The following is a 114,668-nucleotide window of genomic DNA, read 5'->3' on the forward strand; positions in this document are numbered from 1 at the left end:
AAATGCCAGTGATTTCGGGCCCGTGGCGGGGCGCTTTGTCTATCTGGGCGCGCGATTCAACGTCGACGTCGCCCGCTGATTCCAACCAGCAACCAGGGGAGCGAACCACCATGAAACACACCCAACCCATCACTCGCCGCGCGCTGGGCGCGCTCAGTCTCGTCGCGCTGGCCACGACGCTGGCCGCCTGCGGCGGCGGTGGCGACGACGGCACTGCCACCACGCCCCCCACCAGCGGCGGTGGCACGGTTACGCCGCCGACCACCACACCGTCCACGTCGAGCTTCACGCAGACGGCCGAATGGACGTTCACGCTGCCGGCCGCCGGCACGTCGCTGTGCTACGACTTCAACACCAAGGCCGAAGTGGCCGGCTGCACCGGCACCGGCTGGGACCTGAAGGTCACCAGCAGCGGGCTCACCGGCACGCTCTGGAGCAATAGCGGCACCAGCGGCACCGGCGGCGGTGGCGTGTTCGGCAGCCCCCTGGCCAACACCTGGGCTGACCTGTCCACCTGGAAGAACGCCACCATCGACCCGGTCAACGGCACGCTGCCCGCCGCCGTGTTCCTGAAAGACGCCGCTGCCGGCGTGTTCGCGAACAGCAACGCGATCAGCTCGGCGGCCTTCGAGTACGGCGTGGCCAGCGCCACCGACCACCTGCTCTACCCCACCTATCGCACCTTCATCATCACCAGCAACAGCGCCAGCGCCGACACCACGGGCACCGTGGGAGCGCCGGTCTTCGCGCTGCAGGTCACCGGCTACTACGGCGGCTCGGGCGGCACCACATCGGGCTATCCGTCGTTCCGCTGGATCGACCGCAGCGCGCCGGGCGTGGTGCGCACGGCCCAGGTCAATGCCTCGACGGACTGGGTCTACTACGACCTGGCGGCGGGTGCCATCAGCACGGCCAGCGGCACGTGGCATATCGCGTTCAACCGCTATAACGTGAAGCTGAATGGCGGCCAGTCCGGCAGCGGCACCGTGGCGGGCTTCCTGGGCAAGACGCCGGCGGGCTTCTATGACGGCACCGGTGCGCCGGTTGCGTCGAAGTTCACCGATGCGTCGAACCTCACGGCCACGCTGGCCGACCTGACCGCCCCGGACCTGACGCTGCCCACAGCCGCCAACCAGTGGATCAAGGACGCCAACGCTTCGGCCCTGAACCCGAAGTACACCGGCACCTACCCGAACGCGCTGAACTACGGGTGGTTCTCGTACTTCCCGACCGCTGCCGCGTCGGCCGCGAATGGCCTGCCCGCGGTGGCGCACCTGATCGCCGCCAATCCGCAAGGCGCCGTCATGCTGCGCGGTGGCGAGGGTTCCACCTACGCCCGCTTCCACCTGACCAAGATCCAGTACGCGGATCCGAACGTCAACAGCAGCGCGCAGACGTGGACCATCAATTTCGACGTGCAGCCCTGATACCCGACCCCCAAAGAACCCGAACCCTATGGCACACGATAGTCTTGAAGCCCTGCGCCAGCGCCACGACGCGCTGGTGGCAGCCACCCCCGACCTGCGCATCCGCGAACGCGCCAGCCGCCTTGGCGCGACCGAGGCCGAGCTGGTGGCCGCCGGCTGCGGCGTGACCTCGCGCCAGCTGGGCGGCGCCGCGCAGGCGCTGTTCCGCGACCTCGGCACCCTCGGGTCGGTCATGGCGCTGTCCCGCAACGACGCCGCCGTGCACGAGCGGCATGGCCACTACGAGAACATCCAGGCCGATGATGGCCCGGTCGGCATCGTGCTCGGGCCGGACATCGACCTGCGCATGTTCTTCAGCGCGTGGCAGTACTTCTACGCAGTGACCGAGAGCGGCCGGGACAGCATCCAGTTCTTCGACAAGGCCGGCGAGGCGGTGCACAAGGTCTACCGCACCGCCCAGACCGACGCGGCGGCCTGGCAGGCGTACATCGACCGGCATGCCCTGCCGGCGGCGACGCCGGTGGTAGTGGCGCCGTTTGCGGCGTCCACCGAGGCCGCCCAGCCCGCTGACCCCGAAGCGCTGCGCACCGACTGGCGCGGCCTGAAGGACACGCACGACTTCTTCAGCATGCTGCGCCAGCACCAGGTCTCGCGCATCGGCGCGCTGCGTAACGCCGGCCAGGACCTGGCGCAGCAGGTGGCTGACGGCGCGGTGGAAACGGTGCTGCAGCGGGCGGCGGAGACGGGGCTGTCGATCATGTGCTTTGTCGCCAATCGCGGCATCGTGCAGATCCACACCGGGCCGGTGCAGCGGCTGGTCCGGACCGGCCCGTGGTTCAACGTGCTGGACCCGGCGTTCAACCTGCACCTGAACACCACGGCGGTGACGTCAAGCTGGGTGGTCAACAAGCCTACGGTCGATGGCTGGGTCACGTCGCTCGAGCTGTATGGCGCAGCGGGCGAGCTGATCGTCCAGTTCTTCGGCGAGCGCAAGCCCGGCAAGCCGGAGCTGCCGGCGTGGCGCGCCCTGCTGCAGTCCTTGTGCCCGACGGCGCTGGCGGCGTAAGCCGTCTTTTCAGGAAGGAGCTTTCATCATGACTTTGCTGCGCCAGGCGCTGCTTTCGCTGCTGTGCGCAGCCGGCATGACCCACGCGGCGCCGCCGGCCCGCGTGGTCGGGCTGGGCGGCGCCATTACCGAGATTGTCTATGCGCTCGACGCCGGCGGCACCATGGTCGGCGCCGATTCGTCGAGCATCTACCCGCCCGAGGCGCTCAAGCTGCCCAAGGTGGGCTACTACCGCACGTTCTCGGTGGAAGGCGTTGCCAGCCTGAAGCCGAACCTCGTGCTGGCGTCGGACCAGAGCGGCCCGACGCAGGCCTTCGAGCAATTGCAGCGCCTGGGCAGCAAGGTGGTGGTGCTGCCCTCCGCGCCCACGCTGGCGGCGCTGGACCAGCGCATCCTCGGCGTGGCCGCCGCGCTGGACATGCAGGCCCGCGGCACCGCCCTGGTCGATCGGCTGCATGCCGAACTGCGCGAGATCAAGCCGCCGGCACAGCGTCTGCGCGTGCTGATGGTGAGCAGCCATACCGGCAAGATGCAGGCCGCCGGCGAGGACACCGCCGCCGACGCGATGCTGGCGCTGGCCGGCGCGACCAACGTGCTGGCCGGCCAGACCGGCTACAAACCCTTCTCGGCCGAGGCGGCCGCCGCCCTCAAACCCGATGTCATCGTCACCACGACGATGTCCGTCAGTGCCAGCGGCGGCGTGGACAAGTTCCTGGCGCAGCCCGGCCTGAACGCCACGCCGGCCGCGCGGCAGAAACGCGTGATCGTCATGGATGACCTGCTGCTGCTCGGCTTCGGTCCGCGCCTGCCGGACGCGCTGCGCCAGTTGCAGGCCGGCTTCGCGGCCCGCCCGGTGGCCGCCACACGCTGATGCCGCGCCCACCACTGGCCGTGTTCACGGCCCTCTGCGCCGTGCTGGTGGTCTCCGCGCTATGGGCGTCCGCCAGCGGCGCGCTGTCGATCCCGCACGGCAGGCTGCTGCCGCTGCTGTGGTCCGGCGCCACCGACGGCGACGACCTCATCTGGCGCAATGTGCTGATCGAGGTGCGGCTGCCCCGCATTGTCCTGGCGGTCACCGCGGGCGCCGCGCTGGCGCTCTCCGGCGCCGTGATGCAGGCGCTGTTCCGCAACCCGCTGGCGGAGCCGGGCCTGATCGGCATTTCGCTGGGCGGCGCCGCCGGTGCGGTGGCGGCCATCGTGCTGGGGGCGGAAGGGCTGTTCGGCATCGCGCCGGCCGCTTTCGGCGGCAGCCTGATCGCCACCGCGCTGGCCTATCGCCTGGGCACGCTGCGGCCCGGCGTGGCCAGCCTGCTGCTGGCGGGCGTGGCCATCAACGCCATCTGCGCCAGCATCGTCGGCTTCTTCACCTATCAGGCCAGCGATGTGCAGCTGCGCAACCTCACCTTCTGGAACATGGGCAGTCTGGCCGGCGCCACGTGGAGCATGCTGGCCTGGCTGGTACCGCTGGTGGTGGTGATCTGCGCGCTGATGCTGCGTGACTGGCGCGCGATGAACGCGCTGCTGCTGGGCGAGCGCGAGGCGCAGCACCTCGGCTTCGACCTCGCGCGCCTGCGCCGGCGCCTGATTGTGCTGACCGCCCTGCTGGTGGGCCCCCTCGTCGCCGTGACCGGCACCATCACCTTCGTCGGGCTGGTGGTGCCGCACCTGATCCGCCTGCCGTTGGGCGCCGATCACCGCTGGCTGCTGCCGAATACGCTGGCCGGCGGCGCGATCGCCCTCACGCTGGCCGACTGGCTGGCGCGGACGGTGGTGATTCCCGCCGAACTGCCGATCGGCATCGTCACGAGCCTTGTGGGCGGCCCCTTCCTGTTATGGATGCTGACGCGCCGGAGCGCCTGACATGCTGACTGCACGCAACCTGCAATGCAGCCGTGGCCGCCGCCGCGTGCTGGATGCCATCGATATCGACCTGCCTGCCGGGGAAGTGCTCGGCGTGCTGGGCGCCAACGGCGCCGGCAAGAGCACGCTGCTCGGCACGCTGGCCGGCGAACTGAGCCCCGAGCCGGGTCTGCTCCTCAATGGCCGGGAGATGAGGGCGTGGTCGGTGGCGTCGCTTGCGCGTTGCCGCGCCGTGCTGCCGCAATCGCCGGGGCTCGGCTTCGACCTGCCCGCGCGTGACGTGGTGGCGATGGGTGCCTACCCGTTCCCTGAACTCGCGCCGCGCGCGCTCGCCACGCTGATCGACCGCGCGCTGGAGATTGCGGACGTGCGCGCGCTGGGGCCGCGCGCCTACCAGAGCCTGTCCGGCGGCGAACAGCAGCGCGTGCAGTTCGCCCGAACGCTGGTGCAGGTGCTGGCCTGCCGGGCGGCTGACGAGTACCGGGTGCTGTTCCTCGACGAACCCACGTCGAGCCTGGACCCGCGCCACCAGTTGCTGCTGCTCCAGGCCGTGCGAACGCTGAGCCGCACCGATGGCCTTGCGGTGCTGGTCGTGCTCCACGACGTCAACCTCGCCGCGCGCTGGTGCGACCGCCTGCTGTTGCTGGCCGATGGCCGCACCGTTGCACTGGGCGCACCGGCGGACGTGCTGTCGCCAGCCCATCTGGCCACGGTGTACGGCATGGACGCCACCGTCATCGACTCCCCGGTGCATCCGGGCACGCCGATGGTGGTGTTCGGCTGAGCGCTGCGCGCAGCCGGGGCCGCAGCCGGGGGCCGGTCAGATCGGCAGGCCCTTCTCGCGCAGCACCGCGTCGAACCGTTCCGGGTCCGCCGTGCCCAGCCGGTTCGTTTCGCGAATCCTGGCCTCGCGCTCCAGGTGCAGGCGCGTGCGGCGCAGGACATCGGCAGCTTCGGCCACCGGCACCGCAATCACCCCATCGGCATCGCCGACAATCAGGTCGCCGGGCAGGACGGCCATGCCGGCGCACGAGACCGGCACGTTGATCTCGCCGGGACCATCCTTGCTCGGGCCGCGATGGGTATGCCCCCTCGCAAAAATCGGCATGCCGTCCTCGGCCCACTCCAGCAGGTCGCGGATCGCCCCGTCGATCACCAGCCCGCCGAGCCGCTTGGCCACACAGGTGGTGCGCATCAGCCCACCGACGAGGGCCTGCGTGACGTCGGCGCCGCCGTCGATGACAAGCACGTCGCCGGGCTGCACCATCATCAGCGCCTTGTGGATCATCAGGTTGTCACCGGGCCGGACGCGCACGGTCACGGCTGGCCCGCAGAGCACGGTTTCCAGCCGCGCGTGATACTGCCGCAAGCCGTACGTGCCGACGTTGCGGCTCATGGCATCGCCAATCGCCGCCACGGGCATCTCGCGGAACGCGTCGACAATGGCTTTCGCAGGCCCTTCGGCGCGCGGGTTGATGCGATAGCCGGCCGGCCACTGCACCGGTTGGGTGGTATCGGTCATGTCAGGACTCCCTTGTCAGCGGTGATTCAGCGCAGTTGCTCGCAGGCCGTGCGCAGGCGCGCCAGGCCGGCTTCGAGCCGCTGCATCGACGTGGCGAACGAGATGCGGAAGAACGGCGACACGCCATAGGCGCCGCCCTGCAACACCGCGAGATTCTGGGCATCGAGCAGGTACATCACGAAATCCTCGTCGGTCTCGATCCGCTTGCCATCGGGCGTGGTCTTGCCCAGCAAAGCCGCGCACGAGGGAAACACGTAGAACGCGCCTTCGGGCGCATGGCAGGTGATGCCCGGCATGGTGTTCAGCGCGCTCACCACGGCGTCCCGGCGCGACTGGAACACCCGGCTGCGTTCGGCGATGAAGTCCTGCGGCCCGGTCAGTGCTTCCAGCGCTGCCGCCTGGCTGATCGATGACGGATTCGACGTGCTTTGCGACTGCAGCTTGACCATCGTCTTGACCAGCGCCGCCGGCGCGCCGCCGTAGCCAATGCGCCACCCGGTCATGGCATAGGCCTTCGATACGCCGTTGATGGTCAGCGTGCGTTCCTTGAGCGCCGGCTCCACCTGCGCAATCGTCGCGAACTCGCGGCCATCGTAGAGGATGTGCTCGTAGATATCGTCCGTCATCACCCAGACGTGCGGATGCCGCAGCAGCACCTCGGCCAGGCCTTTCAGCTCCGCGTAGGAATAGGTGGCGCCGCTCGGGTTGTTCGGCGCATTCAGCACCAGCCAGCGCGTGCGCGGCGTGATGGCCGCCTCAAGCTGGGCGGGCGTAAGCTTGAACGCGTTCTCGGGCAGGCAGTTGACGAAGACCGGCTTGCCTTCGGCCAGCAGCACGATGTCCGGATAGGAGACCCAGTACGGCGCCGGCACGATGACTTCATCGCCGGCCTGCACGGTGCACATGAAGGCGTTGAAGATGATCTGCTTGCCACCCGTGCCGACGATCAGCTCGTTGGGCGCGTAGTCGAGCCTGTTGTCGCGGCGGAACTTGTCGGCAATGGCCGCGCGCAACTCCGGCGTGCCGCCGACATCGGTGTACTTGGTCTGCGACGCCGACATGGCGCGCGTGGCGGCCTCGCAGACGTTCTGCGGGGTATCGAAGTCCGGCTCGCCGGAAGTCAGTCCGATGATGTCGCGGCCAGCGGCGCGCAACTCCCGGGCGCGCTGGCCCGCCATGGAACTGGGCGACGGCTTGATGCGGTTCAGGCGTTCAGCAATGAGAGGCATGATCAGAGCGGTTGAGAAGTGATGGCAGTTACAGGCCGGGACGGCTTGAGGAACTGGCGGTGCTGCCGCAGATACGGCACCAGCCCGCCAGCTTCGCGGATGGTCAGGACCACATCGGGCACCGGCTCGCACACGATCACGTGCGCGGCATCGGCGCCGACGTGCAACGTCGCCTGCGCGCCGGCAAGCCGCAGCGACAGCGGCGCGCCTTCGGGCACGGCGTCGGTGTCGGTACCGGTACCGGTATTGGCGGTAATCAGCAGCAGGCCGTTGTTCACGGCATTGCGCCAGTAGGTGCGGGCAAAGCTCTTCGCCACGACCACGCGAATGCCGGCAGCCAGCACCACGGTGACGGCCACCTCCATGGCCGAGCCACAGCCGAAGTTGTGCCCGGCGACGAGGATGTCGCCATCGCGGACGCTGCCCGCGAATTCCGGGTCGAGGTCTTCCAGCAGGAAGTGCCGCAGCATGTGCGGATCGACACTGTGCTTCTTGCGGCTGGAGGCGATGATGTAGTCGGTGTTGATATCGTCCCCCAGACGGCGGGCGCGGCCTTTGATGACAAGGGAACGGGAATCGGCTGCGGGTAACGGCGAATTCATGACGTGACGACGGAGTCTCGGGGGTCCGCCAGATGGCCACTCGCTGCGGCGGTGGCGCACGCAAGCGGCGAGGCGAGGAAGATCTGCGCATGGCGATTGCCCATGCGCCCCTTGAAATTGCGGTTGGCGGTCGAGATCACGCGTTGGCCGTCGCCGGGAATGCTGCCGCAGGTGCCGCAGCAACTGCCGCACCCGGGCGGCTGCAACTCGGCGCCGAGGGCCACGAACTCGGCCAGCATGCCGTTGCGCTCCATCTCGGCCCGCACCGGTTCGGAAGCCGGCGTGACGATCAGCCGCACGCCGGGCGCCACGCCGCCGCGTGCGCGCAGCACCGCCAGCGCCTCGCGGTAGTCCTTCACGCGGCCACCGGTACAGGTACCCAGGTAGACGATGTCGATCCTGGTGTCGCCGGCGTCGGCCAGATCGACCACGTTGTCCACGCGATGCGGCAGCGCCACCTGCGGTGCAACCGCCGACAGGTCGAAGCTCAGGGTGTCGACATAGCTGGCATCGGCGTCGGCCGAGACCGGCATGTAGCGGTCGGGGCCGACGGACGCGTTGGCCGAAAGCCAATCCGCCGTGCATGCGTCGAATGGAAACAGTCCGGCCTTGGCGCCCATTTCCACAGACATGTTGGCGAGCACGATGCGGTCGTCCATATCTAGCGCCGCCACGCCGGGGCCGGCGAACTCCAACGCCAGATAGTTGGCCCCGCCCACGCCCAGCTGCCGGGCCATGGTCAGGGCGACATCCTTCGCCGAGGCGTAGGCCGGCAGCGCGCCCGTCAGCCAGATGCGCAGCGTGCCGGGCACCTTCAGCCAGAGTTGGCCGCACTGGAGGATGCCGGCGAGATCGGACGAGCCAATGCCCGTGCCAAACGCGTTAAGCGCGCCATAGCTGACGGCATGGGAATCGGCACCGACCACCAGCTGGCCCGGCAGCACACGGCCGCGTTCGAGCATCAGTTGATGGCCGATGCCCTCGCCCACCTCGAACACGCACAGGCCGTGCGCCCGGGCGTAACTGCGCGCCCGGTCCTGCAGCCGCAGCGCCTGCTCGCCCGACGGGGCACCGTAATGGTCCAGCGCGAATACCAGCCGCTCCGGGAAGGCTGGCGGCGGCAGGTTACCCTCGGGCTGCATGTCGCGGAAGTAGTCGAGCGCCATCGGGATCGACCCATCCGTGCCCATGGCACCATGGGGCGCGCAGATCGCCAGGTCGTCGGCATACACCGCTTCGCCCGCGGCGCCCGACAGCAACTTCTCGGCAAGGGTCTGGCCACGCGTGGCGGCCGGCTGGAGAGACATCATGACTATCAGGGCGTGGCTCAGTTGAGCTTGATCTGGGCGCTACTGATGACCTTGCCCCACTTGTCGTGCTCGGCCTGGATCAGGCGCCCGAAGTCCTCGGGCGAGCCGCCGACCGGTTCCACGCCCAGATTCAGGAGCTTTGCCTTGACGTCATCGGACTTCAGGATCGCATCGATCGCACGGTTGAGCTTGAGCACGATCGCGCGCGGCGTGGCGGCCGGCGCCACCACCCCACTCCACGAGAGCGATTCGTAGCCCTTGACGCCTGCCTCGTCGAGCGTGGGTACATTGGGCAGGCCAGGCAGGCGCTTGCGGCTGGTCACGGCCAGCGCCTTGAGCTTGCCTTGCTGCACGAAGCCGATGGACGACGGCGCGTTGTCGAACAGCATCGTGACATTGCCGCCGAGCAGATCGGTCAGCGCTGCCGAACTGCCCTTGTAGGGCACGTGCAGCATGCTCACGCCGGTCATCGACTTGAACAGTTCGCCGGACAGGTGCGTGGAGCTGCCGGGGCCGGACGACGCGAAGCTCAGCGCGCCGGGGCGCGTCTTGGCCAGTTGCACGAGGTCCGCCACGTTGGTGGCCGGCATGCCCGGCGACACCACCAGGATGTTGGCGTTCTGCGTGGCGTAGCTCACGGGCACGAAGTCCTTGGCCGCGTTGTAGTTGAGCTTGCCGTACAGGTGGTCGTTGATCGACAGGATGCCCGTGGCCCCCATCAGCAGCGTGTAGCCGTCAGCGGGAGACTTGGCCACCAGCTCGGCACCGATATTGCCGCTGGCGCCGGCGCGGTTGTCCACTACGAACGGCTGCTTGAACTGCTCCTGCAGCTTCTCGGCGAGGATGCGCGCCACCACGTCGGTGGAGCCCCCGGCCGCGAACGGCACGACGATGCGGACCGCCTTGTCGGGGTAGGAGTCTTCCGGGCCGGCAAGGGCCAGCGTGGGCAAACAGGCAAGCAGGACTGCGGCGCGACCAAACAGGTTCTTCATGGGGGGATCCTGGGCAGAGGGGGTAGGGTTTTGCTTGGCCACGTATGCAGCCCCGTGGTTGCGAACACAGTCTAGAGAGGGCCATTACCGTGGACAATCGACTTTTTTGCGCCCACTATTACCAAATTCTGATAAATCGCCGCCCCGCCCCCGCCTGATGCGTCACAACGTCACCCTCAAGCAGTTCCGCTGTTTCCTGGCCGTGGCCGAGACCGGCTCGTTCACCGCAGCGGCGTTGCGGCTGCACATCACCCAGTCCGCACTGACCGCGACGATCCAGCAATTGGAGGAGGTGCTGGGCCTCCGGCTGTTCGACCGCACCACCCGCCGGGTGACGCTGACCGGCCATGCGGAGCGCTTCCGGCCCGAGGCGGAACGGCTCGTCAACGGTATCGACGGTGCCGTCTCGGACCTCGTGGCGCTGGCCCAGGGCGAGCGTGGTCATATCCGCATCGGCGCGGCGTCGTCCGCCATCAGCCAGTTCCTGGTGCCGGCGCTGCCGCGCTTTCGCGACGCGTATCCGGGCATCACCGTCTCCCTGCGCAACCCCGCCGCGCAGCAGACCGAGCGCCTGGTACTGGAGGGGGAAGTCGACTTCGCCATCGACAGCAAGTATCGCGGTGCGGAGGAACTCGACTACACCCCGCTGGTAGGCGACTGCTATGGCGCGGTCTGCCACCGTGATTCGCCACTGGCCACCCTTGATCGCCCGATCGACTGGACCGACCTGCCCACGGGCGGCTATATCGGCTTCAGCGCGGACACTGGCATCGGCCACTTCCTGCGCACGCACGCGGCCCACTGGTCCATGCTGCAAGGCGAGCACGATGAGGTGGAAAGCACCACCTACCTCTTCGCCATGCTTGCGCGCGGCAACTACTACTCGGTGCTGCCGGCGCTGGCGTACCAGCGCAACGAGTTTCCGGAACTCGTGTTCCGCGAACTGCACGGCCCGCGCCTGTCACGCGAGCTTTGTGTCATCACCCGGCCGCTGCGCTCGCTGGCGCCCAGCGCGCAACGTCTGCTGGCCCTGCTGACCGATACGCTGACCGAGATGCCCATGCCGCCGGGGGTGACGCTGCTGGCCTGACGGTAGTCGGCAAGCGATATATCGTCACGACTGATCAATCGATCTTTATTTTTCATTGGTCATCATCAATCGGTATTCCTATCATCGTCTGACGATTTCATGACGACGGGAGTGCCTTGTGACGACGTGGGCAATTGGCATCGATATTGGCGGCACCTTTACGGATGTCGTCGCACTGGACTACGGCGCGGGCAGGCTCGTCAGCCTGAAGGTCCTTACCACCCACGGTGACCCGGCGCAGGGCGTGGCCGATGGCGTCAGCCGGCTGATGCACACCCGCAACATCAACCCACGGCGGGTCACCCGCGTGGTCCACGCCACCACGCTGTTCACCAATGCGTTGATTGAACGCCGTGGCAGCACCACCGGCTTGCTGACGACCTTGGGTTTCCGGGACGTGCTGGAGATTGGCCACGAGCGCAAGTACGACCTGTATGACCTGACGATCGAGCCAGCGCCGGCCCTGGTGCCGCGCCGGCTGCGCGCCGAGATTCGCGGACGCATGGATGCACAAGGCCACGAGATCGAGGCGCCGGACGCCGGGGAGGTCCGCGCGGTAGTGGGGCGGCTGGTCGAGCAAGGCGTCGATTCACTTGCCGTGTGCCTGCTGCACGCCTACGGCACGCCGGCGCACGAGCGGCTGGTGCGCGACTGGATCGAGCGTGATTTCCCTGGCCTGCACGTCACCTTGTCTTCCGATGTGGCGCCCGTCATCCGCGAGTTCGAGCGCAATTCCACCACCGTCGCCAATGCCTATATCAAGCCGCTGGCCACGCGCTACCTCGACGCGCTCGAAGGTCGCCTGCAGGCGCTGGGTCTGCACGCTGGCGTGCTGATGATGCTGTCCAACGGCGGCCTGGCGCATATCGGCGAGGCCAAGCGCAATCCGATCGAGCTGCTCGAGTCTGGCCCCGCGGCCGGCGCGATCTCGGCGGCCCATTACAGCCTGCGCGATGCACAGCCAGACCTGCTGGCCTTCGACATGGGCGGCACCACGGCCAAGCTGTGCCTGGTGGAGGATGGCAAGCCGGCCATCACCTTCGGCTTCGAAGCGGCTCGGCGCAAACGTTTTGCCGAAGGCAGCGGCCTGCCAATCCGCATTACCACCATCGACCTGATCGAGATCGGCGCCGGTGGCGGCAGCATTGCGCACCAGGACGCCCTGGGCCTGCTGAAAGTGGGGCCGCAGAGCGCCGGCTCCGAGCCGGGGCCGGCCTGCTACGGGCTGGGCGGCACCGATCCGACCGTGACGGATGCCAATCTCGTGCTCGGCTACCTCAATCCCGATTACTTCGCGGGCGGCACGATGGCCATCAGCGTGGACCGCGCCGCCGAAGCGCTTGGCCGTGCGGGCGAGCGGCTGGCGCGTGACGTCACCGGCGTGGCCTGGGGCATCCATGACATCGTTGCCGAGAACATGGCCGGCGCCGCGCGCGTGCACGTGGCCGAGCGCGGGCGCGATCCGCGCGGCTTCGTGCTGCTGTGCACCGGCGGCGGGGGGCCATTGCATGCGTACTACGTTGCCCAGAAGATTGGTGTGCGGACCATCCTGTGTCCGCCCGCCGCTGGCGTGGCGTCTGCATACGGCCTGCTGGTGTCACCGGCACGCGCCGACCGCTCGCGCACGGTAAGCGTGCGGCCCGCCACGGATGCGCTCGACCGGCTGGAAGCCGCCTTTGCCGAACTGGAATCGCAATCGCGCGAGGCGCTGGCACCACTGGACGATAGCTTCGGCCCGATACAGCTGGTGCGTCACGCCGATGGCCGCTTCGCCGGGCAAGGCTTCAACCTGTCGGTGCGCCTGCCCGATGGCCCCTACATCGGCAAGCAGCCGGCGGAGGTGGTGCGCGCCGCCCTGATCGCCGCGTTCGAGTCCGGCTATCGCGAGAAATTTGGCCGCACCCCGCCCGATGTGCCCGTGGAACTGGTGACCTTGCGCGTGACGGGCGAGGCGCCGCCACGGCAGGCTTTCGTGGCCGAAACCCTGCCTGAAGGCGTGGGCGCCGCCCCCGGCAGCCGGCGCAAGGTCTATTTCAGGGAGGCCGATGGCTACCTCGACACGCCGGTCTTCGACCGCGCCACACTGCCAGCGGGATTCCGCGCGCAGGGGCCGCTGCTGATCGAGGATGCCGGCTCCACGCTGGTCGTGGGACCGAAGGGCCGCGTCACGCAGGGCGCGAGCGGCAATCTCGTCATCGAACTGGAGGAGCACGCAGCATGACCCGCCACCCCATGCCCGGCGCGGCTTCCGCCGCCGACCCCATCTTCCTGGAAGTGTTCTGGACGCGCGTGCGCGCGGTGGTGAACGAAGCCGCCAAGCTCATCGTGCGCACCTCCTTCTCCACCCTCTCCACCGAGGCCAACGACTTCGCGGTGGTGGTCACCGATTCGGCGGGGCGCGCGCTGGCAGAGAACAGCGGCAGCATTCCCTCGTTCATCGGCACGCTGCCACGCACCGTGCGCGCCGCCATCGCGCAGATCGGCGCGGACAACATGCGGCCCGGCGACATCTTCATCACCAACAACCCGTGGATCGGCACGGGGCACCTCAACGACGTGTGCCTGGTCAAGCCGATGTTCCATGGCGAGCGCCTGGTGGGTTTCGCCGCGACAGCGGGTCACGTGCCCGACATCGGCGGCAAGATCCGTTCGGTGGATGCGCGCGAGCTGTTCGAGGAGGGCTTCCACATCCCGATGATGCCGCTCATGCGCGAGGGGCAAGTGGACGACACGCTGCTGCAGCTGATCCGCACCAATGTGCGCACGCCCGAGCAGACCGTGGGCGATATCTGGTCGCAGGTGGGCGCGGTGGAGCTGATTGCGGCGCGCCTCCATGACATCCTGGCCGAGTACGCCCTGCCCGGCATCGACGATCTGGCGCAGGCCCTGTTCGAGCGCAGCGAAGCTGCAATGCGCCACGCGATTGCGCAACTGCCAGCGGGGGAATATCGCTACACCATGCAGACCGATGGCTTTGGCGAGCGCTTCACCTATGCCGTCACGGCGCGCATCGGCCATGGCGAGATCGAGTGCGATTTCGCGGGCACGTCGCCGCAACAGCCGCGCGGCATCAACTGCGTGCTGGCCTATACCAGCGCGATGACGGCCTATGCCATCAAATGCCTGCTGCTGCCCGACCTGCCGAACAACGACGGGCTGTTCCGCCCGATCCGCGCCGTGGCGCCGGAAGGCTCGCTGCTCAATCCGCGCTCGCCCGCGCCGGTAGGCGGCCGCGCATGTACGGGCCACTACGTGCCCACCGTCATCTTCGGCGCCATGCAGCAGGTGCTGCCCGAACGCGTGATGGCCGGCGCCGGCTCGCCACTGTGGATTGCCAACCTCAGCGGCACCCGCGAGGATGGCCGCCCCTTTGCCACGGTGCTCTTCTATAACGGCGGCCTTGGCGCCACGGCCGGCAAGGATGGCGCATCCGTCATGTCCTGGCCCAGCAATATCTCGCCGACGCCGGTAGAAGTGGCCGAACGGGACGCGCCGCTGTTCTTTCGCTACAAGGCGCTGCGCCCGGGGACGGGTGGAGCCGGCCGGCAGCGCGGCGGGCTGGGTGAAGAGGTGTGCTTCGTCAGCCGTCACCCAACGCCCCTGTCGATTGTCTTCCTGACGGAACGGCTGATTGTGCCGGCGCCAGGTTTCGCCGGTGGCGAGGCCGGCGCCTGCGGCGAAGTGCTGATCAACGGGCGGGCCGTGGATGCACGCCAGCCGCAGACGCTGCAGCCCGGTGACGAAGTGATCCTGCGCACCCCGGGCGGTGGTGGCTTCGGCCCGGCCACCGAACGGGACATCCAGCGCATCGCGTACGATCGGGAACAGGGCTACGCCACCTGAATCGGCACGCATCATGCATGCGGAGGAGACAAGAGCCGGCACCCGAAGGTGCCTTTGCCACACAACATCCGGGCGGACCCACGCCGCACCGGTGGAGAGGTAGTCATGCATTGCATCTTCAAGACGCTGTCCCTGCCCGTCGCGCTGTTGTTGCTGACGCCCCTGGCCCACGCGGCCGATGCCACGCCCGCGGAGATCGCCGCGTATCCCAGCAAGCCGGTTCGCATCATCGTGCCGTATCCGGCGGGCGGCTCCACCGACGTACTCGCGCGCGTGCTCGGCCAGAAGATCGGCGAGGAAATGGGCCAGCCGGTGGTGGTGGAGAACCGCCCCGGCGCCAGCGGCAATATCGGCGCGAGCTATGTCGCCAAGTCGCCGGCGGACGGGTACACGCTGTTCCTCGGCACCTCCACCGCGCTGGCCGCCAACCCCGGCCTGTACAAGACGCTGCCCTACGATCCGCAGAAAGATTTCGCGCCGATCATCCTGGCCACCACGCTTGCCAGCCTGGTCGTCGTCAATCCATCTGTGCCAGTCAAGACCATGCAGGAGCTGGGCGCCTACCTGAAGGCGCATCCGGGCACGAGCTACGCGTCGTCCGGCAACGGCACGCCGGCCCACCTCGGCGGCGAGCTATACAAGAGGATGGCGGGCGTGCAGATGAACCATGTGCCCTACAAGGGCGGTGCGCCGGCGCTGACGGACCTGATCGGTGGGCAGACTTCGCTGATGTTTGCGATCCTGCCAGAGGCGATGCCGTTCGTGAAGGAAGGCAAGCTGCGCGCCCTGGCGGTGACCACGGCCAAGCCCACGCCCAACGCCCCGCAGTTGCAGACGGTGGCTGAGGCCGGCGTGCCGGGCTATGAACTGATCGGCTGGTACGCATTCCTGGCGCCACGCGCCACGCCACAACCCATCGTCGCCCGGCTGAACAAGGCGTTCGACGAGGCACTGCAGGACAAGGCCGTGCGCGAGCGGCTGACCAGCCTCGGCTTCGATGTCGCCGGCGGCCCGCCGGAGCGCCTGGCCAGCACGATTCGCAGCGAGACGAAGAAGTGGAAGCAGGTCATCGACGAGGCGCACATCAGCCTCGACTGACGGTTGCTGCGCCGGAAGGGCTGGGGCGGCGCGGGCGCGGGGCCGGCCGCTTCAGCCCGCATTCCGGCGCGTGGTGTGTCGCGTGGTGTGACGCTCGGGGCGGCGCGGTGCTGGTTCCTCGCCGATGATCGACACCCCATCGGGCAACGCCTGCGCACGGATGGTGTCCATGATGACGTCCAGCATGCGCTGCGAACTGGGCGACAGCGAGCGTAGCCGCCGCGTGATCAGGCAGATCTCGCGGGATAGCACCGGCGTGGCCAGTTCGCGATAGGTCAGGTCGGTGAAGCCCGCCGCCTTGGCCGCCAGGGCCGGGATGATCGAAAACCGCCCGCCTTCGTTGAGCACTGCGAACAGGGATGTTGTGCTCGAAATCTCGTCGTGTTCCCCGCCGAAGACCGGCCAGTGTCCCGCGTTCTCGTGCAGGAACGTGCCGATGCCCGTGTCGGCCGTGAAGGCGACGAAACCTTCCGGATCAAGATCCGCCCACCGCAAGGGCCCCGAACGCCGGGCAAGCGGATGGTCCGCACGGCAGACCACGCCATAGCGGTCTTCCAGCAACGGCACGTAGGAAAGCTCGTCGATGCCCTTGTGGCGGCTGGTGATGGCAAAGTCGAGTTCACCATCCATCACCATCTGTTCGACCTGCTCCGCGCCGGCATCACGCAGCGTGAACGTGACGCCCGGATACTGCTGGCGGAACTTGCCCACGGCCGTGACCAGGAACTGGTAGATCACCGACGCCGCTGCTGCGATGCGGATATGCCCCTTCTGGCTTTCCGCGAACGATTGCAGGTCGGAGATGGCGCTGTCGAAATCCCGAAGGATCCGATCGGCCTCGGCCTTGAAACGGACCGCCTCCTGCGTCATCACCACGCGCCGCGTATTGCGGTCGAACAACTTGAGCCCGACCGATTCCTCGAACTGCTGGATGGTCGCGGTCAGCGCCGACTGCGTGACAAACAGGCGCGCCGCCGCCGTGGTGAACGATCCGGCATTGGCCACCTCGACAAACGAGCGCAGGTGACGCAGGGAGATATTGCGATTCATGGGGCGTGCGACGTGCCAGCGTTGGGAGGGATGCCTGCCAGCATATATTCGATGCGGTGAATGATCAACGATGACTGATCGCGGTTGGCGAAAAGCCACGCGCCGCTCATCCAACGCTGGCCGGCATCGCCGCTTGAGGATGCGGTTTGACAAGGATCTTGCAGAACGGCTGCGGACTTTGCCGCCGCCGGGACGGTCTCGCGCAAGCCGCGTGCGACTAACCGCGGTCGAAGGCGGTCACCTTGGGCAGCACCACGGCCAGGTAGTCCACCATCGTGCGCACCGCCGGCAGCAGGCCGATACGGTAGGGAATCAGGGCGGTGATGCGCGCGTCGGCGGCGATCCATTGCGGCAAGATCTGCCGCAACGCCCCGGCCTTCAGTTCCGTCTGGCAGATGTATCCGGGCAACGCCGCGATGCCGATATTTGCGCAGGCGGCTTCCTTCAGTGAAATCAGGCTGTTGCTCTGGAATCTCGGATCGATCGGCACCGTTACGGTGCGCTTGTCTGGGCCCTGCAAATGCCATTGCAACGGCCCCTTGCTGACCATGCCGATGAGCGAATGGCTCATCAGGTCTTCCGGCTCTGCCGGCACGGACATCCGCTCAAGGTATTCCGGCCCCGCGAACAGGTACCACGGCGCCTTGGCCAGCGGATGCTGGATCAGGTTCGAGTCCTGCAGTTGGCCCGTATGACCGCGAATCGCAAGGTCGAAGCCCTCCCCCACGATATCCACCAGCCTGTCCGTGGCAGTCTCCACGATCTTGACCTTGGGATTCTCGGACAGAAAGGTGGGCAGCACGTGCCGCAGCGCAAACTGCGCGATCTCGGCGGCGGTGGTCACGCGGATCACGCCGCTGGGTTCCGCCAGCCGCTGGCGCATCGCCTCCTCGGCCACCTCCGCGCTGCGCAGCAGGTTCATCGCGTACTGGTAGAACTCCTGGCCCACCTCGGTCATGGCGAACTGCCGCGAGGTGCGGTTAATGAGGCGCACGCCCAGCGACGCCTCCAGTTCCTTGACCCGATGGCTCAGCGTCGACTTCGGCAGGCGCAGCACCTCGCCGGCCGAGGTGAAGCCACCACGGTCAACGACCTGCACGAAGAAATAGACATCCTTCAGATCCAGCATTGCATGGGGGCGCGCAGTCCGCTGTCGCGATGGCAACGGCTGTCATGTCAGTATGGTATCGAGCTCCGATCATACTGCACGGCGCGCCGGGTGGCATCCGGGCAAACCTTGGTACGCCGATCGTTCGGTTTTGCCGAACCTTGCGTACACGATCTGACCGCTGCCCAATCGATATTGAACGCTTAAGCTGTTGCACATGAGCGGCTTCGCGCTGTCTCGTGACCATCAATACTCAAGTGGAGAGGACAATGTCGATGATCAAGGGATTTCATCATCTGACCGCCGGCGTGAGACACGCGCAGGAGGATGTGGATTTTTACGTCAAGCTGCTGGGGCAAAGCCTCGTCAAGAAGACTGTTCTTCTGGACGGCGAGGACCCGATCTATCACCTCTACTACGGCAACGCCAACGGCGACCCGGGTACCCTGGTGACATCGTTCCCGTTCCGGCAGAAAGGGGTCACGGCGCGCCCCGGCTCGGGCCAGGTCCGGGTCATCAACTATTCGGTGCCGACTGGCTCGCTCGATTTCTGGCGCGCCCGCTTCGACGCGATGGGCATTGCCTACGACAGCGCCATCACCGCACGCTTTGACGAGCGGCGCCAGCGTTTCCATCACCCTTGCGGCATCGAGTTCGACCTGGTCGAAACCGATCTCGATAAGCGTCCGGCCTGCGTAGCCAGCGATATTCCCGAAGCGTTCGCGATTCGCGGCGTGCACAGCATCACGCTGTCGCTGCGCGAGGTGGCCGAATCGATCCGTTTCATGAGCGAAGCGATCGGCTTCCGCCAGGTTGGCCAGTCCGGGCCGTACTACCGCTTCGAGACGCACACCGGCGGCCCCGGCATGGTCGTCGAGTTCCTGCATGAACCGGATCGCCACCAGGGTTCCTCGGTCTATGGCGAAGGCACGATCCACCACGTGGCGTTTGCCGTCGACACCATGGACCAGCAGATGGCCCTCAAGGAAAAGTTCATGGCGCTGGGCTACATCGACACCTCGGAGTCGGTGAACCGCAACTACTTCCGCTCCATGTATTTCAAGATGCCGGGCGGTGTGATGTTCGAGGCAGCCACCACCGATATCGGCTTCGCGATCGACGAGGAACCCGGCCACTTCGGCGAGGAATTCCAGCTGCCGCCCTGGCTGGCCGACCGCAAGGACGAGTTGCTTGGCCGACTCGAACCCATTTCCGTTTGACCGACTTCACCCTGTCTGGACCTGACATGCAGAAACCCAAAGTACTGATCGCCTTCTATTCCCGCAACAGCTCCACCGAACTGCTGGCCAAGGCCGTGGCAGCCGGCGCCATCGAGGCCGGCGCGGAAGTCCGCCTGCGCCGCGCGCGCGAGGTGGTCGGCCCCGACGTGATGCGCCAGGCGCCGGGCTGGCTCGAGAACGCCACCGCAATGAACGACCGCTACGAAGCGCCGACCGAGGCCGACGCCGAGTGGGCCGACGCCATCGTGTTCGGCACCCCAACGCGTTTCGGCTCGATCTCGACGGAACTCAAGGCCTATATCGACAGCCTCGGCGGCCTGTGGTTCCAGGGCAAGCTGAACGGCAAGGTCGGCTCTGTGTTCGGATCGACGTCGTCGCGTCACGGTGGCAATGAATCGACGCTGCTCTCGATCTACACGCCGATGGCGCACCTGGGCCTGATCATCGTGCCGCTGGGCTACGCCGACGCCGTGATGTTCAAGGCCGGCACGCCGTACGGCGCGACCCATGTCTCGCACCTCGACGCCAACAAGCCCGACGAAGACCACCTGGCCGTGGCTCGCTTCCAGGGCCGTCGCGTGACCAGCGTGGCGCGCTCGCTGCGTTGTGCGCAGGAACCCGTGGCCGCTTGATGTCAAAAAAGGGCGGGGACTTGCGGTCCCCGCCCTTCTCTGCCCTCCGCCCTTCTCAATACCCTCCGCCTGTTTCCTTCCCGCTTCCAACGCTGCAACCCTAAGCCGCCACGGCCTCACCGCAGCTCGCCACCGCTTCCATGTACAACGACGGCGGCATCGCGCCGAGCGTAGCCTGGATGGCTTCCTTGCACAGCGACGGCCGCCTGGCGAGCAGATCCACATAGCGCGAGACGTTCGGCAGATCCTCCCACAGCAACCCCAGCCCGAGGTATGCCATCCGCACCAGGTTGACGCCCCACAGCACATCGCCCAGCGTGAACGGGCCGCCCTTGAGATAGGTTTCCGACGACATGGACAGCGCCCGTTCGAGGTCTTCCAGCAGGCTTGCCACGTGAAGGCGCGCAGCCCGCTGGAACGCCGCGTCGTGGCGGACTGACTTGCCACCGCGCTCCTTGGCGATCTTGGCGCGATAAGCGGCTACCAGCGCGGCATCGTCCGCATTGGCGGCAATCATCGCTTCGAGCGCCATGATCTTGTAGTCGTAGACCCGTTCCATGCCGGCCTTGAGTGCATCGGGCCGCGCATCGGCATCGGGATGAAAGCCATAGAGCAGCGTGCCGTTCGGGATCCTGTCGACGATATCGACCTGACGCAAGACCGCCGCGCGCGCCACTGCGTCCTCCGGCACCAGTTTTACCGGGTCATGGGACACCGCGTCCAGGTAGCAGCAGATCCGCTTCGAATCGGCGATTACCCGCCCGGCCTCGTAGTCCACCAGCAGCGGCACCACGCACGGATCGAAGCCTTCGGTCTCGACCGAGGTACGCCCGCTGTAACCGCTGACAAATGCCCTGTCCCCCTCCTGCCCGGCGATCAGGCGCAGGCGGACATAGGGCGGATGGTAGTGCTCGGCCGGGATGACGCCCTCCGGCCCCATCGAGCCCAGGATCATCATGTCGTTCGAGCGGTACGACAGGCGCTTCTCGGCCAGCACCGTGCGCACTTTCTGCGAGCACAGCGAACTCGCCGCATGAAAGAGCTCGAAGCGCGGCGTCGCATCACCCCCAACGATAGTGATCCGCGCGGGATCGGCAATGGCGGCACGGGCACCGGCCGCCAGACTCGTCAATGTCGTATGGTTCATTGCTGTGCGCCCCCTTGCTTGTGCATGTGCGGGCATGCCGCCGGCGGGTCACCGATAAAGCCACGCGCCGACCAGAGTTCCGGAAACGGGATCTCCGCCATGGTCGGCACCAGCCAGGCAACGCCCTCGGTGCCGAAGTAGGCCGGGCGGGCGCCGAACGTGCGGCGCGTGGCCATCAGATGCAAATGCTTCCAGGCAGAGAAACCCTCGGCGACATCGGCCAGCGTCTCGCCGAGACGCTGGAGTTCGATGTGCTGGTGCGGGTCGGCATACACATCGCGCCAGGCCTTCTCGACGTCCTTGCTGGGCGTATAGGGTTGGCTGAAGTCGCGCTGGAACACGGCTGCCGGCACCGGGAAGCCGTGGCGGTCCAGGTAGCCGAGCACATCGTCGTAGACGCTCGGCTGGTGCAACGTCGTGTTGAGCTGGTCCCAGCGCGCGGGTTGCGGCTCGAAATGCTGCAGGTGCTCCACCTGCTTGATACCGAGCAGGTAGACCATCTGCCGGTAGGTCCAGCCCTGGAGCGCGGTGTCCTTGCCGAACGTCGCCACCGCGCGCGACAGGATCGCCAGCAGGTCGGTAGGCGTCATCCACGCCAGCGAGCGCCACGTGGCGTTGAGCGGCTCGTGATGGGCGACCACGCGCTGCAATGTCTTGATGGCCTGCGTCAGATCATTGGCCCGTAACTGCGCCTGGGCGATCCGCAGCTCCTTGATGATCAGCATCCAGTAAAGCTCGGACACCTGCACCGACGTGATCCATGCATGCTCGCCGGGATGATCGCTGACCGGGTGTTGCAGCGAGTGCAGCACGTCGGTGCGCATCCACGCGCTGTAGGGCGTCTGCCCGGGGGAAGCGCTGGCCGGGGCGGCGCGCTCTGGCTTGACGGAGTCGTCCATCATTGTCTCCTGGTTGTGAGGGGTTAAATCTCGTGGGCCGTACCTGCCCGCAGCAGCAGTTCCATCTGCTGCGCGATCTGCAGCAGCGCGCCGTCGTCGCCCGGTTTGGCCACGACCTGCAATGCCGCAGGAAGACTGCAATCGCCGGCCGGCAATGGAATCGAGATGGCGGGAAACCCGGCGATGTTGAACGGCGCGGTGTAGGTCATCAGCGCTTCGCGGACCGTGCCGGACCAGGCGCCGATCTCCACGGTGGCGGCACCGAGATGGGGGGCCACGCACGGGCAGGTCGGCAGCACGAGGTAGTCGACCGTCGACATCGCCTCGCGCAGCCTGGCCGTGAACTGCCGCCGGGTCTGCTGGGCCGCCGCGTAGCCGCGCAGGTCCATCGTCTCCGCGCGCCGCAATCGGTCCACGGTCTCGGGGTTGTAGTGCGTGGCGATGCGGTCGCGGTCGTTGCGCCGGAAGTGCTCGATACCGCCTTCGATCAGCACGATGTTCGCGAAGGCATCGAATACGCCGTCGAACAGGCCGGACGTGTCGACGTTTACGCAGGCGAAGACCCGCCCCAGTCGTTCGATCGCGCGCTCGAATGCCGCGGCGACCGCCGGGCTCGCCGGTACCGGCGCGATCTCCGGGATCACGCCGACGCGTGCGGACAGCCACGCATCGCTTTCGGGCACCTCGATGTGAAGGGCATCGGCCAGCAACAACACATCGTCGACCTGCGCCCCAAGCAGCCCGACGTGGTCGCACGATGGCGCCAGCGGAAACACGCCGCGCGTGGAGAACGTATCGAACGTCGGCTTGTAGCCGACCACGCCGCACAGCGCGGCGGGAATGCGCACGGAGCCGCCGGTATCGGTGCCCACGCCGGCCATGACCGCGCCATAGGCAATTGCCGCCGCGGCGCCGCCGCTGGAGCCGCCGGGGATACGCGTGCGGTCGAGCGGGTTCAGCGTATCGCCAAACCTGGCGCTGGCGGTGGTCACACCCCACGCGAACTCATGGGTCGTGGTCTTGCCGACGAGGATCGCGCCACGCTCCGTCAGCGCCTTCACGATGTCCGCGTCGGCGGCGGGCAGGTTCCCGAGGTAGGCCGCCGAACCGTAGCGGGTCTCCATGCCCTTGGTGTCGATCAGGTCCTTGATCGCGATGGGCAGCCCTTCCAGCGGCCGCTGCCGATTCTCGGCGTAGCGACGGTCACTCTCCGCCGCCGCCTTGAGCGCGCGGTCCCAGTCGATGGTCGAGAACGCATTGACGGATCGCTTGCAGGCTTCCGCCTCGTGGAGCGCCTGCTCCGCCAGCGCCGTCGCGGATATCTGCCGCGTCGCCAGGGCGTCGAGCGACTTGCGCAGGCCGGCTGGTTGCGTGGCCGCGCGGGCCGACTGCAGCAGATCACGGTGATGGAGGTCGGGATGAAGGTCGGGATGGGTCATCACCACATGCTCTCCAGCAGTGCGTCGAGCTTCTGTCCTGCGTGGTCGCCCAGGTCACCGACCTCGGCGGGATAGTTCTGCTTCAGCAGCGCCGCCACCTCGGACAGCTTCGCGCGGTCGAAATCCAAGGCGGCGAGCCGGCTCGGCAGGGCCAGGGCGTGCACGACATCCGCAATGCGGTTGGCCAGTGAAGTGGCGGCGGTTGCTTGCCCCGTGCCAGAAGCGAAGATGCCGAACTTGTCGCCATAGGCATCGGCGCAGGCGCGAATGACGGGCGCCAGCGTGATGCACGAGGTCATGCTGTGCGGCAGCCCGAACGTGCCGCCCAGGATGTGCCCAATGCGATGGCTCAGTCCGTAGATGACCGACGCGGGATAGAAGTAGCACTGCCAGGCGCCAAGCTGGAGCTGCAGCAGGTCGTCGGCCGAGACCAGGCCGCGCGCGATGGCCTCCCGTGTCTCAAGCTGCGGCGGCCACTTCTCCAGCACGGCGAGGAAGCGCTCAACGCCCCGCGCGGCCAGGATCGCGTGCGGATGATCCACGCCAACCCTGCGCATCCCTTCCACGGCGTGATCGATACCCTTGATGGCCGAGCTCAGCAACAGTGCGCGGGGGGTATCGATGACCAGGCGCGGATCGATGGCAACGATCTTGGGTGCCGTTTCACGCACGGCGTAGCTGCGCTTGAATTTCTGCGGACCGTCCGTCTCCGTCACACCGAAGTAGTGGGAGAATTCGGAGCCGGACAAGGTGGTTGGGAAGGCCGCGATGGGCAGGTAGCGCCCGGTCTGCTTGAAGTGCTCGTAGGAGACCGCCTTCGCTGCGTCGAGCACCGAGCCCCCGCCCAGCGCGACGATGGACCCCGCGTCACGCGTGAGGCACGCTTGCAGGCCATCGCGCACGGCGAAGTCCGGCACATGCGGTGGCAGGTCGATAAAGGACCCCACGCCATCCCGGATACCCGGCTTCAGGATGTCACGATGCAATGATTCGAGGAACCCGACCGTGAAGGTGATCGGGCGGCGGATGCCGCGGTCTCCCAGCGACGCGGCAACCTCCTCCAGGATGTCGTGTCCCCAGACAATCTCTTCTTGCGGCAGGCATTTCAACTGGTTCATCCACTCGCTCCAACGTGTGTCGCATGCAATCGATGCATGGATCTCGAGTGACAAGATAGGCGATCCGGATTCCGCCGTGCGCGCGGCTTTCAGGAACATTGCGTCCATGAATATGGACGCCGGAATGCACGCGTTGCCGCGCGCTTGCCAGCGGTGCATTGCGGCCATGCAGCGGTGCAGGCGGCATGTTTTTCGTCCCGCTTACACAGGTAAACCCTCGGAGTTCGGCACCGTCTTCACGCATGGCGCGCCGGTGCGGTGCATCGTTCAACGTTCTCGGACGAAGCATGCAAAGATCGCCATCTTTTCAGCGTCCACCACGCGGCTATGATTTTTTCACCGCGACCCCACATGGAGAACAGAGCGATGGAAATGGTATTGGAGGCTGAGATGGAGACGGAGATGAGCACGGCGGCGACCCGGTTCACCGAGACACTGATTCGCGGACGCCGCAGCAAGCGTGCGTTCCTCGACCGGCCGGTGCCGCTCCGGACGGTGCGGGATATCCTCTCGGTGGCGAAGTACGCGCCGAGTTCAAGCAACACGCAGCCCTGGAAATGCTATGTGCTGACCGGCAACGCCCGCGAGCGCATTACCACCGCCGCGGTCGACGCCTATCGCGCCGGCCCGGACACGCTGGCCCACGAGTATCCGTTTTTTCCCAAGGATCTGCCGGCGCCGTATTCGTCGCGTTTCAATATGTTCCGCGGCATGCTCGGCGACGCGCAGGGCGTGGCCCGGAGCGATATTGCCGGACGCCGGCGCGACGTGGAACGCCAGTTCCGCTTCTTCGACGCGCCGGTCGGGCTGATCTTCACGATGGACCGCTGCCTGGAATGGGCCAGTTTCCTCTGCTACGGCTGCTTCCTCCAGAACGTCATGCTGGCCGCGCGCGCGGAAGGACTGGATACCTGCCCACAGCAGATCTGGTCGCTGCAATCCGATGTGCTCCGCAAGGGCCTCGGTATTCCCGACTGCGAGATGGTGGTGGCCGGCATGTCACTGGGTTACGCGGACAACAGCGTGCCCGAGAACAACATGGCGATTCAGCGGCTTGAACTCGACGCTTTTGTCTCGTTCGTCGACAACTGAGGCTGGCAGGTCACGCCAGGCTGCCGCCCGCCACCATCGTCACCAGCACCAGGGCGAGCAGCGCGATATACGTGACGGCGTGGACGCGGTCGGGGATGCGGCCGATCCACCGCGCCGCCAGCCGGATCCCCGCCCAGGAACCGGCCGCCAGCACGACGAACGCCAGCAGATCGACATAGCCGGCGTGACCGGGGCCGAAGGTCGCGCCGTGCTGCCAGGCCAGCGCGACGTAGGTGGCGGTGGCCGTCACCGCCATCGGCAATGACAGCGGGTTGGCCATTGCCGTCGCCTGCGTCATGGTGGCCCCGCGCCGGCGCATCAGCGGCACGGTCATCACGCTACCGCCCACCCCCAGGAAGGCGGCAATCGCCCCGATACCGACGCCGATGGCGGCCGTGGCGGCTGCCGTCATCGGCCGCGCGGTGCCCGGGCCGGCACGCATGAATCCGGGGCGCAGCGTGCTGTCCAGGATCGTCGTGGCCAGATAGGCGACGAACGCCCACCGCACCCAATCGCTGCTGAGCGAGCTCGCGGCGGCGGCACCAACAACGGCGCCGACGGCAATATAGGCGCCCATCGCCCGGATGCGCGGCCAGTCCACATTGCCGGCGCGATGATGGCGCCACGTGGCCATGGACGCGCCAAAGATCATCACGCACGACGACGTGGCCACGGCGATCTGCATCGCCGCCTGCGCCACAGCGCTGCCGGCCGCGTGCGTCATCGTCAGGATCGTATAAAGCAGCGGTACCACGACAAAGCCACCGCCAAACCCGAACAGCACCGTCGTCACGCCGGCAAGACCGCCGCAGATCAGGAGTACCGCGTACATCGACATCGTCAACCCTCGTTGCCCATCGAACGAATCCTGACGATACGGCGGATGCCGCTGGCAAACTTGCGATGTTTGGACAATAATCTTCGAGATTCTGCCAACGTTTCCGCAGCGCCCACATGCTCAATGTTCCGCTCGACAGCGTCGATGCCAGCCCGTGTGCCGCGCTGGCCATCGGCACCGATTACAGCTTCGGCACGCTGCTCGATACACACAGCCACCGCCGCGCCCAGTTCCTGTATGGCATGACGGGATTGATGGAGGTGGGCACCGAAGAAGGTGCATGGGTGGTGCCGCCTTATACGGGCGTGTGGATTCCTGCGGGGAAGCCGCATCGGGTCCGCATGAATGGTGTCAGTACGCGCAGCGTCTACGTGCTGCCGGAATCGGCGCCGCGCAGCAGTCCGGGCTGCGAGGTGCTGGTGGTCAGCCCCTTACTGCATGCCTTACTGCTGGCTTCGTCAGACGTGCCCGCGCACTACGCGGCGGACAGCCGCGAAGGGGCACTGATGCAGCTGATCCTTTTCGAATTGAATCGCGCGCCGACCTTGCCACTGTTTGCCCCCATGCCGCGCGACCCGGCGCTAGCCAAGCTCTGCGCGGCACTGCTGGCGCACCCGGATATCCGCGCATCCGCCGACGACTGGGCGCGGCAACTGCATTGCAGCCCGCGCACGTTTGCGCGCCTGTTCCAACAGCAAACCGGGATGTCATTCGGTGCGTGGCGCCAGCAGGCGTGCCTGTTGGCAGCGCTGTCCCGCCTGTCGGCCGGCACGCCCGTCACGGAGGTGGCGCTCGATCTCGGCTACGACAGCCCTAGCGCGTTCTCGACGATGTTCCGCAAGGCGCTGGGCGCGCCGCCCTCCTCGTTCCTGCAAGCGAAGCGCTAGGCAGCCCGGTGGGCGGGCACGCCAGCCACATCCATCTCGACACAAAGAATCTCGCCGGCGGTGGAGTCGGTGATGTAGAGCGTCTTGCCCGCCGGGCCGCCGAAGGCCACATTGGTCAGCGAGTGGCCCGGGGTGCCACAAATCACCTCGACAGGTTCCGCCCGGTGATTCAGCACCCATATGTAAGCGAGCCCCGGATTGGCCACCAACAGGCGGCCGGACTGGTCCATTGCCAGCCCGTCAGGTCCGCTGGGGCCATAGGACGTGAAAAACTGCCCCGCCTTGGAAACGCTCCCGTCCGCCAGCAGCGGCATCCGCCACACGCAGTTCCCCCGCGTCACGGCAACGAACAGGAAGCGCTCATCCGGAGACAGGACGATGCCATTCGGACTCGGCACGTTGGACAGCAGCAGATCCAGCCGGCCTTCGCGCGTCAGCCGGTAGACCCGGCCGGTAGGGTCGTGCAGGCCGGTCTGGCCCTGGTCCGTGAAGTACACGTTGCCATGCGAATCGAGCGTCAGGTCATTCACGCCCTTGAAGCTTTCGGTGTTGCGGCGCCTGAGGTAAGGCCGGACCTCGCCCGTGCGCGTCTCGACCACCATCAGCCCATTGCGGTAATCCGTGACCAGCAGCGCGTCCGGACCGATGAACTTCATGCCATTGGGCTCGCCGTCCCACTCGGCGATCACGTCCCACTCTCCCCCGTTGTCGATCCGGAAGATGCGGCCGTTGGGAATATCCGTCACATACAGGTTGCCTGCATCGTCGACGACCGGGCCTTCGAGAAACGAGTCGATCGCCCGCCCCCCCTGGTTGGCATCGGACCATTCGGTCTGACGGCGTTTGCGATAGCGCTCCGGCAGGCTGCTGAACAGCGCTGCCTGGCGGATCGTTGGCGGGGTGAGGAGGAACATGTCGATTACCTGAAGTGGGTTGCGCAGCGCGCCGATGCCCGGTCACTGCTTCTCGAAGCCGGTCGCACTGGCGACCTTACCCCAGTATGCCGTGCGCGCCCCCATCTCCTTGCGGAAGGCCCCGGCGTCCCAATAGCCGGCATCGGCCCCGATGTTCTCGGCGTAGGTGCGCATCTCCGGCGTCGCCATGGCCGTGGCGACTTCCTTCTGGAGGCGGGCGAGAACATCGGCCGGCGTACCCTTCGGCGCCCAGAGACCGGTGAAGTTCGTCACGCCATAGCCGCGCACGCCCGCCTCGGCGAACGTGGGAACACCGGCCAACGCCGGCAGGCGCTTGTCGCCGCTCACGGCGAGCACGCGCAGCTTGTTGCCTTGCACTTGCCCGATCACACCGGAGATGGAAGCCATCTGGAAGTCCACCGTTCCGCCTAACAGCGCCACGGTGGCCTCGCCGGCGCCCTTGAACGGCACATGCATGAAGTGCGCACCGGTCGCCAGCCCCAGCGCCTCGCTGGCGAAATGGGGCGTGGACCCCGGCCCACCCGATCCATAGGAGATCTTGCTGTCGGCGCCTTTCGCGGCGGCAATCAGGTCGTTCAGTGTCTTGAACCTGCTGTCCGCCTTGACGACGACGCCCATCGGCGCGAATACATAGGCGCAAACCGGCTGCAAGTCTTGTGCGTAGTCGAATGGCAGCTTCTTGAAGATGTGGGGCAGCAGCGCGTAGGTGGTGTCGTTGGCCAGCAGCGTGTAGCCATCCGGCGCCGATCGCGCCACCTGGACCGCGCCGATCGTGCCCGTCGCCCCGGCCTTGTTCTCGACGAAGACGCTTTGGCCGGTCTGTTCGGTGAGGCGCTGGGCCATCTTGCGCGTGACCGCGTCCACGGCGCCGCCGGGCGGATACGGCACGACGATCTTGACCGGCTTGGACGGCCAGGTCTCGGCATGTGCGCCCATCGGAAGGACGGCAAGCGCCGCCAGTACCAGTTGCGGCAGCCATCCGGCGCCGCGTTGTTACGTGGTCATGTGTGTCTCCAACTGCTGATTCTTTTGATCGCCCCGCTCCGGGCGGGGTCGCCATGCGTGTTGCGGACGGAAGTGGCCGTCCGCTATCCCTTCATCAGTGCCGGCTCCCCCTCGCGGTTGAGCACCCCCAGCGCGTTCTTCGCCGCCGCCACGCCCATATTCACGTAGGCCGCACTCGTCACACCGCCGATGTGCGGCGTCAGGATCATGCCCGGTTGCCCGTGGAAGATATGCGGCGCGGTCATCGGTTCGGCGGCGAAGCTATCGAGCCCGGCTGCAGCCACCTGCCCCGACCGGACCGCCGCCAGCAAGGCCGGCTCGTCGATGAGCCCGCCACGTGCGGTATTGACGAGGATCACACCACGCTTGCAGCGCGCGAGCACGCCGGCATCCAGCAACTTGCGATTGTCGTCCGTCAGCGGGCAATGCAGCGAGATCACGTCGGACTCGGCCCAGATCGCGTCGATCCCAACCGGCTGCACGTAGTCCGGCAGGTTCCTGGCGTATGGATCGAAGCCGATGACGCGCATGTCCATGGCGTCGCACATCCTGGCGAAGCGCAGCCCGATGGTGCCCAGCCCGACCAGTCCCACCGTGCGCCCGGCCAGCTCCACGCTCTTGTGGGTAGCCTTGTCCCAGTGCCCGCCGTGCATGCGCGCATCGAGCGGCACGATCGACTTGGCGCACGCCAGCATCAGTGCCAGCGCATGCTCCGCCACGGCTGCGGCATTGACGCCCACCGCCGCCAGCACTTCCACGCCCCGCGCCGCCGCGGCGGCCTTGTCGATGGTATCCGTACCGCTGCCATGCTTGGCAATCACCCGCAGCGACGGGGCGGCATCCATGACTTCGGCCGTCACGCTACCGTAGCGGACGATGATGGCAACCGGGTCGTGCCGCTGCGCGAGGGCGATGAGGTCAGCCGCTTGCGGGGTCTTGCCGGCAAAGATGATCGCGTAGTCATGGAGGATCGCTAGGGCTTCGGGCGCCAGGTCCGCGCCCGTCACGATGATGGCGGGCCGGCTCGTCACAGCGTTTCTCCCTGCTTGAGCACGCCTGCGGTCACCAGCGAGGCCAGCAGCCATGGCGCCGTCGTGTTGCCTTCCTGGATCTGCGCGATCCGCTTGGCTTCAGCCGCTTCCTTGTGTTCAGCGGCGGCGAGCAAAGACTCGATCTTGTCCCGTTCGACCACCACGACGCCATCGGCGTCGCCGCAGACGTAGTCCCCCGGGTACACCGTCACGCCACCAACGCAGACCGGGTGACCGATGCGACCGCCGACTTCCTTGGTCGGGCCGTTCGGGTTGGTGCCCACGGAGAAGACAGGAAACTGCATTGCCTCCAGTTCGATGCTGTCGCGCACGGCGCCGTCGATGACCACGCCGGCCAGGCCGCGCTGGCGTGCCGCGTTCATCATGATGGTGCCCATCAGCGCGGAAGTCTGGTCGCCCTTGCCATCGATGACGAGGACGTCGCCCGGCTGGGCCAGCGCCAGCGCGGCGTGGATCATCAGGTTGTCGCCCGGGCGCACCTCGACCGTGAAGGCCGGACCGGCCAGCTTCATGCTCGGCCGCAGGGCCTTGATGCGGCCATGCAGCGCGCCACGGCGGCCCGCCACATCGGCGAGGATCGCCGGCTGGAATTTCGCGGCCTTGGCCACGACGGCGGCCGACACGCGTTCAAACGATGGGTTGATATTGGGCAGGCTCATGGCTTGGCTCCGGTATGCAAGGGGGAATGGTGGGAAGGACTAGTCCAGCTTGGTGCCGGATGCCTTGATGATCGAAGCCCAGCGCGCGATGTCCTGCCGGACCTGCGTGCCGAACGCTTCCGGCGAGCCGCCCAGGACCAGCGCACCCTGGTCGTTCAGCTTTCTCGCGAGGTCGGGCGACTGGAGCGCCTTGTTGAACTCGGCATTCAGCCGCGTGACGACGTCCTTCGGCGTGGCGGTGGGCGCGACGAAGCCGAACCAGGTGGAGGCTTCGAAACCGGGATAGCCGGACTCGGCGATGGTGGGCACCTGGGGCAGATCGTCCACGCGCTTCGCCGAGGTAACCGCCAGCGGACGCAGCTTGCCGCTCTTGATATGGGCCAGCAGGGTCGGCACCGAGGAGAGATACAGGTCGACCTGCCCGCCGATCAGGTCGTTCACCGCCTGGGCGGCACCCTTGTACGGCACGTGGATCAGCTTGATGCCGGCCGTCTTCTGCAGCAACTCGCCCGAAAGATGGGCGACCGTGCCATTGCCGGGCGAGGCGATATTGAGCGCGCCCGGCTTTGCCTTGCTGGCCTGTACGACATCGGCCAGGGTCTTGTACGGCGAGCTGATGGGCGTTACCAGAACGAGCGGCGCGCTGGCCACGAGGCTGATCGGCGTCAGGTCCTTGACCGGGTCATAGGGCAGATGGCTGAACAGCGTGGGGTTGATGGCCAGGTTGCTGGTCTGCCCCAGCACGATGGTGTAGCCATCGGCGGGGGCCTTGGCTGCGGCGTCCACGCCCAGGTTGCCGCCCGAGCCCGGCTTGTTGTCCACCACGAAAGTCCAGCCCGTCGACATGGCCACCTTGTTGGTCACCTCCCGCGCAATGATGTCGGTGCCCCCGCCTGCCGGGAACGGCACGATGACGCGAATGGGCTTGGACGGATAGACGGGTGCGGCGCCCGCCACGTGGGCAGCGCCGAGCAGGGTGACGGCAAGGGTGAACATGCAGCGGCGAATCGCGCTCATGACAGTCTCCGGATCTCGTTGTGTTGTGAGACGGATTGTTGTCGAACGTTTCACGCCATACAATGGCGTTTCATACAACGCAACGCGTTTCGTGCCATGAACCCAAAGAAGGATGAGATCAGCGCTTCCGGCAGCGAGGAGGCCGGAAGCGGCGTCATCGCGGTCACGCGTGCCCTGCGCGTGCTGGAAGCCTTCGGGGTCAACGATCCGCAGCTGTCCCTGGCGGAGCTGAGCCGCCGGACGGGCATCCACAAGACCACCGTGCTGCGGCTGGCGCGCACGCTGGCGGCGGACAACTACCTGGTGCAGAAGGAGGACGGGAGCTGGCGGCTTGGGCGTGCTGCCGGCTGGCTGGGCGCGTGCTACCAGGCGACCTTCAATGTCCAGGACGTGGTGGAGCCGGTCCTGCGCGAGTTGACCATCAAGACCGGGGAAAGCGCGTCTTTCTATGTGCGCGAAGGGCGACAGCGGACCTGCCTGGTGCGCGTGGAAGGTCCGCAGGCGATCCGGCACCACGTGCGGATTGGGGCGGCCTTGCCGCTCGACAGTGGATCGCCCGGCCGGGTAATCCTCGCCTTCTCAGGGGAGCCCGGGGAGCTTTACGAAACAATCCGGCGCCGCGGTTTCCATTTATCGCTAGGGGAGCGCGAAGCGGAGGTATCGAGCGTCTCGGCGCCCGTATTCGGCCTGCACTGGCGGCTACTCGGATCCATGTGTATCTCGGGGCCGACCGCGCGCCTGGGGGAAGAGCGGCTACTGGAACTCGCGCAAACCGTCGTTGACGCGGCGAACAAGCTTTCCTATGCCATGGCGGGCAGCCAGCGGCCAGCCATGCAGGTGGAAAAACCGACGACATGGCATCCGTGATGGCCCACTAGAACGTCGCCGGAGAATTCACCCAAAGCACCTTGGCCACAACGTCGCCGACGTTGCGGTAGCCGTGCGGCACCTGGCTCGAGAACGTGAACGCATCGCCCGGGCCGATCAGGTAGACATCGTCCCCGAGCATCAGCTCAAGCTTGCCTTCCAGCACGTAGCCGACTTCCTCGCCCTGATGCTCGATCTGGCCGTCACTGGCTTCGCCGGGCCAGACGATGTGGATGTTGGCCTGCAGCAGACCGCCGCGCTTGGGCAACACCACCCGTTCGAGCGCCACGCCCCCCACGCGGATGACGGGCCGCTCGCCATGACGGAGGATCGGGGACTGATGCGCATCATCCTCGCTGGTGAGCGCGCCGATGTTGGTGTCGAGCGCCACCGCCAGCCGGTGGAGCGTGGTGAATGACGGCGTAGCCAGGCCGCGCTCGACCTTTGAAATCAGGCTTTCGGAGCAACCCGCCTTGTTCGCCAGTTGCAACAGGGTATAGCCGGCCACCAGTCGCGCGTGGCGCAACTTGACGCCAAGCGTCAGGGTGGCCGACTTGCTGTCGACCGGCTCTTGCGGGATCGGGCTCGCGGTCTTTGCCATGCGGGCTTTTTGATTGGGATTCAAAGGGGCGGCCACGCTGCGCCGGAGTCTGTCACGGCCGGCGGCAGGCCAGTTCGGCGACAGTGTACGCCAGCGCCTGCGCGCCCAGGAACAGGTCCGTGGCGTCGGTCTCCTCCGCGGCGTTGTGGCTGATGCCGTCCTTGCTCGGCACGAAGATCATCGCGGTCGGGCAATGATCGGCCAGGTACATGGCATCGTGAAAGGCGCCGGACGTGAGCCGCATGGGTGGCGCACGGCCCGCAAGCTGGCTGGCCCGCGCGCAGGCGCGCTGGATGGATGCCAGCATCGCTTCGGGAAAATACGTCGGGCCTCGATGGAAGAAGCGCGTGACCGCCACGTCAGAGGCCGGGGCATGACGCGTGCAGGCCAGCCGCAGCGCTGCCTCGGCGCGATCGAGGGCGGCATCGTCCAGGCAGCGCATGTCCACGGTGAAGGTCACCTTGCCCGGGATGGTGTTGACCGAATTCGGTACCACCGCCCATTGGCCAAGCGTCAGGCGCAGCTCCGGCGCGCCCGTTGCCCCCGTTGACCCCGGTTCGCGCGGCGCCAGCGCATAGAGGTCCTGCGCGATGGCGACGGCCACGGCCATCGCATCGCGCCGCACGGCCATCGGCGTGGTGCCGGCGTGTGCCATGGTGCCCGCGCACTCCACGCGGAACCAGCGCACCGCCTGGATGCCGGTGACGACCCCAAGCGGCACGGCGGCGGCCTCCAGCACGGGGCCTTGCTCGATATGGAGTTCCACGCAGGCGGACATCGGTCGCGCCATCGGCACGCGCTCCACGTCAGGACTGGCGGCCAGCGCCGCGTCCAGGGCATCGCCAAATCGAACGCCAGCCTGATCGGCGGCATCGCGATAGCCGGCCAGCCGCGCCGGATCGACAAAGGCGCTGGAGCCCATCGCGCCGGGCCCGAAGCGGCTGCCCTCCTCGTTGGTCCAGGACACCACCTCGATGGGTCGCACCGTTTCAATGCCCGCTGCGTTGAGCGCCGCAATCACTTCGAGGCCCGCCAGTACGCCATACGCACCATCGTACTTGCCACCTACCGGCTGGGTATCGGCATGACTCCCGGTCAGCACGGGAGGCAGGTCCTCGCGCCCGGCCCGCCGGAAGAACAGGTTGCCGCAATCGTCAATGCTGACCTGGCAGCCCAGTGCGCGCGCCTGATCCACAAGATGGCGGCGCGCCGACAGGTCGATCGCCGTCAGCGTTTCGCGGGACACGCCGCCGTCGTCACGACCGCCAAACTGCGCCAGGGCGGCGAGCGATGCCGCCAGGCGACTGGCGTCGACATGATCCTGTGCCCGTTCCGCGACGGCCTGTACGGCGCTGTCCACGATGCCCTCGGTATCCTTGGCCGGCTGATGCAAGCGATTCAACATGTTCTCCTGATGTCAGGCTGGCAGAGCCAGCGCCTGATGCAAACGATGCGCCACGGCCAGCACGCGCGCATCGGTGTGGCGCGGTGCGGTCACGGTGACGCCCACGGGCATGCCGCTGGCACCTGTTCCGGTCGGCACATGGACGCACGGCGTACCGAGCAGCGTCCACATGCGGCAGAAAATCGGGTCGCCGGTGGCGGCCAGCCCCTCGGGTGCTTCGCCTTCGGCGCTGGGTGCCAGGACCACATCGAATCCATCCAGCGACACTGCCAACGACGTCCGTGCGGCTTCCGCGTGCGCAAGCGCCGCGCGGAAGCGCTCGCCCGACACCGCGCGCCCGGCTTCGAGCTGCCGGGCAAACGCCGCGCTGAATTCCGCTGCCCGGTCACGCGCTTCCGGTGCGAACGCGGCGACGGCCTCGAAGGCCATGATGTCCATCTGGGCTTCGGTGAGGCCATGGCAGGCCACGGGCAACCCGACATCCTCTACCGTTGCGCCGAGCCCCCGCAATGCCCGTGCAGCCGTCTCCAGCGCGGTACGCGCGTCCGCACTGGCGCGGTCCCAGAGTGGCGTGCGGACAATGCCGACGCGCAACGGCGTGGGTGCCTGGGCACAGGCTTCCGCAATCGAGACATCGCGTGCCAGCGTGCCGATAAACAACGCCGCATCATCCACGCGCCGGGCCAACACACCGACCGTATCCAGGCTGGGCGACAACGGCTTGATGCCGGCCAGCGGCAACGTGGCGTGCGTGGGCTTATAGCCAATCACACCGCAGTAGGCGGCAGGACGAATGATCGAGCCGGCAGTCTGGGTACCAAATGCCAGCGGCACCATGCCGGCTGCCACGGCGGCGGCGGAACCACTCGACGAGCCACCGGGCGTGCGGGGGGCCTCCACAGGTGCGCGCGGATTTCGCGTGGGGCCCGGCTGGAATGTCGCGAACTCCGTGGTAACGGTCTTGCCCACCACCACCGCGCCGGCACTGCGCGCCAGCGCCACGGCGGCGGCATCCAGAACCGGGCGATGCGTTGCGTAGATCGGCGATCCGTATGTCGTCGGCAGATCCGCCGTATCCATCAGATCCTTGACGCCAAGCGGGACGCCATGCAGCGCGGCCGAGGCGGTGCCGGCATCCAGGCAACGCGCCTGCGCGATGGCGGCTTCAGCCCCAACGTGCTGCCACGCATGGATGGCGTCGTCCTGCACCCGGATGCGCTCGAGTGCAGCGCGCACCACGGTTTCCGCGCGCAGTTCGCGGCGGGACATGCGCGCTACCAGCTCACGCACGGGAAGATCGAGATATTGGTCCACGGCATCAGTCTCCAGAATCGATCCGCCAGCACACTCAGCCAAAGTACGCGGCGCGCACTTCGTCATTCTCACGCAACGCCTGCGCCGAGCCTTGCGCCACCACGCGACCCTGCGTCAGCACATAGCCCTGGTGGGCAATCGCCAGCGTCTGGCGCGCGTTCTGTTCAACCAGCAGCACGGTCATGCCAAGCTCATTGATCTGCTGGATGACCTTGAAGTTTTCCTTCACGTACAGCGGCGACAACCCAAGCGACGGCTCGTCGATGACCAGCAGCCGCGGCTGCGCCATCAATCCGCGGCCGATCGACACCATGGCCTGCTCACCGCCCGACATGGTGCCGGCCAGTTGCCCCGACCGCTCGCGCAGGCGCGGGAATATCTCGTAGACGCGCGCGATGCGCTCCCGCACCTTGGCCGGATCGGCCTCCAGAAAGGCGCCCAGTGCCAGGTTCTCGGCAACGGTCATGCGGGGAAATACCTTGCGGCCCTCCGGTATGCAGGAAATGCCGCGCGCGATGATGTTGTGCGTCTTCTCCGCAGCGATATCCACGCCATCCCACAGGATGCGGCCCTGGCGTGCGGGCGTCAGGCCCAGGATCGCACGAATCAGTGTGCTCTTGCCCGCGCCATTGGCACCGAGGATGCAGGTGATCTTGCCCGGCGGCACTTCGATGGAGACGTCATGCAGCACGTTGACCTTGTCATAGCCCGTGCTCAGGCCCTCCACGCGCAACGTGTTATCGCTCATGCGGCTTCCTCCCCGAGATAGGCCGTCTGCACGTCGGGATCGGCGGTGATCTCGGCATACGTGCCTTCGGCGATCTTCTTGCCGTAGTTCAGCACAACGCACCGTTCGGTGATGCGCTCGATCACGTTCATTTCGTGCTCGATGAGCACGACGGACAAGTCTTTCAACTGGCTTCGCACCTGGAGGATGTCGTCCATCAGCTCATGGGTCTCGTCATGGGTCATGCCGGCCGATGGTTCGTCCAGCAGCAGCAGCCGTGGCCGGCTCATCAACGCGCGGCACACCTCGATCCGGCGACGATCGATCATCGTGAACGACTCCACGGGCTCGAATAGCCGATTCACCAGCGGTGGGCTGAAGATGCCCAGCAGTTCGCGCACCGATTCCACATAGCGCTCATATTCGGCCCGGAATGCCTGGCGGCGAAACAGGTTGAACACCAGCCCGTGCTGCATGTGCTGGTAGTCGCCGATCACGATGTTGTCGAATACGGTGAGCGGCAGCGACAGGCGCGAGCGCTGGAAGGTCCGCGCCACGCCGCTGCGATAGATGTCCTGCGGCGTCTTGCCGATGACGTTCTCGCCGTTGTACGTGATGGTGCCCGCGCTGGCCTTGTAGAGCCCCGTGAGCACGTTGAAGAACGTGGTCTTGCCGGAGCCATTCGGCCCCAGCAGGCCCAGCACTTCCCCGCGGCGGATGTCGAGCTGGAGATTGTCCAGCGCGGTCAGGCCGCCGAACCGCATCGTGAGGTTGCGTACCTCGATCATCGCGTCGCTCATTTGGCGTCCTGGGTCGGGAAGAACAGACGGATCTTGCGCGGCAGCAGCCCATCGGGGCGGAACAGCAGGATGGCGATGACCAGCGCCGCGTAGAACAGGAAGCGGTATTCCTGGATGAACTGCAGTTTCTCCGGCAGCACCAGCACGATGATGGCGGCCGGGATCAGGCCAACCACATTGCCCAGACCGCCCAGGATGACGATCGACAGCATCAGCAGCGAGTCGGCGAACGTGAAATTGTTCGGTGCCACGAACGCCGTCACCATGCCGTAGACGCTGCCTGCAACGCCGGCGAAGAAGTTGCCGAGCATGAAGGCGATGACCTTCCAACGCGCGATATGGAGGCCGAACGTCGCGGCGGCGGTTTCATCCGTACGCACCACGTCCATGGCCAGCCCTACCCACGAGCGCTCCAGTGCCTTGACCACGGCAAAGGTGCCCGCGCAAATCGCCAGGCTCAGCAGAGCGTAGCTGGCGTAGAACGACACGTCGACGCCGAACAGCGTCAAGCCTTCATTGAACTGGAAGCCGAACAGCGTCATGCCGGGAACCTGCAGGCCCTGCGGGCCGCCCAGCACATCGTTGACCTCTAGAAACGTCTTGAACAGGATGCCGAACGCAATGGTTACCAGCGCTGCATAGTGGCCACGCGTGCGCAACACCGGCGCGATCAGCAGCGAGCCGATCACGGCTGCCGCAATGCCGGACAGCACGATTACGAGGATCGTAGGGATGGGCGTATGCGCGGCCAGCACCGCCGTGGCATAGGCGCCAATGCCGAAGAACGCCGCGCCGGCAAAGTTGGACACGCCGGAGAAGCCAAACTGCACCGTCAGGCCCAGGCAGGCGGTGGTGTACAGCAGCACCGCGCACAGCATCAGCAAGACAAAATGGCTTTCGTGGAACAGCACGATCAGCGCGAGCGTGCCCGCGACCGCCCACAGCCGCGACAGCCCGGGCCGCCGGGCGGCCGCCTGCTCCACGGCCCGCGTGACCTTGAACCTGCCTGCGATGACCGTCGCTGCGACGGCCAACGCCAGCAGCGCGGCCACGGCGACCTGCGATTCCGCGTGCAGGAACAGATAGAGATAGGCCACGATGACGATGGCCGCGCTGCCCAGCACCAGGGCCGGACTGCGCTGCTTGCCGCCCGCGACAACGGCGGCCGGTGGCAGTGGATTCGAGACGTTGTCAGACACGTTCACTGGCTTTCTCCGCAATCAGTCCGGTCGGTTTGAAGGCCATCAGCACGATGACCACGGCGAACGCAAAGACATCCTTGTAGGCGCTGGGGATATCGGGCACCAGCGCCGGCAGCGTCGCACTGCCCAGCACCTGTAGCGCGGCAAACAGGAAGCCACCGAGGATGGCGCCGTACAGGTTGCCCAGTCCGCCCAGAATGGCGGCCGCGAAGCCGATCACACCGAGGAGCAGACCGACGTTGAAATTGATCTCGTTGTAATAGAGGCCGTTCATCACGCCGGCCAGCGCGGCCATGGCCGAGCCCAGCGCAAAGGTGACCAGCACCACCACTTCGAAGTTGATGCCCATCAGGCGCGCCGTCTCGCCGTCCTGTGCCACGGCGCGGATGGCCATGCCAAAACGCGTGCGCGTGATCAACAGATGGACGCCGATGATGATGGCGACACCCGCGGCCAGCAGGATCAGGTTGTCGGCCCGGAGCGTCAACGCGCCCAACGACAGCTCCGTGGTGGGCAGCAGCGCAGGAAACGGCTTTGGGTTCGACCCATCCGGGTAGAACAGGCGCACGGCTTCACGCAGCACCGTACCCAGCATCAGGGTCGCCAGCAGGGTGTTCAGCGGCGGCGCCTTGCGCAAAGGCAGGATCAGGAAGCGGGCAATCACGGCGCCCAGCAGACCGGTCACGATGATCGCGCACACCACGATGGCCAGCAATTGCAGCCATGGCGAATCCACGTGCAGTGCCACCACGCCGGCCGATGCGGCGAGCCCGGCGAATGCCCCCACCATCAGCACATCGCCGTGAGAAAACTTGATGACGTCCAGCACGCCAAAGAACAGCGTGAAGCCGACCGCCACCATGGCGTAGATCATGCCGAGCATCAGCCCGTTGAAGACGTACTGTCCCAATACACTCATCGGTATCCCCAGAATGGCCTGAATAGACCGTCCAGCAGCGCCAGGCCGGGTCCGCAGACGGCGCGGCCCGGCACCGGCACCACGCTTACAGTCCAGCCAGCTTCTTCTTGCCCTTGGCGTAGGCGCTGTCTTCCCAGATCACCCACTTGCCGTCCTCGACGACGTACTTGGTAATCAGCGGCACCACGTTCTGGCCGTGATCATCGAAAGTCACCTTGCCGATGATGGTCTCGACATCCTTCGTACCGTTCAGCACGTCACGGACTTTCTTGCGGTCCGGACCGACCTTCTCGACGGCGTCCATGATCAGGTTGGCGGCGGCAAAGGCGAAGGGGCCATAGGCCTCAGGCGGTTCGCCATACTTCTGCTGCGTATAGCGTTCCATGAAGAACTGGCCACCCGCCAGCTTCTCCACCGGCGCCCCTTCGATAAAGGCCAGCGAGCCTTCAGACAGGGGCTTGCCCACGCCTTCGATGTAGGCATCGGACTTGATACCCGACGTGCCTTCGAACTGGGCCTTGATGCCCAGCTTCTCCATCTGGGTGCGGATACGGACGCCAAGCGGCGTGAGGCCACCGAAATAGACCACGTCCGGCTTCAGCTCGCGGATCTTGGTCAGTTCGGTCGTGAAATCCTGCTGGTCGGCCGTTACGCCGAAGGTGCCGACGATAGTGCCGCCATCCTTCTTCAGGTATTCGCTGAAGTATTTGTTGTGGCCCTTGCCGTAGTCGGTGGTGTCATGGATGATCGCCCACTTCTTGTAGCCCAGGCCGGTCATGAACTTGGCCGCCACTTCACTCTGGTTGATCATCGTGCCGTTGACGCGATGAATCTCCTTGAAGTTGTTGCCATACGTGACCTCGGGGAGCACCGCGCCCCAGACCACGGCCGGCATGCCGAAGCGGTTGTAGACCCCCACGGTGCCCATGGCCACGGCCGAGCAGAAGTGCGTCACGCCGCCGACGATCGATTTGTCCGCGGCAATCTTGGTGGCCACCTGCACGCCCACGTTGGGCCGGCATTCGTCATCCTGGACGACCAGCTCGTAGGTGTATTTGGCCTTGGGATCGGCATTGCGCAGACGTACGGCCAGGTCAGCGGAGTTGCGCCCACCCAGGCCAATCGACGACACACCGCCGGTCAGCGGGCCCACAAAGGCGATCTTGACGACGTCCTTTGCCTGCGCCGGCGCGGACATCAGCACCACGCCCGTGGCAGCGGCGGCAATCGCGGCGGCGGCCGCAGTTTTCTTCTTCAGCACTCTGTTCCCCTATATAGACATGTCCAACGGGCGGCAGGCCCGGCGCCTGACCGAACGGATGCGAGGCGCCGACCATACGCCGGAACACATTGAGGAAAGTCCTCTGCACCAAATTCAAGTCACTTGAATGCCATGCAACAGACGTGCCAAGGAGCAACGAGCAATAACCCGTAGGACTTTTGGGGGGAATGAGAGGGGAGATGCCGCGCGACGGCGCCAGAGCAGGGGCCGTGCGGGGCATTTCGGTGCATGACTTGCTTTTTCGGTGCATGGGCGGGGGGAGCCCGTCACGCATCAATGGATGTCCGCCGACGCTCGGTCGGCGTATCGACACTGCGCAGAGCCTTGAAATACTCGGGCGTAACGAAGGAAGCAGGTGCCGTCTCGCTCATTCCGGCACCACCCCGGCCGCCTGGATGATCTTGCCCCACTTGGCGACTTCCGCCCGCTGGAACGCGGCGAACGCGGCTGCCGGCTTACCCTCAGGCTCCACGCCAAGCGCGCGCAAGCGCTGTTGCACGGCGGGCGTCGCGACGACGGCCGCAATCTCGGTGGCGAGCCGGTCGACAATCGGCTTGGGTGTGCCCGCTGGCGCGAAAATGCCCTGCCAGGACTGCATCTCGAAACCCTTCAGACCCTGCTCCGCCAGCGGCCGAACGCCGGGCAGGCTCGGCAGCGGGTGCGCCGACGTCACGCCGATCGCGCGCACGCGCTTGCCGTCGAGCATGGGCTTGGCGGCGGCAACCGTCTCGAACACCATGTCGATCTGGCCGCCGATCAGGTCCGTCATCGCCGCGGCCCCGCCCTTGTAGGAGATCTGCTGCAGGCGTGTACCCGTCGCGCTCTGAAACAACTGGCCCGACAGCTGCTGCGAGCTGCCCGGCCCCGCCGTGCCGAACGTCAGCGCGCCGGGCTTGACCTTCAAGGCAGCGACGATCTGGTCGACTGACTGGTACTGGCTCTCGTTCGACACCACCAGCACGTTGCTGACCGTACCCACAAGGTTCACCGCCACGAAGTCCTTGACCGGGTCATAGCCAAGCTTCTTGTAGAAGAACGGGTTGACGGCGTGCGTGGTAATGGTGCCGCCCATGATGGTGTAGCCGTCGGGCTCGGCACGGGACACGAATTGCGTGCCCAGGATGCCCGATACGCCGGGCTTGTTGTCGATGACGACCGGCTGCCCCAAGCGCTGCGACAGGCCTTCGGCAACAATGCGGGCGGTGGCATCCGACACCCCGCCCGGCGAGAACGGCACCACGTACTTGATCGGCTTGCTCGGCCAGGTATCGGCCCGCACGCCCGGCGCGGCCATGACAAGCGAGAGCCCGCCGATTGCCAGGGCAGCGCGCAACGCGCAGCGATTCACGAATCTCATGTTTTTGTCTCCAGTTTTTATAGGAATGCCCCGCTTCAACAGAGCGAGCGCCCACCATCGACAGGAATCACCACGCCAGTTGTAAAAGGCATGGCACTTGTCGCAGCCAACACCGTGGTGGCGACTTCTTCCGGCCGCGCCAGGCGTCCGAGTGGCGTAAGCCGAGCCTGCATTTCCCGCCACGCCGGGCCCTGGCCCTGGCCCGGTGCCGGGCCGAGCTAGTAGCGCAGCGTCGGCGCAGGCATGTCGTGGGGCTGCGCCGCCTGCCGGAAAGCCTGCGTGATCAACGTGGTGGCAACCGTGGCGAAGTAGCGCGCGCCGAACTGGCCGTAGCGCTGCTCGTCCTCGGCGCCCAGCGCGATGATGCCCGCGCACTTGCCCTGGCCATCGACGGCACGCAGCGCTTGCTCGATGGCCGCAGCCACGGCTGGCGCTTTCCAGTCGTTGCCATAGCCCATGGCGTGTGACAGGTCGTTGGGGCCAACAAATACCGCGTCGATCCCGTCAACTGCCGCAATTTCCGCCGCGTTGGCCACCCCTTCGGGGGTCTCGATCATGGCGATCAATGCCACACCCTCGTTGCTGCGGTTGGTGTGCGGAACGCCGGGAAAGGCGCCATAGCCAGCCGCGCGACTGCTGAAGGCACTGCCGCGCCGGCCGATGGCGGGGTATCGGACGCGCTGTACAAGGTCGCGCGCCTCATCGGCAGTCTCGATCATTGGCACCTGGACGCCGCTGGCACCCATGTCCAGCACACGCGCGATATCGCCAAGAAAGCAGCGCACCACGGGAATGATCCCGCTGGCGCGCGCCGCACGCAGCATGTGCTCGGTCGTCTCGAAACCGGCCGCGCCATGCTCGTTGTCGATGATGACGAAGGCAAACCCCGCGTAGGCGCACATCTCGACGATGGCCGGGCTGGGCAATGCGGTAAAGATGCCGCGGAGGGGCGCGCCGCTGCGCAGCAGCGCAGGCAGGCGGTCGTCGATGGGGTGTTGGATGGTCATGTCTCGCGCTGTTGTTCTGGTCTCCCACCCTTGATGGCGGCTGGGTGAAGACATTCTGCGTACTCGCGAGTTATATTTCCAATATTACTTCTGTATCTGACTTATACAGCTCCTGTATATGTACACCCCCCTCGAACTCCGTGTGTTGACCTCGTTTCTCGTCCTGGCTGACGAGCTCAATTTCACACGCGCCGCGCGGCGGCTGAACATGACCCAGCCGCCACTCAGCCTGCAGATCAAGCAGCTGGAGGCGCAGATCGGTGCCCAGCTGTTCGAGCGCAACAAGCGCAGCGTGCGACTGACACCGGCAGGCCAGGTCCTGCGGGCCGAGGCGGAGAAACTATTCGACATCGAGCACCGCGCGCGGCAAATGGTGACCCAGGCCGATCGCGGCGAGAACGTCGGGCACCTTGGCATCGGCCTGACCGCGATCTCCGCCATCGAACTGGTTCCAGACATCCTGCGGCAGTTCTCGGCGCAGGTGCCCGGCGTCCTGTACTCCCTGCGCGAGACCAGCTCCGAAGCGATGATCCAGTCACTTCTGGGGAACGAACTCGATGTGGCGATCCTGCGACCGCCTGTTACCGATTCCCGCCTGCAGGCGCGACGCCTGATGTCGGAGCCCTATGTCCTGGCCGCACCCGCGAGCCATCCCTTGGCCGGAAAGTCCAGTGTCAATGCGCGTGACCTCGATGGGCAAAGCCTTGCCACGCTCGAACGGCGCTACGGCCAATATGCGCACGACCTGATGATGACCTGGCTGGCGGAGCACAGTGTGGTGCCATCGTGCATGCACGACGGGGCGCGCCACCACGCCATGATGTCGATGGTGGCAGCCGGCGTGGCAGTGTCGCTGGTACCCGCCTCGGCCGCTGCGCAGCCGGTCAAGGGCGTGGTCTATCGACGGATCGCCAATCGGGACGTACCGACCCTGGAGCTGTGGATCGCCTTCCACAAGGAAATCGGCAATCCGCTGACCCGGCCGTTCGTCGAACAGGCGGCGGAGATCGCCGCTGGCTACAAGGTTGATCAGCGGTGCTTCACCAGCCAGATATGAGTCGCGTCTTTCGCGGAGACTGCCCGTTGCCTCGCGAGCTGCCGCTACAGGTAACGTTCGGCTTCTTCCAGCAGCCGCATGCGCGTCAGCATGACGGCTCGTGGAATTCGTACAAGCAGAAAGGTTCTTGTGGCGGGTGGGTCGCCGGGGATGCTGGCAGCGGTGAACTCGAGCGCGTCGCTTGGCGACATGCTGTCCTCGCCCACAACGACATTCATTCGGCTCAGTCTGATGTGGCGGCGTTCGATGAAAAAATAGGATTTCGCGTCGGAAAACGTCTTCTGCAAGGCGAGCAACTGACATTCCAGGGCGTTGACAGAATCCTTCGACACTGACGCAGTGCGCGTATTGGCATCGCCCTCGGCAAGCTGCGCTCGCAACCGCGCCTGCTCGTCGGGATCCGGTGCCGCCGCGCCGCCGAGCATCGCGCGCATGCCCACGCCCTCCCCCTCCCCCTCCAGGAACCGCAACCGCTTGCCGAGCAACGCCATCTCCTGCAAGCGCAGGTCGCGGCCGATACCGCCGGCCGCCGCGCTCGCCAGGCCCTGCAAGGCGAGCTGGTCCAGCATGCGGCCCTCGATCTGCCGGCAGAGTTCGGGCTTGTCGCGCCCACACAAGCGCACCTGGTGGTCGCTGAAATTGATGATCGTCTGCAGCACATCGGTCCGCATGACATCCCCTTCCAGACCCACGCCCAGCGTGCGCTTTTCCGTCATGTCCATACCGAGCACGGCGAACGCCTCCGTTGCATCCGGCGACGTCTCGAAGAATTGCTGCAGATCGGCTGAGCGACTGAAGATCAACTGAACATCATGGGGCGTGCCGAAGCACGCGTGCACGTAGGAATCCGTTGCCCACGCCTGCGGGCTGGCCTCCCGGGGCGCAGGGATGTCGGCGATCAGCGTGCGCACGTAGTCGAGTGCCGTGCCGAGGTGTGGCGCCAGCCTTTGCGCATAGCGCGGCAGCAATCGAAGCCGCGGACTCAGCCGGCAAATTTCCTGGGCCAGCGCCTCCAGCTCCCTGCTGCGGTGCGGGCTGGCACGTCTCCGGCCATTCAATCGCCAGTTCAAGATCCCCATGAACAATGCTCCACTGACATGCGACGCTTACGCGCCGAGTCATCCAGCGCGATGTCCTGAAAGCCTAGGACAAAAGGTCGCGCAGCGCTTGCGCTGCGTCAACGTCAACGTCAACGCGTCAACGTCGGGCGATGGCCCTGGTCCTGCAGGGTGACGAACCGGCCTCCGCGCCGGTACGCCCGGGCCCTAGAACCGCCACCGCAATCCCACCGTCCCGGTATGGTCCTGGTTGCCGCCGCCGAACTGGCCCGTATAGCGCAAGCCGAGCGTGGCCATGGGCGAGATGGCGAAATCGGCGCGCAGTTCGGCCAGGGCCGCGTTCTGGGCAATCGGGGCGCCCGTCACCGTGAACGGCTGGCTGCCGTCGAAGGCCAGCGTGGTAGCCGGGCGTACGTCGCCGAACGCGTGGCGCCAGCCCGCCCCGACGTAGAACGCCGCGTCGGTGCCGCCAAACTGGACCCGCGCGCTGGTGCGCAGGCCGAGCGTGGTGGTGGTCAGCGTGTTGCTGTCGCCAGGGCTGTGCAGGGCCGCCGAGCCGCCCGTCTCCGCGAAGCTGCGCGTGCGTGTGTCGCTCCATGCCACGCCGGCATACGGTTCGAGCTGGGTTGCTGCCGATAGCGGCATGGCGAAGCCGGCTTCCGTGAAGACCTGCGCCGTGCTGGCGTGATAGCTGGCCGTCAGCGACTGGACCGTGCTGCCGCCGAGGCTGGCCTGCCGGTCGGTGTCGGCGTCGTGCCAGCTATAGGCGGTGCCGAACAGCCATTTGAGCTTGCCGCCGCCGAGCGCGAACGCGCGGCCGCCATAGAGCGTGGCGCTGAAGGAATCGGTGATGGCACGCGAGGACCGTTCGCTCACGCGCAGCGTGCTGTTGGCGTAGCCGAACGCCCCGCCGATGCGCCAGTCTTGCCCCACCGCCCCGTCGCCACCCAGATAGAAGCCGCCGGTCTGCTGGCGCACGCGCGCCGCATCGGCGCTCCCATGGAAGTTCTGCCAGTTGCCCAGCACCTCTACCCACAGCGGCTGGGCGGCGGAAATGGGCAACGCTGCGGCCGGCAGGGGGCCGCCTAGCTGGGCGATGGGCGCGCCGGGCAGCATGCCGGCGGACAGGCTGTCGTTCAAATGCGCCAGCGGCAGCGCCCGTGCGCCACCCGCCAGGGTCATCAGACCCGTGGCCACGCTGGCGTGGGCCTCACCGGAGAGGCTGTCGAAGACGGCCGGCGGCGCGCCCTCGGGCAACGTCACCACGGCTTCGTGCACAGGGTTGCTGTCCGGCAGGGTCTCCAGTGCGTTGGCCACGGCACGCTGGTTGCCGGTCACGGCCGCATCGGCAAAGCGCATCGGGCGCGGGGTGCCGCCGCCGGTGCCGCCACCCGTGCCCGGATCGACCGGCGAGACGGGGTCCGTCACCTCCTTGCGCGTAAGCGCCAGCGTGACCTCGTTGGCGCCATAGGTCAGCGTCGGGTCCAGGAACGCGTAGTTCGAGCTGACCGAAGCAAAGCGGCCCTGCACCGTCCCGGCCGTCAGGATGCTGTAGCGGCGCGCGGACGCGAAATTGCCGTCGGGGCCGACATGGACCACCGCCCCGCCGAGCGTGGCCGTACCGCTCACCGCCACGCGGTCGCTGGCCGACGAGGCCGGGTCGGCTTCCACGCGATAGGTTGAACCGGCGGCCAGCATCAGGTCGCCGTTGACGGTCAGCGTGCCGATGGAATTGCCCGGTGCCAGCGTGCCGCCCGATGCAATCACGGTACTGCCCACGCTGCCAGCGCCGCCCAGCGTGGCGCCGTTGTTCACCGTGACCGCGCCGGCCACGCTACCGTTCACGGCCAGCGTGCCAGCGTTCACCTGCGTCGCACCGGTATAGGTATTCGTGCCGCTCAGCGTCAGCGTGCCGGCGCCGATCTTGATCAGTCCGCCGCCGGTGCCGCCACCGGCACCGCCATCCTCGATCGTGCCGCTCACGGTGGTGGAGGTATTGTTGCCGCCCACGGTCAAGACGTTCTGGCCGAGCTGGAAGCGCCCCGCTCCCGCGATGGCGCCGGCGGTGATCCGGTGGTCGAAGGCCGGACCTGACGTGCCCGAGAAATCGACCCAGCCCCCCGCATCCGTCACCAGCGAGGCGTTGCCGGCGGTACTCCAGCCCCAGAACTCGGTGTAGCTGCCACTGCGGGTGGTGACCTGGCTGTTACCGCCGGTGCTGCCCTCCTGGAACGACATCACGCCGCCGTTGTTGACGATCGTCGCATTGGCCGCCGTGCTGCTGCCGAGCAGGTACGTGAACCCGCCGAGGTTCGTCACCTGGGCATTGCCGAGCGTGCCGGCGCCGTACAGGTTGATGTAGCCGGACCGATTGACGACCTGCCGGCCGCCCAGGTCGAAGCCGCCGTTCAGGCGCAGCGTTGCGCCGCCATCGACACTGACCGAGCCACTGCCCAGCGCGCCGTTGACGTTGGCGATCAGCATGCCGGCGTTGACCTGCGTGCCGCCGGCGTAGGGGTTCACGGCGTTCAGTTCGAGCGTGGCGTTGCCGGTCTTGGTCAGGCCGCCGGGGCCGTCGATGACGCCGTTGTGCGTCAGTGTGCCATTCGTGACCTCGAAGGTGCCGCCGCCCGCGCCGAGCGTGGTGGCGCGCGCGGTGGTCATGGCGGCGGTGGTCCGCAGCGTGCCGCCGTTCAGACCGAGCGTGCCGGCTGCTGCGCCAAGGTTGGCGTCGGAGGCAATCGCCAGCGTACCGCCCAGGATTTGCCAGCTCGTGATGCCCGTGTTGCTGCCGCCTAGGGTCCAGACCGACGCACCGATTTTCTCGAAATGCTCGAAGCCACGATACAGGCCGGCGTTGCCGATGCCGCCGGTCAGCGTGAAAGCGCCGGTGTCGCCAGCCAGCGCGAAGGTGTCGTCGGTGCCATAGGCCTCGATGCTCCCCACGACGCTGTTGCCCCAGAACTCGAAACGGTTCGTGCCGCTGAAAAACTGGACAGCCGCCACGCCGGGGCCGCCTGCTACGATGGTCCCCTTGTTGACGATGGTCAGGTTGCTGCCGCGCACGCCCACGCCGGAGCCCCCCGTAGTGCCGTTCGCGGCCTGCGAAGCGTTGTAGTTCATGCCGCCCACGCCACCGGCGCCACCCGCCCCACCCGCGATCGTGCCCTCGTTCAGCAGCGTGGAGCCGCCGGCCAGTTCCATGCCGTTGCCGCCCCTGCCGCCGTTGCCGCCCGCGCTGCCGTAGAGGTCGTAGACGCCGTCGCCGCCGTTGCCCCCGGCCCCGCCATTGCCACCCGCCACCACGGCATTTGCTTCGATATGTACCGTGGCCGCGCTGGTCACCGCCATGCCGACACCGCCGTCGCCGCCGTTGCCGGCGCCCTGGAGGCCCGCCATCGGCTTCGACCCGCCGCCATTCCCGCCATTGCCGCCCCAGCCGCCGGCCACCCGGCCGCCCGCCTTCACCACAATCTCGGCACCGCCCGCGTGGCTCAGGCCGTATCCGCCTTCGCCGCCGCCGCCGCCCCCCCCCTGATACGCAGGCGGCAAAAACGAGCCGTCATTGCCTCCGTTGCCACCTTTGCCGCCGTTGCCGCCGAACACGCCGCCGGAGATGGTGGTCGGCACGGCGCCCGTCACCATGCCATCCGCGCCACCCCCGCCGCCGCCGCCACCGCCGCCTGTGAGCAAGGCATTGTCGAAGTTACCGTCGCCACCGTTGCCGCCGAACTGACCTGGCGCGGTACCCGCTGCGCCCGCCAGCCCCTGCGGCGTTGCCTGGGACGCGTTGATGCCGCCCGCCCCACCGGCCGCGTAGCGCCCGCCGCCCCCGCCACCAGTGCCGTCGCCATCGGGCACGGTCGGTCCACTCTGGCCAGCCTGGCCCGAAGTGAAGCCGCCCACCCCGCCCGGCAGGTTAAGGCTGTAGCCCCCGACGCCACCGTTGCCGCCAGCGGCCTGCGCCGACGACGCGGAAAGGGACATCATGAGGATGGCAACCGCGCCGGCAATGGCGCGCAGGCACGGCTGTTCACCGGCGGCGAGGCTCGAATGTCTTGTCATGCGGATTTGCGGCCGGCCAGGCCGGCGACCCTATTCCCTGCGCGGCGGCCAGCGGCTTGCCGGCTATGCGCGCGCTTTCATTGTTTTAATGTGCGGGCGGGCGCCCGTGCGAACCTCAGTGGCGTCGGCGAAAAGCCGAAACGCCGCACGAGACTGGCCCCCTCGGGGTGGGATTTTCGCAATTCTGCGGCGGGAAAGATACGCCGGCGTGGCATGAACAGGCCTCAGACGACACATTTCGTGTCACTTTTGAGACACTCGGCTCGGCATCTTGACGCCGTTGTCATCGTCCTTGGCGAAGCGGGTGTTCTGAGGCCCGGGAAGCCAAGGACGAGATTGCAGGGCTGGCGCGAACGCCACGACGCCGCTCGCTGAGGCGGCGGCCTTCCGTCACCGGCCGGAGAACCGGGCGGGCCTGCGCTCGATGAAATGCGCAACCCCCTCCGTAAAATCCTCGCTCTGGATGCTTTCGAACATCTCGGCATTGGCAAGGCGCGTGGCCTCGGCCAATGACTGGAACGGCTGCTCCCACAGTTGGCGCTTCATCACGCGGATGGAGCGGGGCGAAACGTTCTCGGCCAGGTCGTCGGCGTAGTCGAGCGTGGTTGCCATGAGGGCGTCCGCATCGACCACGCGGTCGACCAGGCCGATCCGCAGCGCCTCGTCCGCCAGCACCTTGCGCGCCGAGTACAGCAGGTCAGCCGCATGACCGGCGCCGACTACGCGCGGCAGCAGCCAGGAGATGCCGTGCTCGGCGATCAGGCCCCTGCGCGCGAAAGCGCTGCTGAATGCGGCGTTGGCACCGGCGAAGCGCATGTCGCAGTACAGCGCGAACACCAGCCCCAACCCCGCTGCCGCACCATTGATGGCCGCGATCACGGGCTTGCGCATGGCCGGAAAGTAGCCGTAGCGCGTCTGGTAGTCGGCGCGCCGGTTCATGTCGAACGGGCGCATCCACTGGGCGGCACGGATATCGCCGGGCGGCAGCACTTCGAGCTCGTTGATGTCCATGCCGGCGCAGAAGCCCTTGCCGGCTCCGGTCAGCACCACCACGCGCACGTTGTCGTCGCGATCGACGGCCTCCATGGCGTCGCGCAGCTCGGCCTCCATGACCTTGGTCAGCGCATTGAGCTTGTCCGGCCGGTTCAGGGTGACCACGGCGATCCGCTCGCTCTTCCCCGCGCGAGCAACGGTAACCTGACTGTACATATTGCGATTCCTTTTCGATGTCGTGATTAGGGAAGCTGAACGGCTCTCGGCTCCAGGAACTCCTCGAGCCCATACACGCCGCCTTCCCGCCCCACACCGGACATGCCGAAGCCGCCGAACGGTGCGGCGGGATTGAACCGGGCGCCGTTGACGTCCACCTGCCCGGCCCGCAGGGCGTTGGCAACCGCTTCGCCGGCACTGTCATCGGCAGCCCAGACTGCGGCGGCCAGCCCATAGCGCGTGCCGTTGGCCAGGGCGATGGCCTCGTCGACACTGTCGTAGCACAGCACCGCCAGCACCGGCCCGAAGACCTCCTCGTTCGCCAGCCGGCTCTCGGGGGCGACGTTGCCGTAGATGGTCGGCGCGACGAAATAGCCGGTTGCCGGCACCGGCGCATCGGGGCCGCCGGCGATCCGGTCGAAGCCTGCCTGCTCCGCTTGGGCGATATGCGCCTGTACGCGCTGACGCTGCACAGCCGACAGCAAGGGACCGATCCGGGTGTCGCCCTCGGCGGGATCGCCGAGTTTCATCGCGGCCACGGCCTCCGCCAGCAGTGACCGGCATCGCGGGTAATCCTCGCGTGCAACGATCAGCCGGGTGGTCGCGCTGCAGGTCTGCCCCGAATTGAGGAAACATGAACTGACCGTCGCCTTGACCGCCCTGGCGAGATCCGCGCCCGGCAGCACCACGGCGGCCGACTTGCCACCCAGTTCCATCGACACGCGCTTCATATCGCCGGCCGCCTGCGCAGCGACCTTGCGACCGACCGCCGTGGAGCCGGTGAACGACACCATCTGGATGTCGGGGTGCGATACCAGCGCCTCGCCCACCTCCGCGCCCCCCAGCACGAGATTGAGCACGCCGGGCGGCAGTTGCGCCTGCTCGCAGGCGGCCATCAGCCGCTCGGTCACCGCCGGGGCCAGCTCGGAGGGCTTCAGGACCACCGTGCAGCCGGCCAGCAGCGCCGGCGCCAGCTTGGCCGTGATCTGATGCAGGGGGTAATTCCACGGCGTAATGGCGGCCACCACCCCGACCGGTGCCAGCGTCACGCGGGAATTGCCGATCGTGCGGACAAAGGCGAACGTATCGGCCAGCGCCGCCGTGGCGCGCCACGCGGCGATCGGCGCATCCACCTGGATGCGGCGCGACAGCTTCAGCGGCATGCCGACTTCGCGCGAGATCTCAGTGGCCAGTTCCGCTGCGCAGCCTTCCAGCGCGTCGGCCAGCGCGAGCAGGTACGGCGCCCGCCCGGCTGCGCCCAGCGCCTGCCAGCCGGGCTGCGCCCGCACGGCAGCCGCCACGGCTGCGGCCACATCCTCCGCACTGCCAAGACTCACCTCGCCCAGCGGCGCTTCGGTCGACGAATCATGGATGCGCACTGACGCGCCGGCGCGTATCGGGCGACGTGCGCCGTCTATATAGTGTTGGGTCCACTGCTTCACTGCGACTCCCTTGTGTTGCGTTTTTCGAGGAACGCAGCCATCACGCGCTGCGGTTCACCGTCGGCATAGCATTCAAGCTGCGCGCGGATGCCGGCGACACAGGCCTCATCGAAACCAGGCTGCGTCATCGCGCGGAAGCGCTGCTTGGACAGGCGTACGGCGGTGGGCGGCAGCGCCGCGAGCGACCTGGCCTGGGCGAGTGCCTGCGACATCAGTTCGGCCTCGCCGCAAAGCGCGGTCACCAGGCCAATGTCGAAGGCGCGCTGGCCATTGACCAGTTCGCCCGAGAGCGACATCTGCACGTTGTGGGTGTGCCCCACATGCAGCGTCATCAGATAAGACCCGACGATGCTGGCCAGCCCCGCCTTGACCTCGGGCTGCCCCCAGCGGCTGTCGGCGGTGGCGAGCCGCCAGTCCGCGCACAGCGCCAGCTGGAAGCCCGCGCCTGCGGCAACGCCCCGCACGGCGGCCACGCAGGGCTTGTCCAGGTCGCGGACGGCCTGGTACATCGCCCGCTGCCGGTTCAGCCAGGGCACGAGCTGCTGCCAGGTCACCGTGGCCGCCTCATCAAGATCCTGCCCGGCGCAGAAGGCCCGCTCGCCGGCACCGGCCAGCACCACGGCGCGCACCGAAGAATCGGTGTTGAGCCGGCCCAGCGTTTCGATAAGCTCGCCGCGCAGGACGTCGTTGACCGCGTTCATGCGGGTCGGCCGGTTCAGCGTGACGATAGCGATGTCACGATCGTGTTCAACGCGTACGGTTTGCATTGTCAATTCCCCTTGAGTTCCACCACGGCATCGACCGCCATGACCCCTTGGCCGGCCGCCATCACCATCAGCGGGTTGATATCGACCGATACCAGCGCAGTGCGATGACGCAAGGCCCAGTCGCCGAGCGCGACAGCGGACGCCGCCAGGGCATCCAGATCGAGCGCCGGGATGTCCCGATACCCATCGAACAACGGCGCCAGACGCAGCCGCGCGCAGGCCGCCTTGACGTCTTCGGCCGTGAACGGCGCCAGCAGTGTCACGACATCCTTGCGGAGTTCAAGCAGCGTGCCGCCCTCGCCGATCATGACCAGCGGCCCGAACAGGGGATCGACCGAAACGCCCAGCGCAAATTCATGCCGGCCCTTGACCATGGTCCCCACGACCACCCGTGGCGATGCCACGCCGAGCCGCCGTAGCGTATCGAGGCAGTCCTGCGCGGCCCGGGCCACGCTCGCGGCATCGGTGAGCCGAAGGTGCACGAGGCCATGCTCGCTCTTGTGCGGGATATCTGCCGCACAGCCCTTGACCACCACGGGCATCCCGCCGAGCGCCTTGAACGCCGCCAGCGCCGCCTCCACGCTGTCACACAGCCGGTGCGGCACGGCCGGCACGCCAGCTTCGGCGAGCAAGGCCAGGCTGTGGGCCTCGTCCTGCAAGCCGCTGCCGTCGAGCCGCTGCGCATCGGGCCAGCCCGGCGTGGGCGCCCCCTCGGCCAGCCGCTGGTGCGCGGCGTACTGGGCGAGCGCGCCAATGGCATCGGCCTCCGTGACGAATGCCGGCACGCCGTGCCGCTCGAAGACCTCGCGGACGGATTGCTGCGGCGCGCTGACCACCAGCGGCTTGGCCCGGTCCGCGCTGAACGCCGCGGCGTCGCACGCCAGCGCCTCGACGTCGTAGCCGGGGCCTGCCACCGGGATGCCGACCATCACCATGTCGGCCTGCGGATCGGCGCCCAGCGCATGAAGTACGCGCGGGAACATGTCGCCCTTGCCCAGCAGCGCCGCCGTCATGTCGAGCGGATTGCTGGCCGTACCGAACTCGGGCAGGATCCCGCCCAGTTCGCGCAGCGTTGCCGGCTGGAGTTCGGTCAGCGGCAGATCGTGCCGTTCGGCCAGATCGGCCGCCATCACGCCCACCGCGCCGCTATGGCTCATCACCACCGTGCGGCCCTGCCCCGGGTGGCGCTGCTGCAAGTACAGCGGCACCGCACGGACCAGTTCGCCGATGTCGCGCGCACGCCATATGCCGTGCCGGGCCAGGAACGCATCGATGGCAGCATCGTTGCCGACCAACGCACCGGTATGCGAGGCTGCCGCCTTCGCGCCGCGCTGGCTGTTGCCGGCCTTGATCGCCACGATGCTGGCCCCGCGCGCTCGCGCCACCTGTGCCGCATGGGCAAGCTGGGCCGGGTCGGACACCGATTCGAGATAGACCAGGATCAGCCGCACGTAGGGGTCCGCCGCCACGGCGGCTGTCATCGTGCAGGCGTCGAGATCGGCGTCGTTGCCGGTTGCCACCAGGTAGCGCACGCCGTAGCCCGCCTGGCGCAGCAGCGCATAAGGCATGACGCTCGCCGCGCCGCTCTGGCTGATGATCGCGATCGGGCCGTCCTGGGGCGCCACCTCCATGAACATCGTCGAGAAATTGAGCACCGCGCCGTTGGCGAAGTTAGCCGTGCCTTGCGCGTTCGGGCCGACCACCCGCATGCCGCTGGCATTGGCCACCGTCACGAGTTCCTGCTGCCGCTGGCGCCCCGCCTCGCCCGTTTCGGCAAAGCCGGACGCCATGATGACGGCGGCCTTGACGCCCGCCGCGCCGCACTGGCGCACCTGCTCTAGCGTGGCATCGCCGGACACGGCAATCACGACGGCGTCCGGCGTCTTGCCGATCGCATCGAGCGTGGGGTAGGCCCGATAGCCCTGGATGACCTCGCGCGCCGGGTTGACCGGAAACACCTCGCCCGCGTAGCCGAAGGCGCGCATGTAGTGGATCGGACGCCCGCCCACCTTGTTGGGGTTGTCCGAGGCGCCGATCACGGCCACCGAGGCCGGCGAGAACAGCGCGTTGAACGTTGCGGAGGTCTCAGTCAAGGGTCGCTCCCGAGGCCTTGACCACCGGCGACCACTTGCCCGCGTCATGCTCGATCATCTTCGAGAAGTCGGCCGGCGTACCCGGTAGCGGCCGGGCGCCCAGTGCGGCGAGCTGGCTCTGCACGTCAGCCTGCGCCAGCACGGCCTGTAGTTCGCTGTTAAGGCGGCGGATCACGTCTGGTGGGGTGCCCTTCGGTGCCGACAGGCCGAACCAGATCGTCACGTCGAAGCCCGGCAGGCCTGCCTCCGCAATCGTCGGCACCTTGGGCAGCGCTTCCGAACGCGTCGCGCCGGTCACGCCAAGCGCCTTGACCTTGCCGGTGGAGATGTACTGCACCTGGCTCGATACGGTGTCGAACATCATCGAGATGCGGCCGCCCAGCAAATCGGTGAACGCCGCCGCCGAGCCCTTGTACGGTACATGGACGATATCGATGCCCGCCATCGACTTGAACAACTCGCCGGACAGGTGGTTGGAGCTGCCGTTACCGGCCGAGCCGAAGGTCAGCGCGCCCGGCTTCTGCCTGGCCAGCGCCACCAGTTCCTTGACGTTGCTGACCGGCAGGCTTTTCGGTACCACCAGCACGTTGACCGTGGCGGCCACCGAGCCCACGCCATCGAACGACTTGAGCGGGTCCACCTTCAGCGAGCGGTAGAGCCACGGGTTGATCGCCATGGTGCCGGTGGTGGAAAAGAACAGCGTGTAGCCGTCGGGGGCCGCCTGTGCGGCGGCCTCGGTGGCGATGGTGCCGCCGGCCCCGCTACGGTTGTCGATCACCACGGGCTGTCCGAGTTGCTGCGACAGGTGCTGGCCAATCAGGCGCGCCATGGCGTCCGTGGGTCCGCCGGCCGGAAACGGCACCACCAGGCGGATCGGCTTGGCGGGATAGCCGGTGGCGGCGGTAGTGGCGGTAGTGGCGGCGGTAGTGGCGGCGGTAGCGGCGCCGCTAAAGCCGACCAGGGCGGCCGGGGCGGCTGCCACCAGCAAGGCGCATAACGGCCGCCGGAATGCGCGAAGCGCAGCGGAAAAGCACGGCATGTTGTCTCCATTTATGTCGTAAGCCCTCTCTGCGGTGAGGGATGACCTCAGTGTATGGAGTCCTGGCCTAACGCAAAAGAGTATGATCAGCGATATCTGATATCGACTTTTTAGATGGATCGAACGGCGTGAACCTGAAACAGCTCGAAACCGTGGCGCTGGTGGCGGAAGTGGGCTCGCTGTCACGTGCGGCGCGCTCGCTGGGGATTGCCCAGTCGCTGGTCAGCCGCGCCATTGCCCAGATCGAGGCGGAATGGGGTGACCGGATCTTCGAACGGACCGGCCGGGGTGTGGTGTTGTCGGAATTCGGCCAGCGGATCTTCCCGCATGTCCAGTTGCTGCTGGCCCAGTCGGCCCGGCTGCGCGACGAGGTCAAGGACGCCTCGGGCGTACCGTTCGGACAGGTCAGGATCGGGGTGCTGCCGTCCATGGCGCCACGCCTGATACCCACATTGTTCGAGAATCTGCGCGCCACGGCGCCGGGTGTCCGGCTGCGCGTGGCGGAAGGGTTCAGCGGACAACTCGACGAGGAACTGGAATCGGGCCATCTGGACCTGGCGGTCATCAATCGCTATGGGCCCGGCCCCCGCCAGGGAGAAGACGTGCTTGCGGAGGTGGCCACTTATCTGATCTGCGCGCCCGGGCATCCGCTCGCCGGGGCGCCGACGGTGCCGTTCCGCAAGCTCGATGGCCTGCCGCTGGTCCTGCCACCGGCCCCGAACGGGCTGCGATCGATTCTCGACCAGCATGCGCGCCAGCTAGGCGTCTCGCTGGACGTGGCACTGGAAGTCGAATCGCTGAATACGATGAAGGAGGTTGCGCTTGCGGGTGGCGCGCTGACTATCCTCCCGATCCTCGCCGTGGATCACGAAGTGGCCGCCGGGCGCCTGTCCGCCGTCGAGATTGTCGAGCCGAGCTTGCCACGGACCATTGCCCTGGGCGTCACGCGGCATCATCCGCTGTCCCGGGCGGCACGACTCGTTCTTGCCCGACTGCATGAGTTGGTGCCTGAGGTGGCAAGCCACCCGCATGGCTAGTGGCCCCCTGCCGCAAGTCAAAACGTCCCCATCGACAGATAACGATAGTCAGTCTTCTTCGTTGGCATGCCCGCGCCGCGCGCCTACGATGATGCCTTCCTCATTCCGGCACCGGCGGCACCGCCGGAGTCGCGGGTAGCGGTCACGCGCTGACCAGCCCGCGCTGCAGGGCTGTTTTGAGCATCGAGAAGACATGACGCGCGACGGGATTGACCGCATTGGGACGTGCCCAAAGGTAATAGGTGACATCGGGCAGCCGCGGCAGGCCGTCGGCCTCGCCAAGGATGCGCATGTCCGCCGCCAGCAGGTCGATGCTGCGCGCGGTAATCCCCAGCCCGCCGCGCAGCGCCGCCTTGATGCCGATCAGGCTGGGCGCCAGATACGCAATGCGCCACGGCACGCCGGCCTGCGTCAAGGCTTCGAGCGACAGCTTGCGGAACAGGCTCGGCTCGTCGGCCAGGATCAATGGCACCGCCGTACCACGCTCGTAGACAAAATCCGCCGAACAGACCCAGATCGTCGGCGTGGTCCGCAACACGATGCCGTCGAGCGTGTTGTCCTCGCGCGTGGAAACGGTCAGGTCGATCTCCCCGCGCCGCAGCGAATCCATCAGGAACGGGCTGCGCCCCACGTGGATTTCCAGCCGCAGGGCCGGCGAGGATCGCGCGATGTGCGACAGCAGCCCCGGCAGGATGGTGTCGGCCACGTCATGCGGCGCGCCGATGCGCAGGGAGCCGGTCAGGTCGCCCTCGCGCAGCATGCGCAGGGCTTCGTCGTTGATGGTCAGCAACTGCCGCGCGTACTCCAGCAGCTTCTTGCCGTGCCGCGTCAGGTGCTTGCCACGCCCCTGGCGCTCGAACAACGGCAGCCCGATCTGCTCCTCCAGCCGCTGCATCTGCTGGGTCACGGCCGATTGCGTGCGCTGCACGGTTTCGGCGGCCGCGCCAAAGGTCTCGTGGTCGGCAATGGCCACCAGGGTACGCAGCAAGTCCAGGTCAAGATTACGCATTCATTAGACCTGCTAATGGATTTTCGTTGCGCATTAAGTGGTTTTCAGGACAGGTGTTCATTACAGTGAAACACGAAACACCGTTCTACCCGTCAAAAACAACGATTGCAAGGATTGATCGCATCATGTCCATCGCACAACAGCGCCAGGCAGCTGTCGGAGACACCATTGAATCCATTAGGAACATCGTAGACAAAGGCGGCGTTACCCGTGCCAGCCTGGCCGATGTCCTGACCCAGGTGGAAGACCTGGCCGCGCGTACCGAACTGTGGGCCGAAGCCGATTACCCGCCGCCGGAGCCCGGCGAACGGCAGGCGCGCTACCTGATTGCCGAGGACCCGGACAAGTCCTACGCGCTCTACCTGAACGTCTTGCGTCCCGGCAAGCGCATTCCGCCGCACAACCACACCACGTGGGCCTGCGTGGCCGGCGTCAGCGGCGTGGAAATCAACGATGTCTACTTGCGCACGGACGATGGCAGCCAGCCCGGGGTGGGCACGCTCGAGCATGCGCGCACGGTGGTGGTGGGGCCGCGCAACGGCATCGCCCTGCTGCCGGATGACATTCACTCGGTCGAGATCCGTGGCGAGGGCATCATCCGCCACCTGCATATGTACGGCCGTGCGCTGGAAACGCTGACCGACCGGCTGACGTTCGACCTCGAGACCGGACGCTGCCAGATCATGACCGTGGGCGTACAGACCCGCCGGTAACCCCAGCCGCCCCAGCCACCGGGGGGACTTGAGCCAGACAAGCCAAGGCTGACAGCCCCCCGACTCCTGAGACACAGCACGCCGCAATTTCCTCTCCGCGGAGAGGACGGCCCCCTATCGCCCGGAATTTCATGAGCCATCCACACTACACCGCTGTCGACGCCGCCACCCTGAAAGGCTGGCTGCACGATGCCGACGAAATCGCGCTGTTCGACGTGCGCGAACACGGCCAGTACGGCGAAGGCCATCCGTTCTACGCCGTGCCGCTGCCATTCAGCCGTCTGGAACTCGATGTCGGACGCCTGGCGCCGCGCACCGACGCGCGCATCGTGCTGGCCGACAATGGCGACGGCGTTGCGCAAGCCGCCGCCAATGCGCTGGCACGGCTCGGCTACACGCATCTGTTCGTGCTCGACGGTGGCATGCCGGCGTGGCAGGCCGCCGGCTACACCCTGTTCGCCGGGGTCAACCTGCCCTCGAAGACGTTCGGCGAACTGGCCGAGCATCACTACGGCACGCCGCGCGTCTCGGCGGCGGAACTTGCCGCGATGCAGGCTGGCCCGAACGCTCCGGTTGTTCTCGATGGCCGCCCGATCAGCGAATTCCGCAAGATGAACATCCCGGGTGCCATCTGCTGCCCCAATGGCGAGCTGGCCTATCGCCTGCGCGACCTGGTGCCCGACCCCACCACGCCGATCGTCATCAATTGCGCGGGACGCACGCGCAGCATCATCGGCGCGCAGTCGCTGATCAACGTCGGCGTCAGCAATCCGGTCTACGCGCTCGAAAACGGCACGCAGGGCTGGTATCTGAACGACTTCACGCTCGAACACGGCGGTACGGCGCGCTATCCGGACAACGCCTCACCACGCGATCTGGACGCCGCGCGCGATGCCGCGCAGGCGCTGGCAACGCGCTTCAACGTACCACGCGTCACCACGGCGCAGGCCATCGCCTGGCTGGCGGACCCGGCGCGCACCACCTACCTGTGCGACGTGCGCACGGCCGAGGAATTCGCCGCGCAGACCCTGCCCGGCGCGCAGCACACGCCAGGCGGCCAGCTGATGCAGGCCACCGACCAGTACGTCGGCGTACGCCGGGCGCGACTGGTGCTGTTCGACGCCGAGGGCGTCCGTGCCACGGTGGTGGCGAGCTGGCTGCGCCAGATGGGCCACGACGCCGTGGTCCTCGACGGCGGACTGCAGGCCGGGCTGGCAGCGGGCGTCAAGGCTGCACCAGGGCCCGCGCATGGCGCCATCGCCTCGGAGACCGTCAGCGTCGCGGCACTGGCTGCCGGTCTCGCGGACCGGTCGATGCTCGCCGTCGATCTGCGCGCCAGCATGAGCTTCCGCGCCGGCCATATCGCCGGTAGCCAATGGACCACGCGCGCGCGACTGGCGAGCGACCTGCATGGCGTGCCGCACGACACCACGCTCGTGCTCGTTGGCGATGCCGAGGGCGCCGATCCGGCCGATATCGCCGTGCGCGACCTGCATGCGCTCGGCTATTCCGATGTGCGGCGCCTGCAAGGCGGCGTGACCGCATGGCGTGACGCCGGCCTGCCGATTCACCAAGGCGCCGACACCCTGCCCGATGCGCGCTGCATCGACTACCTGTTCTTTGTGCATGACCGCCACGACGGCAACAAGGCCGCGGCACGCCAATACCTGGCGTGGGAAACGGGCCTGATTGCCCAGCTGGACGCGCAGGAACTGGCCACGTTCCATTTCCCGCCCATCGACTGATTTCGCCTCACCCCCTGCATCGCCACCCTAAACCTGCCATAGAAGAACGAGGTCCGCCCCATGTCACGCCCGATGTCATCCCGTCTTTCTCAGTACCTGGTTGCAGCACTCGCCGTCACCACCGCTGTGACGACCAACCTTGCGTCGGCCCAGCAGCCGCTGGCACCAGTGAATGGTTTCCCGACGCAGCCGCTGCGCATCGTGTCGCCCTTCCCTGCCGGCGGCGGCAACGACGCCGTTTCGCGCGTGGTGGCCACGCGCCTCTCGCAGGTGCTGGGCCAGAGCGCCGTCACCGACAACCGTGGCGGCGCGGGGGGCAACATCGGCACGCGCTATGTGGCGGAAGCGAAGGCGGACGGCTACACGGTGCTGACGTCACAGGTGTCGATCATGGCGGTCAACCCGACGCTCTACCGTTCGCCCGGCTTCGACCCCATCAAGCAGTTCATCCCCGTCACGCAAATCAACGCCGCGCCGCTGGCCATCGTGGTATCGGCCAACGCCCCGTGGAAGACCTTCGAGGAACTGGCCACCCAGGCCAAGGCACAGCCGCAGAAGATCACTTACGCCACGCCCGGTAACGGCACGCTGTCGCATCTGGTAGGCGTGGTGCTGGACAAGGACAGCAATGTCTCGCTGCAGCATGTGCCCTACAAGGGCGCTGGGCCGGCCATCAACGACCTGCTTGGCGGACAGGTGGATGTGCTGATCACGTCGACGTCCTCGGTGGCGGGCTTCATCCAGACCGGCCGCATGCGGGCATTGGCCGTCACCAGCCCGCGCCGTCTCGGGGTATTCACCAAGGTGCCGACACTTGAAGACCTGGGCTATCGCAATGCACGCTTCGAGGACTGGTACGGCTTCTTCGTACCGGCGGGTACGTCGCCGGAACGCGTGGCGCTGCTGAATCGCGCCATCGTGCAGGTGCTGCAGATGCCGGACGTGGTCAAGACGATCAACGAAGGCGGCAGCGACGTCGTGGCCAACACGCCGGAGGCATTCGCGGCGCAGCTGAAGCAGGACATCTCGCGCTGGTCGCAGATCGTCAAGCTCTCCGGCGCGCACGTCGACTGATCCAAGCTCCCGTATTCGCACAACAGGGCACGGTCCTTGCGACGCCCCGTACAACCATGAGCCATCCCCACAGGCCAACCATGACGTCATCGCTCCCTACCCGCCTTGCACATGCCGGACGCACGCATGCCGTGCAAGGCGGCCAGCCCGTGAACCCGCCTGTGGTGCGCGCCAGCACCGTCCTGTTCGAATCCGTGGCCCAGCAACGCGAAATGCGTGCGCGCCGCGATACCGAGCGGCTATTCACCTACGGCGCGCGCGGCAATCCGACCAACTTCGCGCTGGAAGACATGGTGACCATGCTCGAAGGCGGCTATCGCACGCGGCTGTTTCCCTCGGGCCTGGCCGCTGCCGCGATGACGATCCTCGCCTATGTGCGGCCGGGACAGCACGTGCTGCTGCCCGACTGCGTCTACGAGCCCGTCCGCAACCTGGCCAATGGCTTCCTGCGCCAGCACGGCATCGCCACCGACTTCTACGCGGCGGATGGGTCCGATCTCGACGCGAAGCTGCGGCCCGAGACGCGACTGGTCTATGTGGAAGCGCCCGGCTCGCTGGTCTACGAGATGTGCGACCTGCCCGCGCTGGCCGCCCGCGCCCACGCCCATGGCGCGCTGGTTGCGGCGGACAACACCTGGGGCTCGGGCCTGCTGTACCGGCCACTGGAACTGGGTGCCGATATCTCGCTGATGGCTGCCACCAAGTATCTCGGCGGCCATTCCGACGTGATGATGGGCACCGTCTGCACCACCGAGGCCGCGTGGCCGGCACTGGCGACAATGGCCGACGCCTTCGGCATGACGGTGAGCCCGGACGACGCGTATCTGGTGCAGCGCGGTATCCGCTCGCTCGGCGCCCGTCTGGCTCAGCATCAGCAGAATGCACTGACGGTGGCCCTTTGGCTGCTCGATCGCCCCGAAGTGGCCGACGTCTTCTGCCCCGCCCTGCCGCACGATCCCAACCATGCCCTGTGGCAACGCGACTGCCACGGCACCAATGGCCTGCTGTCATTCACCTTGCGCTCGCAGGCACCGGTGGCGCCGGAGCGGTTCGTCGACAGTCTCACGCTGTTCGGCATCGGCGCCTCGTGGGGCGGTTTCGAGAGCCTCGCCGTGCTGGCCGACATGCGCCGCGCGCGCAGCGTCACCGACTGGGCCGCCCATGGCACCGTGATCCGCCTGCACATCGGCCTGGAAGGCGTATCCGACCTGCTGGCGGACCTCGACCAGGCCTTCGCCGCCATTGCCGATATTGCCGACATTGCCCTCACACCTCAGGAGTCTTCCCATGCCCATCATCGGTGACTGGCTGCGCCAGCAATCCGGCCCCGCCCGCATCAGCGGGCAACTTCCCGTTGGCTCGATGGCCTCCGGGATGTCCGTCACGCTGCCTTATGTCGCGGTGCGCGGCGCACAGCCGGGCCGCACGCTGTGGCTGCACGGCCAGGTTCATGGCGATGAAATCAACGGCATGGTGGCCGCGCTGCGCTTCGCGCGCAGCCTCGATCCCGCCACCCTGCGCGGCAATGTCGTGGTGACGCCCACGGGCAATCCGCAGGCGCTCGACGCGCGCCGCAAGCGCAATCCCTACGACGAACTCGATCTCGACCAGACCTATCCGGGCAACGCCGGCGGACTCGTGTCCGAGCGCCTCGCCCATGCACTGATGACCGAGATACGCGGCGTGGCGGACGTTCTGATCAACCTGCATACGATGAACCCGCTGTTCGACGCACGGCCCTACACGGTCTACAAGGTGCACCCGGACAGCCGCGTCACCGAGGCCGATGTACTGGCCGCGATGGCACCGTTTCATCCGCATGTCGCCTGCCAGCAGGACGTTGGCGGCAAGGGCGAACTCCCCGGCAATATCGCCGGCGCGCTCGACTACCAGTGCCTGGCCGCCGGCATCTGCGCGTTCATGCTCGAACTGGGCAGCGGCAGCCGCTTCGAGGCCGACAACATCGACGTGGCAGAAACCGGCTTCCACACGCTGGCCGTGCAGATGGGCTTGCTCGATGCCACCCCAGCCAGACCGGCCAGGCCAGCCGCCACCAGCCTGCGGCGCGTCAGGCGGCGCGGCTGGATCACGGCCGACGAAGGCGGCCTGTTCCTGCCGGCAGCGCGCGCGGGCGATCTGGTGCCGGAAGGCGCGTCGATCGGCGACACGCTGAAGCTCGACGCATCGCTCACGCCAGTCAAACCGCTGTCACGCGATGGCGTGCTGATCGGCCTGCGCAGCGATCCCGTCGTGCATACCGGCGAACGTCTGGCGTTCGTGGCCTGGGAATGGGACACGGTGTCCGTCCCCTGATCCTGCCGCGCCCCCATGTGGCGAAGTGAAATTTGACTGTTCCATCGGAGTTTGATCATGTTTGCTCGCGCGATGCGCATCCTCGTTCCCCTCCTTGCCGCCGCCGCGCCGCTCGCCACGCATGCGGCCTGGCCCGACGCCTCCAAGCCCATCCGCGTCGTCGTGGGCTTCCCGCCGGGCGGCGGCGCCGATGCGCTCGCGCGCGCCGTTGCGCCCGCGCTGTCGGAGCAGTTGAAGACCAATGTCATCATCGACAACCGTCCCGGCGCGGGCGGACTGATCGCCACGGATATGGTCGCGAAGTCCGCGCCGGACGGTTACACGCTTTACGTCGCCACGCCGGGCTCGTTCACGATCTGGCCGAACCTGCGCAAGCTGAACTACGACCCACAGAAGGACTTCGCGCCGATCAGCGTGCTGGTCACGATGCCCAATGTGCTCGTGACGGGCGCCGACGCGCCATACAAGGACGTGCAAGGCATGCTCGCGGCCTTGCGCAGCGCCAACGGCAAGTTCTCCTACGCATCGGGCGGCAACGGTACCATCGGCCAGATCGCTGCCGAGCAGTTCAAGATGCTGACGGGACTGCAGATGCAGCATGTGCCGTACAAGGGCACCACGCCTGCGCTGACCGATGTGATGGGTGGCATCGTGCCGATCACGTTCTCGGATCCCTCGGCGAAGCCGCTGATCGCATCGGGCAAGCTCCGTGCGCTGGCCGTGACCACCGCCACGCGCTCGCCGCAGTTTCCCGGTGTGCCTACCATCGCGGAGTCGGGGGTTCCCGGCTATGACGTCACCAACTGGTACGGGATGGTGGCGCCCGCCGGCACGCCGGCCGAGGTTATCGCGCAGCTGAACAAGGCACTCGTGAAAGTGATGGCGGATCCCGATATCCGACAGCGTCTGGCGGTCTCGGGCATGGACGCCACGTCCAACACGCCGCAGCAATTCGCCAAGCTGCTAAGTACGGAGCGCGCCAAATGGGGCGACCTGATCCGCAAGGCCGGCATCCAGGGCGATTGAGATCGTGACCATTCGCCGCTATCCGCAACTGGCGCATTGGGGCGCCTTTACGGCAGTCGTGGATGACGGCCGGCTCGTCCGCTGCGAACCATTCGCCGCGGACCCCAACCCCTCGCCGCTGCTCGAATCGATCGCGCCGATGGTCTACTCGCCCACCCGGATTCGCACGCCAATGGTGCGGCGCGGCTGGCTCGACAAGCGCGAGGCTGCCGATGGCCATGCACGCGGACGCGATGATTTCATCGAAGTATCCTGGGATGTGGCGCTTGATCTGGTCGCCAGCGAGATCACGCGGGTACGTGACGCCCATGGCCCGTCCGGCGTGTTCGGTGGATCGTACGGCTGGTCCTCGGCAGGCCGGCTTCACCATGCGCGTTCACTGATCCGCCGCTTTCATTTCAGCGGCGGCGGCTGCGTCGATCAGGTCGGCAACTACAGCTGGGGCACGGCGCAGTTCCTCTTGCCTCATGTGATTGGCACCGACCGTCCATTGACCGGCCGCGTGACCGCGTGGCCCAGCCTGATCGCGAACACCGAGATCTTCATCGCCTTTGGCGGACTGGCACTCAAGAACGGTCAGGTCTCCTCCGGCGGCGCGGCCGAGCATACGCAGGAAGGCTGGCTGCGCAAGCTGGCCGCCAGTGGCGCCACGGTCATCAATATCAGTCCAACCCGCGACGACTGCCCCGACTTTCTCGGTGCCGAATGGATTCCGATTCGGCCGAACACCGACGTGGCGTTGATGCTGGCGCTGGCCTACGCCCTGCGCCGCGCCGATGCGCACGACCCGGCGTTCCTCCAGACGCACTGCAGCGGCTGGGCCGAACTGGAAGCCTATCTGCTCGGACACAGCGACGGCACGCCAAAGACACCCGCCTGGGCCGCCGCCATCACCGGCATCCGCGCGAACCGCATCGAACAGCTCGCCACGCAGCTCGCCGGCAAACGTAGCTACATCACCTGCAGCTTCGCCGTGCAGCGCCAGCATCGTGGCGAGCAGCCGTACTGGATGGCCATTGCGCTTGCCGCCATGCTCGGCCAGATCGGCCTGCCCGGCGGCGGGTTCGGCTTTGGCCATGGGTCGATGAACGGCGTGGGCAATCCGCGTGTGGCCACGCCGGGGCCGGAGATGCCGGTCGGGCGCAACCCCGCCGGACTGGACATTCCCTGCGCGCGGCTCTCGGACATGCTGCATCATCCGGGCACCCCTTATCGCTTCCGTGGCGAAACCCGCCACTATCCGGACGTGAAGCTGATTCACTGGGCCGGCGGCAATCCGTTTCATCATCACCAGCAACTGTCGCGGCTGCGTGAGGCGTGGGCGCGGCCACAGACCGTCATCGTCCAGGACATCTACTGGACCGCCACGGCGCGCCATGCCGACATCGTGCTCCCCGTTACCACGGCGCTGGAGCGCAACGATATTGGCGGATCGTCGCGCGACCGCTACGTGCTGGCGATGCATCAGGCCATTGCGCCGCTGCATCAGGCGCGCAGCGATCTCGATATCTTTACCGCTCTGTCGGAGAGACTGGGGTACCGCGAAGCCTTTACCGAGAACCACGACGAGAGGGGTTGGCTCGCCGCGATCTACGCGCGATGCCGCGACGCGCAAGCGCGTGCCGGCATCGAACTCCCGGCGTTCGAGGAATTTTGGCGGAGCGGCTACGTCGCGCTGCCGCCACCGACGGAGGACTTCGTACTGTTCGATGATTTCCGTCACGACCCTGCCGCGCATCCCCTGCGCACGCCGAGCGGACGCATCGAACTCGCCAGCCCGACCCTCGGAACACTATCGAAGGATTGCGGTACGCATCCCAACTGGCAACCCCCGGTGGAATGGCTTGGCGCCCCGGCGGCAGAGACGTATCCGCTGCATCTCGTTTCCGTTCAGCCCGCCGATCGGCTGCACAGCCAGCTCGACCCCGCCCCGCTGGCGCAGGCGGGCAAGATCGCCGGGACGGAGCGGATTACGCTCCATCCCGAGGATGCCGTGGCGCGCGGCCTGCATCCCGGCATGCGGGTGCGGGTGCACAACGCGCGGGGCACGCTTTGCGCCGGGCTGGCGACCAGCGACGGCGTGGCGCGCGGCGTGGCCGTCATGGCCACCGGCGCCTGGTACGACCCCGATGCGGATGGCGTGGACCGTGCAGGCGCCGCGAACACGCTCACGCTGGACATCGGCACGTCAGACCTGACGCAGGGCCCCAATGCCATGAGCTGTCTGGTAGACGTCTCGCGCGATGCCTGAATCTGGGGCGCCAACGGGGGATTAGCCGCTCTGCCCCAGCAGCCGCGCCAGCGTCGGCGGCAGGCCCGCGTTGGGCTTTTGCGGCGGCCGCGCGAAGCTGCCTTCGCGCGCGCTGCCGGCCTGCAGCGCCACCAGCGACTCGCAGTGCCGCACGGCGCTGCTGACGCCATCCACCACAGGCACCGGGATCTTTCCCTTGAGCGAGCGCGCCAGCCCGGCCAGCGGCGCACCGGCCACGATGATCACATCGGCGCCGTCCTCGCGCACGGCCTGCAGGCTCATGGCCTCCAGGCGCTCCGCATGGTCCTCCTGCACGCTGCCAATGTCACGCAGCGGCGACTGCAAGGAGCGGATGCTGGCCAGGCGCGACGTCAGGCCATTGGCGGCCACGCATTCGCGATACCACGCCTCAATGCGATGCGAGATCGCAATGATCGATAAGCGCTGGCCCAGCAGGCAGGCACTGGCCAGCGCGGCTTCCGTCATGCCGACGACCGGCACATCGAACAGCTCCTTCAGACCGGCCAGGCCCGGATCGCCGAATGCGGCGACCACCAGCCCGTCGAACTGGCCGGCGTGCTCGGCCGCCGCGCATGCGGTGGCATAGCCGCCCACCAGCGCCTCGAAGCGCGTTTCGATATAGGCCACGCCAAACGCCGCAGTGGCCATCGTGACGCGGGTGTCCGGTGCGGCGGTGCGCTGCGCCTCCGCGTGGATCAGGTCGGTGACCGACGCGCTGATATTGGGATTGACGATCAACAGGTTCATGGTTTGCGCCATCAGATCTCGGGTTGGCCCGCTTCGAGGAACCGGCCACGGCCGGCCTTCGGCTCCAGGTATTCGCCGTTGCGCACGATCATCTCGCCCCGCGAGAACGTGGTCATCGGCCAGCCTGTCACCTCGATACCTTCATACGGCGTGTAGTCCACGGCGTGATGCAGGTTGCTGTTGGCGATGCGCATCTGGCGCGCGGGGTCCCACAGCACGATGTCGGCATCGGCGCCAATCGCGATGGTGCCCTTGCGCGGGTAAAGCCCGTACAGCTTGGCCGGCCGGTACGAGGTCAGTTCGACGAACTGGTGCAGAGACAGCTTGCCGCGCGTCACGCCATCGAACAGCAGCGGCAGGCGTGTCTCGATGCCGGGCACGCCGTTGGGGATGTGATCGAACGGCTGCGCCGTGCCGCCGAGCTTCTTGCCCTCGGGATCGTCGTAGTTGAACGGCGCATGGTCCGACGAGAAGACGCTGAACACGCCGTTGGCCAGCGCGCGCCACACGGCGGCCTGGTTCTCCGGGTCGCGCGGCGGCGGGCTGCACACGCACTTGGCGCCCTCATAGCCGTCGTCGCCAGGCAGGCCCATGTCTTCGGCGGTCAGGTACAGGTACTGGGGGCAGGTCTCGGCGAGGATCTTCATGCCGCGGCCCTGCGCCCAGCGGATCTGTTCGATGGCTTCCATGCCGGACACGTGCACGATCAGGATCGGCACGTCGACGAGTTCCGCGAACGAGATCGCGCGATGCGTGGCTTCCCGCTCCACCACCGCGGGGCGTGCCAGCCCGTGGAAGCGCGGCGCGATGCGGCCTTCGCCCACCAGCTTGTCGGTCAGCCACGAGATGCAATCGGCATTCTCCGCATGCACCATCACCAACGCCTTGTTCTGGCGGGCGACGTCCAGCACTTCCAGCATTTCCCGGTCGGACAGCTTCAGGTCGTCGTAGGTCATGTAGACCTTGAACGAGCTGTAGCCCTGGCGGATCAGCGCCGGCAGTTCGTCCTGCAGCACGGCGGGCGTCGGGTCCGCCACGATCAGGTGGAAGGCGTAGTCGATCACCGCGCGGCCATCGGCGCGGCGATGGTAATCGGCCACCGCCGCCCGGAGCGAATGGCCCTTCTCCTGCGCGGCGAACGGGATCACCGTGGTGGTGCCGCCGCACACCGCCGCGCGCGTGCCGGTGAAGAAATCGTCGGCCATGCGCATGCCGTCTGGCATGGGCTGGTCCAGGTGGCAATGGCCGTCGACACCACCGGGCAGGGCCAGCAGGCCCGTGGCGTCGACTTCCGTTGCGGCGGCGGGCAGGTCGTGCCCGAGCGCCACGATGCGGCCGTGGCGCACGCCGATGTCACAGCGGAAGCGGTCCGAAGCGGTGACCACGTCGGCATTGCGGATCACGAGGTCAAGAATGTTGTCTGCAGGCATGGTCATCCCTCCGTTACGCGCCCTGGCTTACTCGACTTCGCGGAACAGCCGGCCCCAGCCCTTCAGGGCGCGGGTGTCCACGCCGGCCAGGCGCAGCGACTTCCACACGACCGTGGAGATCGTGTCATAGAGCGGGATGCCGGTCTCGGCTTCCAGTTCCTCCGCCAGATGCGCGGCGTGCAGGTTGGTGCAGAACGTGGAGATGGCCTGCACGTTTTCCTTCGCCAGCTCGCGCACCATCGCGCGGATCGTGTCCTCCTGAACCTCGGCGAAGCTGTAGTTCACGTGGAGCTCCAGGTGACGCTCGGCCGTGCAGTCGAAGCCGCTGCGCTGGTAGTTGGCAATGATCCGCTGCTGCACGTCGGCCAGATACGGCGTGGCCAACCCGAAGCGGCGCGCGCCGGTCTTCTCGAGGATTTCGTTCAGGGCGAGGACCGAGGTGGTGGCGGGAATGCCGGTGGCTTCGGTGATCTGCTTGCACAGCGCCTGGTCACGGTCGAAGCCGAGCCAGCCGGACGAGGTGCCGTTCCACGCAATCACGTCGACACGGGCATCAGCCAGCAGGCGGGCCGCCGCGAGGATCTTCTCCAGGTCGAACTGGCCCAGCGCCTGGTCACGCAGCGAAATCTCGGTGACGGTGAAGCGTGAGAAATGCGCGCTGACGTTGGGCAAGCCGCTGACCATCGCGCTGGTAATCGGCTCCAGCGCGGTGTTGGAAGACGGCGTCAGCATGCCAAGGCGAATCTGTTTGCTCATGGTTGGTTCTCAGGAGTTTGCGGGCACCGTCTGGGAGCGACGCCTCTGCGGGTTGTATTGGTTTTATTGTTCGGGCTTGTCGTTGAAGGCGAGCTGCGTGCCGGGCACACCGTGGCTGGTGCGCGCCAGTTCGAGTTCTCGCTTCAACGCGGCTTGTCGCGCGGCGTCCGGCTTGACGGCATTGCCGGCCTGCAGCGCGGGAAGCACATAGTCGTTGACCATCTGGCGATAAAGGTCGAGATACTTCGCGTCGCGCAGGCCGCCCTGCGTCGACATGATGCTGTTCATGACGATCACTGCGTTCTGCTTGGGCAGCACCGTGATGAACTGGCCCTTGTAGCCCATGGCGCTGAACTCGCGCTCGCTCTTGACGATGTTGTTGACCCAGCAGTAGTAGCCATAGTCTCCGGCGGGGCCGGACGGCGTGGTCATCTGGGCCACCCACGAGGCGGGCACGATCTGCTGGCCGTTCCAGCGGCCCTGGTTCAGCATCAGCATGCCAAGCCTGGCCATGTCAAGCGAACGCAGGCGCAGCCCCCAGCCACCGGATACGGCGCCTTTGCCATCCGCCCCATCCCAGCGGTAGTGCGCCATGCCCAGCGGCTTGAACAGGCGCTGCGCGGCGTACTGCTGCTCCGGCATGCCCGTGACCTGGCTGATCGTGGCGCCGACCAGCACGGGATTCACGTCGATGTAGTCGAACTCCGTACCGGGCTTGGCCCGCACACTGGCCGACGCGGCCACCTTGAGGCGGTCCGGCACGCCGTAGTACAGCGTGTCGGTGCCTTCCACCAGCTTGTACGACAGGCCGCTCGACATCGACATCAGGTGCCGCAGCTGGATCTGCTGCTTGTCCGCCAGTGACGGGGCGAGGTCGGGACGTGCGGCCGCCAGCCTGGGGGCGGGCGCGTCGCTCGCGCTGAGCTTGCCGTCACCGACCAGCGTGCCCACCAGCAGCGCGCTGATGAACTTGGTGACGGAGTACAGCTCGTGGTTGTAGTCCCGGGAGAGGCCGTCGCCGTAGCGCTCGAAGACGATCTTGCCGTCCTTGATGACGAGCAGGCTGCGCACGTCGAGCTGGTCGCGCCGGATCCACTCGGACAAGGCGACGAGCCGCGTGGAATCCACGCCGACCGACTCGGGCTGTGCGGTGGGAATGCCCTCGGTGGTACCGGTGGCGGCGGTGGTGGCGGTGGCGGTGGCAGCCATGGCCGGCTGTGCCAGCAAGGCGCCAGCGGCCAGCAGTGCCGCCACGACGGGGCGGAATCGTTGCATATTGGTCTCCTCCAGCCGATGCCCGTCAGACCGGGATCTTCTTTTCGTAGTCGATCGCCGTGGACGACAGCAGCAGGCCCACGCCGGCGGCAGCAAAGAACATCAGCGCCAGGAAATACGAGCCGGTGAACTGCACGATCATGCCGACGATGATCGGCACGCAGATGCCTCCGATATTGCCGCCCAGGTTCATCACGCCGCCCAGGAAGCCGATCTTGTCACGGGTGCCCAGGATCGACGGGATGCACCAGAACAGGCCGCACCAGCGCAGGAAGAACAGCGTGCACGACAGCAGGGCCACGACCACCGTGGCGTTGGTGACGTAGGCCACGGAGAAGATCGACACCGTGGCGACCACGGCGGCAATGCCGAACAGGGTGCGCATCACCACGTTGGGGCGGCCGCCGGCCTCCTTCCACTTGTCCGCGATCCAGCCGCCAACCAACTCGCCCACAAAGCCGCTGAAGAAGATGATGAAGCTGGCACCGCCCATCGCCTTGATGTCGAAGCCGTGCACCTTGTTGAGGTAGTTGGGCATCCAGGTGAGCAGGCCGTAGAACACGGAGTTGAAGCACATCCAGCCGATGGCCATGCACCAGACCGAGCGGTACTTGAAGAAATCGAGCGAACGGCCCGAGAGGTTGTCCGGCTCGGCGCGATGCTCGCTGGCCTGGGCTTCCTCGATATAGCGTGCCTCGAGTTCGTTGACGCCGGCGTGCTGGCGCGGGGAATTGCGGATGTACCACCAGGCCACGGCGCCGGCGATGACGGTGCCCACGCCGGCTACGACGAAGGCCAGGCGCCAGGAGTCGAGCGCGGCAATCAGCCAGGTGATGATGATCGCGCCCAGTGCCGCGCCAAGCGGCGCGCCGCCGTCGAGCAGCGTGGCACCACGGCCGCGTTCGTTCTGCGTCATCCAGATGGCATTGAGCTTGCCGCCGGCCGGATAGATCGGCGCCTCGGCGGCACCGAGGCCCAGGCGGGTCAGCAGGAGCGCCGTGGCGCTGGTGCACACGGCGGCCATGGCCTGGAAGGCGCCCCAGAACACGGTGGCGCAGGCAATCACGATGCGCGGCTTGTATTTGTCCGCCAGCATGCCGCCCGGCACCTGCATCAGGGCATAGGTCCAGAAGAACGAACTGAGGATCAGGCCCTGCATGGTGGGGCTGAGGTCAAACTCCTTCGCGATCAGCGGCATGGCCACGGACAACGACGCGCGGTCGATGTAGTTGATCGCGATCAGGAACAGCATCATCAGGAAGATCTTCCAGCGGACGGTGCTGCGCGTGGCCGGCATCGTGGCGGCCTGGCTCGTGGATGGCATGACGGGGGTCTCCTTGCTCCTTGGGTGCTGCGTTGTCGAGGCGTTTCTGTTCTGGGTGTCGCGCAACTGGACGGAGTATAGGATACGTAATCTGTAATTACAACGCGTGTAAGTCATTGATTTATATGCATAGGGTAAGCACCAATTCCGGGTGTGATACGCTTCGCTTCAGTGCAATTTCCCCATTCTGGTGATGTCCGTGACACAAGCGCTGCCCAAAACCGCCCGACTCCGCACTCTTGGCATGTCCGCCGAAATCGCGGCGCGGCTGCGCACGATGATTCAGGAAGGCGAGCTGCCGCCCGGGGTCCGCATCGACGAAAAGGCGTTCTGCGAAGCGTTCGACGTTTCGAAGACGCCCCTGCGTGAAGCGCTGAAGGTGCTGGTGTCGGAAGGGCTGGTGCTGCATCGCCAATACATCGGCTATCGCGTGGCGCCGCTGGACCTGGAGGAATTGCGCGAGACCTTTGAAATGCTGCATGGGCTGGAAGCCCATGCCGGTGAACTGGTGGCCCGGCGCATGAGCGACGCGGCGCTCGCCAGGATCGAGCGCAAGCACCAGGCCATGATCGACGCGCATGCAGCCAGCCGGCGCACGGACTACTTCCGCATCAACCAGGAAATCCACCAGCTGATTGTCGACAGCGCGGACAACGCCGTGCTGTCCGGCATCTACGCCACGCTGATGAGCAAGGTGCATCGCGCGCGGGGCGCGGCCAACACCGACATGCTGCGCTGGCAGGAATCGCACGAGGAGCACGAGGCCATCATGGCCGCCCTGCGCGAAGCGGGCCGTGCGCGACTGCCGCAGATCCTGCGCGAGCATTCCGAGAACACTGCGAAGGAAGTCTTGCGGGTACTCGAGCAAACCCTCGCGGAGCCTGCCGCGCGCGTGGCCGGCGCCAGGGGGCGCTAGGGGACGCTAGGGGGCGCCAGGGCGGGGGCCGCTGCGGCAGGAGGACAGCGCATTCTCCTTGGCGATTCGGTCGCCCTTGGAGGAAAATCCGCTTCAAATCGGTTCGCGCGCTTTCGCGACCGATCACCGAAAAGGCAGCAATCAGCGCAGCCATGCAGCCCACACCCCACAAAAGTCTGCCCGACACCACTCGCGACCCCGCCAGCCGCGTCGCCCCGAAGCGCGGCGTTTGGCTCGGCGTGTGGCTCGGGGCGTTCGCACTACTCCCCGGCTGTACCTCCATTGGCCCCACGACCATCGTGGCGGACCGCTTCGACTACAGCGCGGCGATCGCCGACTCCTGGAAACAGCAAACCCTGTTGAACATCGTCAAGCTCCGCTACGTGGACCTGCCGATCTTCGTGGACGTGGCATCGGTGGTTAGCGGTTACTCGCTGCAAGCGGGGGTTTCTGTGAGCGGCACCGCTTCGACGGCGAGCGCGGTACAGGGCAACTTCCTGGCTACGGGCGTGCAAGGCGTCTATACAGACCGGCCCACCATCACCTACACGCCTGCGACTGGCCAGAAATTCGTGCGAGGGCTGATGGAGCCCATCGATCCCAAGAACATCTTCCTGATGCTCCAGAGCGGCTACGCCGCCGACTTTGTGCTGGGCATGACGGTGGAGTCGCTCAACGGCGTGCGCAATCGCGCAACCGCTGCAGGCATGGTGCGCGAGGCGGACCCGGAGTTCCTGCGCGCCATCGAGTTGATGCGCGATGTGCAGGCCGCCGGCGCGTTCTCCATGCGGGTGGAGGAAGACAAGGTCAAGGGATCCATCGGCGTACTGCTGTTCCGGCGCGAAGACATGCCTGCGGACATCGTGGACAAGGTGGTGGAGATCCGCCGCCTGCTGAAGCTGCCCGCCACGACGCAGAAGTTCACGCTCAGGTATTCGCCGGCCCGTGGCGCGGAGGACGAACTGTCGGTGAACAGCCGCTCGATGCTGCAGATCATGCTTGCCTTCTCCAGCTACCTGGAGGTTCCCGAGGCCCACCTGAAAGATCACAGCGCGCTGCCTGGCCTCGCGCAGACCACCGAGCAGGCGCAGCGGGGCGCCGTACGGATTCACAGCGGCAAGGAAAAGCCGATGGAAGCCTATGCCGCCGTGCACTACCGAGGTTACTGGTTCTGGATCAACCAGGGCGACCTGACCACCAAACGGGCGCTCTCGGCCATCATGCTGTTCTTCACTTTGACCGATACCGGCAGCAAGGAGCCGCTGCCGTTGATCACCATTCCCGCCCAGTAGGCCAATAGCCCAATAAGCCAATAAGCCAATAGGCCGATAGCCCGATAGTCCGATAGGCGGACGATTCCTGCCGAAGGCGTCGCCGTGCTGTCTCGGGCGGGTGTTCGCCTGTGCGCTCAGATCTGCGCCAGGCCGCCATATTCGGATCGGGCCGGGGCTGACGACGTTGACGCGGATCGCGCGGTCCTTCAGGTCCAGCGCCCAGGAGCGGGCGAAATTGCGCACGGCAACCTTGCTGGCGCTGTAGACGCTGAAGTTGGCAGTGTCCTGGATCGACACCGTGGAGCCGGTCGGCACCACGGACGCGCCATCGACCAGCAGCGGCAAGGCCTTTTGCACGGTGAACAGCACGCCACGCAACCGGGCCGCAACCGGGCAGGATCGCGGGCCGATGTCGCGCCGGCCGGCGGCGGCTAACGCTTCCGGCAGGTACCTTGCACAAGGAAGGTCCAGTTCACTGGATCGGTCGGCTTGCTGGTCACCTCGGCGTAGTAGGCCATGCTGTTCTCGTCGAGCGGCATGAATACCTGCGTGCGCAGCCCGGTGACGTTGCTGGGCGGGACCGCCGGCACGATCCAGTCGGCGTACATGATGCCCGGGATGGCGGCCGGGGATGAGAAGCCCAGCAGGTTATTGGCCTGATTCAGCGTCAGTGAGGCAACCTGCCCGGTCCCGGCACTGGTGACCTGCCCCGTGTCGGAGATGGTCAGCACCTCTTCCTGCATCGAGCCATCGAGCGCGGCCCGGATGCCGAGGCCCGTGACAGCGGCATACGACACACCCGGCTGCCGACAGGCCCACTGCCCTGCTGCCTGGCTGGCCGTCAGCGTCTGGGCGGGCCGGAAGACGCCCGTTCCGGTGATGCGGTTGCCGCCAGTATCGAGCTGAAGGTGGTCGAGGTACAGCGATGTCACACCGTTCACCCTCAGCGGGAACACCTGTCCCCAGAGCTTGCCGCCCAACGTCAGCGTATAGGCGCCCGGGTAGCGCGTCTGGTCCGCCAGCGCCAGGGTGCCGGCATAGCCCATGCTGCAGGTGTCGCTGTACGGGCCAGCCTGGCACATCCGCACCGTGCCATCGGCGCCCACGCGCATCTGCCCGCCCATGCCGTACTGCACCTGGAGATTCCCCGAACTCGTGTAATACGTGGATTGCCCGCGCAGGAACGTGTAGGTACCGGTCAGTTCGGCCGCCGTCACCGGCGTGCTGACACTGCTCGCCGTGACCTGCCCCGACAGCTTGCCATCGCCGAGTTGCTTCGGCAGGCCGGTGATCTCGCCCGTCAGCGTGGTGCCGGACACCGTGAACGACGCCGTCACCGCGCCCAGCAGCGCGGTCACGAATGCCGGCGGTGGTTCGGCGCTGTCGGCCTCGAGTGTGCTGACGGTGTAGATGTTGCCGTTCTTGACGTAGTGGCCGATTACCGCGCCGGACAGGCCGAACGCCGAATCGGAGAAGCGGATTCGCACCTGACCAGCGGCCGGGGCATCCAGCGTCACGGCAAGCGTATCGCCAAAGCTAATCACGCCCAGGTACGTCACGGCCTGGGGCGTCGCCGGTGTCTCCGGCGTGCCCGGCGTGGATGGCGTGTCCGGCGTCACCGCACCGCCGTTACCGCCCCCACTGCCTCCACTGCCCGTGCCGTTCCCCCCATTGTTTCCCCCATCCCCGCCGCACGCCCCCAGTGCGACGCTGACCGCCAGGGCTGCCCATGCCTTGACCAAGCTTTCCCGTTTCATCTGCGACCCCTTCCCCGTTCGATAGTCTGCTGGCTCGCCGAGCCTGTTGTTTTGGTGCATGCCCACGTGCGCCGGCTTTGCATCCGGTCCCACGCGTGCAACAATCCGGCTGGATCATAGCCTTGGGTTTTCGGGCTGTATGTCCCCAGATCGTGCGACATGTCGTCATGCCCAACGATCGTGGGGGCGTAGCGGCAGCACGGGCCGTTGCATGTCGTGCCTCGACCTGTTCGTTTCGCATCCGACCTCCCGTGCCACCTGACCACGCCCCGCCGCTTGACTCGCCCATCCGCGTCGCCCTGATCGAGGACGATGCCCGTTTCAGCACGGCATTCCTCGAGGCCCTGTCCGGCGCCCCCGACATGCTCACCGCTGGCGCCGTCACGACATTGCGCGACGGACTGGCGCTGCTGCAATCCGCCCCCGCTGCCGACATCCTCGTCGTCGACCTGGGGCTGCCCGATGGGTCCGGCATCGATGCCATCCGCGCGGCACGCGTGGCGTGGCCGCGCTGCGATGTGATGGTGGCCACCGTCTTCGGCGACGAAAGCCACGTCATGCAGTCGATTGCTGCGGGCGCCACCGGCTACCTGCTCAAGGACAGCACGGCGGCGCATATCGTGCGCGAGCTGCGGTCGCTGCATCAGGGCGGCAGTCCGATCAGCCCGCTGATCGCCCGCCAGGTGCTGTCCCGCCTGCAGGCGCCGCCTGCTGGCGCGCCGGTGCAAGCCCCCCAGGCACCAGCAGGCCCGAAGCCTTCCGCGCTATCCCCGCGCGAAGTCGAAGTCCTGAACGACATCACGCGTGGCTTCTCCCACGACGAGATCGCCCAACGGATTGGTGTATCGCGACATACGCTGCTGACCTATGTGCGACGCATCTACGTCAAGCTGGACGTCCATTCGAAGGTCGAGGCCATCAACGTGGCCCGGCAACACGGGCTGCTGCGCGATGCCTGACGGCGCTGGCAGGCCAGCATGGCAACCGTGGCTCCAACGGTGGCGCCGACGGTGGCGCCGACGGTGGCTCCCCCTCGTCCTGGCCATGCTGCTTGCAGGTTCGCTGCACGGCGCTCTGGCGCAGGCCCTCCCCTGGCACATCACCTCGGCGCAGCTCCGGATCACGCCCGGCGGCACGCTCGACCGGCTTCCGCCGCAGCTCGCCCTGCCCGCCACTGGCGAAGGATGGCAGGACACGCCGCTGCCGATGGTGGTGCCGCGCCACGTGACCCCCGATGAGGTGGGGTCAGGCCACATCGAGACAGTCTGGGTGAAACTGGCGCTTCCGGCGGCCACCGCCACGACCGCTGCCGGTGAGCCCCTCTACCTCTATGCACCGCGCTGGCAGACCGTGGGACGTCTCACCGTGTATGCAGACGGCGAGCAGCTCTGGCAGTCTCGCGGTGGGCCGGTGTGGAACGGCTACAACTACCCCTTGTGGATCGCGCTCGGGCACGCGCCGCGCGACATCGTCATCCGTATCGATGTCATGGGCCAGGTCGGCGCCGCGCTGTCGTCCGTGCGGATCGGCACGCGCGAGGACCTGTTCTGGCGCTTCGCGGTACGCAGTTTCCTCCAGACCCAGTTTCCCTACCTGTCCAGCGGCGGCCTGCTTGCGGTGGGCATCTTCTCCCTGCTGGTCTGGCTCCGGCGCCGGGACGAAACGCGCTACCTGCTGTGCTTCCTGGCCGCAGGTGCTTATTTCCTGCACACGCTCCAGTATCTGGTCGGCCAGGAGCCATTGCCGATTCCGGAGGCCTGGTTCAGTTGGCTGGCGTTCAACAGCATCGCCTGGCTGATCCTGGCCTGCTACCTGTTCATCTTCCGATATCTGGGCCTGCGCTACCGGCGCCTGGAGACAGCGCTGTACGGCTCGGTGGTGTTCCTGGCCACCAGCACGCTGCCGTTGTCGTGGCTCACGCATGTGGTGTTCCTCTACCCGCTGTCCCAGTTGCTGCTGGTGGGGCTGAATCTCGTGGTATCGATCGCGGCGTTGCGGGCCGCCTGGCGAGCCAGGTCGCGCGAGGCGATGACGTTTTCGGCCTGGAATGCGATGAGCACGCCGATCGCCCTGCACGACCTGCTGCTGCAGAACTACCGCATCGATATCGATGGCATCTACCTGCTGTCCTACCTGGGATGCGTGCAGCTGCTGCTGTTCATGGTCCTGATGTATCGCCGCTACATCAGCGCGCTGGATGAGGTCGCGCAGGCCAACGCCAATCTGTCGCTGCGTCTGGCGCAGCGGGAAGCGGAACTGCTGGAAAGCCATCGGCAACTACGCGACGTGGAGCGCCGCGAGACCCTGACGCGCGAGCGGCAGCGGCTGCTGCAGGACATGCATGACGGCCTCGGTTCATCCTTGATCAGTGCCTTGCGCATGGTCGAGAAAGACGCCTCCGGCACGGCGCGCGCCGACGATATCGCCCAGGTGCTGCGGGAATGCATCGACGACCTCAAGCTGACGATTGATTCGCTGGAGCCGGTATCGACGGATCTGTTGCTCCTGCTGGCCACCTTGCGCTACCGGTTGGGGTCGCGACTCGAAGCCGCCGGCATCTCGCTCGCGTGGGAGGTCGACGACATCCCGCCGCTGCAATGGCTCGGCGCCCAGAGCGCGCTTCACATCCTGCGCATCCTGCAGGAGGTCTTCACAAACGTGCTCAAGCACAGCCGCGCGACCGCGATCCGCGTGCAGACCTGCCGCGATGACGACGCGGTACTGGTGCGTGTACATGACAACGGCACGCCCTTCTCTCCCGCCGGGGCGCCCCCGGCACATGGCGGCAGAGGGCTCGCCAACATGCAACGCCGCGCGTCTGCCCTCGATGCGGCGGTGTCCTGGCAACGGGACGCGAGCGGCACGTGGTTCACGTTGCGCCTGCCTATCGCGCCCGTGACCGCATCGCTCGATGCGCTGGGCAACGGACTTGTTCCGTGATGTATCAATTCATGTTCATCGCCGTGCCTTTATCCCGCTAAAACGCACCCCTAAAGTCTTTTCCCAGGCAACGACCTGATAACAATGATTTCATTGAGGAGAAGACAAATGTCACCCGTGACACGCCCGTTGGCTGCACTTTCCACTGCCATGATGCTGTGTGCGCTGAGCAGCACCAGTGTGTTTGCTCAGACGCGCACACCACTGCAGACGATCGACTTTCCCCAGGGCTACCAAACGGTGAGCGTGATTGCGGAACTCGAGCCAGGGGCCTGCACCGGCCGGCATGCGCATCCAGGAATCGAAAGCGCCTATGTGGAGGAAGGCGAGGCAGTCGTGAAGTTCGATGAAAAATCGGATCTGCATCTGAAAGCCGGGCGGCCGCTGCAATTCGCGCAAGGCGAAATGCATAACGTGTGCAATACCGGCAGCGTGCGGTTCAAGGCGATTGCTCACTACATCGTTGAGAAGGGCAAGCCACTGGTCTTGCGCGGGCAGTGAATTTATCGAATGGCTGACAAGACGCGTTTGGTTTGTCTCGGCAGTTTCTCCGTTGTTACGTTATTGCGCCGTGATGTGCGGCGTGCATTCTGAAGAAAGGATTGATCATGCTGAGACAAGCAAAATTGGCGGGGGCGTTTATCCTGGCTGCCTGTATGTTCGTACTCGAAGGGGTGCCAGCCGCCCACGCCGCCACAACGCTCCCTGATCCCGCCAGGGCGGGGGTCGCCGAGAAGCTGTTCCGGCTGGATTGCGGTCGCTCCCTTGCAAACGACGAGTCAGTATGGACGCCCGGCGCGAACGCTGGGCGCAGTATCGAATTCTCATCCACTTGCTGGCTGGTTAAGCATGGAGACGAATGGCTGCTTTGGGATACCGGTGTTCCTGAAGAAGCATTCAACGACCCCAAAGGGTGGTCCACGCTTCCTAAATTGATCGTCTATCACCTCGATAAGACGCTGACCGATCAATTCGCTGAAATCAACCTGAAGCCAGGCGACATCACGCGCGTCGCGATATCGCACACGCATGGCGACCACATCGGTAACGTGCGGTTGTTCCCCAGCGCCAGGATCATGATGCAGCGGGCGGAGTATCAGTGGATCTACTCTCCGAACGGGCCAAACGATAATGTCAATCAATTGATGGCACTGGCGCGCAAACTCCTGGGAACGCCGAAGAACCTTCAGCTCGTCGATGGTGATACCGATGTGTTTGGCGACGGGAGCGTCATGCTGGTTTCCACGCCAGGGCACACCCCCGGCAGCCAGTCACTGCTGGTCCATCTCAAGAACGCCGGCTTCATCATCCTTTCCGGCGATGTCGTTCACCTGGAAGGGAATTTCGAGAAGAACATCGTTCCATCCTTGAATACGAATAGCCCTGAATCCATCGCTTCAATGGAAAAAGTCAGGCAGTTGATGGCAACGTACAAGGCGAAGCTCTTCATCAATCACGACAAGAAGCAATCCGACAAGTTGAAGCTGCTCCCGGCTTACTACGACTAAGGGCGTGCTGGATTGATTAACGCCCCGGCGAATCGCGTACGTTCGCCGGGGGCGTGACCTGACAAGCATCGAATATCCCCTGTATCGCCGCACGTTGTGCGGTCGTCATCCTTGAGTCATGCGGGGTGGACGGCAGAGCCGCCCTCTCCGTCGGCCACGCCCTCCCTCCGCCTCCGTTAAGAGCAATTCCCACGGGCCGCGCCCCACGCCCCGCCTGGAGCGCGCCGCCGCGTAGTCAGCACAAAAGCGCTCATTACGCCACATCAGATCGATTCTCGGGTTAACCATGCTTGCGGCCCGGCCCCCTTCAACCTAGATTAATTGTTAACAATTAACTATCAACAAGGAAGTGAGCGAACATCATGCGAATTGAGCACTTTGAAACCCTCTCCTGCGACGCCGGATGGCGGAACTACTACTTCCTGAAGGTGGTGACGTCTGACGGGACTGTGGGCTGGAGCGAGTACGACGAGTCGTTCGGCCCCCCCGGCTTGACCGGCGTGATCGAACAATTGGGCGCTCGCCTGATCGGCAAGTCGGTGTATGACCACGAGGAGGCCTATGGCCGGCTGGCCGCCTCCTTGCGCCCTGCGCCGCATGGGCTCAGCGCCGAGGCAATCGGCGCCATCGAAAACGCCCTGCTCGATGCGAAAGCCAAGAGCCTCGGCGTGCCGGTTTACCAGCTGTTGGGCGGCAAACATCGAGACAGCATCCCGATCTATTGGTCGCATTGCGCCACCTGGCGCATCAGCCATCCCACGCTGTACCCGCCTGCCATCGTTGATCTGGACGGCGTCAAGAAGGCCGGCGAAGACGCCCGGGCATCCGGGATTTCCGCGCTAAAGACCAATCTGTTCGTCAATGAAAATGGCAAGCCGCGCCAGTGGATGGCCGGATTTGGTTCCCCGTACGCGCCGTCCCTCAATGTCGACAAAGCGTTGCTGCGTAACCTGCGCGCGCACCTTGAGGCGCTTCGCGACGGCGCTGGCCCCGACGTCGATATCCTGGTGGACCTGAACTTCAACGCGCGTACCGAGGGTTACCTTTCGCTGATCAAGGCGATCAGCGATTTCGACCTGTTCTGGGTGGAACTCGACATCTACAACCCTGACGCCATGGCGTATATCCGCCAGCGCAGCCACGCACCGATTGCCGCGTGCGAAACGCTGTTCGGCATCCGCCAGTTCCTGCCCTATTTCCAGGCGCAATCGATGGACGTTGCCATCATCGATGCGGTCTGGAACGGCGTATGGCAAGCCATGAAGATCGCCAACGTGGCGGATGCCTTTGACGTCAACATCGCGCCGCACAACTTCTACAGCCATCTGTCGACGATGATGAACGTTCATTTTGCCGCAGCGGTGCCCAACCTGCGCGTGATGGAGGTGGATGTGGATCGGCTGGCCTGGGATGACCAGTTGTTCACCCGAAACCCCGAGATCGTGAATGGCGCCATTCAGGTTCCGGATGCCCCGGGCTGGGGCTGCGATCCGATCGAAGACGTCCTGCGCGCCCATCCCCCGAAAGTACGCCGGAGCCATCTGGGCCTGTAGGTCCTGCAGGCCCGGCACCGCGCGCGCCGCAGGCGCAACAGCATGGGCGTGGCCCTTCCCGCCGCGCCTGCCTCACCCCTCGACGCAACTTCCGGGACGGAGCGGAGACCTGTTGTGGATCGACACAGCAGGCTCCTCCCGGAAGCCACCGAATAGACAAACTGAACGGATAGCGAGAGCAATCATGAAGACGGCCTCCCCCTCTGCGGTATTGCCAGGCACGGCACCCGCTCACACACACGACGATGTGCAGCGCGCCTATTCCAAGGTGACGTGGCGCATTATCCCGTTCCTCTTCATCTGCTATGTGTTCGCCTATCTGGATCGCGTGAACATCGGTTTTGCCGCGCTCCAGATGAAGCAGGACCTCAGCTTTTCAGATGCCGTGTATGGGCTTGGCGCCGGCATATTCTTTATCGGATATTTCCTGTTCGAGGTGCCCAGCAACCTCCTGCTCGAGAAAATTGGCGCACGCAAGACACTGATGCGCATCATGATTGTCTGGGGCGTGATCTCAGGAAGCTTCGCGTTTGTCACCACGCCCACGCAGTTCTACGTGGCCCGCTTCCTTCTCGGCGCCTTCGAGGCCGGTTTCTTTCCGGGCATTGTGCTCTACCTGACCTACTGGTTCCCCCCGACGATGCGCGGGAAGATCATCACGGTCTTCATGTCGGCCATCGCCGTGTCGGGCGTCATCGGCGGGCCGCTGTCCGGCTGGATCATGGCGAATATGGGCAGCGCCTCAGGACTCGCCAGCTGGCAATGGCTGTTCATCATCGAAGCCATTCCCTCCATCATCCTGGGTGTCTTTGTCTACTTCGTACTCGCCGACAAGCCGGCCGACGCCAAGTGGCTCTCCGCCAGGGAAAGAGCGGTCGTCATCCACGCCGTGGGTACGACGGGCGGCCATGGCCACGACGCCACCTTCTGGAGAACCCTTCGGGATCCGCGGCTGTATGCACTGTCGGCCATCTACTTTGCGATTGCGGCCGGCCTCTACATCATCAGCTTCTGGCTCCCGGCGATGATCCGCAGCTACAACGTGACCGACCCCCTGCATATCGGCTTGCTGACCGTGATTCCGTACGGCATCACGACCGCCGGCATGGTTGTCATCGGCAAGCATTCGGACAGGACGCGCGAGCGCCGCTGGCACGTTGCATCGGGCATGATCGTGGCAGCGCTCGGCCTGGTGACCGTGACGTACGTGCATGACAGCCTCACCCTCGCACTGACTGTGCTGTCGATCACTACCCTGGGTATCCTGACTGCCATGCCACTGTTCTGGACGATCCCGACCTCGTACCTTTCCAGTGCTGGCGCTGCCGGCGGCATTGCGGTCATCAACAGCATCGGACTGATTGGCGGCTTTGCCAGCCCGTCCGTCCTCGGATGGGTGAAAACCACGACGGGCTCGCTGGACTACGGCTTGTACACCTTCGCCGCGATCCTGGTGCTCGGCTCCGTGCTGCTGCTCCTCGCCATGCCACAGCGTCTGCTCCGAGAAGACGCCTGACCCGGGGAAGCATGAAAATGCTTCCCCTGCTGCGAACACGACATTCTTGATGGAGAACTTCATGCGAATTCTAGTACTGGGTGCCGGCGCAATTGGCGGCTACTACGGTGGCCGACTGGTCCAGCAAGGTACCGACGTCACCTTTCTCGTGCGTCCGGCCCGGCGAGCCATTCTCGAACGCGATGGCCTGAACATCCGAAGCCAGTATGGCGATTTCCACGCCCCCGTGAAAACCGTCACGCAGGAGGAGCTTGGGGGACACTGGGATATCGTGCTGTTGACCAGCAAGGCCTATGACCTGGATTCCGCGATCGAAGCCATCCGCCCTGCCGTAGGGCCCGATACGGCCGTCCTGCCGCTTCTGAATGGCATGGCCCATATCGACAAGCTCAACACCGCTTTCGGGGCCGAGCGTGTGCTCGGTGGCCTTGCGAAGATCATTGTCACGCTCGATAGCGACGGAACGATCCAGCACCTGAACGACTGGTGCTATATCAAGTTCGGCGAACAGTCCGGCATCCTGAGCGAGCGGGTTCAGGCGCTTCAACGCGCGTTTCCTGCGGAGGGCGTGGTCGCGAGCGCCGTTCCCGACATCATGCGCAATATGTGGGAGAAGCTTGTCCATCTGTCCACCGTGGCGACGGTCACGACGCTCCTGCGCGCAAGTGTTGGCGAAATTGCCCAGGTAGCGGGCGGCACCGACCTCTTCTATCAGGTGCTGTCGACCCACGCCGAAGTGGCCGCGCGCGAGGGGTATCCAATGACCGAGGCCTTTCTCGCGGAGTACCGGCAGTTGTTTGCCAACAAGGCATCGGCCTACGTGCCATCGATCCTGCGCGACCTGGAAAGGAAATCGTCGATCGAGGGCGAACATATCGTCGGGTACATGCTCGGCCGTGTCAGGGCCCATGGGCTGGACGATACCGTGCATCGCCTGTGCTGGATGAACCTGAAGGCGTACGAGCTGCGGCGTGCGAACGGCAGGCTATGAGCGCGCTGATTGTTAACAAATCATTGCCTACAATTAACAAGCGCCTTTCCTCACGGCGGTATCATGTCGGGCATGGCGCCCTCGGAGACCGGAATCTGACCACAGCGTCCGGTTATGCCGATGGAGTCACAATTCCCGCCTGGCAAATCGAGCAAAAATGAGTACTCGCGTTGAAATTGACAAGCGCAGCCTGGACCGACAGGCTGCCGACTGGATTCGCGACGCCATCTTCTCCGGAGATCTGGCGCCGGGTTCCAGGCTCACGGAAATATCCCTCGCAACACAGATCGGACTTTCCCGCTCGACGGTTCGCGCGGGCATGCAACGTCTGGCCAACGAAGGCTTGCTCATCCAGCACGCCTACACCGGCTGGGAAGTTGTGTCGCTTTCCGCAGAGGACGCCTGGGAACTCTATACGCTGCGCAGCAACCTGGAAGGGATGGCCGCACGGCTGGCCGCCGCGCGCATCGATGAGGCGGGCCGCGCGCGCCTGCTCAACGCCTTGGCGGACCTGAAGTCCGCCATCGGGGACAAGGATCCCCGACGCATCGCCCAGGCCGACCTCGCCTTCCACAAGACCGTCGTCGCGCTGTCGGGCCATCGGCGGCTCATTGTCCAGTACGGACTGATCAGCGATCCGGTCCTGCTCTATATCCTCCTGACCACGAAACTGATGGAGTATTCGCAGGCGATCTATGACGAGCACGAGCAGATGGCGGCGGCAATCCTGAGCGGCGACGCCGCGCAGGCGGAGAAGCTTGTCTGCGACTCAGCGCAGATGCATGGCGAGCGCCTCGTGAAGACACTGCAGGCGCAAAGCGAGGTTCAGGCGGCCTAGCGCCGCACTGACGATCACTCGGCTCGCTCCTCGATGTGCGTGTAGAGCTTGTTGACGATGACCCAGTCACAGCCAATTTTCAACATCGAGAGGAAGTCATAGTAGTTGTTGCCCGACACCTTCACGCGGACTCTGGCCGACGCCATCTTGCCGAGAACCTCTACCGACAGGATGGACATGCCGTAGGGATCATTGCGCGACGCCGGGCTTTCGCGGCTGGCAACGCCCTGCAGATAAACCCCAAGCGTCTTCTGCACAATTTCGCCGCGCACTTCGCCAAACAGCAACGCTTCGGGATGAAAAGTCGACTGCAATGCGCCGACATCCCCGTCGTAGATGGCGTCCAGGTAAGTCTGCAACAGTTGAAGGATGCGCTGGTGGGCGCAGTCCACGGTCGCCTGCGTAGATGACGCGGTCATGATTTTCTCCTTGGGCGGGTGCAACCGACTGCCCTGGATCGCACTGTAGGGGAGCGAACGCGGCAGATAAACGGCGCCGGCGGAACGTGTCTTTCTACGCCATGTAACAAGCCAGTCGATACCCACGGCCGATGCACTATCAATGCAGCGGAACAAATGATTTGCGGCTGACCCCGATGATCCCGTGCGACCGATTGCCCAGAATTGTGAGCATCCACCCGTCGCGGATGCATTGCGGAATCTCGGGTGCCACTCACTCCTCTTGATTAGCCGCCATGACATTCCACGCACCTGAAGCTGCAAGCGCAGCGCAAGATCACTGGGCCGACGAGTTGCCGCAAGCCCTATGGCTCGACGCCGCCGAGCTCGACGAGCTCCCCTATACCTTCATCTGGCGTCCGGCGCACGAAGGGAACACCCGCCATGCCAGCACCGGAGGACGCCATGCTGAACCCCTCTGACACCCTGCCCCAGACCAACCCCGGGTTCTCGCGCATGTTCGCACCCGGCCGCCTGACGCTCGGTGTACTGTTCGCGATCGAGTCGTACCCGGGCGATGCGCCCACGATGGTCGACCAGATCCGGCTGGCGAAGCGGGCCGAGCAAGCGGGATTCGCCTCGCTGGGCGTGCGGGACGTGCCGTTGCGCGACCCATCCTTTGGTGACCTCGGCCAGATCTTCGATCCCTGGACGTGGCTCGGATACGTCGCCGGTCAGACGTCATCGATTGCGCTCTTTACCGCAGCCATCGTGCTGCCGCTACGGCACCCGCTGCACACGGCCAAAGCGGCAGCCAGCATAGACAGGCTGACGGGAGGCCGACTGGTCATGGGGATTGCCTCCGGCGACCGCGCTATAGAGTTTCCGGCGTTTGGCGTAGAACACGCCCAACGTGGCGCGTTGTTCCAGGAACAGGTTGCCTACCTTGAACACGTGTGGGGCAACGCCTATCCACAAATCCACGGCACATACGGCACGTTGCATGACGCGGACCTGGTCCCCAAGCCGGTTGCCCGACGCGTGCCGCTCATCGTGACCGGCCACAGCCAGCAATCGATCGATTGGATCGCGCGCAAGGCTGACGGCTGGATCACGTACCCGCGCCGCATGGATCTCCAGGTGGAGGTGATTCGCCAGTGGCATGACACCGTCGCGGCTACGTCGCCGGGCACATTCAAGCCTTTTGCGCAGCCCTATCACATTGACCTGACTGCCGATCCCGACGTCTCTCCCACCCCGATCCACGGCGGCCATCGCCTGGGCCGCAGCTGGCTGATGCGGCACCTCGAAACGCTCGAACGCGCGGGCGCGAACCATGTCCTGTTCAACCTGAAATATGGCAATCGCCCCGCCGAAGCCGTGCTCGAGGAACTCGCCACGCATGTGACGCCCCGCTTTCCTGCCTTGGGCATGGCTTGATGCACACGACTGCCACCGCACCGGCGGCGCATCGCGCGTACCTCGCAACGACAGTCATGACACGGTGTCAACGACCATGAAGCGTCAATTCGACGATCTGCAACTTGGCAGCATCGAACTCTTTTGCCTGGCCGCGGAGCTCAGCAGCTTCACGGCGGCCGCGGTGGCTGCGGGCGTCACACCCGCTGCGGTAAGCCGCAGCGTTTCACGCCTTGAAGAGCGCCTCAACATTCGTCTCTTCGTGCGCACGACGCGCCAGATCCGTCTGACGGATGAAGGCAGGGCGTACTTCGAGCAGAGCCGCGCAGCGCTTGCGCTGCTGGTAGAGGCCGAGCGGCACATCGGCGGCCAGCATGCGACGCCCGCTGGACGCCTGCGCATCAGCCTGCCCACGCCCTACGCGCACTATCGCGTGCTGCCGGTGCTTCCCGCGTTCCGGGAGCGCTTTCCCGAAGTCGAGATCGACGTCCACATCAGCAACCGGAACGTCGACTTCGCCGACGACACCTATGATCTGTCGATTCGCGGGCGCGCACCCGACGATTCGGCACTCATTGCCCGCAAGCTCGAAGATGCGGAACTGGTGGTCGTCGCCACACCGGACTACCTGAGGCGGCGCGGCACGCCAAAGTCGCTCGACGATCTGCTCGGGCATGAGTGCATCCAGTTTGAACGCCCAAGCAGCGGGCGCCGCATTCCGTGGACCTTCCGCCAGAATGGCGAAGACGTGAACGTGATCACCACCGGCACATACGCGGCATCCGAAGACGTGCTCGGCGGTGCAACGCTCGCCCGCGCCGGCGCCGGCCTATTCCAGACCTATCGCTTCGTGGTCGAGGACGACTTGCGCGATGGCACGCTGGTAGAGGTGCTGAAAGATCTCGGCGGCAGCTCTCGACCATTCATGCTGCTGTATCCGCACGCCCGACACATGTCGACCCGCGTGCGGGCCTTGATTGACTTTCTTGTCGAGAAGTTCGCGCCCTAGGCATGCCATCCCGAATTTGACGAAAGAGCCCGAGTCCGGAGGCACATGGCATGCACTTGCCCAGGGGCGGGGCGCGGCCGCAGCGTTGGGCGACAGATAGCAATCAAGAATAAGAACGGGAACAAGAGCTATGCGAACAATGTATCGACTTGGTTGGACATTGGCGCCGACGGCGCGCTCACGCCCTTGCCGGTAGCCGGTGTGGGCGCTGGCATTCTCCCTGGTACGCGGCGACGCACTGATAGCCCGATCTCCCCCGCCTCCAAAACGTCACATTTCGATCAACACCCTGTCACGAGTGCTGCCCAGAATCATGGGCTTTTCGTGGGTCAACAGGGAAGTCGCAATGCAAAGCAAGACACCGGGCAAGCCAACCGCAATCGATACCGTCAAGCTCGAGGGCATTCCAGACCGCCAGCGCCGCCTGCTGCTCAGGGCCGGCCTTGGCATGTCGCTCGGCACCTCGGCCCTGCTGGCCGCGTGCGGCGGCGGCGACGATGCCGCGCCCGGCACGCCGGCCACGACGCCCGGCACCACGCCGGGTGGCGGCACGCCGTCGGGCAAGGTCTCGAGCTTCGCGCTCGCCGTGCTGCCCGACACGCAGTTCTATTCGCGCTACGCCACCACGGACGAGAACCTGCAGTTCCAGCGCAAGTACGGGTCCACGCCGTTCCTGGCACAGACCAAGTGGATCACGCAGAACGCCGCCAGCCTGCGCATCCCGTTCACGATCCACCTCGGCGATGTGGTGGATCAACAGGGCAAGACGCTGCAATGGCAGATCGCCGACGAGGCCATGGAAGTCATGGAGGCGGCCCGCGCGCCGTACTCGATCCTGGCCGGCAATCACGACGTGATCTCGGACGTGGACTACGTCAACGCCGGCAGCCAGGCGTCGAACACCGACGCCCAGCGCAACCTGGCCAACGAGCCGTACCTGAAGACGTTCCCGACCACCCGCGCGCAGCGCCAGGCCACCTTCGGCGGCCGTGATCCGTCGGGCTTCCACGAGTACCACTTCTTCGAGGTGGACGGCAACCGCTTCATGGTGCTGTCGATGTCGTGGCGCGCCTCCGACGCCGCCATCACCTGGGCGCGCAACGTACTCAAGCGCTACCCGAAGGTGCCGGTCATCCTCTCGACCCACCAGCTGCTCAATATCGGCCCGGACGGCGTCAGCCCGCTGGAAGTGCCATACGGCCTGATGCTGTGGGAGACGCTGATCAAGGACAACGACCAGATCTTCATGACGCTGAACGGCCATTACCATGGCGCGGCGCACCTCACGAAGACCAACGACTTCGGCAACCCCGTCGAGGAAATGGTGGTCGACTACCAGATGGCGTACATGGGCGGCAACGGCCTGATGCGCCTGTATGAGTTCGACCTGACCAACAACAAGATCAAGGTCATCTCGTTCTCGCCGTGGGTGCCGCAGAAACCCACCGAGACGCTGAACGAGTTCGACGTGGCGGTGCTGACCGACAAGAACCAGCAGTTCGAGATCGACTTCGATTTCCGCAAGCGCTTTGCGCGCTTCAACCCCGACTTCGCCACGCCGACGGCCGGCAACGATCCGATCAACGACCGCGCCAAGGCCGCGATCCTGGCCAACTACACCGAGCCGAGCGTGACCGACAAGAAGGCCGCCGCCGACACCAACGACTACCCGCAGGTGGCCTCCACCGTGGCGCACTGGCGCTTCTTCGGCGGCGCCGACGGCGCGGCGGTGCCGGTCGGCCAGGTGATCGACGATCTGACCGGAGCCAACCCGCTCTCGCGCGAGGCGCTGGCCAACGGCGGCGCGGCCCAACTGGGCGACGTGACGTGGTCGAACGACCACCACTACCTGTCGGCCGCCCCGGGCAGCGTGAAGTTCGCCAACTCGGTGAATAATCCCCAGCGCATGAGCTACTTCGCCACGCAGACCACGGCGGCACTCAATGCGATGACGTTCGACAACGGCTACACCGTGGAGGCGTTCATCAAGGTGCCGGCGTCGTGGACGGCCGGCAACAATGCGTGGATGAACATCATGGAGCGCGAGGGCCAGCGCAGCGCGGTGACCGGCTTTGGCAGCGGCGACGGCGACGAAAGCCCGCTGATCTTCGCCATCTCCAGCCTGCGCGAAGTGCAGTGGGAAGTTACGCCGAGCACGGCCGGCACCAAGAACCCGGCCGCGAACTGGTCTGGCGAGATCATCGCCGAGAAATGGGTCCACGTCGCCGTGGTCAACGACCCGTCGAAGAACGAGACGGTGATGTACGTGGAAGGTGCCCCGGTGCTGCGCAACGCGTCGAACACGCGCGGCATTGCCGCCGTCAGTGCCACCAGCCGCTTCTTCGTGGGTGGTGGGGTCTACGGCAACGTCCCGTCCAACGGCTTTCTTGGCCAGATCGGCGAAGTGCGCCTCTGCACGGAGCCGCTGGCGTCGGACAAGTGGCTGACGGCGCGGCGCGGCTGACCTGAGGCGCTGCGGCGCCAGGCGCAACAGGCCCGTGCCGCCATGCGATGTTGCATGGCGGCACGGGCCTTTCTACATCAGGTGCCAGGCTTATTGCGGCTGGAGATTGATCCGCTTCGCCATCGCGCGGAACTTGCCGGTTTCTGTCTGCAGGAAGCGCTGCGCGTCTGCCACCGAGCTTGGCTTGGCCACTTCCGCACCGGTCGCCTCCAGTCCGCTGACGACCTGCGCGTCCTGCAACGTCTCGACGAGCGCCTGGTGCAGCCGTGCGACCACGGCCTCTGGCGTGCCCTGCTTGACCATGATGCCGGCCCAGGTCGCCTGGTCGAAGTCCTTGAGTTGCGTCCCTTCGCCGAAGGCGGGGATCGCGGGATCGACCTTGCTGCGGCTGTTGCCGGCCCAGCCGACAAGCTTCAGCCGCCCCTGGTCCGCCAGGCCACGGAAGCTGGCCGCGTACGGCAGGATGGCGAAGTCGACGTTCTTGCCGGCCAGGTCCTGCATCAGCGGCGCCATGCCCTTGTACGGGATGTGGCTCACGCCGATATGGGTCCGGGTCGCCATGTCCTCGGTCACCAGGTGATACATCGACCCGGGGCCAACGCTGCCGTACGTCAGCGGCTTGGCCGGGTTGGCCCTGGCCAGCGCAATGAGATCATCGACGTTGCGGACCGGCAGGTCGGGCCGCGCCACCATCATGAGCCGGTTGACGGTGACCGGCGTCAGCAGGCGGAAATCCTCGGTGCGCAGCTTCACCGCCGCATTGGACAGCGGCGACAGAATGACCTCGTTCGGCGAGCCCAGGAAGATCATGTAGCCGTCCGCCGGCGCGTTCAGCACCTTCTGCGCCGCCATGGCGCCACTGACGCCGCCGAGATTCTCCACCAGCACCGGCTGGCCCAGCGCCTTCGACAGGCGAGTGTTCATGCTGCGGGCAATCGCATCGGAGAGCCCGCCGGCCGGGTACGGCACCATCAGCACGACCGGCTTGGAGGGATACGCGTCCGCCGCGCCCGCACCCGGCGTGGCGAACAAGCCAACCGTAGCGACAGCGGCAAACGTGCAACTGGCAAGCATTCTGCGAATCTTGTTCATGGCAGTCAGGCAGTGGGGTGGAAGAATTCGGTGGCGAGCGCCACCCAGAATGCCGCGCCCGTATCCAGGCAGCGGTCGTTGAAATCGTACGAGGGGTTGTGCACGCTGCAGGGGCCGCTCGGCTCGCCGCCCGCGTGGCCGTTGTCGCCATTGCCGATCATCAGGTAGCAGCCGGGCCGCTCGGCCAGCATGTAGGCGAAGTCCTCGCTCGCGCACAGCGGCGTCGCATCGTCATCGACGCAATCGGTCCCGTAGAGCTTGCGGGCGACCCGCACGGCGAGCGCTGTCTCCGGCGCGGTGTTGACCAGTACCGGATAGCCGCGCTCATAGGTAATGGCATGCCTCAGGCCGAACGCACGCGCCTGGCCCTCGACCACTTCGTGGATGCGCTGCTCCAGCAGCGCCCGCACCTCGGGCTGCAGCGCGCGGATGCTCAGTTCCAGTTCGGCCGACTCGGGGATGATGTTGTAGGTGGTCCCCGCCTCAAGGCGCCCTACGGTGATGACGGCGGCAGCCTGCGGATCGACATTGCGGGCGACGATGCTCTGCAACGCCATCACGGTCGACGCCGCGGCAATCGTCGGATCGACGGCCAGCTGGGGCATGGCCCCATGCCCCCCGACCCCGTGGAAGGTGATCACGGCACGGTCGGACGACGCCATGAACGCGCCCTCCCTGACATAGAAGCGCCCCACCGGGCGCCCCGGATAGTTGTGCATGGCGAACACGGCGTCGCACGGAAAGCGGTCGAACAGCGCCTCGTCCATCATCCGCCGCGCCCCGCCGGCGCCGCCCAACTCCTCGGCCGGCTGGAAAATCAGGTGCAGGATGCCGTCCCAGTCCACGCCCTGCTGCTGCATCACCGCCAGGCGCTGGGCCGCGCCCAGCAGCATCGCCGTGTGGCCGTCGTGGCCGCAGCCATGCATCTTGCCGGGGATTTGGCTGCCCCAGGGCAGCCCCGTGGCCTCCTGGATGGGCAGCGCGTCCATCTCCGCGCGCAGGCCGAGCCGGCGGCCGCCCTTGCCGAAGCGAAGCCGCCCGACGAGGCCGGTGCCGGCGATGCCCGGGGTGACTTCGTAGCCCCATTCCTCCAGCTTGCCGGCCACGAAAGCGCTGGTCCGGAATTCCTCGAAGCCGAGTTCCGGGTGACTGTGAAAGCGCCGCCGCCAGGCCGTCATGTTGTCCACATCAGGGGCACTGCAGGTCGCGTCGGTCATGGCGTGTTCGGATCAGCTCTGGTCCGCTCCATCATATGGCTCCCGGAGAAAACCAATTAGCGATATATTTTCCATGGTGAACACTATTGGTGTTCACTAAAACCACCCCCTCCGGAACCCATTCGAGCCCTTTCATGCGCCAGCACCAGCTCCGAGCCCTCGTCCAGGTTGCCGAAAACGGCACCATCCGTGCCGCTGCCCGAAGCCTGCATCTCAGCCAGAGCGCCCTGACCAAGGCGCTGCGCGAACTGGAGGAAGATGTCGGGACGGAACTGCTCGTCCGCAGCCACAAGGGCGTGGAGTTCACGGCGGCGGGGCGCGTGCTGCTCACCAACGCCCGCCTTGCGCTGGCGTCGCTGGAGCGGGCCCGGGACGAGATCCGGGCATTGCAGGGCGGTGCCGGCGCGCACGTGGCCGCTGCGGTCACCCCGCTTCTGGCGCTGGATGTGCTGCCCCGCGTCTGGGAAGCCTTCACCGCCCGGCAGCCCGACGCGCGGCTGTCGTTGAGCGAAGGATTCCTTGCCGATCTGATCCCACGGTTGATCGAAGGCCGGCTGGACTTCGCGATCGCCATCGCCGATCCGGACGACCTGCCGCCCGAACTGGCCTTCGAGCCGCTGTTCGAGGTCAGTGCCGTACCGGCCGGCAGAACCGGCCATCCGCTGGCCGGTGCGACGGACTGGCAGGCGCTGGAGAGCGCCCGGTGGACCCTGAATCTGTCCCCGGGCAGCCAGAGCGAGACGTTGCTGGAATGGCTGCGGACGAGCGACCTGCCCGTCCCGCGCCAGATCACGGCGTGCACGTCGCCCACGCTGATGACGGAACTGATGCGCCGCACCGACGCCATTGGCTACTGCCCCACGCAGCTGCTGGCCGATCCGATGTACGGCAACGGGCTGCAGGCGTTCGCGGCGCTGTCGCCGTTGCCGCCCCCGATGCCGGTCGGCCTCATCCGCCTGCGCGCGATGCCGCTGGGGACGTCCGCGCGCATGCTGGCCGAACTGTTTGTCGCCCACCTGGCGCCATAGCATCCTGCGAACACGCAAAGCCCCGGCTTTCGGAAAAGTCTCCTGCGCCGCACAGCCGTAGTGTGGCTCCAGTCATTGATCCGGAAAGGAGCCGCCCATGCTTGCCACACGTCGCCCTTCATTGCTGCACCGCCCGCTGGCCGCCATGCTGCTGGCCAGCACGCTGCTGGCCTCTGGCTGCGCCGAGTTCGCGCCGCCGGGCAGCGTCTACAGTGCCGGACAGACCTCCCTGCCCCAGACCGTGACGATGGCCACGGTCGAGCGCGTGCGTGTGGTCCAGATCGACGACAGCAGCCAGGGATCGAGCCTGGTGGGCGAACTGGGCGGCGGCCTGCTGGGCGCCGTGGCCGGCAGCGCAATCGGACACGGCCATGGTTCGCTGCTCGCGGGTGTGGCCGGCGGCCTTGCCGGCGGACTGGCAGGGCACGAGATCGAGTCGCGCGTGGAGCGCCATCCCGGCTATGAAATCACCGTCCGGCTGCCCGACGGCCGGCTGCAGGCGATCACCCAGCCGGCATCCGAAGGCAGCTTCTACCCCGGCCAGCGCGTGCAGCTGCTATGGTCGGAAGACGGCAAGGTGCGGGTGACGGCCTGAGCGGCCGGGGAGCGCGGCGCAGTGGCTGCGCCGCGGTCAGACCTTGACGGCCGCGAACAGAATCAGCGCGGCGATTGGTGAGGACACCAGCGAGATCACGGCGCTCTGCTTGAGCGTGGCCTTCAGCATCACGACGAAACCGAACGAAAAGGCGACGAACGTCACCACCCAGGTCACGAGCGTGGCGGGGCCGGACAGCGATCCGCCCGTCAGCTTGGCCATGGCCGCCGCCGCGATGGCGTTGAACAGCAGTGCCACGAATACGGCCTTGAGGGCCTCGGTCACGGTCGGGTCTTCACCCGTCACCATCCTGGCGACAACCTTGACCACGAAGCCGATCACCACGGTAATCACCACCACGGCGATGGTGACCTTGACCGGCAACAGCATGGCCATGAAGAGAAATGCGGCAACCAGCAGCAGGATGGCGACCATAGTCGGCAAATAGAGTGTGAAGGCGGCGAGCAAGGTATCACGCGGGTGGCGCCATCGCACGCGTGTCGAAGTGGGGTGTGCGGGCGCGATACACCCAGCTACGGGAGGGATGCGGACTTACGCATCGCAAACACAACCGCCAGCTACCAACCTTGATGCCCCGCAATACGGAAGACCCGTTCGGGTGGCATACAGCACCTTGCGTCGATTTTCTTTATGTCGCGATCAAAACTTTTTCACTTCTGAAGACCGTTAGCTTGGGGGAGACTCGAAGCGAACGCATGGTCACATAGGGACGTGTTATGAGGCTCAACGTATTTCGTATGCACATCGCGTGGCGCGCACCTGCCTGCGGATTGGTGCTCCTGCTTTTGGCGTCGCCTGGGATGGCTCAGCAAAACCAGGCTGCCGACGTGGAACGCAAGGCGCTCGAGCGGCGGGCGATTGAAGCGGTCAACTGGGGAATGCCGGCAGTCAATTTCGACCGGATGTACCAAGCGATGGTCCGCGACGCCAAGGGAGGACCGAACCAGATCGTCTACTGGTCTCGCCTGTTCGACTGGAAGAACCAGACGCTGACGCCCAATCCCGATGTCATCTATGCAATGCCGTTCTTCGACACGAAGGATACGGGCCCGATGGTGCTGGAGGTTCCGCCCGCAGGCGCTGAAGGTTCCATTACCGGTACGATCATGGACTGTTGGCAGGCGCCCCTCGAAGACGTCGGCCCGGCCGGGCTGGACAAAGGGAAAGGCGGCAAGTATCTGATCCTTCCGCCGGGCTACACGAAGCCCATCCCCCGGGGCTATATCGCGCTGCCGTCCCTGAACTATCAGGGCTACGCGCTGCTCCGCTCGGTACTGAAGAGCGGTACTGCGGCGGATCTCGCGAGCGCTGTCGCTTACGCCAAGCGCATCCGGCTCTATCCGTTGTCTCAAGCCGGCAAACCGCCGGAGACGAAGTTCGTCGACGCCGTGGATGTTGTCTATGACGCGACCATTCCCTATGACATGCGCTTCTTCGAATCGCTCGACCGCATCGTCCAGCGCGAGCCGTGGTTACCGCGGGACAAGGCAATGATCGATATGCTGAAGACCATCGGGATTGAGAAGGGAAAGCCATTCAAGCCGGATGCCGGCAGCGAGGAAACGCTGAAAGCCGCCGTAAGCAGTGCGCATGTGTGGATGGATGCCCGTTACGAAAAGGGCTTTCCCGTTTTCTATGACGGCACCCGATGGGTCACCCCGTTCATGCCGGAACTTAAAGAAACCGTCGCGACGAAATACGAAACGCCAACTTCCTATTCCGTAGATGCCCGGGGGCTGGCCGATACCTATGCCTATAGCACCATCAAGCATTTGGGCGCTGGGCAGTTCTATCTGATCACGATCAAGGACAAGGACGGACAGTCATTCGACGGCGGAGGAAACTACCGTTTGACGATTCCCGCAAAGCCGCCCGTGCGCCAGTATTGGTCGATTGTCCTCTACGATCGACAGAGCCACACGCTGATCCGCAATGTCTCCCGTCAAAGCCGCTCATCCCAATCTGCGGGGCTTAAAGCCAACAGCGACGGCAGCGTCGATTTGTACTTCGGGCCCCGCGCTCCGGCATCTGGCGAGTCCAACTGGATTCCGACTGTGGCTGGACGCCAGTTTGAAGTCATGTTCCGCGCGTATGGGCCGGAGAAGACTTTCTTCGACAAGACCTGGTCGCTGCCGGATATCGTCCGCCAATAGGCGCGTGCCGCCGCCCGAGGAATTAACAGGAATGAAAATGCGAGCCCTAGCCATGCAATGCCTGCTGGCGGCAGGACTGAGTAACCTGCCGCTCGTTTACGCACAGCCCAGCACACCAACGGAAAATGTTGTCCCGGTTACCGTGGACAACTTTATCCGCGCCGAGTCCGATATGTATATGAGTGCCGTGGCCATCAAGGAGAAAGGCTTTGGCAAGTTCGAGCATCACCGCGAGCTTTCGCCCATCGATGCCCAGACCGTCATACGGCAGAACCGCGACACGCTCTATTCCGCAGCGGTCTTCGACCTGGATGCGGGGCCTGTCACGATCACGCTGCCCGACGCTGGGCGGCGATTCATGAGCCTGCAAACGATCAGCCAGGATGAATACTCGCTGCCAGCGATCTATACCCCCGGCAAGCACACGTTGACGCGAAAGCAGATCGGCACACGCTATGTCCTGGTCGGGGTGAGAACGCTGGTGAACCCAGCCGACCCCTCGGACTTGAAAAAGGTCCATGCGCTGCAGGATGCGTTGAAAGCCGAACAGAAGTCGCCCGGGACCTTCGAAGTGCCAAAATGGGATCCCGTCAGCCAGAAGAAGGTACGCGATGCCTTGATCGTCCTTGGCACCACGATGACGGATACCAGCCGTGCGTTCGGGCTCAAAGGGGAGGTCGACCCGGTCCAGCGGCTCATCGCAGCCGCCACGACGTGGGGTGGCAATCCGAGAAAGGACGCGATCTATCTGAACTTCACGCCTCCCAGAAACGACGGTGTCGCGATCTACAAGCTTCGCGTAAAAGACGTGCCGGTGGATGGCTTCTGGTCCATCAGCGTGTATAACGCCGATGGCTATTTTCAGCAGAACGAGCAGAGGGTCTATTCGCTGAACAATCTCACGTCGAAAAGAGCAAGCGACGGCTCGGTGACGGTTCAGTTTGGCGGCTGCGACGGCCAGGTACCCAACTGCCTCCCGGTCATGAAAGGCTGGAACTACACGGTTCGGCTGTATCGGCCTCGCGCCGAGATTCTTTCGGGGAAATGGAAATTCCCCCCGGCGGAACTGCTGAACTAACCGAAGGTGCCGATAGGCCATCGGCGCGAAGCCCAGTGACTGTCTCGCCCCGAAGCTGATGGGAGGTGGAAGTCCTCTGAGGAGGTCTCATGTTTGCACGACGATTCTTGACATCGGTACCTTTACCATGACGGCAACGCCGCTACCGGGTGCGCTTTCAACAGTCAGCAGGCCGCCTAATTGCAGGACCCGTTCACGCATGCCCAGCAGGCCGAAGGCATCGGGTCGCGGCGCCGAGTTTCGCGGGAATCCAATACCGTCGTCGCAAATGCGCAAGTCACAATAACGATTGTCCACCGTCAGCGTCACGGAGACGTTATGCGCTCGCGCGTGCCGCGCCACATTTGTCAGCGCTTCTTGCGTAATGCGATACAGGGATATGGCGGCTAAATCGTTCAGCCGCCCCAATGCCTCGGCGTGAACATCGCATCGGACGGGTACACCGGAGCGCTGTTCAAAGCTGTCTGTCAGCCACTGGAGCGCGTCGGCCAGCCCCAGGTCATCCAACATCAGGGGGCGCAGATCGGTTGAAATGCGTCGAACCGATGTGGCCATTGCGTCGATCTGCCCGATTAGGTCGCCAATGGATCCCAGGCGCCCTCGGATAGACTCCGGAACATACTGAGTCAGTTCCATTTCGTGAAGCGCGAGCGACATTTTCAGCGCCATGATCTGCTGGCCCAGATCGTCGTGGAGTTCTCGCGCGACTCGCTTCTGCTCGTTCTCCCGCGCTTGCTGTACTAATGCCGAGGCCGCCGCCGCGCGTTCGAGTTCGTCCAGCCGATGGCGCTGGGTGAGGTCACGTGTGATCTTCGCGAACCCGATCAAGGTCCCTTCGTCGTCGTGGACCGCGGTGATCACAACGTTTGCCCAGAACTGGCTCTTGTCCTTGCGCACACGCCAACCTTCGTCCTCCACGCGCCCCTGCAGCGCAGCAACGGCCAGCATTCGCTCCGGCTTGCCTCCGGCGATGTCCTCGTCGGTATAGAAGACGGAGAAATGCCGGCCCACGATCTCCTCCGGATCGTACCCCTTAGCGCGCTGCGCACCCGGATTCCAACTCGTCACGATTCCCGACGCGTCAAGCATGAAAATCGCATAGTCCTGAACCGCATCGATTAGCAGTCGGTAGCGGTGACCGATTTCGATGTCGCTTAGGTTAAGAGAGGAGGAAATTAGGATATTCATGCGCCATGGATCTCCTGGATGTCAGACCGAATCAAGCTTCGGGTATGGCATAACCGGCATCAGGTCGGACGTGCATTCGGCCCGCTCAGAATCCGATGCCGACCGACATGATCGCCACCTGATCCCGCGAGCCCGGGTTGAACAAATAGGCGCCGGCAGTGAGCTTTCCGAACGACAGCTGGAAGAATCCACCGCGCTGAAGATCGCGGTCGCCACCATAGGCCCGCGTACGCTGCGCCACCAAGCCCAGCCGCAGCCATTCAAACGGACGATATGCCAGTTCGCTCCAGGCGTACGCGTAGCTTGATTCCCTGCCCCGCCAATCGTTGACATACTCGAACTCCACATAGCCGTCGAAGCGTCCGGCGGTCACCCTTGCTTCGAGCCCAGCAATGCCGCCACTCACATCGCCGACGACCACACCAATGATCGGCGTGGCATCAAGCTTGATGGCTTCTCCGACCGAGAATGTCCAGCCGACAAATGCCGAATGCGCATGACGTGCCTCGTACCCGGTTCTTGCCTCCAGGTGAAGCTGGCTCCGATCCGCGGTAAAGATGCCGCTGGCATAATTATCTCCCCCGCGTGGAACATTCCAGTAGCCGAAGGCGGAGAGCGCCCATTCCGCGCTTGCGGGTGGTGGCAGGTCTTGTGGCGGGAGCGCCGGCTGTGCCTGCGCTGCCGAGGCAGCGATGATTGCGCCCGCCAACCCGATCGATGCCCGCATGCTTATCCGCCTAGTGCGACGATCGCCATCGTCATGACGACTCCAAGCACCATCATGCCCACACCGAATTTCCACGCGCCGTAGCGCAGGTGGTGGCCCAGCGCGACGCCGCCGCCAAATAGCATGGCGAGCGTGAGAAAACGCGAAATCAACAAGGCCGTGGGAACGTCCTTGATCAGGACGAAAGGCAAAGCCACAGGGAATGTCGACAGCACGACGATAACGAAGATGCCGACGGAGCCCATAACATCACGGAAATCCAGCCGCGGCCTCGCCGGAATGCTTGCGATCGCGATACGCGAGCGAATCGCCTCCAGCTCCGGCTCCGCAACGAGCGTCCTCATGACCCGTGGCAACGTGTCACGGATGACTGCCACGCCTTTGGCGGGACTGGAGGCATGCTTCACTGCGAGGGCAAGGCTGAGTCGCCTTCCCCGATTTGCGACTGTGCGCACAAGAAACATGACCGCATCGACCAGTCCCCACGCCAGATTGCATCCGAGGGCTGCGTGCAACATCGTCCGACCGGCGTCCGGCCCGGCGGCGGTTGTCGAGACGGCTCCCACGAAGGTCAACGCCATGAACAGCCCGAAACACATCTCGGAGACCCGGTCGACGGTATCGAGCACCGGCTCCCGTGTCTCAGCCTCATCCACAAGATCTGCCGTCATCATCGGATTCCCCATCGGCGCTGGCGGCATCCCGCCCGCGTGGCCGTGAGCGCCACGCTATCATGGCGCCCGCCGCGCATCCACAGCCCCTGGCTCGCACACAGTGCGCTGCCGCACCAAGCCTCAATCCGCTTCGGCAGGCGAGCGGGAAGTATCACGTACGGCGCTTTCTCGGCACTGCTGATGGCCGGACTCAGTCGTCGGACCCCTTGGCGGCCGCTCGCTCGGTGGTGACATCGAATTGCGATAACCGTGCTTCTGTAAGACGGCACTCGTCCGTCTTACAGCGTCTATGTCCCGCCTTAGCCCGGCAGTAGATGCCGCAGGCTGGGACTTATCGGGAACAGAGGTCGCTTAATGGATGTCGGGCACACGTCCGCTCAGGCTCCCTCCATATAGGGATCACGGGGCTCGGTGGCGGTGCGGCTTGGCGTGTCGACAACGATAGCCCGCGACAAGACATGCCCGACACTACCGTCGAGGCGAGCCCGGTCAGAATCGAGGGACGACGCATTCGCGCCCGATGCAAGACCGCAAAGGCCGGAGACGACGAGACCGAGAAGAAGAAGCTTTTGCATGGTGAATCTCCAGAGAGTGGGAAGAAACTGCGCAGCCAGTTGGCCGCAGGAACACTCTAGGGCCGCATGCGTCGCACAACAACGCGCGCGAATCGACACACCGTTCAGTTCGATGGACAAAGCGCCCGAAGCACCATTGCCTTAGCGGCATTGGGTTCCGCACTGCCTATACGGCCGGCAGGAGCACCTCGAACGCTTCCAGCAGCGCGCGCACCTTGGCCGGTACAAGCCGTCGCGCAGGCGTTAGTGCGTACACCTTCAGGGGCGACGACAGATGCTGTGGAAAAAGACGGACAAGTTGCCCACTCTTGATCTGATCGTCGATATATCCCGGTAGCAACCTCACAACGCCAAGGCCATCCGTCGCGGCCCGCACCCGGATCTCTACGTTTGGTGTCCGAATGCTGGGAGACAGCGCTATCCGTCCGATCTCGTGACCATCTTCGAAGAGATCCCAATAGTCGTCGTCGGCGTCGACGATCGTCGGCCAGGATTCAATATCCTGCAGTTGGCGCGGCAGGCCCCGCGTCGCGATCAGTTCAGGCGCGGCAAACAGTGCGCGCTCCATTGCCAGGAGTCGTTTGCTGACCAACGAACTATCGGGCAACCGAGCGTCGGTCTTGACAAAGGCGATGTCGTAGCGCTGCTCCAGCAAGTCAGGAATCTTTCGCGTGTCGTCGATCTCGACCTTGAGGTCAGGATGCGCCTTGAGTAGTTTCACCAGCGCCGGCGCCAGATGTAGCCATCCGGTCTCATACGGCGCGGCCAGCCGCAATGTGCCGGACACCTGCTGCCTGGTCGAGCGCGCATCGTTATCGGCTTCGCGCAGTTCGTTGAGCAAGGGCTGCATCCGTGCGTACAGCGTTTGCCCAAGATCCGTAACGCGGATTCTCCGCGTGGTCCGGTCGAGCAGTCGGTTACCCAGCCTGGCCTCAAGACGAGAAAGGGACAGGCTGATCGAAGACTTCGGGATACCCGTCACATCGCTTGCAGCAGTAAAGCTCCCCGCTTCCACAACCCGGCAGAAATTGTCCCAGTCTCCCCAGTCCGCAGCGTCATCAGGTCTATTGTTCAACATGGTCCTACGCGGCGGCGCGGCCGCCTGAAAGTGAGAGGTATCCGCCGGCGATTGCCACCTGGCCCCAAGAGAATTCTATGAAAGCAAGCGCATTTCCGATGCGCTATCCATAGAGAATTCTGGCCAGTTTGTACGGCAATGGCGCCACCTTCACGCATCGCAGTGCCAAGTTCGCTAACGAACTACAATATGATCTTTCCTGCACAGCACGCACCAGAATGCGGGCAGCATCGATAGGCCTGTGAGTTGAAAAGTTTGGCCTAAAATCGACCCATCCGCGCCGCCGTGCCGACACCGAATTCACTAACATCGTGCGCACTGACATGTAGCGCCAACGCGCGTTTCATGACGTCGGACGCGTGCGCCTGCAGTTCGTTGGGGTCACTGTGCAGACGCTGGTCTGCCGCTGTCGTCTGTATCCGTGATGTTCCATTAAAGGCGGGAGGAGTTCTTGATGAAGAAAGTTTTTGCGGTGTTCGCCGCGTCCGTGGCGGCCAATGCCGTGTATGCCCAGTCCGGGGTAACGCTGTATGGTATTGCCGACGCCGGGGTCGAGTACGTGACCAGCGCGGGGCGCAACGGCAATAGTCTCGTGCGTGTATCGTCGGGAAACCAGTCTGGCTCGCGCTGGGGCCTGCGCGGCGTGGAAGACTTGGGAAGTGGCATGAAAGCCGTCTTCCAACTGGAAAGTGGCTTCGATATCGACACCGGCAACTCTGGACAGAGCGGTCGGCTATTTGGCCGTGATGCCTACGTGGGACTACAGAGCCAGTACGGGATGCTCCGCCTGGGACGACAGCAGACCGCCATGCGCGAATTTGGCATCGCCTACGATCCCACCGTCATTGCGGATAAATACGGCGTGCTTTCGATCGCGCCCGAGTTCGGCGCACGCGCTGACAATACCGTCAAGTACCTTGCCACGTACGGTGGGCTGAGCGCACAAGCCTTCTATTCGTTCCAGTCCAACGGCGCAGAGGTGGCGGGCAGCAATGTGTTTGGTCGCGAATTCGGTGGCTTCGTCAATTACGCAGCCGGCCCGTATGCCGTGGGTATCGCTTATGACGATATCCATCTTGGGACGCCGGCGAATCAGGCACCCGTTATCCGCCGCGTTTCCTTTGGCGGCAGCTATGCAATCGGCTCGGCCAAGGTTTATGCCGGCTATCGCCTGGCCAAAGCCTATGACGGCGCGAAACTGCCCGGCGCGCAAGCGGCCGATGCTGGCTCCAATCTCTACTGGCTTGGTGTCATCTACAAACTAACCCCCGCGTTCTCCCTGCTCGGGACTGCGTATTACCAGGACTTCCGCAAGACGGGTTCCGACCCATGGCAGTTTGTCGTGACCGGCGACTATGCCCTCTCGAAGCGGACTGACCTGTATGCCTCACTGTCCTACGCGCTCAACAAGGAGAACTCTCAACTGGGCGTCAATGGATTCAATAGTGGCAGCGGATCGACTGCCGTCTTCAACGTCCAGCCCGGCAAGGATCAGTTCGGCGCGGTGATGGGCATTCGCCACCGCTTCTGACCCCCAGGCTGCACGTTACGGCCCCTCGCCTTATCAGCATCGACACGTGGCGAGGCTCTCGTTCCTCGCCACCCTTGGCGCGGTTGCCGTCGTGGTACCGCGTCTCTTTTTCTTTAGGGCAGCAAACAACAGGATCGCTCACCCTTGCACAAAAGAGTAACTTTCCAGACAATCGGAGAACTTTCTTCCATTCGGCGAGAGAATCAGAATGAACCTGTTCGAGTCGATGTCGCTCCTGGTAGCCGTTGTCGACGCCGGCAGCTTTTCTTCCGCAGCGCGCCATCTTGGCGTTCCCCTGCCTACCGTCAGCCGCAAGGTTGCGGACCTCGAGTCTTATCTCAAGACCCGATTGTTGCACCGCACGACGCGTACCCTTTCCTTGACCGAGGCCGGCGTCTCCTATGTCGACGCTTGTCGACGCATCCTCGAGCAGGTGGGCGAAGCCCAGCGCACCGCCATTGGCGAACATGTCTCGCCCCGTGGCGATCTGGTCATTACCGCCCCGGTGAACTTCGGCCGGCTTCACGTGGTCCCGGTCGTTGCGGAATTCCTTGTGGAGTATCCGGAGATCAACATCAACCTGGTGTTGACCGATCGGGTAGTCCATCTCATGGACGAACATGCCGACGTGGCCATTCGTATCGGTGAGTTGCCGGACAGTACACTGATCGCAACGCGGCTTGGCAGCGTGCGCCGCGTCGTATGTGGGAGCCCCTCCTATCTCCAGGCGCACGGCGTGCCGGGCACCCCCCAGGATCTTGCCAGCCACCAATGCATCACGTTCGACGTGCTGGCATCCATGCCGGCCTGGGCATTCCGCTCCGGAAAGACAGAAATTTCGATTCCCGTGCGGTCGAGGCTTTCGATCAACACTGCGGAAGCGGCGATTGCGGCCGCGACGTTAGGTGTGGGACTCATCAGAGTGCTGTCCTACCAGGTCATCGATGCGCTACGCAGTGGCAGCCTTTCCGTTGTACTTGAAGGATTCGAATCGGCACCACTGCCCGTCAGCCTGGTGCATAAGGAAAAGGCGCCACTTCCTTTGAAGCTGAGGGTGTTCCTCGACTTCGCAACACCGCGCTTGCGAGTCCGCACAGCAGGCGCGGTGTTTGATGCCACGACCTAGAACATGTCAGCCGCCGGCTGTCGTGCTGCGCCGCCATTTGGCGCCTGCGCCGCGGTCCTTGCCGGAATGAAAGGACCGGTGATCATGTTGCCGTAGCTCTGACCGGGCCCGACCATCGGGAAAACGTCGGCATCCTGATCCACCATCACTTCAAGAAAAGCCGGGCCCTCAAAGTCGACGAACGCCCTAAGGGCCGCCTCCAGCATTTCAACGACCTCTACACGACGCGCAAACTCGAAACCATCGGCCAGCGCGGCCATGACGAAGTCCTTTCTATGCAGTGCCTTGTCACTGACACACAGCCGCCCATCATAGAAGAGTCGCTGCCACTGACGGATCATGCCATCGCCACGATTGTTCAGGAGCAGCACCTTCACAGGAACCCCATAAGTCGTTGCCGTCTCCAGCTCCCCAAGGTTCATCCGGATGCTGCCGTCGCCGTCGATATCGATGACGAGTGCATCGGGCCTCGCGAACTGCGCGCCAATCGCTGCAGGCAGACCGAAGCCCATCGTCCCCATGCTGCCCGAGGTGAGAAAGCTGCGCGCCTCGCCAAACGGGAAGTATTGCGCCGCCCACATCTGATGCTGACCGACTCCGGTGCTGATGATCGCCCGCCCGCCCGTGATGTCGCCGAGCACTTCCACCACGAAATGCGGCTGAATCCTGGCACTTTCCCGGTCGTAGTTCATGCGATAGCTTTGCTTCAGCTCGGCCACGTGCTGCAACCAGGGTTGATGTGCCGGTTGCACCGGACCATGGTCGATCAATGACATCAGCGCGCGCTTTGCATCTCCAACGTGGCTCCAGTGCGAGCGCTTCACCTTGTTGATCTCCGCAGCGTCGATATCGATATGCGCCACGTGCCGTGCGTTGGGGGCGAAGGCATCCGGCCGGCCACCTGCCACACGATCATCGAAACGCGCGCCAATGGCAATCAGGAAGTCGCAATCCTCCACGGCATAGTTCGCGCTCGCCGCACCGTGCATACCCAGCATGCCGAGATACAAGCGATGTTTTGCCGGCATGACGCCGAGCCCCATCAGCGTCGAGACAACCGGGATCTCAAAGCGCTCACAGAATTGGCGCAGCGCTTCCGTTGCGTCTGCGGCGATCACCCCTCCACCCACATAGAGCAGCGGACGACGGCTGTGCCGCAGCAGGTCGAAGAATCTGGAACGCTTCTGCCCTTCGAGCCTGTCGCCATGGGCCACCCGTTTGAGACGTTCCGAGTAGCCGCGAAAGTGCAGCGTGCCGTGTCCGTGAAACGGGCCCATCCAGTTCTGCACATCCTTCGGCACATCGACGACAACAGGCCCGGGGCGTCCCGTGCGCGCGACTTCGAATGCTGTCCGGAGCGTGTGCTCCAGCTTCTCCGGATCCGTCACCAAAAACACCTGCTTCGCGCACGCCGACATGATGTTGAAGACGGGCGCCTCCTGGAATGCGTCGCTGCCGATGGCGGCACGCGGTACCTGCCCGCATATCAGCACCACCGGAACCGAGTCGCCATTGCAGTCGGCAATCGGCGTTACCGCGTTCGTCGCGCCGGGCCCGGACGTTACCATGAAGACTCCCACCCTGCCGCTGGCACGCGCGTAGCCCGCCGCCATGAAACCCGCGGCCTGCTCATTTGCCGGCACCACCAGATTGATCTGCTTCTCGGGGGTCGCCTTATGCAGGGCGTTGAAGCGAAAGACCGCGTCGTACGTCGGCAGGATCGCCCCGCCGCTATACCCGAACACGGTATCAACCCCCTGTTCGCTGAGTACACGAAGGATGATGTCGGCACCCGACATCCGTTCCGCAGTTGGCGCCGGGGTCACGGCGGCAGCGAAAGTCACTTCCATATTTTTGGTCACAGCCGTCTAGCCTGAAAAGTTGGCGCTGGCAACGCAGCGGCCAGGGATGTTGAAGACGATCTCCCCTTCCAACTCGGGAACAGCTTATGTTCGGCACCAGTTCAGGGATGGTTGCGTGGGCGGGGGGTCCGCACCAGGCAACCCAACTCACACCGGGTCGGTGTGCCTCTGGAGAATTGTGAGGGTTGGTACGCAGCATTGTGGCAACGATCCAATCCTCGCGCTCGTCTGGCCGTTCGCATTGCGGGCCAAAGACAAGTCATTTCTGGCCATGCGGCGCACGCCCGCCTTCGGCCCACACCGCGCCACCATGGTCCGCAGGCAGCCCGCCAATCCCCATTATTTATCGCGCGGAACAAGAGTATTCCACCCGGCGGCGGTCAGAACGCATCGCCGACATCGCTTGGCAAAAATCACGCATAACTTGGCCGGATTCCGACCCGTACGGGCCGCAAGAAATACTTTCAATCTCGTACATTAAACGAACCAAAGCTCGTGCTGTACGGCAATGGAGAGCGCCTCCATCAGGACGTCACCACCGCGTCACACGCCTGCAGCCCACCTGTCCAAGGAGTCGGTCGTGTTCCCTGCAATGCTTGAAGTCAAACCTTTCCCCGAGCGGTTAGATGTCTAGTCAGCCCGCTCTTCCAGCGCCGGCTGCTCCAGCTCCGGCGCAGCCCTTGGCACAGGCCACCCTTTCGCTCCGCCTCGCCACCGGACTTGTCGGGGTCCTCCTCGCTTCGTTGCTGGCGATATTGAACGAGCAGGTAACCGCCCTGACTCTTGCGGATGTCCAGGGCGTGTTCTCGATCGGGCGAGACGATGGAACCTGGATCACCACGCTCTTCGAGGCGGCCAACGTTGCGACAATGATCTTCGCACCATGGTTCGGCATCACCTTCACGCTCAAGCGATTCACGATTGGCGCGGTGCTAGCCACGATGTGCCTCGGCGTGCTCTGCCCGTTCGCACCAAGTCTGAACGCCTTGTATGCGCTGCGCGTTCTCCAGGGTGTCGCCGGTGGATGCCTGCCCCCCATGCTCATCATTGTGGCGCTCCGCTATCTGCCCCCCAAGGTCAAGCTCTATGGGCTCGCAGGCTACGCCATGACGGCCACCCTCGGCCCCGCGCTCGGCACGCCGCTCGCCGCACTGTGGACCGAGTATGTTGGCTGGCGGATGGTGTTCTGGCAGATCGTTCCGCTGGGCATCGTTAGCTGCCTCGCGGTGCGCTGGGGCCTCCCTGACGACCCCCCGAAGCTCGAACGGCTCGGCGCTTTTAACTGGACGGGCTTCCTCACCGGGTTCCCCGCCGTGGCCATGCTGGTCATTGGCCTGATGCAAGGTGACCGCCTCGACTGGCTGAACTCGCATCTGATCCGCGTGATGTTCGGTGGCGGAGGTTTGTTGCTCGTGGTGTTTCTCTTCAACGAGTGGTTTCACCCGCTCCCCTTCTTCAAGCTGCAATTGCTCGCGCGCAGGAACTTCACGCATGGCCTCATGACGCTTGCGGGTGCGGTGATCCTGCTGGTCGGCGTCGCGGCCATTCCCGGTCAGCATCTGGCCAGGCTGCACGCATACCGGCCACTGCAAACCGCGCCGCTGTCGCTGCTGGTTGCCCTGCCGCTGTTGATGACGCTGCCTTTGACTGCTGCCATCCTGAACCTCCGCCGCGTTGACTCCCGATGGGTGATGGCGGTGGGATTGTCCCTGATGGTGGCCACCTGCCTGATGGGCAGCTATGTAACGTCCGAATGGATTCGCGACAACTTCTACTGGTTGCAATCGCTTCAGATCATCGCTCAGCCGATGCTGATTCTCGCCATCCTGATGGGTGTCACGACGGGCTTGCCGCCCACCGAGGGGCCGTTCGCGTCGGCGATGTTCAACTCCCTCAAGACCTTCTCGGCCGCCGTGGCGACGGCATTGATCGAGGGAATTGGCACGGGACGCGAACGCTTCCACTCGAACGTGCTCGTCGATCAACTTGGCAACGCCGGCATGGCCGGGCGCGGCCTCGACACGGCACAGAACCTCGGCCAGCTAGCGCATCGCATTCACGAGCAGGCGCTCGTCCTGACATCGGCTGACCTGTATCGCCTGATGGCTTGCGTTGCCATTGCGCTGCTCATCCTCGTTCCGCTCCTCCCTGTGCGCATCTATCCGCCGTGGAGCACCACGCCTCCGTCTACAAACTGAGTAAAGGTCGATCATGTCTTCTGCAAAACGTCCCCCCATCAAGAACATCCGCCTTGCCGCAATCATCGTTGCCGCTGGCGTCGTGGTCTGGGCCAGCACAGGCCTGATGGTCCACTCAAGCAGCGAATCCACCAACGATGCCTATGTCTCGGCGGATTTCACGCTGGTTGCCCCGCGCGTCTCAGGGCAAATCGCGGAAGTGCTTGTCAATGACAATCAATGGGTCAAGGCGGGCCAACTGCTGGTTCGCATCGACGACCGCGATTTCCGCGCCGCGTGGCAAAGCGCCCAGGCTGAAGTCGTGGCGGCCAAGGCGCTCGTGGCCAACTTCGATGCGGAGATCGCCAGGCATCCGTCGCTGGTCCTGCAGGCCAAGGCCAAGCTCCAGTCCGACGAGGCGTCCATCTCGTACGCACGTGCCAATGCCTCGCGTTACCAGAATCTCTCGGAGGCCGGCGCGGGAACGGCCCAGGAGCAGCAGCGCGCTACCAGCGCGCTGGCCGAGCAGCTCGCACAGCAAGCCCATGACCGGGCGGCATTGAGTGCCGCCGAGCAGAATCTCGACGTGCTGCGTACGCAGCGGGATAAAGCGTTGGGCGCACAGGCGCGCGCCGAGGCCGCGCTGGAGCAGGCCAGGCTGAATCTCTCCTATACGGAGATCCACGCACCTGTCGATGGCAAGATCGGCCGGCGGTCTGCACGGGTCGGGGCGTACGTCACGACCGGTGCGCCGGTTCTGGCAATCGTGCCTGTGTCCGATGCCTACGTCGTGGCGAACTTCCAGGAGAACCAGATTACGCACATGCGGGCGGGTCAAAGTGCCCGCATCCGGGTCGACAGCATGCCGGGCGTTGATATCCAGGGCCATATCGATAGCCTCGCGCCTGCTACAGGCGTCAGCTTCGCAGCCATCGCTCCGGACAACGCGACGGGAAACTTTACGAAGATCGTGCAGCGTGTGCCGGTGAAGATCACAATCGATCGCGGGCAGAAGGCCGCGGCAGAACTTGGCGTGGGCCTCTCCGTGATTGCGGAGGTTGATGTCGGCCAGCGCGGCGATGCACCGACCCACGGGGGTAGCCAGCGATGAACACCGGAGACTTCGCCTTCCGCACGACGGCAATCTCGCTGCTTGCCTCGCTGGCTCTCACGGGTTGCGCTGTCGGGCCAGACTTCAAACGTCCGGAATCTTCCTCGCCTGATGTCTTCCAGCGACTCCAGTCCGCGCAGTCCGAGAGTCGTGCTGTCGATACCGAATTCAATCCCGACTGGTGGACGCTGCTGAACGATCCATTGCTGAACGCGCTTGAGAATCGGCTGGCACAGGACAACCTGGACGTTGCGGCAGCTTCGGCCCGGCTGGGCCAAAGCCGGGCGACACAGCAGGTGGTCGGTGCAGCGCAGCTTCCGAAGCTCGACGGCGCCGCTTCCTACTACCGCGAGCGCGGGAGCCCAACCGGGATTCTCTCGCTACTGGGCGTCGCGCCCAACGCAAGTCAGACGCAATCGGCGTCAGGCAGCTCGCCGACCGGCGTCGCCCCCATGCCCGGCTCCAGTGGGTCGCCGCCCTTTGACGTCTATCAGTTCGGCGTCGACGCATCCTGGGAGATCGATCTCTGGGGCCGCGTGCGACGCAGCGTCGAAGCCGCAGGAGCGCTCGCGGAGGCCTCGTTCGAGGATCGCAACGCCGTGCTGCTTTCGGTACGTGCCGAACTTGCGCGGGACTATATCGAGCTGCGCGACATCCAGTCGCTGCTGGAGATTGCAGAGCAGAACCTGGAAATCGCCCGCGATACGGAAAAACTCACCCAGGTTCGGTCGCGCGAAGGTGTCACGACAGACCTCGACGTCGCCAACGCCGCCGCCCAGGTGGCAACGATCGAAAGCCTGATTCCGACGCTGGAGGCCCGGCACGACGCCACTATCAATGCCATCGGCCTGTTGCTGGCCGAGGAACCGGGCGCGCTGCGGCAGCAACTGGGCGATGCGCACGCCATGCCAGCGCTTCCCGCGCGCGTACCTGTCGGATTGCCCTCCGAAATTGTGCAGCGAAGGCCCGATATCAGGCGTGCGGAGGCTCGCCTTCACGCCGCGACGGCATCGATCGGCATGGCAAAAGCCGATTTCTATCCGCGCATCATGCTGAATGGGAGTGCCGGGTTCCAGAGCTTGCAGCTTTCAAGCCTTGCCGACTGGGCCTCGCGCCAATTCGTCATCGGCCCATCGATTTCAATCCCGATCTTCGAGGGCGGTCGTCTCAAGGGAACCCTGCATTTGCGTGAGGCACAGCAACAGGAGGCGGCCATCGAGTATCGGCACACCGTGCTCAGGGCATGGAAGGAGGTGGACGATGCGCTGGTGGCATACGACGCGGAACAGCGCCGCCGCGACAAGCTGACAACGGTTGTCAGTGAAAACCAACGCGCGCTTTCCATCGCACAGCAGCGTTACAAGGCCGGCGCGGTCGACTATCTCGATGTACTGAATGTCCAGCGGCAGCTCCTGCAGGCCCAGCGTAATCTGGAGCAGAGTCGTGCCGCCGCGGCGACGAATCTTGTTGTGCTTTGCAAGGTTCTCGGTGGCGGTTGGGAGTCTACCTACGCCAAGGCCATCGCCGCCAACTAAACTCGGGCGTCAGGCGCACGCTCATCTCTGCGGCACCTTCCGTCGGAAGGTGCCGCAATGCATTCAGGCCCTGCAGCATCAGTTATTGTTCTGGCACCGCGGCCGCACCCAAGGCGGGCGCCGTGCAGTGATCTCCCCCCCATTTCCGTAGAGCGGCCAGCACAATATGCAACCCCGCCCCTTTCTCTGTCAGAACGTAATCGCTCCAGTCGGCGCGCTGGGCGCTTGCGTGCGTCTCCAGGACCCCGTGCTCGACCAGTGCGCGCAACCGTGCGGCAAGGATGTTCGGCGCGAGGCCAAGGCTTCGCTGGAACTGGCCAAATCGGCTCGTCCCTGCCAGCGCTTCCCGGATGATGAGTAGCGACCAGGCGTCACCCACCACGTCCAGCGTGCGTGAGATCAGTTTCAGGTCTTCCTGCGGATAGTCTTCAGCTTCCCATCCTGTCGGCAGCGAAGTGATTGCCGAAGCGTTTCGTGGCATGATCTTTATCCTGTGGATGGGGGCGTGGAGATATGAAAATCGGCGCCTCAGGCGCCGACTTCCACTACGTAGATGCGGGTGCACCGGCACTATTCGCGCGCGTCGCCGATCGCGGCCTGCAGGAATCCCTCCACCCGCTCCGCGTGCATCCACGCATAGCCCGGCGCAGTTGACGCGGTTGCCTCGGGTCCGATGTAGCGCAGCATGGTCGGCACCTTGAGGATCTCCAGCATCCGCTCCATCACAAAGGTCCAGGCACCCTGGTTCTTCGATTCCTCCTGGCACCACACCACATGCTTCAGGTTGGGATAGCGCGCGAGCTCGTTCATGACCTCCAGACCCGGGAACGGGTACAACTGCTCCACGCGTAGCAGCGCGGTATTTTCCTTGCCGGCCTTGCGCCTGCGAGCGAGCAATTCGAAATAGACCTTGCCGGAGCACAGGATCAGCGATTCGATCTTCTCGGCTTCCACCTCGGTACGCGCTTCGGCCAATACGGGTTCGAATTGCCCTTCGGCCAAGGCGTCGAGGCTGCTGACCGCCTCGGGATGCCGCAGCAACGACTTCGGTGTCATGACGATCAGCGGCACGCGATCTCGCCCCAATGCCTGTTCGCGCAGCAGGTGATAGATCTGAGCCGGGGTGGTGGGCTGGGATACCCGCATGTTTCCCTGTGCACAGAGCTGAAGATAGCGCTCAAGTCGAGCGGACGCGTGCTCGGGCCCTTGCCCTTCCTGGCCGTGCGGCAGCAACAAGGTGATACCGCTGTGCTGCCCCCACTTTGCCTCGCCCGCGGCCAGGAAGTTGTCGATCACAACCTGCGCGCCATTCGCGAAATCACCGAACTGCGCTTCCCACAACACCAGGGAAGCGTTCTTGACCAGCGAGTAGCCATATTCGAAACCCAGCACACCGGCCTCGGATAAGGTCGAGTTCGCGATGGCGAACGTACCCTGGCCGTCGGCGACGTGTTCGAGCGGGGTATGGAAGCCCTCGTTACGCGCGACGCGCTTCTGGTCATGAAGAACTGCGTGACGATGGCTGAAAGTGCCCCGCTCACTATCCTGCCCACTCAGCCGTACGTCGATGCCGTCCGCAAGCAGCGACCCGTACGCCAGATGTTCGGCCATGCCCCAATCCAGGGGCCGCTTGCCCGTTGCCATCTCGCGGCGGGCGCTGATGACCTTTTCAACGAGCGGGTGCAGCGAATACTGATCCGGTACACGTGTGATCCCTTCCGCAAGGGCCTTGAGCCGCGCAATCGGAACCGCCGTATTGGGGACCGGCGAGGATTCCTGCTCGGACAGCGGCACGCCGCCGCCACGCGCCTCAACCTCAAGTTCATGCGCCCCTGCACCTTGCGCCGCTTCCAGACGTTCGCGATAGGCAAAGACATAGTCGTCGGCCTCTTCCGCCGTGACAACCTGCTCCTTCACAAGCTTTGCTGCATAGATGGATCGCACACCGGGATGCCCCGAAATCGAGCGATACATCAGGGGCTGGGTGATGCTCGGCGTATCCTGCTCCTGATGGCCGTGGCGCCGGAAGCAGACCAGCTCGATGACGACGCTCCGGTTAAACGTTGCCCGAAAATCGATCGCCATCCGTGTGGCGGCGACCACCGCTTCGGGATCGTCGCCATTCACGTGCAGCACCGGCGCCTCGATCATTTTGGCAATGTCCGTGCAGTAGAACGACGAACGGGCGTCTTGCGGGCGCGACGTGGTAAAGCCCACCTGATTGTTC

General features: G+C 65.5%; 100 protein-coding genes and 2 pseudogenes (2 of these 102 only partly in view). 48 read left to right on the forward strand and 54 right to left on the reverse strand.

The features are described from left to right. The 6 genes in view from AB4120_RS11895 to AB4120_RS11920 are tightly spaced (at most 31 nt apart) and all read left to right on the forward strand, a layout consistent with a single transcriptional unit that may run on beyond the window. Positions 1-79: the final stretch of a TonB-dependent receptor plug domain-containing protein gene (locus AB4120_RS11895; RefSeq protein ID WP_441642281.1), read on the forward strand. The gene continues 1,802 nt to the left of window position 1, outside the view; 79 of the gene's 1,881 nt are visible here — the last part of the coding sequence; its start codon lies beyond the left edge, outside the window; it ends in the stop codon at positions 77-79. A gap of 31 nt (positions 80-110) precedes the next feature. Further along, a complete protein-coding gene (locus AB4120_RS11900; RefSeq protein WP_441642282.1) occupies positions 111-1,427 on the forward strand; it encodes an HmuY family protein in 1,317 nt (438 codons plus the stop codon). 28 nt (positions 1,428-1,455) lie between these two features. Then, a complete protein-coding gene (locus tag AB4120_RS11905) occupies positions 1,456-2,493 on the forward strand; it encodes a hemin-degrading factor (protein ID WP_441642283.1) in 1,038 nt (345 codons plus the stop codon). Between the two features lie 28 nt (positions 2,494-2,521). Next, entirely contained in the window at positions 2,522-3,364 is an 843-nt protein-coding gene (locus tag AB4120_RS11910; protein WP_149138892.1) for a heme/hemin ABC transporter substrate-binding protein, read from the forward strand. After that, on the forward strand, positions 3,364-4,353 hold the full coding sequence (locus AB4120_RS11915) for a FecCD family ABC transporter permease (RefSeq protein ID WP_441642284.1): 990 nt from the start codon (positions 3,364-3,366) through the stop codon (positions 4,351-4,353). The genes AB4120_RS11910 and AB4120_RS11915 overlap by 1 nt, the downstream gene beginning before the upstream one ends. 1 nt (position 4,354) lies before the next feature. Continuing rightward, a complete protein-coding gene (locus AB4120_RS11920; RefSeq protein WP_149138891.1) occupies positions 4,355-5,137 on the forward strand; it encodes a heme ABC transporter ATP-binding protein in 783 nt (260 codons plus the stop codon). A gap of 36 nt (positions 5,138-5,173) precedes the next feature. On the opposite strand, the gene AB4120_RS11925 is transcribed toward AB4120_RS11920, so the two are convergent. From AB4120_RS11925 to AB4120_RS11945, 5 genes are read right to left on the reverse strand one after another with little or no spacing between them, the layout of a single operon-like run. Then, a complete protein-coding gene (locus tag AB4120_RS11925; protein WP_149138890.1) occupies positions 5,174-5,875 on the reverse strand; it encodes an RraA family protein in 702 nt (233 codons plus the stop codon). Between the two features lie 26 nt (positions 5,876-5,901). After that, on the reverse strand, positions 5,902-7,104 hold the full coding sequence (locus tag AB4120_RS11930) for a pyridoxal phosphate-dependent aminotransferase (protein ID WP_149138889.1): 1,203 nt from the start codon (positions 7,102-7,104) through the stop codon (positions 5,902-5,904). Between the two features lie 2 nt (positions 7,105-7,106). Further along, on the reverse strand, positions 7,107-7,706 hold the full coding sequence (locus AB4120_RS11935; RefSeq protein ID WP_441642285.1) for a LeuD/DmdB family oxidoreductase small subunit: 600 nt from the start codon (positions 7,704-7,706) through the stop codon (positions 7,107-7,109). Next, positions 7,703-9,016, reverse strand: coding sequence for a 3-isopropylmalate dehydratase large subunit (locus AB4120_RS11940; protein ID WP_262389761.1), 1,314 nt, complete (start codon positions 9,014-9,016; stop codon positions 7,703-7,705). Before AB4120_RS11940 ends, AB4120_RS11935 begins: the two co-directional genes overlap by 4 nt. A gap of 17 nt (positions 9,017-9,033) precedes the next feature. After that, entirely contained in the window at positions 9,034-10,008 is a 975-nt protein-coding gene (locus AB4120_RS11945; RefSeq protein ID WP_149138887.1) for a Bug family tripartite tricarboxylate transporter substrate binding protein, read from the reverse strand. Positions 10,009-10,165: 157 nt separating this feature from the next. Between AB4120_RS11945 and AB4120_RS11950 the strand changes: the two genes are divergently transcribed. The 4 genes from AB4120_RS11950 to AB4120_RS11965 all read left to right on the forward strand — a co-directional run bounded on the left by AB4120_RS11950 (position 10,166) and on the right by AB4120_RS11965 (position 16,039). Continuing rightward, positions 10,166-11,098, forward strand: a complete 933-nt coding sequence (locus AB4120_RS11950; protein WP_149138886.1) for a LysR family transcriptional regulator — start codon at positions 10,166-10,168, stop codon at positions 11,096-11,098. Positions 11,099-11,216: 118 nt separating this feature from the next. Then, positions 11,217-13,319, forward strand: a complete 2,103-nt coding sequence (locus AB4120_RS11955) for a hydantoinase/oxoprolinase family protein (protein ID WP_441642286.1) — start codon at positions 11,217-11,219, stop codon at positions 13,317-13,319. Next, complete coding sequence (locus AB4120_RS11960) at positions 13,316-14,941, forward strand: hydantoinase B/oxoprolinase family protein (protein ID WP_149138884.1); 1,626 nt, start codon at positions 13,316-13,318, stop codon at positions 14,939-14,941. The genes AB4120_RS11955 and AB4120_RS11960 overlap by 4 nt, the downstream gene beginning before the upstream one ends. A gap of 105 nt (positions 14,942-15,046) precedes the next feature. Beyond that, a complete protein-coding gene (locus tag AB4120_RS11965) occupies positions 15,047-16,039 on the forward strand; it encodes a Bug family tripartite tricarboxylate transporter substrate binding protein (protein WP_262389760.1) in 993 nt (330 codons plus the stop codon). Between the two features lie 51 nt (positions 16,040-16,090). Here AB4120_RS11965 and AB4120_RS11970 read toward each other — a convergent pair whose 3' ends face one another. Together AB4120_RS11970 and AB4120_RS11975 are read right to left on the reverse strand one after the other, a co-directional pair. Continuing rightward, a complete protein-coding gene (locus tag AB4120_RS11970; RefSeq protein ID WP_149138883.1) occupies positions 16,091-17,089 on the reverse strand; it encodes a LysR family transcriptional regulator in 999 nt (332 codons plus the stop codon). Between the two features lie 217 nt (positions 17,090-17,306). Next, positions 17,307-18,218 carry a LysR substrate-binding domain-containing protein gene (locus AB4120_RS11975; RefSeq protein WP_149138882.1) on the reverse strand — a complete coding sequence of 304 codons (912 nt, stop codon included), beginning with the start codon at positions 18,216-18,218 and terminating at the stop codon, positions 17,307-17,309. Between the two features lie 248 nt (positions 18,219-18,466). Between AB4120_RS11975 and AB4120_RS11980 the strand changes: the two genes are divergently transcribed. Both AB4120_RS11980 and wrbA read left to right on the forward strand, forming a co-directional pair. Then, complete coding sequence (locus AB4120_RS11980) at positions 18,467-19,417, forward strand: ring-cleaving dioxygenase (RefSeq protein ID WP_149138881.1); 951 nt, start codon at positions 18,467-18,469, stop codon at positions 19,415-19,417. Between the two features lie 26 nt (positions 19,418-19,443). Further along, positions 19,444-20,070 carry an NAD(P)H:quinone oxidoreductase gene (gene wrbA, locus AB4120_RS11985; protein WP_144198590.1) on the forward strand — a complete coding sequence of 209 codons (627 nt, stop codon included), beginning with the start codon at positions 19,444-19,446 and terminating at the stop codon, positions 20,068-20,070. A gap of 100 nt (positions 20,071-20,170) precedes the next feature. Here wrbA and AB4120_RS11990 read toward each other — a convergent pair whose 3' ends face one another. Genes AB4120_RS11990 through AB4120_RS12005 form a run of 4 tightly spaced genes read right to left on the reverse strand, consistent with a single transcriptional unit; the run spans position 20,171 to position 24,673 of the window. Beyond that, on the reverse strand, positions 20,171-21,217 hold the full coding sequence (locus AB4120_RS11990) for a glutathione S-transferase family protein (RefSeq protein WP_441642287.1): 1,047 nt from the start codon (positions 21,215-21,217) through the stop codon (positions 20,171-20,173). Next, the gene (locus AB4120_RS11995; RefSeq protein ID WP_441642308.1) at positions 21,214-22,116 is read right to left on the reverse strand and encodes a tryptophan 2,3-dioxygenase; all 903 of its coding nucleotides are present in this window, start codon (positions 22,114-22,116) and stop codon (positions 21,214-21,216) included. The genes AB4120_RS11990 and AB4120_RS11995 overlap by 4 nt, the downstream gene beginning before the upstream one ends. A 23-nt stretch (positions 22,117-22,139) precedes the next feature. Next, positions 22,140-23,555: an amidase gene (locus tag AB4120_RS12000; protein WP_149138880.1), complete on the reverse strand. Its 1,416-nt coding sequence runs from the start codon at positions 23,553-23,555 to the stop codon at positions 22,140-22,142. After that, the gene (locus tag AB4120_RS12005) at positions 23,555-24,673 is read right to left on the reverse strand and encodes an iron-containing alcohol dehydrogenase (protein WP_149139388.1); all 1,119 of its coding nucleotides are present in this window, start codon (positions 24,671-24,673) and stop codon (positions 23,555-23,557) included. Before AB4120_RS12005 ends, AB4120_RS12000 begins: the two co-directional genes overlap by 1 nt. 402 nt (positions 24,674-25,075) lie before the next feature. On the opposite strand from AB4120_RS12005, the gene AB4120_RS12010 reads away from it, so the two are divergent. After that, positions 25,076-25,765, forward strand: coding sequence for a nitroreductase (locus AB4120_RS12010; RefSeq protein ID WP_441642309.1), 690 nt, complete (start codon positions 25,076-25,078; stop codon positions 25,763-25,765). A 10-nt stretch (positions 25,766-25,775) separates the two neighbouring features. Here the strand turns inward: AB4120_RS12010 and AB4120_RS12015 are convergent, their stop codons facing one another. After that, positions 25,776-26,597 (reverse strand): sulfite exporter TauE/SafE family protein, encoded by an 822-nt coding sequence (locus AB4120_RS12015; protein ID WP_149139386.1) that lies wholly within the window; start codon positions 26,595-26,597, stop codon positions 25,776-25,778. Between the two features lie 122 nt (positions 26,598-26,719). Here AB4120_RS12015 and AB4120_RS12020 point away from each other — a divergent pair, with 122 nt between their 5' ends. Then, the gene (locus AB4120_RS12020; protein ID WP_149138879.1) at positions 26,720-27,490 is read left to right on the forward strand and encodes an AraC family transcriptional regulator; all 771 of its coding nucleotides are present in this window, start codon (positions 26,720-26,722) and stop codon (positions 27,488-27,490) included. On the opposite strand, the gene AB4120_RS12025 is transcribed toward AB4120_RS12020, so the two are convergent. From AB4120_RS12025 to AB4120_RS12045, 5 genes are all read right to left on the reverse strand, one after another. Continuing rightward, entirely contained in the window at positions 27,487-28,404 is a 918-nt protein-coding gene (locus tag AB4120_RS12025) for an SMP-30/gluconolactonase/LRE family protein (protein ID WP_149138878.1), read from the reverse strand. The two genes, AB4120_RS12020 and AB4120_RS12025, sit on opposite strands and share 4 nt — an antisense overlap. 42 nt (positions 28,405-28,446) lie before the next feature. Then, a complete protein-coding gene (locus AB4120_RS12030) occupies positions 28,447-29,361 on the reverse strand; it encodes a Bug family tripartite tricarboxylate transporter substrate binding protein (RefSeq protein ID WP_441642288.1) in 915 nt (304 codons plus the stop codon). A 152-nt stretch (positions 29,362-29,513) separates the two neighbouring features. Next, entirely contained in the window at positions 29,514-30,461 is a 948-nt protein-coding gene (locus AB4120_RS12035; protein WP_262389757.1) for an NAD(P)-dependent oxidoreductase, read from the reverse strand. Continuing rightward, positions 30,458-31,141, reverse strand: coding sequence for an RraA family protein (locus tag AB4120_RS12040; protein ID WP_441642289.1), 684 nt, complete (start codon positions 31,139-31,141; stop codon positions 30,458-30,460). The genes AB4120_RS12035 and AB4120_RS12040 overlap by 4 nt, the downstream gene beginning before the upstream one ends. Positions 31,142-31,180: 39 nt before the next feature. Then, complete coding sequence (locus AB4120_RS12045; RefSeq protein ID WP_441642290.1) at positions 31,181-32,158, reverse strand: Bug family tripartite tricarboxylate transporter substrate binding protein; 978 nt, start codon at positions 32,156-32,158, stop codon at positions 31,181-31,183. A gap of 96 nt (positions 32,159-32,254) precedes the next feature. Between AB4120_RS12045 and AB4120_RS12050 the strand changes: the two genes are divergently transcribed. Then, positions 32,255-33,025 carry an IclR family transcriptional regulator gene (locus AB4120_RS12050; RefSeq protein WP_149138875.1) on the forward strand — a complete coding sequence of 257 codons (771 nt, stop codon included), beginning with the start codon at positions 32,255-32,257 and terminating at the stop codon, positions 33,023-33,025. A gap of 7 nt (positions 33,026-33,032) precedes the next feature. Here AB4120_RS12050 and AB4120_RS12055 read toward each other — a convergent pair whose 3' ends face one another. The 11 genes and pseudogenes from AB4120_RS12055 to AB4120_RS12105 all read right to left on the reverse strand — a co-directional run bounded on the left by AB4120_RS12055 (position 33,033) and on the right by AB4120_RS12105 (position 43,639). Beyond that, positions 33,033-33,626: a helix-turn-helix domain-containing protein gene (locus AB4120_RS12055; RefSeq protein ID WP_144198605.1), complete on the reverse strand. Its 594-nt coding sequence runs from the start codon at positions 33,624-33,626 to the stop codon at positions 33,033-33,035. Positions 33,627-33,678: 52 nt separating this feature from the next. Next, on the reverse strand, positions 33,679-35,031 hold the full coding sequence (locus AB4120_RS12060; RefSeq protein ID WP_149138874.1) for a M20 family metallo-hydrolase: 1,353 nt from the start codon (positions 35,029-35,031) through the stop codon (positions 33,679-33,681). A gap of 12 nt (positions 35,032-35,043) precedes the next feature. Beyond that, a complete protein-coding gene (locus tag AB4120_RS12065) occupies positions 35,044-36,345 on the reverse strand; it encodes an amidase (protein ID WP_441642310.1) in 1,302 nt (433 codons plus the stop codon). Between the two features lie 34 nt (positions 36,346-36,379). Continuing rightward, positions 36,380-37,093, reverse strand: coding sequence for an ABC transporter ATP-binding protein (locus AB4120_RS12070; RefSeq protein ID WP_149138873.1), 714 nt, complete (start codon positions 37,091-37,093; stop codon positions 36,380-36,382). Beyond that, a complete protein-coding gene (locus tag AB4120_RS12075) occupies positions 37,090-37,872 on the reverse strand; it encodes an ABC transporter ATP-binding protein (RefSeq protein ID WP_149138872.1) in 783 nt (260 codons plus the stop codon). Before AB4120_RS12075 ends, AB4120_RS12070 begins: the two co-directional genes overlap by 4 nt. Continuing rightward, positions 37,869-39,077: a branched-chain amino acid ABC transporter permease gene (locus tag AB4120_RS12080; RefSeq protein WP_187645226.1), complete on the reverse strand. Its 1,209-nt coding sequence runs from the start codon at positions 39,075-39,077 to the stop codon at positions 37,869-37,871. The genes AB4120_RS12075 and AB4120_RS12080 overlap by 4 nt, the downstream gene beginning before the upstream one ends. After that, complete coding sequence (locus AB4120_RS12085) at positions 39,064-39,993, reverse strand: branched-chain amino acid ABC transporter permease (protein WP_441642291.1); 930 nt, start codon at positions 39,991-39,993, stop codon at positions 39,064-39,066. Before AB4120_RS12085 ends, AB4120_RS12080 begins: the two co-directional genes overlap by 14 nt. A gap of 85 nt (positions 39,994-40,078) precedes the next feature. Beyond that, entirely contained in the window at positions 40,079-41,254 is a 1,176-nt protein-coding gene (locus AB4120_RS12090) for a branched-chain amino acid ABC transporter substrate-binding protein (RefSeq protein ID WP_144198619.1), read from the reverse strand. 388 nt (positions 41,255-41,642) lie between these two features. Continuing rightward, positions 41,643-42,632 (reverse strand): Bug family tripartite tricarboxylate transporter substrate binding protein, encoded by a 990-nt coding sequence (locus AB4120_RS12095; RefSeq protein WP_149138871.1) that lies wholly within the window; start codon positions 42,630-42,632, stop codon positions 41,643-41,645. Positions 42,633-42,667: 35 nt separating this feature from the next. After that, a pseudogene (locus tag AB4120_RS12100) lies at positions 42,668-42,811 on the reverse strand (short-chain dehydrogenase); the annotation flags it as partial. Between the two features lie 39 nt (positions 42,812-42,850). Then, entirely contained in the window at positions 42,851-43,639 is a 789-nt protein-coding gene (locus AB4120_RS12105) for an HpcH/HpaI aldolase family protein (RefSeq protein WP_149138869.1), read from the reverse strand. A gap of 142 nt (positions 43,640-43,781) precedes the next feature. Here AB4120_RS12105 and AB4120_RS12110 point away from each other — a divergent pair, with 142 nt between their 5' ends. Next, a complete protein-coding gene (locus AB4120_RS12110; RefSeq protein ID WP_187645225.1) occupies positions 43,782-44,696 on the forward strand; it encodes a LysR family transcriptional regulator in 915 nt (304 codons plus the stop codon). Between the two features lie 44 nt (positions 44,697-44,740). Here the strand turns inward: AB4120_RS12110 and AB4120_RS12115 are convergent, their stop codons facing one another. The 7 genes from AB4120_RS12115 to AB4120_RS12145 form a co-directional block, all read right to left on the reverse strand. Continuing rightward, positions 44,741-45,775 (reverse strand): hypothetical protein, encoded by a 1,035-nt coding sequence (locus AB4120_RS12115; protein ID WP_149138867.1) that lies wholly within the window; start codon positions 45,773-45,775, stop codon positions 44,741-44,743. Between the two features lie 186 nt (positions 45,776-45,961). Then, positions 45,962-49,819 (reverse strand): autotransporter domain-containing protein, encoded by a 3,858-nt coding sequence (locus AB4120_RS12120; RefSeq protein WP_441642292.1) that lies wholly within the window; start codon positions 49,817-49,819, stop codon positions 45,962-45,964. Positions 49,820-50,209: 390 nt separating this feature from the next. Next, positions 50,210-51,028 (reverse strand): enoyl-CoA hydratase, encoded by an 819-nt coding sequence (locus tag AB4120_RS12125; RefSeq protein ID WP_149138864.1) that lies wholly within the window; start codon positions 51,026-51,028, stop codon positions 50,210-50,212. Positions 51,029-51,054: 26 nt separating this feature from the next. Next, complete coding sequence (locus AB4120_RS12130; protein WP_441642293.1) at positions 51,055-52,470, reverse strand: aldehyde dehydrogenase family protein; 1,416 nt, start codon at positions 52,468-52,470, stop codon at positions 51,055-51,057. Then, positions 52,467-53,237, reverse strand: a complete 771-nt coding sequence (locus AB4120_RS12135; RefSeq protein ID WP_149138863.1) for an enoyl-CoA hydratase/isomerase family protein — start codon at positions 53,235-53,237, stop codon at positions 52,467-52,469. Before AB4120_RS12135 ends, AB4120_RS12130 begins: the two co-directional genes overlap by 4 nt. A 2-nt stretch (positions 53,238-53,239) precedes the next feature. After that, a complete protein-coding gene (locus tag AB4120_RS12140; protein WP_262389755.1) occupies positions 53,240-55,330 on the reverse strand; it encodes an acetate--CoA ligase family protein in 2,091 nt (696 codons plus the stop codon). After that, positions 55,323-56,369: a Bug family tripartite tricarboxylate transporter substrate binding protein gene (locus AB4120_RS12145; RefSeq protein WP_149138861.1), complete on the reverse strand. Its 1,047-nt coding sequence runs from the start codon at positions 56,367-56,369 to the stop codon at positions 55,323-55,325. The genes AB4120_RS12140 and AB4120_RS12145 overlap by 8 nt, the downstream gene beginning before the upstream one ends. Before the next feature lie 128 nt (positions 56,370-56,497). On the opposite strand from AB4120_RS12145, the gene AB4120_RS12150 reads away from it, so the two are divergent. Next, the gene (locus tag AB4120_RS12150) at positions 56,498-57,406 is read left to right on the forward strand and encodes a LysR family transcriptional regulator (RefSeq protein WP_149138860.1); all 909 of its coding nucleotides are present in this window, start codon (positions 56,498-56,500) and stop codon (positions 57,404-57,406) included. A gap of 142 nt (positions 57,407-57,548) precedes the next feature. Here the strand turns inward: AB4120_RS12150 and AB4120_RS12155 are convergent, their stop codons facing one another. Then, positions 57,549-58,415: a LysR substrate-binding domain-containing protein gene (locus AB4120_RS12155; protein WP_092293593.1), complete on the reverse strand. Its 867-nt coding sequence runs from the start codon at positions 58,413-58,415 to the stop codon at positions 57,549-57,551. Positions 58,416-58,540: 125 nt separating this feature from the next. Between AB4120_RS12155 and AB4120_RS12160 the strand changes: the two genes are divergently transcribed. From AB4120_RS12160 to AB4120_RS12190, 7 genes are all read left to right on the forward strand, one after another. After that, positions 58,541-59,128, forward strand: a complete 588-nt coding sequence (locus tag AB4120_RS12160) for a cysteine dioxygenase family protein (protein WP_149138859.1) — start codon at positions 58,541-58,543, stop codon at positions 59,126-59,128. 131 nt (positions 59,129-59,259) lie between these two features. Further along, complete coding sequence (locus tag AB4120_RS12165; protein ID WP_149138858.1) at positions 59,260-60,873, forward strand: rhodanese-like domain-containing protein; 1,614 nt, start codon at positions 59,260-59,262, stop codon at positions 60,871-60,873. A gap of 72 nt (positions 60,874-60,945) precedes the next feature. Next, positions 60,946-61,947 (forward strand): Bug family tripartite tricarboxylate transporter substrate binding protein, encoded by a 1,002-nt coding sequence (locus tag AB4120_RS12170; protein WP_149139384.1) that lies wholly within the window; start codon positions 60,946-60,948, stop codon positions 61,945-61,947. Between the two features lie 80 nt (positions 61,948-62,027). After that, complete coding sequence (gene metC, locus AB4120_RS12175; RefSeq protein WP_149138857.1) at positions 62,028-63,251, forward strand: cystathionine beta-lyase; 1,224 nt, start codon at positions 62,028-62,030, stop codon at positions 63,249-63,251. Beyond that, positions 63,235-64,260: a M14 family metallopeptidase gene (locus AB4120_RS12180; RefSeq protein ID WP_149138856.1), complete on the forward strand. Its 1,026-nt coding sequence runs from the start codon at positions 63,235-63,237 to the stop codon at positions 64,258-64,260. The genes metC and AB4120_RS12180 overlap by 17 nt, the downstream gene beginning before the upstream one ends. Positions 64,261-64,317: 57 nt before the next feature. Further along, positions 64,318-65,286 carry a Bug family tripartite tricarboxylate transporter substrate binding protein gene (locus AB4120_RS12185; RefSeq protein WP_149138855.1) on the forward strand — a complete coding sequence of 323 codons (969 nt, stop codon included), beginning with the start codon at positions 64,318-64,320 and terminating at the stop codon, positions 65,284-65,286. Between the two features lie 4 nt (positions 65,287-65,290). Next, on the forward strand, positions 65,291-67,537 hold the full coding sequence (locus AB4120_RS12190) for a molybdopterin-dependent oxidoreductase (RefSeq protein ID WP_441642294.1): 2,247 nt from the start codon (positions 65,291-65,293) through the stop codon (positions 67,535-67,537). A gap of 21 nt (positions 67,538-67,558) precedes the next feature. Here the strand turns inward: AB4120_RS12190 and AB4120_RS12195 are convergent, their stop codons facing one another. The 5 genes from AB4120_RS12195 to AB4120_RS12215 all read right to left on the reverse strand — a co-directional run bounded on the left by AB4120_RS12195 (position 67,559) and on the right by AB4120_RS12215 (position 73,090). Continuing rightward, positions 67,559-68,305 carry an aspartate/glutamate racemase family protein gene (locus AB4120_RS12195; protein WP_149139383.1) on the reverse strand — a complete coding sequence of 249 codons (747 nt, stop codon included), beginning with the start codon at positions 68,303-68,305 and terminating at the stop codon, positions 67,559-67,561. Positions 68,306-68,316: 11 nt separating this feature from the next. After that, positions 68,317-69,735, reverse strand: coding sequence for a dihydropyrimidinase (hydA, locus tag AB4120_RS12200; RefSeq protein ID WP_441642295.1), 1,419 nt, complete (start codon positions 69,733-69,735; stop codon positions 68,317-68,319). Between the two features lie 27 nt (positions 69,736-69,762). Next, entirely contained in the window at positions 69,763-70,491 is a 729-nt protein-coding gene (locus tag AB4120_RS12205) for a maleate cis-trans isomerase family protein (protein ID WP_149138853.1), read from the reverse strand. 63 nt (positions 70,492-70,554) lie between these two features. After that, positions 70,555-71,766 carry a serine hydrolase domain-containing protein gene (locus AB4120_RS12210; RefSeq protein WP_441642296.1) on the reverse strand — a complete coding sequence of 404 codons (1,212 nt, stop codon included), beginning with the start codon at positions 71,764-71,766 and terminating at the stop codon, positions 70,555-70,557. Positions 71,767-71,791: 25 nt separating this feature from the next. Next, complete coding sequence (locus AB4120_RS12215; protein ID WP_149138851.1) at positions 71,792-73,090, reverse strand: MFS transporter; 1,299 nt, start codon at positions 73,088-73,090, stop codon at positions 71,792-71,794. A gap of 193 nt (positions 73,091-73,283) precedes the next feature. Between AB4120_RS12215 and AB4120_RS12220 the strand changes: the two genes are divergently transcribed. Then, positions 73,284-74,006, forward strand: a complete 723-nt coding sequence (locus tag AB4120_RS12220; RefSeq protein ID WP_149138850.1) for a GntR family transcriptional regulator — start codon at positions 73,284-73,286, stop codon at positions 74,004-74,006. A 152-nt stretch (positions 74,007-74,158) separates the two neighbouring features. Then, positions 74,159-75,298: a hypothetical protein gene (locus tag AB4120_RS12225; protein WP_262389753.1), complete on the forward strand. Its 1,140-nt coding sequence runs from the start codon at positions 74,159-74,161 to the stop codon at positions 75,296-75,298. Between the two features lie 141 nt (positions 75,299-75,439). On the opposite strand, the pseudogene AB4120_RS12230 reads toward AB4120_RS12225, so the two are convergent. Next, a pseudogene (locus AB4120_RS12230) lies at positions 75,440-75,658 on the reverse strand (SDR family oxidoreductase); the annotation flags it as partial. Positions 75,659-75,711: 53 nt separating this feature from the next. Further along, on the reverse strand, positions 75,712-77,037 hold the full coding sequence (locus tag AB4120_RS12235; protein ID WP_149138849.1) for a hypothetical protein: 1,326 nt from the start codon (positions 77,035-77,037) through the stop codon (positions 75,712-75,714). Positions 77,038-77,288: 251 nt separating this feature from the next. Here AB4120_RS12235 and AB4120_RS12240 point away from each other — a divergent pair, with 251 nt between their 5' ends. The 8 genes from AB4120_RS12240 (at position 77,289) to AB4120_RS12275 (ending at position 86,383) form a co-directional block, all read left to right on the forward strand. Next, on the forward strand, positions 77,289-77,996 hold the full coding sequence (locus AB4120_RS12240; protein WP_262389752.1) for a LuxR C-terminal-related transcriptional regulator: 708 nt from the start codon (positions 77,289-77,291) through the stop codon (positions 77,994-77,996). A gap of 85 nt (positions 77,997-78,081) precedes the next feature. After that, positions 78,082-79,977 carry a sensor histidine kinase gene (locus AB4120_RS12245; RefSeq protein ID WP_187645222.1) on the forward strand — a complete coding sequence of 632 codons (1,896 nt, stop codon included), beginning with the start codon at positions 78,082-78,084 and terminating at the stop codon, positions 79,975-79,977. Between the two features lie 108 nt (positions 79,978-80,085). Then, on the forward strand, positions 80,086-80,478 hold the full coding sequence (locus AB4120_RS12250) for a cupin domain-containing protein (RefSeq protein ID WP_149138846.1): 393 nt from the start codon (positions 80,086-80,088) through the stop codon (positions 80,476-80,478). A gap of 107 nt (positions 80,479-80,585) precedes the next feature. Further along, entirely contained in the window at positions 80,586-81,485 is a 900-nt protein-coding gene (locus AB4120_RS12255; RefSeq protein WP_149138845.1) for an N-acyl homoserine lactonase family protein, read from the forward strand. 362 nt (positions 81,486-81,847) lie between these two features. Beyond that, positions 81,848-83,038: a mandelate racemase/muconate lactonizing enzyme family protein gene (locus AB4120_RS12260; RefSeq protein ID WP_149138844.1), complete on the forward strand. Its 1,191-nt coding sequence runs from the start codon at positions 81,848-81,850 to the stop codon at positions 83,036-83,038. 184 nt (positions 83,039-83,222) lie between these two features. After that, complete coding sequence (locus AB4120_RS12265; protein ID WP_441642297.1) at positions 83,223-84,554, forward strand: MFS transporter; 1,332 nt, start codon at positions 83,223-83,225, stop codon at positions 84,552-84,554. Positions 84,555-84,603: 49 nt separating this feature from the next. Beyond that, positions 84,604-85,545, forward strand: a complete 942-nt coding sequence (locus AB4120_RS12270; protein ID WP_262389751.1) for a ketopantoate reductase family protein — start codon at positions 84,604-84,606, stop codon at positions 85,543-85,545. Positions 85,546-85,702: 157 nt separating this feature from the next. Beyond that, entirely contained in the window at positions 85,703-86,383 is a 681-nt protein-coding gene (locus tag AB4120_RS12275) for a GntR family transcriptional regulator (RefSeq protein ID WP_144198722.1), read from the forward strand. Positions 86,384-86,397: 14 nt separating this feature from the next. Here the strand turns inward: AB4120_RS12275 and AB4120_RS12280 are convergent, their stop codons facing one another. After that, positions 86,398-86,802 (reverse strand): nuclear transport factor 2 family protein, encoded by a 405-nt coding sequence (locus AB4120_RS12280; protein ID WP_187645221.1) that lies wholly within the window; start codon positions 86,800-86,802, stop codon positions 86,398-86,400. Positions 86,803-87,077: 275 nt separating this feature from the next. Between AB4120_RS12280 and AB4120_RS12285 the strand changes: the two genes are divergently transcribed. From AB4120_RS12285 to AB4120_RS12300, 4 genes are all read left to right on the forward strand, one after another. Further along, positions 87,078-87,263: a hypothetical protein gene (locus AB4120_RS12285; RefSeq protein ID WP_149138842.1), complete on the forward strand. Its 186-nt coding sequence runs from the start codon at positions 87,078-87,080 to the stop codon at positions 87,261-87,263. Beyond that, positions 87,247-88,221 carry an LLM class oxidoreductase gene (locus tag AB4120_RS12290; RefSeq protein WP_149138841.1) on the forward strand — a complete coding sequence of 325 codons (975 nt, stop codon included), beginning with the start codon at positions 87,247-87,249 and terminating at the stop codon, positions 88,219-88,221. Before AB4120_RS12285 ends, AB4120_RS12290 begins: the two co-directional genes overlap by 17 nt. A gap of 76 nt (positions 88,222-88,297) precedes the next feature. Beyond that, positions 88,298-89,209: a LysR family transcriptional regulator gene (locus AB4120_RS12295; protein ID WP_149138840.1), complete on the forward strand. Its 912-nt coding sequence runs from the start codon at positions 88,298-88,300 to the stop codon at positions 89,207-89,209. 346 nt (positions 89,210-89,555) lie between these two features. Further along, the gene (locus AB4120_RS12300; RefSeq protein ID WP_149138839.1) at positions 89,556-91,673 is read left to right on the forward strand and encodes a LamG-like jellyroll fold domain-containing protein; all 2,118 of its coding nucleotides are present in this window, start codon (positions 89,556-89,558) and stop codon (positions 91,671-91,673) included. 90 nt (positions 91,674-91,763) lie between these two features. On the opposite strand, the gene AB4120_RS12305 is transcribed toward AB4120_RS12300, so the two are convergent. Both AB4120_RS12305 and AB4120_RS12310 read right to left on the reverse strand, forming a co-directional pair. Then, positions 91,764-92,747: a Bug family tripartite tricarboxylate transporter substrate binding protein gene (locus tag AB4120_RS12305; protein ID WP_149138838.1), complete on the reverse strand. Its 984-nt coding sequence runs from the start codon at positions 92,745-92,747 to the stop codon at positions 91,764-91,766. Positions 92,748-92,770: 23 nt separating this feature from the next. Then, positions 92,771-93,982: a M20 aminoacylase family protein gene (locus tag AB4120_RS12310; RefSeq protein ID WP_441642298.1), complete on the reverse strand. Its 1,212-nt coding sequence runs from the start codon at positions 93,980-93,982 to the stop codon at positions 92,771-92,773. 134 nt (positions 93,983-94,116) lie between these two features. On the opposite strand from AB4120_RS12310, the gene AB4120_RS12315 reads away from it, so the two are divergent. Both AB4120_RS12315 and AB4120_RS12320 read left to right on the forward strand, forming a co-directional pair. Beyond that, positions 94,117-95,010 (forward strand): LysR family transcriptional regulator, encoded by an 894-nt coding sequence (locus AB4120_RS12315; protein ID WP_149138837.1) that lies wholly within the window; start codon positions 94,117-94,119, stop codon positions 95,008-95,010. 97 nt (positions 95,011-95,107) lie between these two features. Beyond that, positions 95,108-95,605, forward strand: a complete 498-nt coding sequence (locus tag AB4120_RS12320) for a glycine zipper 2TM domain-containing protein (protein WP_149138836.1) — start codon at positions 95,108-95,110, stop codon at positions 95,603-95,605. A gap of 36 nt (positions 95,606-95,641) precedes the next feature. Here the strand turns inward: AB4120_RS12320 and AB4120_RS12325 are convergent, their stop codons facing one another. Continuing rightward, positions 95,642-96,049 (reverse strand): hypothetical protein, encoded by a 408-nt coding sequence (locus AB4120_RS12325; protein WP_441642299.1) that lies wholly within the window; start codon positions 96,047-96,049, stop codon positions 95,642-95,644. Between the two features lie 293 nt (positions 96,050-96,342). Between AB4120_RS12325 and AB4120_RS12330 the strand changes: the two genes are divergently transcribed. After that, entirely contained in the window at positions 96,343-97,779 is a 1,437-nt protein-coding gene (locus tag AB4120_RS12330; RefSeq protein ID WP_149138834.1) for a DUF1254 domain-containing protein, read from the forward strand. A 52-nt stretch (positions 97,780-97,831) separates the two neighbouring features. Next, the gene (locus AB4120_RS12335; protein WP_262389749.1) at positions 97,832-98,857 is read left to right on the forward strand and encodes a DUF1254 domain-containing protein; all 1,026 of its coding nucleotides are present in this window, start codon (positions 97,832-97,834) and stop codon (positions 98,855-98,857) included. 87 nt (positions 98,858-98,944) lie between these two features. Here AB4120_RS12335 and AB4120_RS12340 read toward each other — a convergent pair whose 3' ends face one another. From AB4120_RS12340 to AB4120_RS12350, 3 genes are all read right to left on the reverse strand, one after another. Then, positions 98,945-100,045, reverse strand: a complete 1,101-nt coding sequence (locus AB4120_RS12340) for a PAS domain-containing sensor histidine kinase (protein WP_441642300.1) — start codon at positions 100,043-100,045, stop codon at positions 98,945-98,947. Positions 100,046-100,130: 85 nt separating this feature from the next. Next, entirely contained in the window at positions 100,131-100,772 is a 642-nt protein-coding gene (locus tag AB4120_RS12345) for a hypothetical protein (RefSeq protein WP_149138831.1), read from the reverse strand. A gap of 2 nt (positions 100,773-100,774) precedes the next feature. Further along, the gene (locus AB4120_RS12350; protein ID WP_392388562.1) at positions 100,775-101,443 is read right to left on the reverse strand and encodes a hypothetical protein; all 669 of its coding nucleotides are present in this window, start codon (positions 101,441-101,443) and stop codon (positions 100,775-100,777) included. A 461-nt stretch (positions 101,444-101,904) separates the two neighbouring features. Here AB4120_RS12350 and AB4120_RS12355 point away from each other — a divergent pair, with 461 nt between their 5' ends. After that, positions 101,905-102,081 (forward strand): hypothetical protein, encoded by a 177-nt coding sequence (locus AB4120_RS12355; RefSeq protein WP_187645220.1) that lies wholly within the window; start codon positions 101,905-101,907, stop codon positions 102,079-102,081. A gap of 106 nt (positions 102,082-102,187) precedes the next feature. Here the strand turns inward: AB4120_RS12355 and AB4120_RS12360 are convergent, their stop codons facing one another. After that, positions 102,188-103,099, reverse strand: a complete 912-nt coding sequence (locus tag AB4120_RS12360) for a LysR family transcriptional regulator (RefSeq protein WP_149138829.1) — start codon at positions 103,097-103,099, stop codon at positions 102,188-102,190. A 454-nt stretch (positions 103,100-103,553) separates the two neighbouring features. Here AB4120_RS12360 and AB4120_RS12365 point away from each other — a divergent pair, with 454 nt between their 5' ends. Continuing rightward, positions 103,554-104,630, forward strand: coding sequence for a porin (locus AB4120_RS12365; RefSeq protein ID WP_149138828.1), 1,077 nt, complete (start codon positions 103,554-103,556; stop codon positions 104,628-104,630). 208 nt (positions 104,631-104,838) lie between these two features. Then, positions 104,839-105,756, forward strand: a complete 918-nt coding sequence (locus AB4120_RS12370; protein WP_441642301.1) for a LysR family transcriptional regulator — start codon at positions 104,839-104,841, stop codon at positions 105,754-105,756. Here AB4120_RS12370 and ilvB read toward each other — a convergent pair. Next, positions 105,753-107,555 carry a biosynthetic-type acetolactate synthase large subunit gene (gene ilvB / locus AB4120_RS12375; protein WP_441642311.1) on the reverse strand — a complete coding sequence of 601 codons (1,803 nt, stop codon included), beginning with the start codon at positions 107,553-107,555 and terminating at the stop codon, positions 105,753-105,755. The genes AB4120_RS12370 and ilvB overlap by 4 nt on opposite strands. A gap of 689 nt (positions 107,556-108,244) precedes the next feature. Here ilvB and AB4120_RS12380 point away from each other — a divergent pair. From AB4120_RS12380 to AB4120_RS12390, 3 genes are read left to right on the forward strand one after another with little or no spacing between them, the layout of a single operon-like run. Then, a complete protein-coding gene (locus AB4120_RS12380; RefSeq protein ID WP_441642302.1) occupies positions 108,245-109,816 on the forward strand; it encodes an MFS transporter in 1,572 nt (523 codons plus the stop codon). A gap of 13 nt (positions 109,817-109,829) precedes the next feature. Next, on the forward strand, positions 109,830-110,906 hold the full coding sequence (locus AB4120_RS12385; protein ID WP_441642303.1) for an HlyD family secretion protein: 1,077 nt from the start codon (positions 109,830-109,832) through the stop codon (positions 110,904-110,906). Further along, a complete protein-coding gene (locus AB4120_RS12390) occupies positions 110,903-112,441 on the forward strand; it encodes an efflux transporter outer membrane subunit (RefSeq protein ID WP_441642304.1) in 1,539 nt (512 codons plus the stop codon). The genes AB4120_RS12385 and AB4120_RS12390 overlap by 4 nt, the downstream gene beginning before the upstream one ends. An 82-nt stretch (positions 112,442-112,523) precedes the next feature. On the opposite strand, the gene AB4120_RS12395 is transcribed toward AB4120_RS12390, so the two are convergent. Together AB4120_RS12395 and AB4120_RS12400 are read right to left on the reverse strand one after the other, a co-directional pair. Continuing rightward, positions 112,524-112,922, reverse strand: a complete 399-nt coding sequence (locus tag AB4120_RS12395) for a winged helix-turn-helix transcriptional regulator (RefSeq protein ID WP_441642305.1) — start codon at positions 112,920-112,922, stop codon at positions 112,524-112,526. A gap of 89 nt (positions 112,923-113,011) precedes the next feature. Continuing rightward, positions 113,012-114,668, reverse strand: the 3' portion of a protein-coding gene (locus tag AB4120_RS12400; protein ID WP_149138826.1) for a 2-oxoglutarate dehydrogenase E1 component. Its footprint extends 1,172 nt past the window's final position; the window shows 1,657 of its 2,829 coding nt (coding positions 1,173-2,829); its start codon lies beyond the right edge, outside the window — the gene reads right to left on this strand; its stop codon occupies positions 113,012-113,014.

The organism is Cupriavidus sp. 2KB_3 (assembly GCF_052115685.1).
Classification (GTDB): Bacteria; Pseudomonadota; Gammaproteobacteria; order Burkholderiales; family Burkholderiaceae; genus Cupriavidus; species Cupriavidus campinensis.

What these genes read in the sequence shown, in the direction of transcription:
- AB4120_RS11900 (WP_441642282.1), top strand. Translation starts at nt 111, where the DNA reads ATGAAACACACCCAACCCATCACTCGCCGCGCGCTGGGCGCGCTCAGT.
- AB4120_RS11905 (WP_441642283.1), top strand. Translation starts at nt 1,456, where the DNA reads ATGGCACACGATAGTCTTGAAGCCCTGCGCCAGCGCCACGACGCGCTG.
- AB4120_RS11910 (WP_149138892.1), top strand. Translation starts at nt 2,522, where the DNA reads ATGACTTTGCTGCGCCAGGCGCTGCTTTCGCTGCTGTGCGCAGCCGGC.
- AB4120_RS11915 (WP_441642284.1), top strand. Translation starts at nt 3,364, where the DNA reads ATGCCGCGCCCACCACTGGCCGTGTTCACGGCCCTCTGCGCCGTGCTG.
- AB4120_RS11920 (WP_149138891.1), top strand. Translation starts at nt 4,355, where the DNA reads ATGCTGACTGCACGCAACCTGCAATGCAGCCGTGGCCGCCGCCGCGTG.
- AB4120_RS11925 (WP_149138890.1), bottom strand. Translation starts at nt 5,875, where the DNA reads ATGACCGATACCACCCAACCGGTGCAGTGGCCGGCCGGCTATCGCATC.
- AB4120_RS11930 (WP_149138889.1), bottom strand. Translation starts at nt 7,104, where the DNA reads ATGCCTCTCATTGCTGAACGCCTGAACCGCATCAAGCCGTCGCCCAGT.
- AB4120_RS11935 (WP_441642285.1), bottom strand. Translation starts at nt 7,706, where the DNA reads ATGAATTCGCCGTTACCCGCAGCCGATTCCCGTTCCCTTGTCATCAAA.
- AB4120_RS11940 (WP_262389761.1), bottom strand. Translation starts at nt 9,016, where the DNA reads ATGATGTCTCTCCAGCCGGCCGCCACGCGTGGCCAGACCCTTGCCGAG.
- AB4120_RS11945 (WP_149138887.1), bottom strand. Translation starts at nt 10,008, where the DNA reads ATGAAGAACCTGTTTGGTCGCGCCGCAGTCCTGCTTGCCTGTTTGCCC.
- AB4120_RS11950 (WP_149138886.1), top strand. Translation starts at nt 10,166, where the DNA reads ATGCGTCACAACGTCACCCTCAAGCAGTTCCGCTGTTTCCTGGCCGTG.
- AB4120_RS11960 (WP_149138884.1), top strand. Translation starts at nt 13,316, where the DNA reads ATGACCCGCCACCCCATGCCCGGCGCGGCTTCCGCCGCCGACCCCATC.
- AB4120_RS11965 (WP_262389760.1), top strand. Translation starts at nt 15,047, where the DNA reads ATGCATTGCATCTTCAAGACGCTGTCCCTGCCCGTCGCGCTGTTGTTG.
- AB4120_RS11970 (WP_149138883.1), bottom strand. Translation starts at nt 17,089, where the DNA reads ATGAATCGCAATATCTCCCTGCGTCACCTGCGCTCGTTTGTCGAGGTG.
- AB4120_RS11975 (WP_149138882.1), bottom strand. Translation starts at nt 18,218, where the DNA reads ATGCTGGATCTGAAGGATGTCTATTTCTTCGTGCAGGTCGTTGACCGT.
- AB4120_RS11980 (WP_149138881.1), top strand. Translation starts at nt 18,467, where the DNA reads ATGTCGATGATCAAGGGATTTCATCATCTGACCGCCGGCGTGAGACAC.
- wrbA (WP_144198590.1), top strand. Translation starts at nt 19,444, where the DNA reads ATGCAGAAACCCAAAGTACTGATCGCCTTCTATTCCCGCAACAGCTCC.
- AB4120_RS11990 (WP_441642287.1), bottom strand. Translation starts at nt 21,217, where the DNA reads ATGAACCATACGACATTGACGAGTCTGGCGGCCGGTGCCCGTGCCGCC.
- AB4120_RS11995 (WP_441642308.1), bottom strand. Translation starts at nt 22,116, where the DNA reads ATGGACGACTCCGTCAAGCCAGAGCGCGCCGCCCCGGCCAGCGCTTCC.
- AB4120_RS12000 (WP_149138880.1), bottom strand. Translation starts at nt 23,555, where the DNA reads ATGACCCATCCCGACCTTCATCCCGACCTCCATCACCGTGATCTGCTG.
- AB4120_RS12005 (WP_149139388.1), bottom strand. Translation starts at nt 24,673, where the DNA reads ATGAACCAGTTGAAATGCCTGCCGCAAGAAGAGATTGTCTGGGGACAC.
- AB4120_RS12010 (WP_441642309.1), top strand. Translation starts at nt 25,076, where the DNA reads ATGAGCACGGCGGCGACCCGGTTCACCGAGACACTGATTCGCGGACGC.
- AB4120_RS12015 (WP_149139386.1), bottom strand. Translation starts at nt 26,597, where the DNA reads ATGTACGCGGTACTCCTGATCTGCGGCGGTCTTGCCGGCGTGACGACG.
- AB4120_RS12020 (WP_149138879.1), top strand. Translation starts at nt 26,720, where the DNA reads ATGCTCAATGTTCCGCTCGACAGCGTCGATGCCAGCCCGTGTGCCGCG.
- AB4120_RS12025 (WP_149138878.1), bottom strand. Translation starts at nt 28,404, where the DNA reads ATGTTCCTCCTCACCCCGCCAACGATCCGCCAGGCAGCGCTGTTCAGC.
- AB4120_RS12030 (WP_441642288.1), bottom strand. Translation starts at nt 29,361, where the DNA reads ATGGGCGCACATGCCGAGACCTGGCCGTCCAAGCCGGTCAAGATCGTC.
- AB4120_RS12040 (WP_441642289.1), bottom strand. Translation starts at nt 31,141, where the DNA reads ATGAGCCTGCCCAATATCAACCCATCGTTTGAACGCGTGTCGGCCGCC.
- AB4120_RS12045 (WP_441642290.1), bottom strand. Translation starts at nt 32,158, where the DNA reads ATGAGCGCGATTCGCCGCTGCATGTTCACCCTTGCCGTCACCCTGCTC.
- AB4120_RS12050 (WP_149138875.1), top strand. Translation starts at nt 32,255, where the DNA reads ATGAACCCAAAGAAGGATGAGATCAGCGCTTCCGGCAGCGAGGAGGCC.
- AB4120_RS12055 (WP_144198605.1), bottom strand. Translation starts at nt 33,626, where the DNA reads ATGGCAAAGACCGCGAGCCCGATCCCGCAAGAGCCGGTCGACAGCAAG.
- AB4120_RS12060 (WP_149138874.1), bottom strand. Translation starts at nt 35,031, where the DNA reads ATGTTGAATCGCTTGCATCAGCCGGCCAAGGATACCGAGGGCATCGTG.
- AB4120_RS12070 (WP_149138873.1), bottom strand. Translation starts at nt 37,093, where the DNA reads ATGAGCGATAACACGTTGCGCGTGGAGGGCCTGAGCACGGGCTATGAC.
- AB4120_RS12075 (WP_149138872.1), bottom strand. Translation starts at nt 37,872, where the DNA reads ATGAGCGACGCGATGATCGAGGTACGCAACCTCACGATGCGGTTCGGC.
- AB4120_RS12085 (WP_441642291.1), bottom strand. Translation starts at nt 39,993, where the DNA reads ATGAGTGTATTGGGACAGTACGTCTTCAACGGGCTGATGCTCGGCATG.
- AB4120_RS12095 (WP_149138871.1), bottom strand. Translation starts at nt 42,632, where the DNA reads ATGAGATTCGTGAATCGCTGCGCGTTGCGCGCTGCCCTGGCAATCGGC.
- AB4120_RS12105 (WP_149138869.1), bottom strand. Translation starts at nt 43,639, where the DNA reads ATGACCATCCAACACCCCATCGACGACCGCCTGCCTGCGCTGCTGCGC.
- AB4120_RS12115 (WP_149138867.1), bottom strand. Translation starts at nt 45,775, where the DNA reads ATGGGGATCTTGAACTGGCGATTGAATGGCCGGAGACGTGCCAGCCCG.
- AB4120_RS12120 (WP_441642292.1), bottom strand. Translation starts at nt 49,819, where the DNA reads ATGACAAGACATTCGAGCCTCGCCGCCGGTGAACAGCCGTGCCTGCGC.
- AB4120_RS12125 (WP_149138864.1), bottom strand. Translation starts at nt 51,028, where the DNA reads ATGTACAGTCAGGTTACCGTTGCTCGCGCGGGGAAGAGCGAGCGGATC.
- AB4120_RS12135 (WP_149138863.1), bottom strand. Translation starts at nt 53,237, where the DNA reads ATGCAAACCGTACGCGTTGAACACGATCGTGACATCGCTATCGTCACG.
- AB4120_RS12145 (WP_149138861.1), bottom strand. Translation starts at nt 56,369, where the DNA reads ATGCCGTGCTTTTCCGCTGCGCTTCGCGCATTCCGGCGGCCGTTATGC.
- AB4120_RS12155 (WP_092293593.1), bottom strand. Translation starts at nt 58,415, where the DNA reads ATGCGTAATCTTGACCTGGACTTGCTGCGTACCCTGGTGGCCATTGCC.
- AB4120_RS12160 (WP_149138859.1), top strand. Translation starts at nt 58,541, where the DNA reads ATGTCCATCGCACAACAGCGCCAGGCAGCTGTCGGAGACACCATTGAA.
- AB4120_RS12165 (WP_149138858.1), top strand. Translation starts at nt 59,260, where the DNA reads ATGAGCCATCCACACTACACCGCTGTCGACGCCGCCACCCTGAAAGGC.
- AB4120_RS12170 (WP_149139384.1), top strand. Translation starts at nt 60,946, where the DNA reads ATGTCATCCCGTCTTTCTCAGTACCTGGTTGCAGCACTCGCCGTCACC.
- metC (WP_149138857.1), top strand. Translation starts at nt 62,028, where the DNA reads ATGACGTCATCGCTCCCTACCCGCCTTGCACATGCCGGACGCACGCAT.
- AB4120_RS12180 (WP_149138856.1), top strand. Translation starts at nt 63,235, where the DNA reads ATGCCCATCATCGGTGACTGGCTGCGCCAGCAATCCGGCCCCGCCCGC.
- AB4120_RS12185 (WP_149138855.1), top strand. Translation starts at nt 64,318, where the DNA reads ATGTTTGCTCGCGCGATGCGCATCCTCGTTCCCCTCCTTGCCGCCGCC.
- AB4120_RS12195 (WP_149139383.1), bottom strand. Translation starts at nt 68,305, where the DNA reads ATGAACCTGTTGATCGTCAATCCCAATATCAGCGCGTCGGTCACCGAC.
- hydA (WP_441642295.1), bottom strand. Translation starts at nt 69,735, where the DNA reads ATGCCTGCAGACAACATTCTTGACCTCGTGATCCGCAATGCCGACGTG.
- AB4120_RS12205 (WP_149138853.1), bottom strand. Translation starts at nt 70,491, where the DNA reads ATGAGCAAACAGATTCGCCTTGGCATGCTGACGCCGTCTTCCAACACC.
- AB4120_RS12210 (WP_441642296.1), bottom strand. Translation starts at nt 71,766, where the DNA reads ATGCAACGATTCCGCCCCGTCGTGGCGGCACTGCTGGCCGCTGGCGCC.
- AB4120_RS12215 (WP_149138851.1), bottom strand. Translation starts at nt 73,090, where the DNA reads ATGCCATCCACGAGCCAGGCCGCCACGATGCCGGCCACGCGCAGCACC.
- AB4120_RS12220 (WP_149138850.1), top strand. Translation starts at nt 73,284, where the DNA reads ATGTCCGTGACACAAGCGCTGCCCAAAACCGCCCGACTCCGCACTCTT.
- AB4120_RS12225 (WP_262389753.1), top strand. Translation starts at nt 74,159, where the DNA reads ATGCAGCCCACACCCCACAAAAGTCTGCCCGACACCACTCGCGACCCC.
- AB4120_RS12235 (WP_149138849.1), bottom strand. Translation starts at nt 77,037, where the DNA reads ATGAAACGGGAAAGCTTGGTCAAGGCATGGGCAGCCCTGGCGGTCAGC.
- AB4120_RS12245 (WP_187645222.1), top strand. Translation starts at nt 78,082, where the DNA reads ATGCTGCTTGCAGGTTCGCTGCACGGCGCTCTGGCGCAGGCCCTCCCC.
- AB4120_RS12250 (WP_149138846.1), top strand. Translation starts at nt 80,086, where the DNA reads ATGTCACCCGTGACACGCCCGTTGGCTGCACTTTCCACTGCCATGATG.
- AB4120_RS12255 (WP_149138845.1), top strand. Translation starts at nt 80,586, where the DNA reads ATGCTGAGACAAGCAAAATTGGCGGGGGCGTTTATCCTGGCTGCCTGT.
- AB4120_RS12260 (WP_149138844.1), top strand. Translation starts at nt 81,848, where the DNA reads ATGCGAATTGAGCACTTTGAAACCCTCTCCTGCGACGCCGGATGGCGG.
- AB4120_RS12265 (WP_441642297.1), top strand. Translation starts at nt 83,223, where the DNA reads ATGAAGACGGCCTCCCCCTCTGCGGTATTGCCAGGCACGGCACCCGCT.
- AB4120_RS12270 (WP_262389751.1), top strand. Translation starts at nt 84,604, where the DNA reads ATGGAGAACTTCATGCGAATTCTAGTACTGGGTGCCGGCGCAATTGGC.
- AB4120_RS12275 (WP_144198722.1), top strand. Translation starts at nt 85,703, where the DNA reads ATGAGTACTCGCGTTGAAATTGACAAGCGCAGCCTGGACCGACAGGCT.
- AB4120_RS12280 (WP_187645221.1), bottom strand. Translation starts at nt 86,802, where the DNA reads ATGACCGCGTCATCTACGCAGGCGACCGTGGACTGCGCCCACCAGCGC.
- AB4120_RS12285 (WP_149138842.1), top strand. Translation starts at nt 87,078, where the DNA reads ATGACATTCCACGCACCTGAAGCTGCAAGCGCAGCGCAAGATCACTGG.
- AB4120_RS12290 (WP_149138841.1), top strand. Translation starts at nt 87,247, where the DNA reads ATGCTGAACCCCTCTGACACCCTGCCCCAGACCAACCCCGGGTTCTCG.
- AB4120_RS12295 (WP_149138840.1), top strand. Translation starts at nt 88,298, where the DNA reads ATGAAGCGTCAATTCGACGATCTGCAACTTGGCAGCATCGAACTCTTT.
- AB4120_RS12300 (WP_149138839.1), top strand. Translation starts at nt 89,556, where the DNA reads ATGCAAAGCAAGACACCGGGCAAGCCAACCGCAATCGATACCGTCAAG.
- AB4120_RS12305 (WP_149138838.1), bottom strand. Translation starts at nt 92,747, where the DNA reads ATGCTTGCCAGTTGCACGTTTGCCGCTGTCGCTACGGTTGGCTTGTTC.
- AB4120_RS12310 (WP_441642298.1), bottom strand. Translation starts at nt 93,982, where the DNA reads ATGACCGACGCGACCTGCAGTGCCCCTGATGTGGACAACATGACGGCC.
- AB4120_RS12315 (WP_149138837.1), top strand. Translation starts at nt 94,117, where the DNA reads ATGCGCCAGCACCAGCTCCGAGCCCTCGTCCAGGTTGCCGAAAACGGC.
- AB4120_RS12320 (WP_149138836.1), top strand. Translation starts at nt 95,108, where the DNA reads ATGCTTGCCACACGTCGCCCTTCATTGCTGCACCGCCCGCTGGCCGCC.
- AB4120_RS12330 (WP_149138834.1), top strand. Translation starts at nt 96,343, where the DNA reads ATGAGGCTCAACGTATTTCGTATGCACATCGCGTGGCGCGCACCTGCC.
- AB4120_RS12335 (WP_262389749.1), top strand. Translation starts at nt 97,832, where the DNA reads ATGCAATGCCTGCTGGCGGCAGGACTGAGTAACCTGCCGCTCGTTTAC.
- AB4120_RS12340 (WP_441642300.1), bottom strand. Translation starts at nt 100,045, where the DNA reads ATGAATATCCTAATTTCCTCCTCTCTTAACCTAAGCGACATCGAAATC.
- AB4120_RS12345 (WP_149138831.1), bottom strand. Translation starts at nt 100,772, where the DNA reads ATGCGGGCATCGATCGGGTTGGCGGGCGCAATCATCGCTGCCTCGGCA.
- AB4120_RS12350 (WP_392388562.1), bottom strand. Translation starts at nt 101,443, where the DNA reads ATGACGGCAGATCTTGTGGATGAGGCTGAGACACGGGAGCCGGTGCTC.
- AB4120_RS12355 (WP_187645220.1), top strand. Translation starts at nt 101,905, where the DNA reads ATGCCCGACACTACCGTCGAGGCGAGCCCGGTCAGAATCGAGGGACGA.
- AB4120_RS12360 (WP_149138829.1), bottom strand. Translation starts at nt 103,099, where the DNA reads ATGTTGAACAATAGACCTGATGACGCTGCGGACTGGGGAGACTGGGAC.
- AB4120_RS12365 (WP_149138828.1), top strand. Translation starts at nt 103,554, where the DNA reads ATGAAGAAAGTTTTTGCGGTGTTCGCCGCGTCCGTGGCGGCCAATGCC.
- AB4120_RS12370 (WP_441642301.1), top strand. Translation starts at nt 104,839, where the DNA reads ATGAACCTGTTCGAGTCGATGTCGCTCCTGGTAGCCGTTGTCGACGCC.
- ilvB (WP_441642311.1), bottom strand. Translation starts at nt 107,555, where the DNA reads ATGTCGGGTGCCGACATCATCCTTCGTGTACTCAGCGAACAGGGGGTT.
- AB4120_RS12380 (WP_441642302.1), top strand. Translation starts at nt 108,245, where the DNA reads ATGTCTAGTCAGCCCGCTCTTCCAGCGCCGGCTGCTCCAGCTCCGGCG.
- AB4120_RS12385 (WP_441642303.1), top strand. Translation starts at nt 109,830, where the DNA reads ATGTCTTCTGCAAAACGTCCCCCCATCAAGAACATCCGCCTTGCCGCA.
- AB4120_RS12390 (WP_441642304.1), top strand. Translation starts at nt 110,903, where the DNA reads ATGAACACCGGAGACTTCGCCTTCCGCACGACGGCAATCTCGCTGCTT.
- AB4120_RS12395 (WP_441642305.1), bottom strand. Translation starts at nt 112,922, where the DNA reads ATGCCACGAAACGCTTCGGCAATCACTTCGCTGCCGACAGGATGGGAA.